Genomic DNA, 114,835 nt, shown 5'->3' with positions numbered 1-114,835 from the left:
CGCGCCCGCGGCCAGCGTGCCGAACACGTCCAGCACCGACAGGTCGGACTCCAGGTGGGTCAGCGCCAGCACACTGTCGTTCGGGCTGATACCGAAATGCCCGTTGAGCGCCTCGATCGTGTTCATCGCGGCGTCGTGCGTGACCTCGACGCCCTTGGGTTGACCGGTCGAGCCCGAGGTGAACAGGATGTACGCGAGCTCATTGGGATCGGTTGCGGCAGGCTCGATCTCGTCTGCCCTGGCGCCGACGCGCAGAGCTTCTGCGATGGTCAGGGCGGGTAGCCAGGTCGGTGGGCCGTCGCCGCAGAACAGCGCCATGCGAACGTCGCCGCCTTTGAGCATCCGCTCGGCTCGTTCGGCGGGCTGATCGATACCCACCGGCACGTACACCGCGCCTGCCGCGAGGATCGCCAGCAGCGCGGTGATCTGGTCGGGACCCTTGGGGCCCATCACCGCAACGCTTTCGCCGGTACGGATTCCTGCGACCTTCAGCGCGGCGGCCACGGTGAGCACCTGCTCGCGCAGTTGCGCGTAGCTGAGCCGGCCGGTCGAGCCGATCACCGCGGTCGCGTCGGGACGCACGGCCGCCTGGGCGAAGAATCCGTGATGCAGCGCGTGGCCGCTCGGCGCGGCGGTTTTCGCGTTGGCCGCGTCGCGTACGGCGCGCTGCGGATCGGTCAGCAGTGGCGGGGTCGGCGCTTCCCAGGCGGTGTCGTCGGTGGCCAGCCGACGCAGTTCGGCGATGTGGCGCTCGAACATGGCGTCGATGACGCCGGACCGGAACGCGCCTTCTCGGACATCCCAGTTCACCAGGACCCCGCCGTTGAATTCGGTGACCTGCGCATCCAGCAGCACCTGCGGCCCTTGGGAATTGATCCAGACCGGGGTGCCGAAGGCCGCGGTGACCTGGGCGCCGAACAGCTCACCGAGCCCGAGGGCACTGGTGTAGACGACGGGTGCCAGTACCTGGGTACCGCGGTGGCGCCCGAGGTCACGCAGCACCGACAACCCGGGATAGCCCGCATGCCCGGCGGCGGCGCGGAAGGTGTCCTGAACCGCTCTGGCACGGTCGGTGGCCGTCACGGTGCCGTCGAGGTCGATGCCGAGCAGAAGCGACGAGGTGAAATCGCCGACGAGCTGGTCGACGTCGGGATGCCGCTGCTCGCGGCCGAAGAGCGGCACATTGAGCAAGAAGCGCGACTCGGCCGACCAGCCGGCCAGGACTTCGGCGAACGAGGCCGCCAGGGTCATCGCCGGGGTGACGCCCCGGCGGCGCGCGGCTGCATACAGGGCGTCGCGGGTGTCGGGGTCGAGCCAGTGGTGGCGCCGGGTAGTGTGGTGCGGGTCGGCCTGTTCGGCCGGCGGCACCAGCGGCAGCCGCGGCGGGTCGGGCAGGTCGGCGATGCGCTCAGCCCACCACCGGCGGTCGGTTTCGTTGTCGAGTTCCGGTGCGGCCAGGCGGTATTCGCGATACGTGTATTCCAGGGCCGGCAACTGCTCGCCGGCGTAGAGGGCGGCAAGGTCAGCCATCAGCGTGCGGTAGCTCATGGCGTCGGCGGCCTGCATGTCGAGGTCGACGTGCAGTCGGGTGGCACCGCCGGGCAGCAGCGTCAGCGTCAGTTCGAACACCTCGCCGTGCAGCTGCTGATGCGACTTGGCGCGGCGGATGGTCGCCAGTCGCTCTGCGACACGCTGCGGCGTGGCCTCCCGCAGGTCTTCGACGGCTACCGGATACCGCGTGGCGGGCTCGGCGATGCGCTGGGTTCCGTCGGGCAGGAACTGCACGCGCAGCATCGGATGCCGTTCGGCCAGCGCGGTGGCGGCGCCCTGCAGCCGGTCGGGATCGACCCCTTCACCGTCGAACTCGACGTAGAGATGCCCGGCCACGCCACCGAGTTGCTGATCACCTTCGCGGCCCACCCACATGGCGTGTTGCATGGGCGCCAGCGGGAACGGCTCCCCGGAGTCCTGCGAGGCCGAAGGCGAAACTGGCTGCGGGACAGCATCGTTGGTGGTCCGGGCGGCCACGAGGGCAGCCCACGCCGATACGGTCGGCGCGGCAGCCAGCGCGGCGAAGTCGACGTCGATGCCGGCCCGGCGCCAGCGGCCGGCCAGCGACATCATCCGGATGGAGTCCAGACCTTGTCCGATCAGATCGGCGTGCGGATCGACGGCGTCGCTGCCGACACCGAGGAGGTCGGCCACCGCCTCCCGGATGCTCTGCGAGTCCGCGACGGCGAGATTGCTCATCATGACCTCCGACTGACGACAGATGATTTAGCGCAGGCTGCCCTAACTTTGTGGAGGCTACCCTATATTCGGGTGACCGAACACGCCTACCCCGAGGTGCCTCGACGTGACTCCGACCACTGCCCAGCCAACCGAACCCGCAGCTCAATCGGCATTGCGGCAGGGCTTCACCGCTTTTCCCGCCGACCGCGCGCAGTCTTATCGCGAGGCCGGCTATTGGGCTGATCGACGCCTGGACTCGCTCCTGCGAGACGCCGCTGCGCAGTGGCCGGACCGAACCGCGATCGCCGATCCGACCGAAACACGCACCTTCGCCGAGCTCGACGCACTCGCCGACCGTGCGGCCGCCGGCATCGCCGAGCTCGGCATTCAACCGGGCGATCGAGTGCTGCTGCAGCTGCCCAATTCCGCCGAATTCGCCGTGGCCCTGTTCGGGCTGTTGCGTGCCGGCGCGGTGCCGGTGATGTGCCTGCCCGGCCACCGGCTCGCCGAGCTCGCACACTTCGCCGAAGTCAGCGAAGCCGTGGCACTGCTGATCGCCGACACCGCCGGCGGATTCGATTACCGCACCATGGCCGCCGAGCTCACGGCGGCACATCCGCACGTGCGCCACGTACTCGTCCACGGCAACCTGCCGGAGAACCAGGAGGGGTTCCTGTCCTGGACGACGGTGTCGCGCACGGGTACCGGGCCTGTCCCCAATATCGACCCCGAGCTCGCAGGCCCGGCGCTGCTGCTGGTGTCCGGCGGGACCACCGGGGCTCCCAAACTCATCCCCCGCACCCACCAGGACTACGTCTACAACTGCACCGCCAGTGCCACCCTGTGCGAGCTGGGTGCCGAGGACGTGTATCTGGTGGCGTTGCCGGCCGCACACAACTTCCCGTTGGCCTGCCCCGGCCTGCTCGGGGCGCTCAGCGTCGGCGCCACAACAGTGTTCACCGCAGATCCGAGCCCGGAGGCTGCGTTCGCGGCCATCGACGCCCACGGCGTCACCGTCACCGCACTGGTGCCTGCGCTGGCGAAACTCTGGGCGCAGGCCTGCGATTGGGAACCGTTGGCACCGAAGTCATTGCGGCTGTTGCAGGTCGGTGGTGCGAAGCTCGCCGCCGAGGATGCCCGGCTGGTGCGGACCGCCCTGACACCTGGGCTGCAGCAGGTGTTCGGAATGGCCGAGGGACTACTGAATTACACCCGCATCGGCGACCCCGCCGAGATCGTGGAGACCACCCAGGGCAGGCCCTTGTGCCCCGCCGACGAGGTGCGCGTCGTCGACGAGGACGGCCATGAGGTCGCGGCCGGGAACGAGGGCGAGCTGCTGGTGCGCGGGCCGTACACGATCAACGGCTACTTCAACGCCGAGGCTGCCAACGAGCGCTCGTTCACTCCCGACGGTTTCTACCGCAGCGGCGACCGGGTGCGGCGCAGCCAGGGCGGGTACCTGGAGGTCACCGGCCGCGTCAAAGACGTCATCCTGCGCGGCGGTGAGAACGTCTCGGCGCTGGACCTGGAGGAGCATCTGCTCACCCACCCCGCGGTCTGGTCGGCCGCCGCGGTCGCGCTGCCCGACGACTATCTGGGCGAGAAGATCTGCGCTGCCGTGGTTTTCACGGGAACACCGGCGACGCTGGCCGAACTGCACAGCCACCTCGAGGGCCGCGGCGTGGCGTCACATGCCCGGCCCGATGTGCTGGTGCCGATGACGACTCTGCCGACCACAGCCGTCGGCAAGATCGACAAGAAGGCGATCGTCGCGCAGCTGACCAAGTGAGCGCGAAACGGACGTCAGGGTCGTTCCCGCGGTGTGAGAGCAACCCTGGCGTCCGTTTCGGTGAACCTCAGGCGCGCGGCACGAGATGCGGCGCGAGCGTCGTGAGCTTTTCGCAGGTCTCCTCGAACTCACGGTCAGGCGTGGAGTCCGCGATGATGCCCGCACCAGCGCGCAGCCACGTGCGGCCATCCGATTCGTAGGCCGACCGCAGCGTCAGGGCCGCGTCCATGCCACCGTCGGCCGAAAAGGTCACCACCGCGCCGGAATACAGGCCGCGTGGGCCCTCGTCGAGACGCAGGATGGCGTCGACACTTTCGGCCTTGGGAATGCCGGACGCCGTGACCGCCGGGAACAACGCTTCGAGCGCGTCCATCCGGTCCATCGAGCGGAGCAGCTGCCCACCGACCGTCGAGCCGAGGTGCTGAACGCTCCCCCGCTCGCGCACCGTCATGAAATCCAGCACCACCGCGGTGCCGGGCTCGGCGACCTCGGTGATCTCCTGCACCGAGGTGCGCACCGAAATGGCGTGCTCGACAATTTCTTTCGGGTTCGACTCGAGATCCTGACGGGCGGCCCGGTCGTGGTCCGGGCCGAGGCCGAAAGCTCTTGTGCCGGCCAGCGGTTCGGTCAGCACGGTGCCGTCGGCCCGCACCGCCGCCACGAGTTCGGGGCTGTAGCCCAGCGCTCGGATCCCGCCGAGGTGCAACAGGAACGAGCGCGCGGGGGTGTTGTGATGCCGACCCACGCGGTAGGTGGCCGGAAAGTCCACGGCGAAGGGCACATCGAGCCGCCGCGACAAGATGACCTTCTGATAGCGCCCGCCGATGATCTCGTCGATGGCGGTGGCGACGCGACCGCGATAGCCGGCCGCGTCGCGGCGCACGTCGACGGCTCTGGCCGTCGGAATCTCCCCGAGCCCTTCGGCGAGCAGCCGGCGAAGCGTCTCGATCTGCCGGTCGTCCGCGCCGACCAACCGGATCCGGTCGTTGGAGATGACGAATTGGGTTCGGGGGCGAAGGATCCTGGCCAGTGGCGTGCCGGGCGCCAACTTCTGCTGCAGACCGAACCGGTAGGTGCCGAACTCGAAGGCCACCCAGCCGAACAGCCGGTCGGTTTCCAGCAGCATACGGTCGACAGCCTCGCCCAGTGCAGCGCCGGGCGTGCCGGTCCAGGTCTGGCGGCGCACCACCCCGTCCTGGATGACCCGTAACTCGTCGGAGTCGAGTTCGATGACGGCATCCACACCCACGGCCAGCGTCCACTCGCCGTCGCGTTCGTAACCGACGTAGTCCTCGCCGTCACGTTCGGGGAGCGCCCGGGCCAGCTCGGCCACCAGGTCGATCGGATTCACGCCCGGCGGTAGCTCAAGGGCGATGGACTCGACTGACTCTGATGCCGCGCTACTCACCTGGGACACGAGAAGTAAATGTAGCCTAACCTTGCTTAGGTGGGCGGGCTACGCCGGCGGCCGAGACTGTGATGCGCGTTATGCCAGCAACGTCCGCACCACGCCGTCGGCCAGCAGCCGGCCACGGTCGGTCAGCACCAGCCGCTCGCCAGCGCTCACGACCAGTCCCTCGTCGACCAACCCCGGCACTCGCGATCGCTCGTCACCGTCGAGCAGACCGAGCGCCAAGCCGTCGCGCAGCCGCAGCCGCAGCATGACGTCCTCGGTATGGCGGGCACCGACGTCGAGATCCTCGAAATCGGCGATCGGCAGCTCACCGCGACCAAGGGCTTCGGCGTATGCGTTGGGATGCTTGATGTTCCACCACCGGGTCGTGCCCAGGAATCCGTGCGCGCCCGGACCCGCACCCCACCATTCGCCGCCCTGCCAGTAGCCGAGGTTGTGCCGGCACTCACCACCGGGCCGGCTCCAGTTGGACACCTCGTACCACTGGAATCCCGCGGCGGAGAGGTGCGCGTCGAGCAGTTCGTAGCGCTGCGCGAGCACGTCGTCGTCGGGCGCGGCGACGTCTCCTTTGCGGACCCGCCGGGCCAGCGCCGTACCGTCCTCGACCACCAGCGCATACGCCGAGACATGGTCGACCCCGGCGTGCACCGCGGCATCGATGGAGCGCAGAAGATCGTCGTCGGACTCGCCCGGGGTGCCGTAGATCAGATCCAGGTTGACGTGGTCGAACCCGGCCGCACGAGCCTCGCCGGCCGCGGCCAGCGCCCGCCCGGGCGAGTGTGTGCGGTCCAGAACCGCGAGAACGTGTGGGACCACCGACTGCATGCCGAGGGAAACCCGCGTGTAGCCGGCGTCGCGCAGCGCCCGGAAAAACTCCGGCGACGTCGATTCAGGGTTGGCCTCGGTCGTCACCTCGGCGGCGGGTGCCAACGTGAAGTTGTCCCGCACGGCGCCGAGTACCGCGGCCAGCCGGTCACTGCCGAGCATCGACGGAGTGCCGCCACCGACGAACACCGTCTGCACCGGCACGGCGCCGACCCGGGCGGCGGCCAGCTCGAGTTCGATGCGCAGCGCGGCCAGCCAACCGTCGGGGTTGGCACCCCCCAGCTCACCCGGGGTGTAGGTGTTGAAGTCGCAGTATCCGCAGCGGGTCGCGCAGAACGGCACGTGGATGTAGATGCCGAACGGCCCGCGTGCGGGCGCGGTACGGGTACTCATGCGAACAATTTTCCCAGACTTGTGCAGCGACGACTTTCGCTCACCGCGAGCGCAAATATGGCCCGGTTAGGGCAGGTGGCGACAATCGTGGCACAATAGCGTGCGTGACCCCCGCCCGTAACAGCACCACCCGCGTTCTGCTGGTGGCACGGCGGCATGTCGATTTCAAGCGCGTATGTAGCTGTTGCTGTCTGCCTTGATCCTGCGTTGATTTCGGACCCCGCCCGCCCATTACATTCAGCTGGCCGCCGGATCTGCGCCGCCGGACAGCCCCACCGGTGATTTCGCGCGATCCAGTAGCCGGCTCCAGCCTAGGAGCCACCTCATGACCGAAGTCCAGACTGAGGCCAAACCTCGCCCCGCGAAGACCCGCGACGAAGGCCAGTGGGCACTTGGCAGTCGCGACCCGCTGAACCCCAACGAGGCGTTCAAGCAGGAGGACGACGCGCTCAACGTGCGGTCCCGCATCATCGACGTCTATTCCAAGCAGGGATTCGACTCCATCGCCAAGGACGACCTGCGCGGCCGGTTCCGCTGGATGGGTCTCTACACCCAGCGCACCGAGGGCTACGACGGCACCTGGACCGGCGACGACAACGCCGACCTGCTCGAAGCCAAGCACTTCATGATGCGCGTCCGCACCGACGGCAAGGCGCTCTCGGCGCAGGCCGTGCGGACCCTCGGACAGATCTCGGTCGACTTCGCCCGCGACAGCGCCGACATCACCGACCGGGAGAACCTGCAGTACCACTGGCTGCAGATCGAGGACATCCCGGAGGTCTGGCGGCGGCTGGAAGAGGTCGGTCTGCAGACCATGGAAGCCTGCGGCGACTGCCCGCGCGGCATGCTGGGCTCGCCGCTGGCCGGCGATTCGCTGGTCGAGGTGCTGGACCCGACGCCCGCCCTGCGCGAGATCGAGCAGCGCTTCATCGGCAACCCGGAGTTCTCGAACCTGCCCCGCAAGTTCAAGACCGCGATCTCGGGCCTGCAGGACGTCGCCCATGAGATCAACGACGTGTCGTTCATCGGCGCCAACCATCCCGAGCACGGTCCGGGTCTGGACGTATGGGTCGGTGGCGGGCTGTCGACCAACCCGATGCTGGCGCAGCGCCTCGGCGTGTGGGTGCCGCTGGACGAGGTGGCCGAGGTCTGGCAGGGCATCACCGGCATCTTCCGCGATTACGGTTACCGCCGGTTGCGCTCGAAGGCCCGGCTGAAGTTCCTGGTCAAGGACTGGGGCACCGAGAAGTTCAGGGAAATTCTGGAGACGGAATACCTGAAGCGTCCCCTCATCGACGGCCCGGCACCCGAGCAGGTGCCGCACACCATCGACCACGTCGGCGTGCAGAAGATCCGCAACGGCCTCAACGCCGTCGGTGCCTCGGCCATCGCCGGGCGCGTCTCGGGCACGATCCTGACCAAGGTCGCCGATCTGATGGAGGCCGCAGGCGCCGATCGGGCCCGCCTGACCGCCTATCAGAAGCTGATCATCCTCGACGTGCCGGACGACAAGGTCGACGCGCTGCGCGACGGCCTGGAGGCGCTGGGCCTGGATACCCGTCCGTCGCACTGGCGCCGCAACCTGATGGCCTGCACCGGCATCGAGTACTGCAAGCTCAGCTTCGCCGACACCCGCGGCCGGGCCCAGGCGCTGGTTCCCGAGCTGGAAGCGCGGCTGGGCGACCTCAACGCCGAGCTGGACGTGCCGGTCACCGTCAACCTCAATGGCTGCCCCAACTCATGCGCCCGTATCCAGGTCGCCGACATCGGCTTCAAGGGTCAGATGGTCGACGAGGGCAACGGCCCGGAGGAAGGCTTCCAGGTGCACCTCGGCGGCAGCCTGGGTCTGGACAGCGGTTTCGGGCGCAAGCTGCGCCAGCACAAGGTGCTGGCCTCCGAGCTCGGCGACTACATCGAGCGGGTTGTCCGCAACTTCGTGAAACAACGCGAGGGCGGCGAGCGTTTCGCCCAGTGGGCCGTACGGGCCGACGAAGCGGACTTGCGATGAGTCGCTTGCGCGAAGAGCCGAATGGGGCGATGAGTCGCTTGCGCGAAGAGCCGACAGACGAGGTGACGATCTTGACGGAGAACGAACTGCGGGAGCTCGCCGAGCGCGGCGCAGCCGAACTGGCCGACGCCAGTGCCGAGGAACTGTTGCGTTGGACCGACAAGCACTTCGCAGGCAATTACGTGGTGGCCTCCAACATGCAGGACGCGGTGCTGGTCGAGATGGCCGCGAAGGTGCGCCCCGGCGTGGACGTGCTGTTCCTCGACACCGGTTACCACTTCGCCGAGACGATCGGTACCCGCGATGCCGTCGAGCAGGTGTACGGCGTGAACGTGGTCAACGTCCACCCCGAGCACACGGTCGCCGAGCAGAACGAACTCCTGGGCAAGGACCTCTTCGCCCGCAACGCCGGTGAGTGCTGCCGGTTGCGCAAGGTCGAGCCGCTGAGCAAGGCGCTGGCCGGGTACTCGGCGTGGGTGACCGGCATCCGCCGGGTGGAGGCGCCGACGCGCGCCAACGCGCCACTGATCAGCTGGGACGCCGCCTTCGGTCTGGTGAAGATCAATCCGATCGCAGCGTGGAGCGACGAGCAGATGCAGGCCTACATCGAGGCCAACGACATCCTCGTCAACCCTCTTGTCTACGAAGGCTATCCGTCCATCGGGTGCGCGCCGTGCACCAGCAAGCCTGCTGCGGGCGCCGATCCGCGCAGCGGCCGCTGGGCCGGGCAGACCAAGACAGAATGCGGGCTGCACGCCTCGTGACGTCGCTGGTGCTGACCGCCCACGGCAGCAAAGATCCACGATCGGCGGCCAATGCCCATGCCATCGCGGGACATCTGCGGCGCCTGCTGCCCGATACCGCGGTGCAGGTGGCATTCTGCGAGCAGAACACCCCGATCCTGACCGATGTGCTGCCTGACGCCGCGGCCGGCTCAGTCGTGGTGCCACTACTGCTGGCCAGTGCCTATCACGCGCGTACCGACATTCCCGCGCTGATCGCCGAGTCGGGTGCCGATGTCATCCAGGCCGATGTCCTCGGTGAAGACCCCCGGCTGCTGCAGGTGATGCGGGAGCGGCTGGCGGCACTGGGCGTGTCCCGGTTCGACAGTGAGCTCGGCGTGCTGCTCACCAGCGTCGGCTCGTCGCATCCTGCCGCCAACGCGCGTACCGCCGCGCTGGCGGAGACCATGGCCGAAGGCACTCGCTGGGCCGGTGTTCAGGTCGCTTTCGCGACCGGCCAGACCCCGACACTGCCCGAGGCCGTCGAGGCGCTACGCGCCCGTGGCGCGCAGCGCCTGGTGATCGCGCCGTGGTTCCTGGCGCACGGCAGGATCACCGATCGGGTGGCCGAGTTCGCTTGTGCCGCAGGGATTCCGATGGCCGAGCCGCTCGGCCCCCACCGTCTTGTGGCAGCCACCGTGCTGGACCGCTACGAGGAAGCTCTGGCTGCACGCAGCGCCGAGTTCGCTGCCTGACCCAGCCGCACTGATGTGCCGCATCGCGGCTTGACGCCCCCGTGTCGAGGCATGCCTCCACGGGCGTCGACTGCTGCGCGTCTGCATGATTTGCCCCACAGGCGGCTGGAGCAAACACACGTTTCGCCCGATCCGCCGCACCCTCTGAGGCCCATAACTTTGTGATCAGCCGGTTGAGCCGGACAGATCTCACAGAAGCGGGCCGCCGTGAACTCCATCGCAACCGCCGGGTCACCGTCCGGCCCTCGCCGACTGCCTTGACACTGATACCACCGGGGGTATATTTGCCATCAGATGCATACCCCCCAGGGTATAACCACAGACTGCCGACGAAGGGATCAAGACCATGAAGTTCATCCAGTACTACCTGGACTGCCTGTCGCACGCGTCGTATCTGATCGGCGACGAGACCACCGGACGCGCCGTCGTGGTCGACCCGCAACGCGACGTCGCGGAGTACCTCACCGACGCCGACGAACTGGGCTTGCGGATCGAATTGGTCATCGAGACCCACTTCCATGCCGACTTCGTGTCCGGCCACCTCGAGCTGGCCGAGGCCGCCGGCGCGACGATCGTGTACTCGTCAGTCGCCGCGCCCGAGTTCGACTTCATGGGAGTCGAGGACGGCCAACGCATTTCACTCGGAGACGTGATGCTGGAGTTCCGCCACACCCCCGGCCACACCCCGGAGTCGATGAGCATCGTGGTGTACGAACGCCCCGGAACCGCCCCCTACGGCGTGCTCACCGGCGACACCCTGTTCATCGGTGACGTCGGCCGGCCCGATCTGCTCGCCTCGATCGGCTTCACCGCCGAGGAACTGGCCGAGAGCCTCTACGCCTCGCTGCACGAACAGCTCATGCCGCTGCCCGACGACACCCGCGTCTACCCCGCGCACGGCGCGGGATCGGCGTGCGGCAAGAACCTGTCCACCGACCTGTGGTCGACCATCGGCGACCAGAAGCGCACCAACTATGCGCTGCGCGCGCCCGACAAGCAGAGCTTCATCGATCTGGTGACCGAGGGACAGCTGCCCGCGCCGGGCTACTTCGTCTACGACGCGATCTTGAACCGCAAGGACCGCGCCCTGCTCGACGAAACCGAGCTACCACCCGCCATGGATTACCGACAGATCTCCGAAGCCGTGGCCCGCGGCGCGATGCTGATCGACGGGCGCAGCCCCGAAGAGTTCGCGCAGGGCCATCTGCGTGGCGCCATCAACATCGGGTTGGCAGGCCGCTACGCGGAATTCGCGGGTTCGGTGGTGCGGCCCGACACCGACATCGTCCTGGTCACCGCGCCCGGACAGGAGCTCGAGGGCAAGAACCGGCTCGCCCGGATCGGATTCGACCGGGTGATCGGATATCTCGCCGATCCCGAGCGGACCATGTTCGAACACCGCGACGACGTGCGGGTGGCATCTCGGCTCACCGCGGTGGCGTTCGGGCAGCGGGCCGCGGCGATCGAGGGCCTGCAGATCGTCGATGTCCGCAACCCGGGCGAAGCCGCTGCCGGCATGATCCCCGACGCCGTCAACATCCCGGTCCGCCAACTGCCGGAACGGGTCGGTGAACTCGACGCGAACGCACCGACCGTCGTGTATTGCGCAGGCGGCTACCGCTCATCGGTGGCCGCAAGCCTCCTACGCCAACGCGGCTTCGCCGATGTCAGCGACATCGTCGGAGGCTACACCGCGTGGACCAATGCAACCCAGAACGCCTGAACAGAAAGAGCTCTGATATGACCACCAAGCACGAGATCCTCATCATCGGTGGCGGAACCGCCGGCATCACCGTCGCGGCCCGCCTGCTGCGCAAGGGCTATCGCGACGTCGCGATCATCGAACCGTCGGACACGCACTACTACCAGCCGCTGTGGACGCTCGTCGGAGGTGGTCAGGCGCAGGCGCAGCAGACCGCGCGCCCCCTGGCCTCGGTGCTGCCGAAGGGCGCGGTCTGGATCCGCTCGGCGGCAAAGACGTTCGATCCCGAACGCAACACCGTCACCTGCACCGACGGCGTCTCGTATTCCTACGACGTGCTGGTGGTCTGCCCGGGCATCCAGCTGGACTGGGACCGCACCGAAGGACTCTCCGAAACGCTTGGTAAGAACGGTGTTTCGTCCAACTACCGGTTCGACCTGGCACCACGCACCTGGGACCTCATCCGCAATATGACCTCGGGCACAGCGGTGTTCAGCATGCCGACCGGCCCGATCAAGTGTGGCGGCGCGCCGCAGAAGATCGCCTACCTCGCCGCGGATTACTGGCGCAGGACCGGCGTACTCGACGACATCGACATCCACCTCGTGGTGCCCACACCGCGGATCTTCGCCATCGACGCCATCGCGGACAGCCTGGAAAAGGTTGTCGCAGATTACGGAATCCACCTGCACACCGGTACCGAGCTCCGCTCGATCGACGCCGCGGCCCGCAAGGTCACCCTCGCACCGGTCGGCGCTGCCGGCAGCGAGACCATCCTCGCCTACGACATGCTGCACGCCGTACCGCATCAGTCGGCGCCGGACTGGATCAAGGAGAGCCCGCTGTCGACCGTGTACACCGGTGGCGACCCCAACGGCTATGTCGATATCGACAAGCACACCATGCAGCACGTCCGGTACTCCAACGTCTTCGCCCTCGGTGACGCAGGTTCGTCGCCGAACTCGAAAACCGGTGCAGCCATTCGCAAACAGGCACCGGTGGTGGTCGCGAACATCGATTCGCTGCTGACCGATCGGCCGCTGACCGCCGAGTACAACGGGTACGCGTCCTGCCCGATCGTCACCTCGGCGCACGACATGCTGCTGGCCGAATTCGACTACTCGATGCAGCTCACCCCGTCCATCCCGGGCCTCGATCCGACGGTGCCGCACCGCAGCTACTGGTACCTCAAGAAGTACGGACTGCCCGCGCTGTACTGGAATCTGATGCTCAAGGGCTTGGCCTGATCACCATGATCGCGTTGACCGTGGTGCTCGCCGCCCTCGTCGGGATATCCCTTGGCCTGTTGGGTGGCGGCGGTTCCATCCTCATGGTGCCGCTGCTGACCTACGTCGCCGGCATGGATGCCAAACAGGCGATTGCCACATCGCTTCTGGTGGTAGGTGTCACGAGCACGGTCAGCACCATCTCCCACGCTCGCGCCGGCCGCGTCCAGTGGCGCAGCGGCCTGTTGTTCGGCGCGGCAGGCATGGCCGGCGCCTACGCCGGTGGCCGACTCGGCCATCTGCTCCCCGGATCGCTCCTGCTGATCGGGTTCGCCGTGATGATGATCGCGTCGGCTGTCGCAATGCTCCGGCGCCGCACGCCGATCACGCCCGCGCCTGCGCCGCACCGCACGCCGATCGGCAAGGCCCTGGCGCTCGGGGTGGCGGTCGGTCTATTGACCGGAATCATCGGCGCCGGAGGCGGTTTCGTCGTGGTACCCACACTGGCGCTGCTGGCCGGGTTGCCGATGCCCGTTGCGGTCGGCACCTCACTGCTGGTCATCGCGATGAACGCGATGGCCGGGCTGGCCGGGCAGGTGACGACGCTCGGCGTCGACTGGAAATTGGCCGCGATGGTGACGGCCGCCGCAGTGGTGGGCAGCCTGGTGGGTGCGCGGCTGACGGCTCGGGTCGACGCCGACGTGCTGCGGGCGGCGTTCGGCTGGTTCGTGCTGGCGATGGCATCGGTGATCCTCGCCGAGCAGGTGCACCCCTTCGTCGGCATCGCCGTCGCGGGTCTGACCGTCGCCGCCGGCGGCTACCGCTACGCCTGCAGCCGATTCACCTGGTGCCCGTTCAACCGGCTGTCCAGCCGGATGGCCGCCGCGACATGACCCACACAGATACCCCTAGGGGTACCATGAACATCAATATCGTATCGACTTCGGAAGGGGCACACCATGGTCGGTGACCAGGAAGCCATCTCAGCTGTCCTCAACCGCCTGCGCCGGGCCCAGGGCCAGCTCGCCGGCGTGATCTCGATGATCGAACAGGGCCGCGATTGCAAGGACGTCGTGACCCAACTCGCCGCGGTGTCCCGCGCACTGGATCGCGCCGGGTTCAAGATCGTCGCGACCGGCCTGCGGGAGTGCGTCACCACCGAACATCCCGACGGATCCGAGACTTTGGACGTCGCCCAGCTCGAAAAGCTGTTCCTGGCCCTGGCCTGACGCCGTCAGGTGACCGTGAGCGCTTCCACCTCGTCGCCGCTCGCGGTCTGCACGTCCCCGGCGATCTGCGGCACCCGCGTGGCCCGGACGTAGACCGTGTCCCCCTCCCGCAGCCCCAGTGCCTCGGCGTCACCGCGGGTGATCTGCGCGGTGAACGGCACATTGTTGGCGGCGCTGGTGAGTTCGACGCGCACCTCGAAGCCGAGCATGACGATACGGTCAATGGTCGCCCGCAGCACGCCGGTGGCCTCGGCCGTTCCGTCCCCGGCCGCGATCGCCAGTTCGGGGTTGCGTCCGACCCGGATGTCGTGCGGGCGCACCAGGATCCCGTTGAGCTCCGACACCGCCCCGAGAAACGACATCACGAACGCGTTGGCCGGCTCGTCGTAAACCTCGGTAGGCGAACCGATCTGCTCGATGCGGCCCTTGTTGAGCACCGCGATCCGGTCAGCCACATCCAGCGCCTCGGCCTGATCGTGGGTGACCAGCACCGTGGTGACGTGAACCTCGTCGTGCAGACGCCGCAGCCAGGCCCGCAGATCGTCACGCACCTTGGCGTCCAGTGCGCCGAACGGCTCGTCGAGCAGCAACACCTGCGGATCGACCGCCAGCGCCCGGGCCAGCGCCATGCGCTGACGCTGGCCGCCGGAGAGCTGGTTGGGGTAGCGCGTCTGGAAACCGCTCAGCCCCACCACTTCCAGCAGATTATCGACCTTCTCCTTGATCTCGGCCTTGGGCCGCTTGCGGATCTTGAGGCCGAACGCCACGTTGTCCCGCACTGTCAGATGCTTGAACGCCGCGTAGTGCTGGAACACGAAACCGATCCCGCGCCGCTGCGGCGGCACCCCGGTCACGTCATTGCCGTTGATGGTGATGGTGCCGGTGTCGGGCTGGTCGAGGCCGGCGATGGCCCGCAGCAGGGTCGACTTGCCCGAGCCACTCGGCCCGAGCAGGGCGGTCAACGAGCCGCGCGGCACCTCGAAATCGATGTTGTCCAGCGCCGCGAAATCGCCATAGTGCTTGTTGGCGCCCCGAACCACAATCGCGTCGGTCATAGCTCTAGCTCCTTCTCGGGCCTACTGCTGGGTCCCGGTTCGCCGGCGGTCGAGGATCACCTGGACCACCAGCACGATGACGGCCACGGCCATCAACAAAGTCGAAACGGCATACGCGCCGTACACCGAGTCGGCGGTGCCTCTGGTGTAACGATCAGCCACCAGCAGGGTCAGCGTCTGCGATGTCCCCGGCAGGTTGGACGACACCATGATCACCGCGCCGAACTCACCGAGAGTGCGGGCCACGGTAAGCACGACGCCGTAGGTCAGTCCCCACCGGATGGACGGCAGGGTGACGCGCCAGAACGTCTGCCACCAACTGGATCCCAGCGTGGCGGCCGCCTCCTCCTGGTCGGTGCCGATCTCGTGCAGGACGGGTTCGACCTCACGGATGACGAACGGAACCGTGACGAAAATGCTCGCCAGCACGATGCCCGTGAAGCCGAAGATGATCTTGACGCCGAGGTCACGCTCGACGAATCCGAACAAACCGGACGAACCCCACAGCAGGATCAGCGCCACACCGACCACCACCGGCGATACCGCGAACGGTAGGTCGATCACGGCCTGCAGGGCACTCTTGCCGCGGAACCGGTTGCGCGCCAACACCAGCGCGGTCGGCACACCGAACAACACGTTGAGCGGCACCACGATGGCCACCACCAGAAGCGACAACTGCAACGCCGATATGGCGGCCGGGGTGCCGACGGAGGCGAAGAACGAACCGATTCCCGGGGAGAACGTGCGCCACAGGATCAGCCCGACCGGCACGATGACCAGAACGCCGACGTAGGCCAGCGCCAGGTACCGCACCAGAAGACGGAACCACGGTGACAACGTCATGCCGACAGCTCCTCACGACGGGCGGCACGCGACCCCACGGTCCGCAACACCAGCAGGATGAAGAACGAGATGACCAGCAGCACAATCGAGATCGCGGCCGCACCGGTGCGGTCGTCGTTCTCGATGAGGGTGCGGATCCACTGCGAGGACACCTCGGTCTCGCCCGGCACGGCGCCACCGATGAGCACCACCGACCCGAACTCGCCGATCGCCCGCGAAAACGCCAGCCCGGCTCCGGACAACAGCGACGGCAACAGCGACGGCAGGATCACCGTGGTGAAGATGACGCGGTTGCCCGCGCCCAGCGACGCCGCCGCCTCCTCGGTCTCGCGGTCCAGTTCGAGCAGCACCGGCTGCACCGAGCGGACCACGAACGGCAGCGTGACGAACAGCAGCGCGACGCCGACACCCCATTTGGTGTGCTGCAGGTGCAGCCCGACCGGGCTCGCCGGCCCGTAGAGCGCCAACATCACCAGGCTGGCGACGATGGTCGGCAACGCGAACGGCAGGTCGATCACCGAGTCGACGATGCGTTTGCCGGGGAACTCGTCACGCGTCAGCACCCAGGCCACCATGAGCCCGAACACCAGGTTGATCACCGTGACCCCGGCGGAGATGGACAGCGTCACCCGGAAGGAGTCCAGGGCGGCGTTGGAGGTGACGGCCTGCCAGAACGCCGTCCAGCCGCCGCCGACTGACTGCCACACAATGGCGGCCAGCGGCAGCAGAACGATGACGCTCAGCCAGATCGATGCCGCGCCGACCCGCAATGAGGTCGTGCCATAGCGGCCGCGGAACACGCCGGGAGCGGAATCTCCCGGCGTGTGCACGGACGCCGAATCGGTCTCGGCTGAAGCGGTCATCCAGTCGCCTGCTTGTAGATCTTGGTGATCGACCCATTGTCCTTGTCGAACAGCGCCGGGTCGACTGTGCTCCAGCCGCCCAGGTCAGCGATGGTCCACAGCTTCTCCGGCGTCGGGAAGTCCTTGGCGAAGTCCGCGGCCACCGCCGGGTCCACCGGCCGGAAGCCTGCCTCGGCCCACAGCTTCTGTCCCTCCGGCGTGTACAGGAAGTTCTTCAGCGCATTGGCCTGCTCGGCGTGGGCGCTGGTCTTGACCACCGCGACCGGGTTCTCGATCTTGAAAGTGGCAGGCGGGTTGATGTGCTCGACATCTTTACCCTGCCGCTCGACGTTGATGGCCTCGTTCTCGTAGCTGATCAGCACGTCACCCGTGCCCTGCAAGAACACGTCGGTGGCCTCCCGGCCCGAGCCCGGACGGGTCTTGACGTGCTCGGTGACCAGCTTGTTGACGAAGTCGATACCCGCCGCGGCGTCCTTACCCCCGTTGCTCTTGGCCGCGTACGGCGCGAGCAGGTTCCACTTGGCCGAGCCGGAGCTCAGCGGGCTCGGGGTGACCACCTCGACGCCAGGCTTGAGCAGATCGTCCCAGTCCTTGATGCCCTTCGGGTTGCCCTTGCGCACGACCAGCGACACCACGGAGCCGAACGGGATGCCCTTGGTGTTGCCTGCGTTCCAGTCTTCGGCCACCTTGCCCGCCTTGACCAGACGGGTGACGTCCGGTTCGACCGAGAAGTTGACGATGTCGGCGGGCTTGCCGTCGACCACGGCGCGCGACTGGTCGCCCGACGCGCCGTAGGACGGCGTCACGCCGGTGCCCTTGCCCTCATCCGTCGCGGCGAACGCGGGGATGATCTTGCTCCAGCCGGGCTCGGGCACCGCGTACGCGACCAGGGTCAGCGTGGACTTGGTGCCTGCGGTCTTGTCACCGCCCGCGACGTCGCTGGCGCCGCCACCGCAGCCCACGACCAGCGCTCCGGTGGTTGCCAGTACGGCGGCGCTGCGCCAGACATTCTTGAGGTTGAACCGCGTGTTGGGCACTGCGGACGGGAGGAGCGAATTAAGCACTGAGAACCTTCCTTGCAAATGGCGGACAGTACGAGTCCGTCACAACGGAAAGGCGCAGGATCAGTATCCGGGCAGAGAACAGCCGTTACCGACACCAAACCGCGGACGGGTTGGAGTCAGCGACAACAGTCGACGTCAGCAACAGCGCAAGAACCCACGGCGATGAGCGCCATGACATGGCTCTCCGTCGCACCGGTCGCTGTCTGCATGGGCGAAGAATAACAGAATCCACCGGGCGCGCTCGCCGAGCGTTCCGACGTCAGTGCGCCAGCAACCAGGTGACGATGACCAGCACGACGAGCAAAACCAGCGCAAGCGTCACCCGCGACCGGGGCATCCCATTCATACAACGTCCAATTCATCGTCCTCTTTGGTACGGCGCAGCCGGTGCAGACCGTTGATGCCCTGCCCCAACGCACCGTCCAGCAACACCGCGATGCCGTAGGCCAGCGCCAGCACCACGGGCATCACCACGGCGGTCTGAGCCACGAATCCCAATCCGGTCAACCACAGCTCGACGCCGTCCCACCAACTCAGGAGTGCGCCCATGCGGCCAGACTACGAGATGGCGCCAAATCGATCGGTCCCGAGCAGTTACCTTCGACACGCGCCGATCGGGTAGACGACGCAGGTACCGGCGGTCGATGATGTGCGGATGGTTCTGCAACAGACCGAGCCCGGTGAGGGCGTGTCGCCCAAGGACGTCCAGCAAGCCATCCAGGAAGCCGACGCCCCGTTCACCGTCACGGCCCCCGTTCCATACACCGGAAGCAACGCGCTGCGGAACCCGTTCCCGCCGATCGCGGACTACGCGTTCCTTTCGGATTGCGAGAACACCTGCCTGATCTCGTCGGCCGGGTCGGTCGAGTGGCTGTGCGTGCCGCGTCCCGACTCCCCCAGCGTGTTCGGTGCGATCCTCGACCGTGGCGCAGGCCATTTCCGACTCGGCCCGTACGGCGTGACCGTGCCCGCAGCACGGCGCTATCTGCCCGGCAGCCTGATCCTCGAGACCACCTGGCAGACCCACACCGGCTGGGTGATCGTCCGCGACGCGCTGGTGATGGGGCCGTGGCACGACATCGACACCCGCTCGCGGACCCACCGGCGCACGCCCATGGACTGGGACGCCGAACACATCCTGCTGCGTACGGTGCGCTGCGTGAGCGGCACGGTCGAGATGGTGATGAGCTGCGAGCCGTCGTTCGACTACCACCGGGTCAGTTCGGCGTGGGAGTACTCCGGCCCGGCCTACGGCGAGGCCATCGCCCGGGCGAGCCGCAACCCTGACTCGCATCCCACGCTGCGGCTCACCACCAATCTGCGTATCGGGCTGGAGGGCCGCGAGGCTCGCGCCCGCACCCGCCTCACCGAGGGCGACAATGTGTTCGTCGCGCTGTCGTGGTCCAAGCATCCGGCGCCGCAGACGTACGACGAGGCCGCCGACAAGATGTGGAAGACCAGCGAGTCGTGGCGGCAGTGGATCAATGTCGGCGACTTCCCCGACCACCCGTGGCGGTCCTATCTGCAGCGCAGCGCACTGACGCTCAAGGGGTTGACCTACTCGCCCACCGGTGCCCTGTTGGCCGCGCCCACCACGTCATTGCCGGAAACCCCGCAGGGCGAACGCAACTGGGACTACCGCTACTCCTGGATCCGCGATTCCACGTTCGCGCTGTGGGGCCTCTACACGCTGGGTCTGGACCGGGAGGCCGACGACTTCTTCTCGTTCATCGCCGATGTGTCCGGAGCGAACAACGGCGAACGCCATCCGCTGCAGGTGATGTACGCCGTCGGCGGGGAACGCAGCCTCGTCGAGGAAGAACTGCACCACCTGTCCGGCTATGACAACGCCCGGCCGGTGCGCATCGGCAACGGCGCCTACAACCAGCGCCAGCACGATATCTGGGGCACCATGCTGGATTCGGTGTACCTGCACGCCAAGTCGCGGGAACAGATTCCCGAGGCGCTGTGGCCGGTGCTGAAGAACCAGGTCGAAGAGGCCATCAAGCACTGGCGCGAACCGGACCGCGGGATCTGGGAGGTGCGCGGCGAGCCGCAGCACTTCACCTCAAGCAAGATCATGTGTTGGGTCGCGCTGGACCGCGGTTCGAAGCTGGCGGAGTTGCAGGGCGAGAAGAGTTACGCGCAGCAATGGCGGGCGATCGCCGAAGAGATCAAGGCCGACGTGCTGGCCAACGGTGTCGACAAGCGCGGCGTTTTGACCCAGCGGTACGGCGACGACGCGCTGGACGCGTCACTGTTGCTGACGGTGCTCACCCGGTTCCTGCCGCCCGACGATCCCCGGGTGCGCGCGACGGTGCTGGCCATCGCCGACGAGCTCACCGAGGAGGGGCTGGTCCTGCGCTACCGCACCGACGAGACCGACGACGGTCTCTCCGGCGAGGAGGGCACCTTCACCATCTGCTCGTTCTGGCTGGTTTCGGCACTGGTCGAGATCGGCGAAGTGAGCCGCGCCAAGCATCTGTGCGAGCGGTTGTTGTCGTTCGCCAGCCCGCTGCATCTCTACGCCGAGGAGATCGAACCGCGCACCGGCAGGCACCTGGGCAACTTCCCGCAGGCGTTCACCCACCTGGCATTGATCAACGCGGTCGTGCACGTCATCCGTGCCGAAGAGGAGTCGGACAGTTCGGGTGTCTTCCAGCCCGCGAACGCACCGATGTAAGGCCAGCTCAGAAACTGATCTCGAACTCGATCACGGTCGGAGCGGGCACGGCCAGCGCGACCGGGGTGAATCGGCTGTCGTCGTAGGCGACACCGGTGATGACCCGGCCGCCGAAACCGTCGGTGGCGGCGGGCACGCTCGCGGTCAGGGTCACCCGTCCCGCGGGGTGGCCCGGGCGCAGGTAGAAATCGGTTCCCGGGGTGACGGGTCCGTCGATCACGGCGCCGTCGGCGTCGACGACGGTTCCCGCCGAAACCGACAGGGCGGCCCGGTCGGTCGCGTCGAGGCGGAAGGGCCCGAGCACTCCGGCGTCGAGGACTGCTCGCTCGGAATTCAATGCGGGCACCACCGTCGCCCGGCGCGCGGCAGCCGCCCCGGCGAGAAGGTACTCGTACAGCGCCACCACGCGTTCGGCGTTGCGGTAATGCCCGGAACCGTTGAGCCAGAACGTGACTGCCGCGACGTCGACGGTGGTCGCCGGGTCGGCAATGATCTGCAGCCGGTAAAACCGGTAACCCTGGTGACGCCGTCCCGGGCGCGTCGCGGCCGTGGTGCTGCCGATGCCGAGGGCCTTGCGGTAACTACCCTGCCCCGCATCGATGTTGAGCCCGGAGGCGGCGACGTCACGCCACTCGATCCCGTCAGCCGACTTCTGCAGGAAGAGCGAGACAGGCGAATCGGCGGTCAATTCGACTGTGTAGCCACCCAATTGCGGATCTCCGTCGAATTCGAACACGATCGCCCCGGACTCGCGCCGTTGCGCCACAGGCACATTCAACGGTCGGGTGTCCAGATCCAGTCCATTGGTGAAATGCCAGATGGCGGCCTGGGTCGCGGCGATCGCCTCGTGTTCGGCCAGATGCGCTCCGAGCCGCTGCCCGGCGGCGCGTAGCCGACGACTCAACTCGGCCGTACCCAGGGTCGGAAACGAATTGCGGATGATCCAGTCGACCTCGGCCTCATGGGTCCGCGCCGCCAGGTTCGGCACCGCCGACCAGTTCGCCGGCCGGTAGCGCGACGGCGCTGTCGGCGCCACCCCGGTGAAGTCCACCGAGTAGGCGTCGATGTTCGGGTTGAGCCTGATCAGGTCGGTGCGCGCGGTGGAACCGTCGGCGAACACGATGGTGTCGACCGTCGGCGAGTAGGTGCCGCCGCGGTAGCGCGTCATCCGGGCGATCTCGACGTCGCGGGCACGCACCCGGCGTCGCACGGCAACAGGCGTCGAGATGGGAAGAAGTGCAGGAAGAACAGGCATTGCGGGTTGGCTTTCTGGTGGCTGAGAAGAGCGCGAAACGGCGCACCGCCAGATAAGGGCGGGCCTGAAACGCGGGGGCCGGCGTCAGAAAATCAACAACAACAACAGAGCACGACGAAGGCGCGCGCCATACCAGAGCGCATCGATCCCTCGTGAGACATGCCCACACCATACGGCACGCACGGCTTAATGCCCAGTTCACGTCGTCGTGACAGGTTTGAATCGGTTTGCGCGCTAACCCTGTCGAAAGCGGCGCCACGCCGTATCGTTGCCGCCGCACCCGCACTTCAGACCAGTCGGAGGGGCCACATGACGTCGGCACAGAACGAATCCCAGGCACTCGGCGATCTCGCCGCACGGCAGCTTGCCAACGCCACCAAGACAGTCCCGCAGCTATCGACGATCACACCGCGGTTCCTGCTGCATCTACTCAGTTGGGTGCCGGTCGAGGCCGGCGTCTACCGGGTGAACCGGGTGGTCAACCCCGAGCAGGTGGCGATCCACGCCGAGGAGGGCACCGGCACCGAGGAACCGCTGCCCGAGACCTACGTCGACTACGAGACCAGCCCGCGCGAGTACACGCTGCGCTCGATCTCGACGCTGCTCGACGTCCACACCCGGGTGTCGGACCTGTACTCCAGCCCGCACGATCAGGTGGCCCAGCAGTTGCGGCTGACCATCGAGACCATCAAGGAACGCCAGGAGTACGAGCTGGTCAACAACCCCGAATACGGGTTGCTGTCGCAAGTGACCCCCGAGCAGACCATTCAGACCCTGCGCGGCACCCCGACGCCCGACGACCTGGACTCGCTGATCACCAAGGTCTGGAAGACCCCGGCGTTCTTCCTGACCAATCCGCTCGGTGTGGCCGCGTTCGGCCGGGAGGCAACCCGCCGTGGTGTGCCGCCACCAGTGGTCAGCCTGTTCGGCGCCCAGTTCATCACGTGGCGCGGCATCCCGATCGTCCCGTCGGACAAGGTCCCGGTCGAGGACGGCAAGACCAAGTTCATCCTGGTGCGCACCGGTGAGGAGCGCCAGGGTGTGGTGGGCCTGTTCCAGCCGGGGCTGGTCGGCGAGCAGGCCCCGGGCCTCTCGGTGCGCTTCACCGGCATCAACCGGTCGGCGATCGCGTCCTACCTGGTCACCCTGTATTCGTCGCTGGCGGTGCTCACCGACGATGCGCTGGCGGTCCTCGAGGACGTCGGAGTGGATCATTTCCATGAGTACAAGTGAGTACAAATCGGTAGATGCTGAGGGAGACCTGCCGATCAGCGCGGCCGAGTTGGCCGCGCTGGCGACGCAGCTCTACGCCACCAGCATCCGTCCGGGTCCGGACAGCCCGCCGGTGACCACCCAGGTGGCGCCGCGCGGGGCGACCCCGGATGCCACGGCGGCGTCATCGGCAGTCACCACAGCGGTCGGCCTGGCGCACCCGGGCACTCCCCCGGCGTTCGTCTCGGTGCCCGACGTCCAGCTACCGGCGCCGACATCACCTGAGCCCGAGGCGATTCCGGGAGTCGTCCCGGTGGCGCCCCGGTTTTCCCCGTCGCTGCGCTCGCCCCAAGAACGCGGCAATGCGGCCAGCCCGATCGCACCCGTCGGTGGTCTGGAGGCCTTCGCGGTACCGACGGGCCTGGTCCCGACGGTGCCGGGGGTGTTGGCCGGTGGGGCGCCGTCGGCGCCACCGGCGCCCACGCATTCCCCGTCGCTGCGCTCGCCCCAGGGGCGTGGGTCCGCTCCCACCTGGCCGGGTGCCGTCCCCGCAGTGCCCGATCTGGATTGGTCCGGTTCGCCCGCGCCCTCCGACGATGCCGCGGGCTACTACTTCCTGCAGACCCCGACGGCGCCTGCGGAGCCGACCCCGGCATTACCCGACAATCACGAGATCTTCGACGTCAACGCGATCCGTGCCGACTTCCCGATCCTGCGGGAGACAGTCAACGGCAAGCCGCTGATCTGGTTCGACAACGCGGCGACCACCCAGAAGCCACAGTCGGTGATCGACCGGTTGGCGTACTTCTACGCCCATGAGAACTCCAACATCCATCGTGCGGCGCATGAATTGGCGGCCAGGGCCACCGACGCCTACGAGGACGCCCGCGAGGCGGTGCGACGGTTCATCGGCGCCTCGAAGGCCGAGGAGATCATCTTCGTCCGCGGCACCACCGAGGCCATCAACCTGGTGGCCTATGCCTGGGGTGGCAAACATCTGGGGCCGGGCGACGAGATCGTCATCACCCACCTGGAGCATCACGCCAATATCGTTCCGTGGCAGCTGATTTCGCAACAGACCGGCGCGGTGCTCAAGGTGGCGCCGGTGGACGATGCCGGCAATCTGCTGTTGAGCGAATTCGAAGACCTGCTCGGTCCTCGAACGAAGCTCGTTGCCGCGACCCAGGTTTCGAATGCACTGGGCACCGTCACCCCGGTCAAGACGATCGTCGAGCTCGGCCACCGTTACGGAGCCCGGGTGCTCATCGACGGTGCGCAGTCGATCCCGCACATCGCGATCGACGTGGCGGAGACCGGGGCGGATTTCTTTGTCTTCTCCGGTCACAAGATCTACGGGCCGACCGGCATCGGAGCGCTCTATGGGCGTGAGGACGCGCTGGCCGAAACCCCGCCGTGGCAGGGTGGCGGCAACATGATCGCCGACGTCACCCTGGAACGTTCGCTGTATCAGGGGCCGCCGAACAAGTTCGAGGCAGGCACCGGCAACATCGCCGACGCCGTCGGGCTCGGCGAGGCTCTGCGCTACGTCGAGCGGGTCGGCATCGACCGCATCGCGGCCTACGAGCACGCGCTGCTCGAGTACGCCACCCCGCGACTGGCGGCCATCCCGGGGGTGCGCCTGGTGGGCACGGCCGAGGAGAAGGCCAGTGTGCTGTCCTTCGTGCTGGCCGGGCATGAACCACTCGAGGTCGGCAAGGCACTGAATGCCGAGGGCATCGCGGTGCGCGCCGGGCATCACTGCGCGCAGCCGATCCTGCGCAGGCTCGGGCTTGAGGCCACGGTGCGCCCATCGTTCGCGTTCTACAACACCTTCGAGGAGATCGACGTGTTCATCGACGCGGTCCGCCGGATCGCCGAGGGCTCAGCCTAGCCTCGCGAGCAGAAGAATCACGGTGCGCCGATCCGTGGGACCGGCATCGCCGCCAGGGCAGCATTGCACCATGAGCTACCGCAGTGTTCGTGACGATGACACCTCCCGCACCAAGATCGACGTCGCGGTCGGCATCCTCGTCGGACTGCGGGGCTGCCCGCCCGAAGAAGCCTTCGCCGAACTCGTGAAAGTGGTGCACCGCACCGGAATCGGGATCGGCAGCATCGCCCGCGCATTGGTCGATTTGGCCGGTGGACGATCCGGAACGTCGGGGAACTACGCCGAGGCGTTCAACGCCTGGGGCGAGCTGCTCGCCAAGGCGCACCGCGCCGGGGTATAGCGCCCGACGTCGGTTCGGCATCTGGAGTGTGCAGTGGGTTGGCAGTCACACCTGCCGTTCAGACATCTGGGCCGGCTATCGGCGGCGTCCCAGCAGCCAGGCCTGGCCGTCGCCCTCCCCCGCCGCGATCACGTCGAGGTCGGCGAACGCGGTGGTCAGTTCTCCGGGCCTGGCGCGGAACGGACCGGGTGAGCCGCCGACCTCGCTGAGCACGCAGATGGCGAGCAGCCCGCCGGGGACCAGACGGGAGACGACGGCGCGGTCGAGCCTGGCGTCGCGGAACCGATGACAGAGGATGACGTCGACGAGCGGGCCTGCGGGCAGGCCGTCGTCCAGGTCGGCCACGGCGAATCGGCACCGGCCGGTCACTCCGAGCCGCTGCGCCTGCGCGCGGGCCGTCGCGATCGCCACCGCTGACACGTCGACGCCGAGGACGTCGAGACCGTGCTGCGCCAGCCAGAAGGACGCTGCTCCCTGTCCGCAGGCGATGTCGAGCGCGGTGCCGGCCGTCGGGAATTCGGCGACGTGGGCGGCGAAGACAGGCGGCGGACCGCCCTCGGGTTCCGCCGCCGACGTGGCATATCGGGCGTCCCAGCGCACCCGGTCCTGCTCGCTCACCCGCGCTACCTTACGAAGTGCGCCGTGCCGGGAATAGCGGCGCCACCCGCGGAGGTTTGCCTTCTCATGCGAGCCATCGTTTACGATCCGCAGGCCCCGGCAAAGCTTCGATTCGACGACGTCACCGAGCCGGCGGTCGCCGACTCGCAGGCGCTGATCGACGTCCACGCCATCGCGTTGAATTTCGGGGAACTGCACTTCATCGAACAGATGCGCCGACCCGGCGAAATCCCTGGTTGGGACACCGCGGGCGTCGTGACGCGAGCTGCCCCCGATGGATCGGGTCCGCCGGAAGGCACCCGCGTGGTCGGGTTCAGCGGTGAGGCCGGTTGGGCCGAACGCCGCGCCGTCACGACCGACAATCTCGCGGAACTACCGGAGTTCGTGGAGTTCGACGAAGCGGCGGCGCTGCCCGTGGCCGGGGTGACGGCGCTGCAGGCGCTGCGGGCTCTGGGCCCCGTGGTGGGCCGACGCGTCCTCATCACGGGAGCTTCCGGCGGTGTCGGCCGTTTCGCGGTCCAGTTGGCAGCGCGGGCGGGTGCCCACGTGATCGCCGCGGTGGGCAGCCCGGCCCGAGGTGACGGCCTCACCGAATTGGGCGCGGACGAGGTGGTCGTCGGCTTGGACGCGGTAACCGAGCCGGTGTTCGGCGTGTTGGACAACGTCGGTGGAAAGTTGCTCGCTCAGGCCTTCAGCCTGGTCGACGACGGTGGCTCGGTGCAGTCCATCGGCATGGCCTCCAACGAACCCACCACCATCAACTTCGAACAGGAACGCCGGCTCGGCAATCGGAAACGGTTGGAGCCGTTCACTGTTCGCGCGCCGTTTCAGGCCGACCTGCAGTATCTGCTGACCCTGCTGGCCGACGGCGAGCTCGACCCACAGATCGGCCTGCGCGACTCATGGGACAACATCTCGGCCGCCGCGCAGGCCCTGCTGGGCCGCAGGGTCGCCGGCAAAGCGGTGCTGCGGGTGCAGTTCTGAATCAGTTGCCCTGACCGCCGCGGCCCAGAGAAGCCAGGTCGGATACCGGGTCGGTGCCGTTGACGAACCAGTCGCCGAGAATCCGCGCTTTGTAGACCACCGGGTTGTGCGACGCGAGGGTGCGCGCGTTGCGCCAGTGCCGATCCAGGCCGAGCTGTTCGGAAACCCCTGAGGCCCCGAGCGCGTCGAACACCCGCGTGGTGGCCCGCTGCGCCGCGCCGATGATCACCAGTTGGGCCTGGGTGACGGCTACTTCGGCGTCGATCAACAATTCCCGGGCATGGTTGTCACTGCCGGCCAACCGGCCGGCGACGATCCGGTCCAGTGAACGTGCGCTCTGCCCGAGAGCGGCCTCGGCGGCGAACGCCTCGGCCGACAGTTCCCCGATCACCTGCAACAGCTGCGGATCCGCGGCGGGCACCTCGGCCAGGCCCTGCGGGTAGTTGCGGCTGCGTTGTTTGAGCGCGGCCGTGCCGTCACGCTGCACGGCCCGGGTGATTCCGGTGAGTACCGCGAGCATCGCGATCTGATAGAAGTGCGCCTGATACGTGAACCGCTCGACGGCGGGGAACACATTGCCCCGCTCGGCGCGGGCCCCGTCGTAGCGTGCCGAACCGCTCGCGGTGGTGCGCTGGCCGAACCCGCGCCAGTCGTCGACGAGGGTGACGCCCGGGTCGTCGGCGCGGACCAGTGCCGTCCACAGTTGCCCGTCGTCACCCCGGCCGAGGACATCGAGCCAATCCGCGTACAAGCTGCCCGTCGCATAGTATTTCGCGCCGTTGACCACCCAGTGGCCGTTCTCCGGGGTGACCGTGGTGAGCAGATTGGCCAAGGTCACGTTGTTGGCCTCGGTCCAACCGCCGCCGACGAACTCACCGGCCAGGAACCGCTTGAGCCAGACCCCGTTGTCCTCGGACACCGGGGCGTTGAGCCGGTCCTCGACGAACGCGAGATGGTTGCGCCAGATGTGCGCGACGTTGGCGTCGGCCTCCCCCAGTTCGGCGAGCAGCAGGAAAGTCTGCTCCAGTGAGGCGCCGAAACCGCCCTGCTCGGCAGGGATACGCAGCGTGCCGAACCCAGCCTCGCTGAGCCAGCGCACCTGCTCATGGGGGAACTCCCGGTCGGCCTCGCGCTGCGGATTGCCCTCGGCGATCTGGTCGAAGATCGGCCGGAACACCGATCGGAGCTCGGCATCGTACCCTGTCGGGCGCTTGAGATACGTTGTGGCTGTGGTCATTATGCCCTCCCCTTGGCATCGATTCGATAAGCGTAGGAATCCTGCACCGCCACATAGCCCAGCCTGCGATACAACAGGTGGGCCTTGCTGGCGTTGTTGATGTCGGTGCCCAGCGACGCCGCGGTCAAGCCGCGTCGCAGCGCCGCCAGCCAGATCTTGCGCAGCAGCAGTTCAGCGGTGCCGCCCAGCCGCCGCTCCCGCCGGACCCCGATGTAATCGGTGTGGGCGCTGCGCTGTTCATCGGCGCCGACCCCGACGGTGTAGGTCGACCCGAGCACATAACCGACCACCTCGCCGCCGTCGTCAACCGCAGCAATACTGAAATCAGGTGTGAATGACCGGCTTTCGAGATGGTGCTGCCAGCGTTGCGGCGTCTTCGACATATTGCCGAAATGCTCGCTGAAGGTGTCGTACTGCAACTGCCGGACCTGTTCGGCGAAGCCGCCGTCGATCACGTCGGGCCATGACAGTACGGTCAGGCCGTCGATGCGTGCCGCATCGAGTTCCGCCGCGTCCTCGCCGAGCAGGTACTTGCGGGTGCTGATGAACTGCCGCTCCAGCCGCGCACCGCGTTCGGCCAGCGCCGCGATCGCGGCCGGCTGGTCGGCCCCGATGTAGGTCCGGAGGTATGCGTCCGGCACGGCGACCCGGTGGAACCGGTCGACGATGTCGGCGACAACACCGTCGACGGCTTCTCGCGCCACGTCGGGATGAAAGACGAAGTCGCCGAGCACTTCCGGTTCCACTCCGTCCGGCCGGTGCAGCACCGCGTAGCCCAGGACCGCGCCGGCCTCGCTCCGCAGGAGCAGCGCGGCACCCGGATACGCGCCGTCGAGCTGCTCTGCCACGTCGCGGGAATCAGCGGCGAACTTGCGTCCGCCCAGCCCGGGTGTGGTGGCGAGGAAGTCGGCGATCAGTGGCAGGTCCGCCGAGGTGATCTCGGCGGCCGTCACGCTCCGCAGCGGGCCGTGGTCGGTGATCGTCACGGCGCCACCGGATCCTGCTGCCGGCCGGAGTCGTCGTCACCGCGCTGCTCCTGCAGTACTCCGAGGATGCCTTCGTCGGTGAGCCGCTGCTGCTCGGCTTCCGAGAGCGTCTGGATGGTGCCGACCCGCTGGGCCACCTCGGGCCTGGTCCGCTTGAGGTACCAATACCACGTCAGGCCCGCCAACAGGATGGCGCCGAAGACGAAAGGCAGGATGTTGAACGGGAATTCGGGCACCGGGTAGAAGTTGCTGAAGATCACGTACCCGATGCCGACGGTCGCGGCCACCGACACCCCGAGCCGCAGCGGTGTCAAGGCGTTGATCTTGCGCAGCCAGATCGGGGTGGCGATCACCACCAGCAGGTAGCTGGTCAGGAAGCCCCAGTTGGAGACGTAGCCGCCGTAGACGTCGAACACCAGCCGGCCGGCCGAGCTGAACGTCGCGACCGCCGAGAAGATCAGCGCCAGGATGCCGACGAACACCACCCCGGTCCAGGGGGTCTTGTGGGCGGGGTGCACCTTCGCGAACACCTTGGGCAGCGCACCTTCGTGGGCGAACGTGAACAGTGAGCGTGCCGCGGCGGTCGTGACGGCCGTGACGAAGACGATGAAGGCGACCGATACCGTCGCGCTCACAACCTGATTCACCCATGCCACGCCGACGGCACCGGCGAGCTGCGGCAGTACCGCCTTGTCGCCGTCGATCTCACCGAAATGCAGGATCTGCGGGTAGGTCGCGAAGATGTAGAGCACACCGAGCAGCAGCACGACCCGAAGCAACGAGCGGGCGATGCTGCGGTGCGCGTCCTTGGCCTCGGCACCCAGCGAGGCGACGCTCTCGAACCCGGCGTAGGAGCCAACCGCGGTGACCGCGGCGATGAAGGTTGCGCTGGAGCCCAGGTGCGACGGGTTGAGCTGATCCCAGTCCACGTGGAAGCCGTAGCCGACGTAGGACGCGACGATGATCACCAGGATGGAGGCGATCGCGAGAAGTTCAAATGCGAGTTCGTATTTCGCGGTCAGCGACACGCCCCGGTAGGGCAGGTACACCGCGACGGCCACCACCACGACCACCAGCAGCAGCCGGAACCAGGCGGCCTGCGACCCGAGCCCGATAGATTCGAGGAACGCGTCGAGGTAGAGCACGCCGCCGAGCGTGCCCGTGGTGGCGAACCCGATGTAGCCGAACAGCAGGCTGAACCCGGCCGCGTAGGCGAAGCCGGGGCCGAGACCGTTGCCGGTATAGGTGCCCAGCGATCCCGACGAGACGGTTCGCTTGGCCTGGAAGCTGATCGTGGTGGCGACCAGGATGACGATCACCAAACCAACGACCGCCGCCCAGGCCGCGCCCTTGCCCGCCGCGACGAACAGGGAGAACGGGACGACGGCCAGCGCGACGCTGGGAGCCGCCGCGGCCAGGCCCTGCGCGAAGACGCCCCAGGCGCCGAGCGCTTCGGATTCCAGCCCGGTCGATTCGGCGGCCGTCAGACTCCGGCCCCCGATGGTGACGGATGGCTCTTCTTCGACTGTGGTCATGCTGCATACCTTTCTGTCGTAACTGACAGGGGCACAATGGATTAGGTGGTCATGACGATGCCGCAACATCGTCGTCGGCGTCAGTTATCGAATCGGCGGGATTCTTTTGCCAACCGGAAACCGGCGCCCGGATGGTCCGGCGGCAGCACCGCTGAGTCACCGCCGAACAGGCGCTGCCGCAGGGTGGTCGGAGCGTCGGTGGTCCTGGCCCGGCCGCGCCGCCGCAGCTCGGGTATCAAGTGTTCGGCGACGTCGGCGAAACTGCCCGGAGTGACGTGGTAGGCGATGTTGAAACCGTCGACCCCGGTGCGCTCGGCGTAGGCCTCCAGTTCGTCGGCCACCGTGCCTGCCGATCCGACGAACAGCTGCCCGCCGAAACCTCCGAGTCCCCCGACATAGTCGCGCAAGGTGATTCGACTGTCGCCGACCGCGGCGAGAATCGAGCGGCTGGCGTCGGTGTCGAACTGCTCGATGGGCCGGTCGACACCGTAGGTGGACCAGTCGACACCGCTGAGTGCTGAGAGCAGCACCAGTCCGGCATCCAGGTCGTGGTAGCGGGACAGTTCGTCGGCCTTGGCTCTGGCCGCCGAATCCGTGGTGTCGGTGACGATTTCGATGGACGTCAAGAACTTGATCGAGTCGGGATTGCGGCCGTGGGCCACCGCGCGCCGGCGGACGTCGTCGATGTTGGCGCGCAGCACCTCGGGCCGCGGATCACTGGCGAACACCAGCTCGGCGTTGCGCGCTGCGAATTCCCGTCCAGCCGGTGAGGTTCCGGCCTGGAACAACACCGGGGTGCGTTGCGGCGACGGCTCCACCAGATGCGCACCGGGAACGGAGAAATACCTGCCCTCGTGAGCGATCGTGTGCACTTTGGTCGCATCGGTGTAGACGCCGGCCTCCCGGTCGCGCACGACCGCGCCGTCCTCCCAGGACCCTTCCCACAGCTTGTAGGTGACCTCCAGGAATTCCTGGGCCATGGCGTAGCGCTCGTCGTGTGGGATCTGCCGGTCACGGCCGATGATGTTGCGCGCGGCGCTGTCCAGCAGCGACGTGACGACGTTCCAGCCGATGCGGCCGCCGGTCAGATGATCGAGCGTGCTGAACTTGCGAGCCAGCAGGTACGGACTCTCGTAGGTGGTGGACACGGTGATGCCGAAGCCGAGATGCGTTGTCGCGGCGGCCATCGCCGAGACCGCCAGCAGCGGATCGGTCACCGGGGTCTGTACCGCACGGGTCAGCGCCGCGGCCGCGTCGCCGCCGAACACGTCGAGCTGGCCGACCGCGTCGGCGACGAACAGTGCGTCGAATCCGCCGGCATCGAGAAGTTTCGCCAGCTCGACCCAGTACCGGATGTCGGTGTAGTGGGCAGTCTGATCGTGTGGGTGGCGCCACAACCCGAAGTTGCCGTGCGACACCGTCGACATCGTGAATGCCGCCAGTACGAACGGATCTCGCGTGCTGGTCATCGGCCGGGCACCTCCAGCCCGAGGTGGGACCGCAACGTCGTCCCGGTGTATTCATGGCGGAACAGGCCACGTTTGCGCAACACCGGTACCACCTGTTCGACGAACAACTCGGCCTGCCCGGGCAATCCGGTGTCCCGCAGCACGAAGCCGTCGGCCGCCGCCGTGGTGAACCACTCCTCGATCTCGTCGGCGATGCGCTCAGGGGTACCGACCACCGATGCGCCCCAACCGTTCACGGTGCGGTACAGGAACTCTCGCACTGTAGGGTTGCCGTCGGCGGCCAGCGCGCGGTAGCCGGCCAGCGCGGTCTGATGCGTCTGGGTGTGATCGGGGAACGCCGACGCCGGCACAGGACCGTCGAGGTCCGCGTCGGTGACGTCGACGTCGACCTCCAGCAGCCATCCAGCCTGATACTCCGGGCTGAAGTACTGGTATTCCTCACGTTCGGCGCGCTTGGCTTCGTCCTCGGTGGACCCGACCACGTACCGCAGCGACGGCGTGATCAGCGGCGGCTGCGCCCGGCCCAGGCTCGCCGTGCGGATCTGGCGGTAGAACTCCTGCGCACGATTCCGGTTGCCGTGGCTGGTGAAGATCACCTCGGCGTGGCGGGCCGCGAACGCTCGTCCGGTCTCCGACGAGCCGGCTTGGAACAACACAGGCCGGCCCTGTGCCGACCGGGAAGCACCGAGCGGACCCGTGACGGCGAAGTACCGGCCGTGGTGGTTGGCCGGACGAATCCTGGTGACGTCGTGGAAGATCCCGGCCGCGCGGTCTTCGACGATGGTGTCCTCGCCCCAACCGTCCCACAGCTTGCGCACCACGTCGAGCGCCTCTTCGGCGATGCGGTACCGCTCGTCGTGGTCGACGACGCCGTTGGCACTGAAGTTGTCGGCGGCAGCCTGCGCGAAGCTGGTGACCAGGTTCCAGCCGGCCCGTCCCCCGCTGAGGTGATCCAACGAGAGCAATTGGCGGGCAAGGTGATAGGGATGCTGCAGGGTTGCCGATCCGGTGACGACCAGGCCGATGTGCTCGGTCACCGAGGACAACGCCGCCGTCGCGGTCAGCGGTTCGAAGTCCTCCGGGGTCTTGTAGGCCCACGTCGCCGGTGGTCCGTAGTTGAGTCCGTCGGCGAAGAACAGCGCGTCGAAGGTCCCCGCCTCGGCGGTTCGGGCGTGCTCGATCAGCCGACGGCGCACCCCCGCGGTGCTGTTGTCGATGCCGGGATGCCGCCACGGGCCTGCCGAGCGGGTGTTGCCGAAAGCGAGCAGATGCAGTTCTCTGGGCACTGCGCCGACGCTACGGTCGTCGCCGCTGCGGTTGCAGGGTTGCGCTCAGCCAGAAGCCAACTCACCTTCCCTGCGCGAACAGACACGCAGGTCCGCGAAAACCGGCGTGTCGCGTACCGCAGTGTCTGTTCGCGCAAGAACGCGCGTGAGAACTCGCGCAAGAAACGGGACCTCTACAGCTGCTTGATCTTTGCGACGATGTCGTTGGCGATGGTGACCGCCTCGTCGGTGACCGAGCTGCCGCAGGCCCAGGTTTCGACGATGACATTGGCCGCGACGGCCATGGCGTGGTGACAACCACCGGCATTGTCGGCGCCCGGGGTCGACATCTGGCTGATGGTGGAGCCGTCCACAGTGACATCGGTGAGGTTCCAGACCTGCACCTCGTCGCTGTCGCTGAAGGTGATCAGGGTGCCTTGACATTTCGCCCAGTCCGACTGCGATTCAGCGAGGAATTGCTTGGCCTCGTCGGCCGAGGGATAGAGCACCACAGCCTGCTCGAGCCAGTGCTCGTTGTGCTCGCCCGGCTCTCGAACCACCTGATCGCGCACCGCGGTCCAGCCGCTGTTGGCGTACACCGGTTCTTGAGCTCCGAACGCCGCCCCCAGGCAGTCCGTGTCGACCACGGCGTTGGATTGATCCTGCATCTGGTCGGTGTCGACGGTGACCTTGAGACCCGTCGTGCCGAGGATGCCGTCGAGGGTGGTCGTGGACAGCAGGACACCGTCGAGGTCGGATTCGGCCAGAGTGGTCCTCGGCGGCGGGGCACTCGGGTCGCGAACCGCCGTCCCGGCAACCGTGCTCGTGCATCCGGACACTGCCAGTGCCGCGACGGAGCCTGCGACGAACAGCCGCGCCCTGCTGGCCATATGTCATTGTCGCCGACGCCGTACCGCTATGTCGCGGGATCACGTCTTCTCAGGTGAGTTCCTCGACGCGGTCCATCATCGCCCGCGCGATCTCGATGGCGACGGTGTCGACATTGGACGGCTTGCCCGATGTCACCGCATCGCTGTAGAACGCGACCTCGGTCTCGACCAGGCAGTTGGCCCGCACGCCGATGGCACGGGCCACCGGGCTGGTTGACTGGTCTGTGGTGTGGCCGAATTCGACGGTGGCGGCGATCACCGAACCGCTCTCCCGCACGTCGGTGATCGCGTCGGTGTAGTAGCCGCCGCGCACCGACTCCCGCACGAGCGTCACCGTCTGGCCCCGACAGTCCTTCCACTGCTTGGCGAACCCGGCGAACAGCGCGTTGGCGTCGGCCACGCTGCCGAGGGCGACGACACCGACGTCGACGGCCAGCACCGCACCGTCGGACTGGTCGCCCTTCCACTGCGTGCTGGCTGCGCCGGTGACGTCAGCGGATTCGTAGGTACTGCGCTGCATGGGGCTCGACACCGTGACGCAGTCGTGCGGTGTCGCATCCTGTTCGGTGGCCAAACCGTTGGGCAGGTCGTCGAGACCGCCCGAGATCGACGGCACGTAGTTGTCCTCGGCGAGGGTTTCACCGACGAGCTTCTCCACTTGCCCGATGTCGGGCAGGGCCTTTTCGACGGATTGACCGCTCAGCGGGCGCGGCGCCAGGCCGTCGGCAGCCGCCACATTGCCGTCGACGACCTTGGTACACCCCGCCGTCAGCATGACGGCGGACACCAGCAACCCGAGCGCGCCAACCGTTCTCATCGTCCACTCCCGCCGACAGCAATCATCCCGACCCTACTACGGCAGCGGGGTCAGCAAAGCCTACACAAGGGACTCAAAGGCTTTCGGCGACCCGGACGGATCAGCGGGCGATGACGTCGCCGATGAACGCCTTGCAGGTCTCCTGCATCGCGTCCAACGACATGCTGTGCGAGCCGAGGAGCACCTGCACCGCCAACCCGTCGAGCATGCCGATGAGCATGTTGGCCAGCACAACTGGATCACCGGATCGGGCCAGTTCCTGGTGCTGCGCCGAGCGGATCACCCCCGCCACCACGTCGCGCCACTGACCGTAGAGCCGGTCGTTGATCTCCTGCAGCACCGGGTCACGGCTGCCTTCGGCCCACAGCGCCAGCCACACCTTCCAGGCCCGCCGGGATCGTTCGTCGGTGGGCAGGTAGGACTGCACGAGATCGTGCAGGATGGCCAGACTGTCCTTCTCCGAGCTCAGCAATTCCTGCCGACGCGCCAGCGAATCGGCGAGGTTGAACTCGAACGCCGCGGTGATGACGTCGCGCTTGGTCTCGAAGTAGTAGTGGACGGTGCCAGAACTGACACCGGCCTCCTTGGCCACATCGGACAGCCGCAACGCCGGGATGCCCACCTGCGCGATCACCTCGCATGCCGCAGACAGGATCTGCGGCCGCCGCTCGGCCTCGACGCTGGGACGTGGCATCGGCCCTCCGGATCAGCTCGGCATTGCTGGGCCGATCGTACAAGTCCGATAACTGTACGTTCAATCAACAATGCCCGGGCAGGTCAGCCGAGGTTGCGGGAGATCACCAGCTTCATGATGTCCGAGGTGCCCTCCTCGATCTCCTCCAGTTTGACGTCACGCATCCACTGCTCCACCGGGTATTCCCGCGAATATCCCCAGCCGCCAAGGGTTTGGACCGCCGCGTGGGTGACGAACATGGCCGTCTCGGACGCGGTGAGCTTGGCCATCGCCGCCAGCCCGCGCGCAGGCGCTCCGCTGTCGATCACCCGGGCCGCGTGCAGCACCAGCAGGCGCGCCGATTCGATGCGGGTCGCCATCTCGGCGAGCCGGAACGCCACCGCCTGGTGCTCGATGATGGGTACCCCGAACTGCTTTCGCGTCTTGGCGTAGTCCAGCGCGTACTCGTAGGCAGCGCGCGCCGCACCGACGGCGGCCGCGCCGAGTACCACCCGCGAGATGTCGAACGTGCCCATCAGGCCGTAGAAGCCCTGTCCCTCTTCGCCGAGCCGGTCCTGCTCCGGGACGAACACGTCGTCGAGGAAGATCTCGCGGCAGACGATGGCGCGCTGCCCCATCTTCTTCATCGGTTCGCCGAAGCTCATTCCGGGGGTGTCCCGGTGGACCAGGAATGCGGTCACGCCGCCCGACCGCTGGGTGGGGTCGGTCTTGGCGAAGATGACGTAGAACTCGGCGGCACCGGCGTTGGAGATCCACGCCTTCTGACCGTTGATGCGGTAGCCGCCCTCGACGCGCGTCGCGGTGGTGACGATCGACGCGGCGTCCGAGCCGGATTCGGGCTCCGTGGTGGCCAGCGAGGTCATCGGGGACTTGGGCCCGGTCAGCGGGGTCAGCCAGCGCTTCTTCTGGTCCTCGGTGCCCAGCACCATGATGGGATCGGAGAAGAAGCCGTTCGAGCACACGAGGTTGCCGATACCCGGGTCGCCCCAGCACAGTTCCTCCTGCACCAGGCATTGCGTGAAGACATCGGTGAAGCCTCCGCCACCGAATTCCTCGGGGATCATGAAGTCGGTGATGCCGACCTCGGCGGCCTTCTGGAAGATGTCGACCGGGGTGACGGTGTCGGCCTCGTCGACTTCGCGGCCGCGGGGCCGGATCTCCTTGGCGGCGAAGTCGCGGCACAGCTCGACGATCTGGCGCTGCTCATCGCTGAGCGGCCAGGCCGGGATGTTGGTGGTCTGCATGTCTGGTCTCCTCTTCGGTGGTGAAAGTTGTTGGAGTCGTGCGATTTCAGGTACGCGCGAGCGGGTCGGTGTAGATCGCCTTGCCGAGCCATTGGGCGCCGTCGGCGACCAGCACATCCCCGGTGACGAATGCGGCGCGGTCGCTGAGCAGGAACGCCGCGGATTCCGCGATCTCCTCGGGGCTCGCGAACCTTCCTGCCGGAACGCTGGCCAGCACGTCGGCACGGGCCTCGGCGGTGGGCCACAACGCCGCGCCCGCACCTTGGGTCTCGGTGGGCCCGGGGGCGATGCAGTTCACCCGGACGTTGCGGGCACCCCATTCCACCGCCAGGGTGCGGGTCATGGCGACCACGCCGCCCTTGGCGGCGGCGCTGTGCACTGTTCCCGGGTGGCCGTGCCAGGCATAGCTGGCGATGACGTTGAGAATGGTTCCGCCACCCTGGGCCAGCATGTGCCGCCCGACCGCGTGCGTGCAGTAGAAGGTGCCGTTGAGCACGATGTCGGTGACGGCTTTCCAACCGTTGGGCGAGAGGTCCTCCGACGGCACGACGAAGTTGCCTGCCGCGTTGTTGACCAACGCATCGATGCGGCCGTGCCGGGTCACGACGTCGTCGACGGCGTCCGCGACGGCGACGTGATCACGCACGTCGCACACGACCGCCTCGGCGCTCACCCCGTGGGCCTCGGCGAGGCGCACGGTCTCCTCGAGGGCTTCCTTGCGGCGCCCGAGCACCGCGACGGTGCCACCGGCCGCGGCCCACCGCACCGCGATGGCCTGACCGATCCCGCTGCCGCCGCCGGTCACCAGTGCGACCCGCCCGGCGAATTCGGTCGAAGTGTCCGGTGTTGTCACGTGTTGTCTCCCAATTCCATTGATTCGCAATGTTCTTGCCCTGCCACGGGGATCACCAGCGCATCCACCGCGACGGCCCCGTGTGCCGTTGCCCGGACCGGGTTGAGCTCGACCTCGGCGATATCGCGGCGGTGGGCGATCAGTTCGGAGACCGCCACCACCAGATCGGCCAGGCCGTCGATGTCGATCGCGGGCCGGCCGCGCCAGCCACGCAGCAGCGGGGCAATGCGCAAGTCGTCGAGCATCTGTCGGGCGGCCACACGTGACACCGGCGCACGTTCGACGCGAACGTCCTGGTGCACCTCGGTTTCCGTGCCGCCCGCACCGACGACCACGAAGGCACCGAGCTGCGGGTCACGCCGCGCACTGACCAGAACCTCCACGGCACCGTCGCGCATGTCCTGCTCTTCGACGACGTAATCGCCGGCGCCGAGCCGGCTGTGCATGTCCGCGAACGCCGCGTGCAGTTCGGCGGTGTCGGCGAGACCGATTCGGACGCCACCGACTTCGCTCTTGTGCTCCAGCCAGCCGGCCTTGAGCACATACGGCGCCTTCAGCTCGGTCAGCGCCGACAGGTCGGCACCGGTGGTGACCACCGCACCGGCGGGGAAGGCAACGCCCGTCTGCGCCAGCAATTCCCGCGCGGCCCAGTAGCCGGGGCGAACCGCGGTGGCGGACGTCGTCGCCGTAGGGGCCGGCTCGACGGGCGGCCGTGCGCACAGTTCGGCGGCGTGGGCCAACGCGCCCGCCGCGGCCTCGATCGAGCCGAACGCGGGTACCCCACAATCCCAGAGTGCTTGCGCTGTCGGCGATTCCGGGCCCATGGTGTGCACCACCACGGGGATACCGGTGGCGTCGACGAGCGCACCGATCCGCTGGGCGACCGCAGCCTCGGCGGCCGCCAGCGCCGGGATGTCCTGCGAGTAGCAGCCGAAATATCCGGTCATCACCACGGCGTCGATGCCGGGCGCTGCCGCCACCTGCTCGACAACCGTTGCGTAGCTCTCGATGTCCTTCTCCCCCGCCCCGGCGAGGTCGACCGGATTGGCGCACGCCGCACCTGCCGGCAGCAGCCCGGCAAGCGACTCGCTCAGTGACGCCGGGAACGGGGCGACCGTCAGCCCCCGCTCCGAGGCCACGTCCGCGGCGATCGCGCTCTGCCCGCCGCTGTCCCCGACGATCGCGATGCGCTGCCCGTTCGGCACGGGTGCGGCCAGCAGCGTGCGCGCGACGTCGATGACCTCTGCGGGCGTCTTGACCCGCACCACGCCAGCGGCGCGGCACGCCGCGTCGACCAGGTCGAGCGACGACGTCAGCGATCCGGTGTGCGAGCGCGCCATCCGGGAGCTCGCCGCGCTGGAGCCCACCGTCAGCAACACCGTCGGCTTGCCCGCCGCGCGCAACGCGGCGAGGGTGTCGAACAGGGCCTCCCCGTCGGTGAAGCTCTCCAGGTAGACGACGACCACCCGGGTCGCGTCGTGCCCGGCCAGGTCGGCGAGCAATTCGACTGCGGTGACATCTGATTGGTTGCCGATCGACACGAACCGGGACACCCCCAGGCCGTGGCGCAGTCCCATCGCGGCGAGTTCGGAACCGAGCTGCCCGCTCTGTGAGACGATGGCCAGCGGCCCGGGCGTGAGGCTGCCCCACATCAGCTGAAGATCACTGCTGGCGTCGTAGATTCCGAGGCTGTTGGTGCCGATCAGCCGGGCGCCGTGGGCGGCGATCCGCGCCGCCAGGGCCCGCTCGTCGGCGACGCCTGCGGTGATCCCGAGAAAACCGCGCGCGCCGCGCTGCAGGCCTTCGTCGACCACAGTGTCGACGTGCGCCGCCGGAACGCACAGGGCGACCAGATCGGGCGTCTCGGGGAGGTCGAGCAGGCTCGCCGCGCACCGTTGACCGAGCACGTGCGGTGTGCGGCTGTTGACCAGGTGCACCGTGCGGCGCCGCGCGCCCGTCAGGGCACCCGAGGCCAGCCAGTAGCCCCACTTCGCGGGGTCCTCGGAGGCCCCGACGACGGCGACCGAGCGCGGGTCGCTGAACACGCTGAGGTCTGCGCCGGCACGGCCGAGCACAGAAGTTTGCGCCACGTGATTGTTCCTATCTGTGGTGACAGTGAAGATGGTTACGGCGTTGCGGCGGCGATGATCTCGTCAGCAGCGCGCTGACCGGAGGCGATCGCGCCGTCGATGTAGCCGTTCCAGACGCTTGCCGTTTCCGAACCCGCCCAATGGATCCGCCCGCACGGGGCGCGCCATCCCGTGGCGCCGTGTTCGACCCAGACGCCGGGCGCCGGGTTGGCCGCATATCCGCCGTGTGCCCAGCGATCCTCGGGCCAGCTTTTCTCGGTGTACGCCAACGGGTTTGTCGCTTCGTCGCCGAAGATGGCGCCGAGCGTGGCGAGAATGTCGGCACGGCGCTCGGCCGGCGGCAACGCCGCCCAGCGGCGCTGGCGGTCACCGTAGGCGAACGACACCAGCACCCCGGCCTCGCCGGCCTCGGGCGAATTGTCGAAGACGACGCCGACGTTGCGGTCGCCGTACACCGTGGCCTGCCCGGACAGTCCGCGCTCACGCCAGAACGGGCGGTCATAGACGGTGTGGATCTTGGAGACCTCGCCCATCGGGCTGCGTTCCATCCAGCGGTTGCGCGACGGCGGCAGAGTCGGGGTGAACCGGATCCGGACCGCCGCGCCCGGTGAGGCCGCCACCACGACGTGCGAGGCGTACACCGGCCCGCGGTCGGTGTCGACGCGCACGCCGTCCGCGCTGTGCTCGACGTGAGTGACCGGTGTGTTGAGCCGGATCTTTTCGCCCAGGCGCTCGGCCATGGCCAGTGCCACAGACTGCGCGCCGCCCACGAAGCGCCGCTCCTGCGCGCATCCGGCGGTCTCCATGAGCTGGTCGAATCCGCCGGCGGACGCGACATAGAAGAGCAGGTGGAACAGGGATATGTCCCTGGGCTCCACGGTCCAGACGCCCTGCACCGCCAGTGCGAGGCGCCTGCGCGCGTCGGCGTCGTCGACGGTGCGATCGAAGTACGACTGCACGGTTTCGCTGTCCCATTCGGCGATCCGCTCGGTGGCGCCCGGGTTGTCGAGGTCGACCGTGACGGCGAGCTTGTCGATGGCCTCGGTCGCCTCGACGTACTGCTCGACGCCGGGTCCATCGACCGGCCCGGCACCCCGGAAGGGCCGGCAGTTGCCGTCGGCCCACAGTTCGAGGTGATCACCGGTGTCGTAGGTCGGGAAGGTCGCGCATCCGAACCGTTCGGCCGCTGCGAGCAGCCGGTGCTGGGTCGGCCCCACCCATTGCCCGCCGTGGTCGACCACCACACCGCTGTCGAGCCGCTGGGAGTGCACACGGCCTCCGACGCGATCCGACGCTTCCAGGACCAGCACGTCGGTGCCATTGTCCACCAGCGACAATGCTGCGGCGAGCCCGGCGTATCCGGCCCCGATCACCACGGTGTGGACGGAGTCCCCGGACGGCGAGGTTGTTGTCATGGCGTCGATTCTTATTGTTAATTGGCCCGTCAGTCAAGAATGAAAGTGAGTCGGTCAACCGGGTTGACAAGTTGTGAGGCCCACCACAGACTCTCTTAAACTGGCCCGCCAATCAGAAATGGAGCCCGGTGGACGAGACGACATTCGACCAAGAACTCGAGGACCGCCTGAGCATGCTGGAGTCCCCCGACGGCACCGCGATGCAGGTGTCCGACCTACCGACGACCGACCTGCTGGTCGCCATCGCCGCCCTCGCCCTGGCCACAGTCGCGCTCCTGTGGTGGGCGTACTGATGGCCGACGCACTGCGCCAGAGCGGCGCCGAGAGCAGCCTGGATGCCACGCTGACCGATCTCCCCCTGCGTCCGGCCGAACGGATCTGGGGCTTCTGGCAGCACTCCGCTGTCAACGTGGGACTCGCGGTGGCCACCTGGGCGTTCCTGCAGGGCGCCGCAGTCGCCTACTACGTGGGTGTCACGCAGGCCATCGCGTCGATCGTGATCGGCTACGGCATCAGCGTCCTGCTCGTCGCCCTGGCCCCGTGCATGCCCTCGGTCAAATACGGCATCGAACAATTCGTCGGCCTGCGCAGCATCTTCGGTGAGAACGGCGCCAGGGTCGTGATGGTCTCGGTGTCCACCGTGCTGGCCGCGGCCTGGTCGGCCGTGCTGGCCATCATGTTCGGCCACGGCCTGGTCACCGTCGTCAACGAGATTGCCGGAACACATCTTTCGGAATCCGGCGTGGCCGCCAGCCTGCTGGGCCTGGTCGCGATCGTGGTGTCCTGGATCGTGCTGGCGCGCGGCCCCGTGTCGGTCGAGGCCGTGTGCCGCTTCATCGCACCGCTGCTGGTGCTCATCATCGTCGGCGTCATCGTGATCGTGTTCTCCGGGCACAGCTGGTCGGACCTCACCGCACTGGTTCCCCTCGGCGGTGCCGGCGACGACCCGCATCTGAGCTTCATGCTGGCCGTCGAACTGAACCTGGCCGGCGGCTTCGCCTGGTGGCCCAACCTGGGCAACCTGGCCCGGCTGACCCGTAGCTCGCGAGCAGCGTTCTGGCCCAACTGGATCGGCGTGTTCGGCGCCTCGGTGTGCGCCGCGGTGGTCGGCGTCCTGGCCGCCCTCTCGCTGCAGATCGAGGACCCGACCCAGTGGATGATCCCGCTCGCCGGCGCAGGCCTCGGGGTGGTGGCGTTGGTCATCATCTGCCTGGCCAACATCACCGCGATCCTGTCCCAGGGCTACGCGTCGATGGTCGCCCTCAAGGGCGGCGGCGGAGCGTTCTTCCGCAAGGCGGCTTGGCCTCTCATGCTCGCGGTGATCCTCGGTCCGGCCGCGGTCCTGGTGTTCTTCCCGTCGGCCGTATACGACAACTACGGGCGGTTCGTGTCCTGGGGCGCGATCGTGTTGGCACCGCTGTGCGCGGTCCAGGTCGTCGACTACTTCGTCCTGCGGCGTCGGCACCTCAACGTCCGCGACCTGTTCCGCCCGGTCGGCGAATCCGCCTACAGCTACTGGAACGGGTTCAACATCGCGGCGTTCGCTGCCGTCGCCGCCGGCGCGGTCACCTACGCACTGCTGCTCAACCCGGTGACCTACGAACCGACCGGCGTGTTCCGGTAAACCACAGCCTCGCTGCCCGCGTTCGCGGTCGCCGGGCTGGTGCACTACCTGCTGACCCGGCTGGTCGTGCAACGCGCCGCAGCCGGCGGCTACCCGCGCTGAGCAACCGGTTCGACGGGCGCGGCGGGGCTACTTCTTCGCCTTGTCCCCGGCCGCGTCCGTCGACAGCGCAGCGACGAAGGCTTCCTGCGGAACCTCCACTCGCCCAATGGTCTTCATGCGCTTCTTGCCCTCTTTCTGCTTCTCCAGCAGCTTGCGCTTACGGGTGATGTCACCGCCGTAGCACTTGGAGAGCACGTCCTTGCGGATCGCCCGGATGTTCTCGCGGGCAATGATTCTCGAACCGATCGCGGCCTGCACCGGAACCTCGAACTGCTGGCGCGGGATGAGCTCCTTGAGCTTGGTGGTCATCTTGTTGCCATAGGCCGCCGCCGAATCCTTGTGCACGATGGCGCTGAACGCGTCGACCGCTTCGCCCTGCAGCAGGATGTCGACCTTGACCAGATCGGCCTGCTGCTCGCCGGCCTCCTCGTAGTCGAGGCTGGCATAGCCGCGGGTGCGCGACTTCAGCGAGTCGAAGAAGTCGAAGATGATCTCGCCCAACGGCATCGTGTAGCGCAGCTCGACACGTTCGGGTGAGAGGTAGTCCATGCCGCCGAGTTCACCGCGCCGCGACTGGCACAGCTCCATGATGGTCCCGATGAACTCGCTTGGCGCGATCACCGTCGTCTTGACCACCGGCTCGTAGACCTCGCGGACCTTGCCCTCGGGCCAGTCCGACGGGTTGGTCACCACGATCTCCGATCCATCGTCCTTGATGACGCGGTACACGACGTTGGGCGAGGTGGAGATCAGGTCGAGATCGAACTCGCGCTCCAGGCGCTCGCGGGTGATCTCCATGTGCAGCAACCCCAGGAAGCCGCAGCGGAACCCGAAGCCCAGCGCCACCGACGTCTCCGGCTCGTAGGTCAATGCCGCATCGTTGAGCTGCAGCTTGTCCAGCGCATCGCGCAGATCCGGATAGTCCGAACCGTCCACCGGGTACAGGCCCGAGTAGACCATCGGCTTCGGTTCGCGGTAGCCGGTCAGGGCCTCCTTGGCGCCACCCCGGGCCGTGGTCACGGTGTCACCGACCTTGGACTGTCGGACGTCCTTCACACCGGTGATGAGGTAACCGACCTCCCCCACCCCGAGGCCCGCGCTGGCCTTCGGTTCGGGTGAGACGATGCCGACCTCGAGCAGTTCGTGGGTCGCGCCGGTGGACATCATGGCGATCTTCTCGCGCGGGACGATCTTGCCGTCGACCACCCGGACATAGGTCACCACGCCCCGGTAGATGTCGTAGACCGAGTCGAAGATCATCGCGCGGGTCGGTGCGTCGGCGTCGCCGGTCGGCGCAGGCACCTGCCGCACCACCTCGTCGAGCAACTCCGCCACGCCCTCGCCGGTCTTGCCGGACACGCGCAGCACATCGGACGGCTCGCAGCCGATGATGTGGGCGAGCTCACCGGCGTAGCGCTCGGGGTCCGCGGCGGGCAGATCGATCTTGTTGAGCACCGGGATGATGGTCAGGTCCCGGTCGAGGGCCAGGTACAGGTTGGCCAGGGTCTGCGCCTCGATGCCCTGTGCGGCGTCGACCAGCAGCACCGCCCCCTCGCAGGCCTCCAGCGCGCGCGACACCTCGTAGGTGAAGTCGACGTGGCCAGGTGTGTCGATCAGGTGCAACACGTGATCTTCGCCGTTGACCTGCCACGGCAGCCGCACGTTCTGGGCCTTGATGGTGATGCCGCGTTCGCGCTCGATGTCCATCCGGTCGAGGTACTGCGCACGCATCGACCGGTCGTCGACGACGCCGGTGAGCTGCAGCATCCGGTCGGCCAACGTCGACTTGCCGTGGTCGATGTGGGCGATGATGCAGAAGTTCCGAATCTGCGCCGGCGCAGTGAACGTCTTGTCGGCGAAACTGCTGATGGGAATCTCCTGGTGAGCGTGGGTGTCGAGCACGTGGTGTGCCCATCCAGGGTATCGAGCACCCACCCCCACGACACAATCGCGGCGGCAGTTCCTGCCCTATGCTCGACACCATGGCGTCGCAGTGGAAGGCGTTTCAACGCTTTGCGGAAAACCTCATGTTCAACGAGGCGCCGAAATTCATCCGCCAACTGCAGAATCCCGAGACCGTGCCGCGCACCGTCCAACAGGGGATCCAGCAGGGCATCAAGCTCGGGCTCGAGGTGCTCGCGGGCAGCCAGGTGGACCGCACTCCGGCCATCACCGCAGGTCGACCGGTCTCACAGCACAGTGTTCCGACCTCGCACCGGGCCCGCCGGCTGATCTACGCACCCGATCTCGATGGCCGCGCCGATCCCGGCGAGATCGTGTGGACCTGGGTGGTCTACGAGGACGACCCGACCAAAGGCAAGGACCGCCCGGTCCTGGTCGTGGGGCGCGACCAGCGGACCCTGCTCGGCCTGATGCTGTCCAGCCAGGAGTACCACCGCAACGAACCCCACTGGGTCGGCATCGGCACCGGCAGCTGGGACTACGACGGCCGCGCCAGCTGGGTCCGGTTGGACCGCGTGCTCGACGTACCCGAAGAGAGCATCCGCCGCGAAGGCGCGATCCTCGCCCGTGAGCAGTTCGAGGTGGTCGCCGCCCGCCTGCGCGCCGAGTACTCCTGGAGCTGAGCCGAGCTCTACCGTGGTTGCCGCCACATCGCGGTCAGCGATGGGCCACCGTCGGGCAACCGGATCTCGCCGGTCACCTCGAATCCGAACCGCAGGTAGTACGGAACGTTGTCCGGATTGCTGGACTCCAGATACGCAGGCGCGTGCTCGGCGTCGACGCGATCCAGCCGCGACCGCATCAACGCATGGCCCAAGCCGCCGCCCCGGACGCTGGGGTCACTGCCGATCACCGCCAGATACCAATGCGGCTCCTCCGGATGGTGCTCCTTCATCAGCGCCTCGATCTGCTGACCGCGGGTGCCCCGCCGCCCGAACGCCCGCAGAAACGTCGGCATCATCAACAGCTGCTCTAGCCGCGTGTGTCGCCACCGTCCCGGCGCATCCCACAGCGCGGCAGCCCCGATCCGTCCTGCGCGGGCGGCCACCTCGCTGCCGCCGCCGGCCAGGAAGTGGTGACGGGTCATGGTCGCGAACATCGGCACCAGCCCCCTGCGGCGACGGGCGTCCTCGGGCAGCATCCACTTCATCACCGGGTCGTCGTAAAAGGCGCGCGCCAGCACGGCAGCGAGCTGCCTCACGTCGGGTTTGTGCACGGGGCGGACATCGACGGCGGCCACCCGCCCACGATCGCACATTCGAGCTGCCGACAGCAGCAAGCAATCTCAGGCCCGCGGCGTGGGTCACGAAGAGGACAAGAAGGAATAGACGCGCAGGGAACGGGTAAATCTAAGTCAGCTTTGTCCATCGTCGGACTTGAGAACAAAGCCCGGGGTGCGACGATGCGCACCGATCATCAAGGGGTTGCTATGACCTACACCGGTCCTAAACTCACCCGCATCTCGACTTCTCCGCCCGCGCTCGGTGTGCGGCTGTGCAGTTATCCGCGGCCCCCCGCGGTGGTCATCGAAGTCGGCGGTGAGATCGACGCTCGCAGCGTCCGTCGTGTCAGCCGCTACTTGATCGGATTCGTGCACGTCGGCCGTCCGTTGGTCCTCGACTGCAGCGGTGTGGGCTTCGTCAACTTCGCCGGTTTCAGGGCAATACTCCGTTTCGCGGCGGAGTGCCGTCAAAGCGGGCGGGATTGGGTCTTGGTGGCAAGTGACGCCGTTAAGCTGGTGTTGCCCACCGCAACCGGGCTAGGGCTGCCGGTCGTGGAGACGTTGGACGAGGCGTTGCTGCAGCTCGCGGAAACGCCTGATACCACGTGGCGGCTTCGGTCGATCACCACCTTGGAATGCAAGAAGTTGGCGGGCGACTAGAACAGAGACGGCCACCGCGCCGCCATGCCGTCACCACGCCGCCGGATGCACAATGCCGACAACCGATTTCGTTCGACGCCGGCAGGCCGCGTAGGGCCGGTCACGTGCTCGCGCTGCCGACGGCTCGGCGCGGCACGAACGCCGAGATATGACCGCCGAACGCGTTGACAGTGGGATTAAGCAGCGGTGATTCGGGGAATACAAAGATGTTTGGCGAGGATGGGTGACGAGGAGCTGTCCATCATGACTGGGTTCGCTGTCAATGCGGAGAGCTGTCCGCAGCTTGCGCCGTCCTTGCGGTCACGGTGATCGGAAGGACAGGCAAATGATCAACTTGGTTTCCACGCTCGATAGCCAGATATTCACTGCCTATCAGCAGGTCAAAAAAGCGCGAGCCGAGGCCGACTATGCCGCGATGATCCGATGGATGTCGCGCGTCGACCACCTCCTCGACCGCCGAGCGACCACGTAGCAGCTGCGGGCCGGATGCGCGTCGACGCGGGCGACCGCGCTGAGCGCCAACCGATTCCCGGCGACGGCCTCGGAACTGGCCACGCCATGAGCCGTTCTCACGTGCTGCCGCAGCCTGTCACGGATTGCCCTGTGCCCCACTGCCTTAGCGGTGAACCGCGCAGGATCCATGCGAATCCAGGTGCGCGGTAAGCAAACCTGCCTCGGGCACTTTCAATCAATTCGATTTCTACCCTGTGGCGGGCGCACCCTCGCGCGTACATTGCGGGCTGTCGGCAAGTGTCCGACCATCCCCCGCGCAGTGCTGCGCCGACGTGTCCGCATCGACCCAGAGAGCGTCCGTGATAGAGATCGAGAGCCTCACCAAACGTTTCGGGGACCGTACTGTCCTCGACGACATCTCGTTGTCCGTCGGCAGTGGTGAGATTCTGGCGGTCGTCGGGCCCAGCGGTGCGGGCAAAAGCACGCTGTCGCGCTGCGTGAGCTTCCTGGAGCGCCCGAGCAGCGGCACCGTGCGGGTCGACGGCAAGGACTTCGCGCGGCTCGACGGCGCCGAACTGATCGCCGCGCGCCGCGACATCGGCGTCATCTTCCAGAGCGCGCCCCTGCTGCGCCGCCGCACCGTCGCACAGAACGTCGCGTTGCCGTTGGAGTACCTGCGCGCCACCGACGCCTCCATCGACCGCCGGGTCGGCGAGCTGCTCGACCGGGTGGGGCTCGCCGACCGCAGCGGGTACTTTCCCGCTCAACTGTCCGGAGGTCAGAAGCAGCGGGTCGGGATCGCCCGCGCGCTGGCGCTGCGACCGTCGGTGCTGTTGTCCGACGAGGCCACCGCGGGACTCGACCCGTCCACCACGAAGTCAATCCTCGCCCTGCTCAGCCACCTTCGTGACGAGTTCGGTCTGTCCGTCATCCTGATCACGCACGAGATGGAAGTGGTGCGCGAAATCGCCGACTCGGTGGCCCGCATCGACGGTGGCCGCATCGTCGAACACGGTTCGGTCACCGACATCATCCTGGATCCGGATTCGGCCCTGGCCCGTGAGTTGCTCCCCGAGCGCCCCGCCGTGACGCCGGACGGCCCGGCCGACATCTGGGAAGTCTCCTACGCCTCGCGTCGGGTGCCGCTGGACTGGCTGACCGCCGTCCACAGTGTCCCGGGTATCTCGGGCCTGCGGGTCGACGTGTTGTCCGCCAGTGTCGAGGCCATCCGCGGGGTCGCGGTCGGACGGGCGGTGCTGGCGATCTCACCGTCAGCTCCAACAGGTTTCGCGGATCATCTGAGAGACCGCGGGCTGCATGTCCGCACGGCCCAGATCAGCTCCCGTCGGGAGGCGGCGTGACCCCGTCCGTCACCGTCGCGGCCCAGGAGGACTTCAGCACGCCGTGGCAACACGTGCCCGATCTGCTGCTGCCCGCGTACGGGGAGACCTGGCTGATGGTCGGCATCACGATGGTCCTCGTCATCATCATCGGCACGCCGCTCGGTGTCACGCTGCACAACGCCTCACCGCTGGGGCTGTATCCGAATCCGCGGGTGTTCACCACGCTCAACACGATCGTCAACATCGGGCGATCGCTGCCGTTCTTGATCCTGATGGCAGCGATCATCCCGGTGACCCGGTTCATCGTCGGCACCACGGTCGGTATCCCGGCCGCGATCGTTCCGATGACGACCGCGGGTGTGCCGTTCTTCGCGCGGCTCGTTCAGAACGCCTTGCGCGAGGTGCGATCCGACGTCACCGACATGGGCCAGGCCTCGGGCGGCACCACGCTTCAGGTCATCCGGACCGTGCAGCTGTCCGAGGCGCTGCCCGCCCTCGCAGGGGCCCTGACGGTCAACGTCATCGCGATGATCGAGTACTCGGCCATCGCCGGATCGATCGGCGCCGGAGGCGTGGGCAATCTGGCAATCACCTATGGCTACAACAGATTCGACGACAACATCATGATCGCGACCGCGGTCACGTTGATCATCACGATCCAGGTCGTCCAGTTCGTCGGCGACCGCGTCGTCAAGGCACTCACACGCTGAAAACCCGCTACCCGAAGGAACGTCCGTGACCGAGCAGCAGACCACGTCGCCCGACGTCGGCGATATCGACATCGAGATCAAGAAGAAGCACCGATGGCCGTGGGTCGCGGCCGCCGTCGGCGTCGTGATCGTCATCGTGGGCGGCATCTTCTTCGCCAACAGCACCAACCAGGACAAGCCGTTCGGCACGACGCTCGACGTCGCGACGTGGAGCACCGACATCGCCGCCGAGAACCTGCTGGCCTACATCGCCCAGAACGTCGCGCCCGAGCATGGCATCACCATCAAACCGGTGCGCATCGACAACCTCATCGAGATCAACCGGGCCGTCGATGCGGGCACGGTGGCCGGCAACTTCTTCGAGCACCAGCCGTTCCTCAACGATGCGATCGCCGCCAACGGATTCCAACTCACGCTGGCCGCACCGACATTCACCTGGGACCAGGCGACATACTCGAACAAGTACCGCAGCTGGGCGCAGCTGCCGACGGGCGCGAAGATCGCGCTGCGCGACGACCCGGCCGGTCAGGCGATCGCCCTGCTCGACCTGGCCGAGGCAGGGCAGATCACCCTCAAGCCCGGCAAGGAGACCCTTGCCGGACTGCCGCAGCTCGGCGACATCGCGGCCAATCCCAAGAACTACCAGTTCATTCAGGTTCCGATCGGCCAGCTGGCCCGCAGCCTCGCCGACGTCGACGCCATCGTGGTCCACATCTCCGACGTCTACGCCGCCGGACTGACGGAGAACCAGATCCTGGCCCGGCATCCCGCTCCGAAAGGCAGCGAAGGCGGATTGGTGGTCAGCAACAAGCATCTCGACGATCCCAACGTCCAGAAGCTCATCCAGACGTTCAAAGACCCCAAGGTCGCCGAATTCCTCAAGACCACCGACAACACCCTGATCCGCGACACCTTGGGGCCGATCTCATGAGCTCCACCAAGCGACCCATGTATTTCTCTGCGTTCGTGATGAACACCGCATCCCATGTGCTGCACGGTCTTTGGCGCGCCCCCGAGGCGCAGAACCACAAGTTCAACTCGCTTCGGCATTGGACGTCGCTGGCCACTGCGGTGGACCGCGCCGGCTACGACCTGCTCTTTTTCGCCGATGTGTTCGGGCTGCGGGCACCGTGGAACGGCAACTGGCGCAAGTCCGTCGAGGCCGGTATCCAGATACCCGTCAACGATCCTTCGGTGCTCGCCTCGGCGCTGGCCGCCGCGACCGATCACCTCGGCATCGTGTTCACCAGCTCCATCATCCAGGACCACCCGTTCGACTTCGCGCGGCGCATGTCGTCATTGGACCACTACACCGACGGCCGGCTCGGCTGGAACATCGTGACGAGCTTCAACGAGAACATGTTTCGCAGCTTCGGTCACGAGGGCACCCTCGCCCACGACGAGCGCTACGAGTGGGCCTACGAATACGTCGACGTGACCTACAAGTTGTGGGAGGGATCCTGGGACGAGGATGCACTCGTGCAGGACAAGCACCGCGGCGTGCACTCCGACCCGGCCAAGATCCACAAGATCAACCACGTCGGCAAGCGGTACCGGGTGGAGGGTCCACACTTCTCGTCGCCGTCGCCGCAGCGCACACCGGTTCTGTTCCAGGCAGGTTCGTCACCGGCCGGGCAGCTGTTCTCGGCCCGCAACGCCGAGGGCGTGTACATCAGCAGCCCGAATCCCGAATCCGCTCACCAGCTGACCACCGAAACCCGCGCCCTGGCAATCGAAAACGGTCGGGATCCGGACGACATCACGTTCGCGCAGGGCCTGTCGTTCGTGATCGGCGACACCCATGCCGACGCGGTCCGGCGCAACGACCAACTCAAGCGTTACCTGGACCTGGAAGGAATTGCCCTGCACGCGTTGGGCGACGCCGGAATCGACGCGGGCAGCCTGCCGCTGGACACCCCGATCAGTCAGCTCGGCGAGTTCACCGGGATCAAGAGTTTCACCCGGTGGGCGACCGAAGCATCGGGCAATGCCGAGCCGACGATCCGGGACATGGCCTGGGTTCTGGAAGGTGCCAATCGCGTCGTCGGCACCGCCGAGGAGATCGCGGACCGCCTCGAGGAATGGCGTGAGGCCGGCGTCGACGGGATCAACGTCTATCACGCCACGGTCCCCCAGTCGTTCCAGGAGGTGGCCGACCGGCTGTTCCCGACGCTGCGCGAGCGGGGGCTGATCGCCACCGACAAGTCCGGCACGCTGCGCCACAAACTGTTGGGTCGGGGCGACCGGCTGCCCGAGCGCCATCCGGCCGCGGCCTACCGGGGCGCCTTCGCCGACAACGATCTTCTCAACGGTGTCGGTGAGCGCGTCAGCGCTCCTGCGTGATGTAGGCCTGCAACTGCTGTTGCTCGGCTTCGAGCTCCTCCATTCGGGTCTTGACGACGTCACCGATGCTGACGATGCCGGCCAGCCGGCCACCGTCGAGCACCGGCACATGCCGCACGCGGTTCTCGGTCATCAGCACGCTGAGGTGATCGACCGTGTCGCGCGGGGTGCACGTGGCGAGCACAGTCGTCATGATCTCCGAGACCGGCTGGGCCAGCAGGCTGCTGCCGCGTTCGTGGAGTTTGCGCACCACGTCGCGTTCGGACACGATGCCGGCCAGCCCTTCGGAACCGACCACCACCATCGCGCCGATGTTCATCTCGTGCAGCCCGGCCAGCAGCTGAGACACCGTGGCTTCCGGAGATATCGTCGCCACGGCGGCGCCCTTGTTGCTCAGCACGTCCGCGATCCGCATCGCCCGCCTCCGATCGTGATCCACCTCACACCAGGCTAGGTCGGCAACGGTCCGTGCGAAAGGGGCTCGCCCAACGCGCATCACCGGGTATACCTGGGCGCATGATCGAGGTCACTCTGCTCGGTACCGGCAGCCCCATTCCCGACCCGGACCGGGCCGGCCCGGCCACCCTGATCCGTGCCGGTGGCCAGACGTTTCTCGTCGACTGTGGCCGCGGCGTGCAACAACGGTTGGCCGCAGTGGGTTCCGGCGCCAACGCGCTCAGCGCGCTGCTGCTCACCCACCTGCACAGCGATCACATCGCCGACCTGGGCGACGTCATCATCACCCGGTGGGTGACCACCTTCACCGAGCAGATTCCGCTGCAGATCATCGGGCCGCCGGGGACGAAACGGGTGGTCGAGGCCACGCTGGAGGCCTTCGGACCCGACATCGGGTATCGCATCGCCCATCACGCCGACCTCACCGCACCACCGCCGGTCGAGGTGCACGAATACACCGAGGGGCTGGTGTGGGATCACGATGGCGTGCGAACGGTGGTGGGCCCCACCGATCACCGGCCGGTGGAGCCGACCATCGGGTTTCGCATCGAGCATCACGGCGCGTCCGTCGTGGTCGCCGGTGACACGGTGCCGTGCGCCGGCCTCGATGCCCTCGCCGCGGGCGCGGGTGCCCTGGTGCACACCGTGATCCGTAAGGATCTGGTCGAGCAACTGCCCATGCAGCGCATCCGAGACATCTGCGACTACCACTCCTCGGTCGAGGAGGCCGCGGCCACGGCCGCGCGCGCCGGGGTCGGGATCCTCATCCTCACCCACTACGTGCCGGCGATTGCCGCGGGTCAGGAAGACGAGTGGCGCGCCAGGGCCGCAACGGAATTCGACCGGCAGATCGAGCTGGGCAGCGATCTGCACCGGGTCGAAGTTCATCCGGGGGTATGCGCCAAATCGCGAAGCTGATCGGCCGCACGGGCGACGACGTCGAGATCGGTGCCGGCCCAGGGACGTCCGCGCGTGATGAGAACGACGTGGTCGACGCCGAGGTCACCGAGCGCCCGAGAGCGCTCGACCAGCCGGGCGACGGATTCGCCGGGTTCCAGCGCCGTGGTCACGGTGCGCTGGACCTCTTGGGGCGGCCGCGCGACCTCGGCGCAATGACGGTCCAACACCCCGAGTTGCCGACGGATGGCCTGCCCGCCGTCCGGGATGTCGAACAGGTTGCAGGCGTCTGCGTACTGCGCGACAAGGCGTAGCGTGCGACGTTCGCCCGTGCCGCCGATCAGCACCGGAGGATGCGGCACGGTCACCGGTCGAGGGTTGCCGATCGGCTGCTGTGCCGTCAGGTACTCACCGCGGAGAGCGGTCTGCTCACCCCGCCACATGCGTTCGGCCAACTGCAGCAGTTCGGTCAGCCGCGCGAACCGCTCGGCGGTGTCCGGCAAGAACAGTCCCATCGCGGTGGCTTCGGCCGCGTTGTAGCCCGCACCGAGACCGAGCCAGGCCCGGCCGTTCGAGAGCACATCGAGCGTCGTCACCGCCTTGACGAGCAAGGCTGGCGCGCGGAAGGTCGCCGCCGTCACCATGGTGCCCAACCGGATCCGACGCGTCGCGGCCGCCAGGTAACCGAGCACGGTGTAGGCCTCGAGCATCGGCTCGTCGGTCCGACACGACGGATCGGCCTGCAGCAGATGGTCGGCCACCCAGAGGGTGTCGACCGCCGTGCCGTCGAGGCGCGCCGCCAGTGACCTCAGCCGGTCGTGGATCGGTTGCGGCCACGAGTAGTTCGTGACGCTGACACTGAGCTTCATGCGCGCTGCCGATCCGTCCGACGCTTCGGCAGGAGCGCACCGACGACGATCAGCCAGACGAATCCGGTGAGCCGGGCGATCGGCAACACCACGGCCGATTCGGGCCAGATGAGCACCAGCGTCGCGAGTTCGGCGAGCACGGCGATCGCAAGACCGACCCAGGCCAGCGTCCGCGGCAACAGTCCCAGGAGCAGGCTGGGCACGGCGATGCCGGCGAGCAGCAGGCCGAGTGCCACGATGTGCCCGACCCCGCCGGTGAGGAACACCAGGTAGTACAGCGCGCGGATCAGGCCGTCGTCGACCACCACCTCGGGCCGCGACATGGCCCAGCAGATCAGGCCGGAGAGCCCGAGAGATCCGGCCGCGAGAATCCCACCGGCCAGGGCGATGGTCGCACCGGGCGCCGTGACGCCGAGCTGGCGCAGCCGGGTGCTTGCGGTCGCGGCATAGATCGCCAGCGGCACCGATGCCGCGAATGTGCCCACCGCACAGGCCCGCACGGCGCCATGGTGGTCGTGAACGTATCGAAGAATGTCGGCGGCCCCACCGTAGGGCAACGGCATCACACCGCCGATCACGACGCCGACGATGACCCCGGCCAGCAGCAATATCAGCGAAACCGCGGCCAGCGGGGCCAGCGGGGGCCCGCCTTGCCTGCCGGTCCGCGCAGACGGCGCGGACCGCACAGACCGCATTCGATCAGCTGTTGAATCGTTCATAGTTTGAACGATATGCCCGCCGCGCGCGGACGGCAACAGGCTGAATGTTTCCAGTTATGAACCATTTGACGGTGATACCGTTTCCAGCATGGAAAGTGGGCCGGACACTGCGGCATTCCTGCTGGCGCAACTCGGCCATCGGGCAGCGGCCCTGTTCGCCGAGCAGATGGCGACCGTCGAGCTGACCCCGCCGCACGCCGGCATCCTGCGCGCCATCGGCGCGCAACCCGGGCTGAGCCAGCAGTCACTGAGCACCCAGCTCAGCCTGTTACCGAGCCGCGTGGTCAGCTACGTCGACGATCTGGAGGACCGCGGCTACGTCGAACGGCGCCGCAACCCCGACGATCGGCGGTTGCACGCGCTGTACCTCAGCACCGACGGCAAGAAGATACTGCGACGCATCGGCGAGCTCGCGCGCCGCCACGATGAGCTGATGACCGCGGGTCTCGATGCCGCACAACGGGACACGCTGCGGGAACTGCTGCAGACGCTCGCCGATCACCATGAGCTGACACCGCACGTGCACCCGGGCTTCCGCAACCTGGGCCGCGCAGGCTCGGTCAAGCCAGCCGGGTGATCTCCACGACGACATCCAAGTCCGTGGATCCCTCGCCGGAGTAGATGCCCTTGAGCGGTGTGACATCCGAATAGTTGCGTCCCACACCGACACTCACGTACCGCTCGTTGATCTCGGCATCGTTGGTGGGGTCGTAGTGCCACCACCCGCCCGTCCAGGCCTGGATCCAGGCATGGCTCTGCCCGTCGATGGTGTCACCCACCGCAGCGCGGCTGTTGGGATGCAGATACCCCGACACATACCGAGCGGGAATTCCCATGGAGCGCAACATGATCAACGACAGATGCGCGAAATCCTGGCAAACCCCCTTGCCTTCCCGCAGGGCATCGAGGCCGGATGAATGCACACCGGTGGTGCCGGGCACGTAGTCGAGTTCACTGCGAACCCACTGCGCGGCGGCGATGACCGCGTCGTGGGGTTCGTGGTCCTTGGCGATCCGCTCCCCCACCCGCTGGATCCGCCTGCTCGTCGGCGTGTACCGCGTGGGGCTGAGCACCTCGTCGAATCGGTCGAGCACCGCTTCGGAGTCGAGGTCGTCCCAGCTGACGCGTTCCTCCGGCCGCTCACCGACCTCGGTTTCGACCACCGACGAGGACGTCACCTCCAGCTCGGTGTGCGGCGCGTGCAGGTCGAATGCCGTCACCGCGGTGCCCCAGTAGTCCACGTAGCGGTAGGACCTGGAGGCAGGCACGGTCTCCACCCGGTTGAGGATCACGTTCTGCCGCGAATCCGACCGGGGTGTCAGCCGGGCCTCATTGAACGACGCGGTGACCGGCGACTTGTACGCGTAGCCGGTCGAGTGCACCACCCGCATGCGCCACATCTACAGCTCCCCTTCTTCGATCACCAGCGCGCTGCTCCGACCTGCGTCGGTCCAACCCACCCATGGCGCGGAATGGAAGTACTGCAGCGCCAACGCTTCTCCGACGTCCCGACAGGTCTTCTGCAACGCCGCCAGCCGCATCTCAAGCGACTCCAGCAACGCACCCGGTTGCAGGAACTCCAGTTCGCTGCGCGCCCGGCCCAGCAGCCGCTGCGCCTCCGCCGTCGCCCCCACCCGGCTGTGCGGACTGTTCTGCAACTCGTCGAGACTGTGCTCGGCCAGCCGCAGCGAATAAAATATCGACCGTGGAAACAGCCTGTCCAGCAACATGAATTCGACCACCCGGCCGGCGTCGAGAGCGCCCCGGTAGGTGCGCAGGTAGGTGTCGTGCGCGCCGGCCGAGCGCAGCAGCGTGACCCACGCCGGCGACGATCCGCTGTCCCCCACTCGCGAGAGCAGCAGCCGCACGATCATGTCGACCCGTTCGATCGCGCGACCCAGCACCATGAACCGGTAGCCGTCGTCGCGGCTCAGCGTCGAATCCGCCAGCCCGGCGAACATCGCCGCGCGGCCCTCCACGTAGGACAGGAATTGGTGCGGGCCCAGCCGTCTGGCGGTCCGCTCCCGTTCCGCCAACGCGTTGTAGGTGGTGTTGAGGCACTCCCAGATCTCGGTCGAGGTGACCTCGCGGGCGCCGCGGGCGTTCTCCCGGGCCGCGGAGATCGCGCCGACGATCGAGGTCCCGCCGTAGGTGTCCCGGCTGAAAGCCACGATGTCGGTCAGCGACCACATGTCGAGACGCTCGGCGGGCGGCTCGATTCCGAGGACGCGCAGCAGGGTCCGCGACGCCTGGTCCGGGTCGACGTTGGAATCTTCCAGCAGCTGATGGACGGTGACGTCGAGGATCCGCGCGGTGTCGTCGGCCCGCTCCACATACCGTCCGATCCAGTACAGCGATTCGGCATTTCGCGCCAGCATTCCAGCCCCCTACTGCTGCTGTTGAGACGACGAACCAGCCGGTGCGCCATCGCTTTTCGGATCGTTGGCGGACCTGGGCAGTGACCGCACCACCTCGGCGGCCGCGAGTTCACGATCGGCCGCCGACGTCCGCGACGCCAGCACCCAGGTGTCCTTCGATCCGCCACCCTGGCTGGAGTTCACCACCAGGGAGCCCTCGGGCAACGCGACCCGGGTGAGCCCGCCCGGCAGCACCCACACGTCGTTGCCGTCGTTGACCGCGAACGGCCGCAGGTCGACATGCCGCGGCGCCAGCTTGCTGCCGATCTGGGTCGGCACCGTGGAGAGCTGCATGACCGGCTGCGCGATCCAGCCGCGCGGATTGCTGCGAATCTTCTTGGTGATCGTCGCGAGCTCCTTGGCCGAGGCGTCCGGACCGAACACGATGCCGTAGCCGCCCGAACCCTCGACAGGTTTGATGACCAGTTCGGCCACCCGGTCGAGCACCTCCTCGCGTTCGTCGTCGAGCCAGCACCGGTAGCTGTCGACATTGGCGAGGACGGGCTTTTCGCCCAGGTAGTACTCGATGATCGTGGGCACGTAGGTGTAGACGAGCTTGTCGTCGCCGACGCCGTTGCCGACCGCGCTGGAGATTACGACGTTGCCGGCGCGGGCGGCGTTGAGGATGCCGGCGACCCCGAGCATCGAGTCGGGCTTGAACTGCATGGGGTCGAGGTATTCGTCATCGATCCGGCGGTAGATCACGTCGACCTGCCGCTCCCCTTCGGTGGTGCGCATATAGACGACGTTGTCGCGACAGAACAGATCGCGGCCCTCGACCAGTTCGGCCCCCATCTGTCGAGCCAGCAGCGAATGCTCGAAGTACGCCGAGTTGTACACCCCCGGGGTCAGCACGGCGACCGTGGGATCGGCGACGTTGGTGGGTGCGGCGTTGCGCAGCGCCCGCAGCAGGTGTGAGGCGTAGTCGCCGACGGCGCGCACGCGATTGGTGGCGAACAGTTTCGGAAAGACCCGCGCCATGGTGCGCCGGTTCTCCATCACGTAGGACACGCCCGACGGCGACCGCAGGTTGTCCTCGAGCACCCGGAAGTCGCCCTTGGCGTCGCGGATCAGATCGATGCCGGCGACGTGGATGCGCACCCCGTTGGGCGGGACGATACCTGCGGCCTCGCGGTGGAAATGCTCACACGAGGTGACCAGCCGCCGCGGGATCACCCCGTCGCGCAGGATCTCCTGCTCGCCGTATACATCGTCGAGATACATCTCCAGCGCCTTGACGCGCTGGGTGATGCCGCGTTCGAGGCGTGACCACTCGGCCGCCGAGATCACCCGCGGCACCAGGTCGAGCGGGATGTGTCGCTCCTGGCCCGACAGCGAGAACGTGATGCCCTGGTCGATGAACGCCCGACCCAGGACCTCCGCGCGCGCCTGCAGTTCGGAGGCATCTGACGGAGCCAGCTCGGCGTAGATGCCCTTGTACGGACCACGCACGTTGCCGGAGGCGTCGAACATCTCGTCGAACGCCGCGGCGTAGCGGCCGAGCCGGTCGTAGCCGTCGAAGACGCCCTGATGTCTGACGCGCGCCGTCGGCGCGGACTCTGCGCCCCGGGTCCGGGCTGTGCGAAGGCTCATCCCCAACATGCTGCACCACCTGTCGGGTTTTCGCCGTTCAACGACGCAGCCCGTTTCGGCAGGCCAAAGGCAGGTTGACGTGGTAAAACAGTGGCAGCAGGTCGGGGCCCGGCGGCCGCCGCTTTGGGAGTTGGGGTACCGCGCTGGTACCCTGAACAGTCGCTGCCCGCTGTGCGGGTACCGCAGAGACTTAGGTAACCCCAGCTAGAGAATTACGAAGGAACTTCTACGTGGCCAACATCAAGTCGCAGGAAAAGCGCATCCTCACCAACGAGCGTCGCCGGCTGCGCAACCAGTCGGTGAAGTCGTCGCTGCGCACCGCCGTTCGCGGCTTCCGTGAGGCCGTCGAGGCGGGCGAGAAGGAAAAGGCCGCCGAGCTGCTGGTGTCGACCAGCCGCAAGCTCGACAAGGCCGCCAGCAAGGGCGTCATCCACGCCAACCAGGCCGCGAACAAGAAGTCCGCGCTGGCCCTGGCTCTCAACAAGCTCTGAGCTTCACGCATCACCCGGCCGCGAGTTGCGCCACCCGGCGCACCGCGGCCTCAAGGGCGTAGTCGGCATCTGCCGCTGCGCCCTTTACGTCTGCATTGAGCGTGGCCACCACCCGCATCGCCTCGGCGACGGAATCCCGCGACCATCGCCGCGCCTGCTTCTGCGCCTTCTGCACCCGCCACGGCGGCATGCCGAGCTCGCCGGCCAACTTGTAGGGGTCCCCCGACAGCGGACCCACCCGGGCGATGGTGTGCACCGCCTCGGCCAGCGCATCGGCCAGCACCACCTGCGGCTCGCCGGCGAGCATCGCCCACCGCAGTGCCTCCGCGGCGCCGGCCACGTCGCCGACGACGGCCTTGTCGGCGATGTCGAAGCCCTTCACTTCGGCCTTGCCGCTGTGATAGCGCCGGACGGCGGCAGCGTCGACCTGACCGTCGGTATCGGCCACCAGCTGCGAGCACACCGCCGCCAGCTCTCGGATGTTCGATCCGACCGCATCGAGGACCGCGGTGATGGTGTCATCGGACACCTTGGCCCGCAGCTCCCGGAATTCACGGCGCACGAAGTCGGCCCGCTCCCCCGCCTTGGTGATGCGCGCACACGGATACACTTGCGCGCCAAGCTTTTTCAACTGATCGGCCAGCGCCTTGGCCCGGCCACCGCCGGAGTGCACGACCACCAGTGACGTTCCGGGCGGCAGGTCGGCTGCGGCACCGGCGATGAGCGAGACGGCATCCTTGCCGGCTTCGGCAGCGGATTCGAGCACCACGAGGCGCTGCTCGGCGAACAACGACGGGCTGAGCAACTCGGCCAGCTCGCTCGTGCTCACCTCGCCGGCGCGCATCCGGTCCACCGGCACGTCGTCGGTCCCCGCCTCCTTGCGCACGGCGCGCAGTACCGCCGCGACAGCACGCTCGACCAGCAGTTCCTCGTCACCCAGCACCAGGTGTAGCCCTTCGGCCTGTTGGCTCACGCCGATGATGGTGTCACGCCGGGGCGACAAGGCTGACAGTCAGGCTTGCAGTGCGTCCGCCAGCGTCCAGGCGAGCGCACACACCGCCAGCCCGGCCGCGGTCCGGCGCACCCAACGCCACCGCCACGCGATCACCAACGCCGCTCCGCCCGCGGCGACCACCGCCACGCCCGCCCACCCGGAGGGCGTGGGCACCGCTGCGCCCGGCACCGCCGACGCCCAGCGCGCCACCGACAGCAACCACCACAGTTCGGGCCCGGTGAACCGGATCAGCAACTGCGCCGCCGCGGGCCAGACCGTCGCGATCAGCGCGGCGGCGGTACCCAGCACGGTGATGGGTGGGATCACCGCCGCGACCGCCAGGTTCGCCGCGACTGCCACCAGGCTGAACGTGCCCGAGATCCCGGCCACGAGCGGTGCGGTGACCAACTGCGCGACGGCTGCGACGCTGACGGCAGCGGCCGGCGCGCGGGGCCAGCCGCGCGCCATCAGCCGGCGGGTCCACGGCGGCGCGAGCACCACGATGCCCGCCGTCGCAGCGACCGACAGGGCGAAACCGGCGTCGACGGCCAGTTCGGGTGCGGCGACCATGAGCACGATGACGCTGGCAGCGAGGGCCGGGATGGCCCTTCGACGGCGATGGATCAACACCGCGAACAGGGTCACCGCACCCATCACCGCGGCACGCAGCACGCTGGCCGACGGTTGCACGACAACGACGAATCCGATCAGGCCGAGCGCCGCGACGCCGACCGCCACCCGTGGCCCGACCAGTCCCGCGGTCAGCAGCAGAGCACCGCACACGATGGTGACGTTGGCTCCGGACACCGCTGTCAGATGTGTCAGACCCGCAACCCGAAACTGGGCGGTGGTCTGTGCGTCGACCGTCGAGGTGTCCCCCAGCGCCAAGGCCGGAAGCATCGCGGCCTGGTCCACGGGCAGCGCGGCCCGGGCCGACTCGGCGAAACCCGCTCTGACCCGCTGGGCCGCCCGCTGCACCGCCGAGGCCTGCCCCAGCACGGGCCGCCCGCTTGCGGTGAGCACAGCCACCGTGAGATCACGGCGCGTGGGCCGGCCGATCGCCGCCCGGAAGCGCGCGGGACGCCCGACGGTCATCTCGGTGTAGCCCCCGGCCGGGGCGAAGACCATCACCCGACCCGCGACGGGGCGGCCGTCCAGTTCGGCAAGGGCACCGCGGAACATCAGCCGGCCGCCCGCGATGACTCGCGGTGTCTCGGTGGCGGTGACGACCACGGTCGCCGCGCCACCGTAGCGGGCGGTGATCGGATGGTGCTGCTGCTGGTGCACCCGCAAACCGACGGCCACGGCGAACCCCGCACCGGCGGCGGCGACGGCCAGGACCGCGGCGATGCCGAATCGCCGACCACCGAACCGGGTCAGCCCCGCGAGAACGCCTGTCGCGGCGACCACGGCAAGCGCCGAACCGCCGACGCCCCACACGATGCCCGTGGCCGTCACGGCCCATGCCGCCAGTGCCGCGGGAACCAGCCGCAGGTCCAGCCGGTCGATCTCGGCCTCGGGTTCGTCGGTGGTCACACGCGGACCAGCGGCCGTAGTTTCTCCAGGCGCGCCGGACCGATCCCGTCGACCTCGCCGAGCTGATCCACGCTGCCGAACCGGCCATGGGTGTCACGCCACGCCACGATGGCGGCCGCGGTCACGGGCCCGACGCCGGGCAACGCGTCGAGCTGCTCGGCTGTCGCGGTGTTGAGATCCACCGGCCCGGCCGATCCGTGACCTGCGGATGGCGCCGCGGGCGTGGTGGACGCCGCGGTGCTCCCGCCGGTCACCGAGCTGCCCATCGTGGTGGGCTTGCCGGGCGGCGCCGCGATCCCGACCACGACCTGTTCGCCATCGCTGACCCGGCGCGCCATGTTCAGCCCGACCAGGTCGGCGCCATCGAGCGGACCACCGGCCGCCGTGAGGGCATCGGCGATCCGCGCTCCGGCATCCAGGGTGACCAGCCCCGGTTTGTGGACCAGCCCCACGACGCTGACCACGACAGGCCCGGCGGTGGCGGTCGGTGTCGCACTTGCCGACGAGACCATCTGCACGGGAGGAAGATTCGCCGCCGTCACCGGCGGCGGCTTGTCGCGGATCAAGGTGAACACGGTGACCAGGACAGCCAGCACCCCGACCACGGCCAGCCCCACCGCCCCGGCTCGTCCCGGGTCGGCGCGGGCGGCCGCCAGCCAGCCCGGCGGCCCGTCGGATGTGGTGTCGGGCAGCCAACGGGTCAGCGCACTGTCCGGCGGGGCACTGGGCTCCCGCTCGGCCTCGGGATCATCGGCAACCGGGTCCGCAGGTGTCAGCCGACGGCGCAGCCGCTGCTCGGGCAGTTCGGTGGGCATGCCACGACGGTAGGTACGCGCACGGACGAATCGGCCCGCAACGGACCCGAAAATACGCAGGCTGTGGATGAACTCAGCTTTGTGGATAACTACCGGGCGTGCCGTCCCTTGCGGTCCGTCGTCGATTCGGACTTGTTGGGGTGCAATGCCTTCGAATGCGAGCCGGCAAGGGATTTCACCACGCGATTCACCCGGTCGGCCCCGGGCCGTGCGGTCGGCGGCTTGCCGGGCGTCACGGCATCGCCGGAGGTGGCGTCGGCGACGGATGGGTGCGCCTTCGGTGCCGCGACCGGAAGCCCGGTCGAATGCGCCGTGGGGAACTCCTGTTTGGCCGCGGCGCGGATGTTGGTCACCGCGGTGTCGACAGAATCCTTGACGATCGTCGAGGCAACGTGAACCACATCGGCGGCCTGCGTCGCGGCCGCCTCGACCGCGGCGACGGGATTGCCGGTCTTGGCCAGCTCCTGGGCGCCGGCGTTCGCGGTCTGCACGACGCCCAGCAGCACCAGCTCACCGGCCTCGAAGGCGACCGCGGCACTGACCTTGATGGCCTCCACCGCCACCACCTGTGGCAGAGTGTGGGCGCCGGTCTGGGTCGGATCCGGTGGCGGCAGTGGTTGATGCAGTGCCGTCAGGATCGTCTGTCGGGCGGTGTCGATCGCACCCGGCAGTTGGCTCGGGGTGAGCAGCGCCGCCCCGACGTCGGACAGCTGCACCACTGTGACTTCCAGGTTGTTGAACGCCTTGGGCACCACATGGAAGACGTCGTTGAGGATGATGCCCTCGGCCGCGGTGTTGGCCGCGCCGGTCACCGCCGCGGCTGCCGCCCCGATCGCGCGGGTCAGAGAACCGTTGGCGCCCAGGGAATCCAGAAACGCGACCGGCGCCTGCACCACGCCGAGCGGCACGGTCACCGCGCCCTGGACCAGGAACGGGCAGATCAGGCTGCAATACGTCGCCTGGTTCTGCAGGAACGCGATGGGGATGGCGCCGAGCGCAGGGGCTGCCGCGAGCTCGACTTGCTCACCGACGACGCGGGGCACCACCACTTGCGCAGGTGGCGTCACCGGGGCGATGACGACCGCGCCGATCGATGCGGCGGTGACGGTGGACAGAACGGCTGAGTGGACACGTGCATACACTTCGACTCCCGAGAGTTGTGGTCCGGACACTCCTTCCAGACACGGCAGCCGAAGGACAATGGTTCAACACTCAAGTACCGGGTGTGGAAATGCGGCTCGGTAAAGGCTGTTCGAGCGCGATGCCGCGGGCGTCGTCGGGCACACTGGGCCGCTGTGGCGTCGCCCGCTCCAGGAACCGCAGGAGTTCGACCGGGAACGGCAGCACCACGGTGGAGTTCTTCTCCGCGGCCACTTCGACCACGGTTTCCAACAGCCGCAGTTGCAGGGCGGCGGGCTCGGCGGCCATCACATCGGCTGCCGCAGCGAGCTTTTCGGAGGCCTGCAGTTCTCCGTCGGCGGTGATGACGCGGGCTCGCCGCTCACGCTCGGCCTCGGCTTGCCGGGCGATCGATCGCTTCATGGAATCCGGCAGCACCACGTCCTTGATCTCGACCCGGTCGATGTGGATGCCCCAGCCCAACGCGGGACTGTCGATGAGCAGTTCCAGGCCCTGGTTGAGGTGTTCGCGGTTGGACAGCAGATCGTCCAGATTGCTCTTGCCGATGATGGACCGCAGCGAGGTCTGCGCAACCTGCCCGATCGCCGACATGTAGTCCTGCACGTCGACCACCGCGCGCACCGGGTCGACGACGTTGAAGTAGATCACCGCGTCGACCCGCACCGTCACGTTGTCGCGGGTGATGCCGTCCTGCGCCGGTACCGGCATGGTGATGATCTGCGTGTTGACCTTCTGCAGCCGGTCCGCGACGGGGATCAACATGGTCAGCCCGGGACTACGGACCTGGTCCTGGACCCGGCCGAAGCGGAACACCACCCCGCGCTCGTACTGTTTGACCACGCGGACGTTGCTGACGCCGATCCAGAGCAGGATCAGAACGACGGCGCCGGCCGCGCCGAGGGAATAGAACATGTCCATGATCAGACCTCGATCCGTCATTGTGGACCCATATCCGATTGTGCGACGCCGACGCACGACCCGCCAGGGCGTTCTTGCCGGGGGCGACGACGAGTGAACACGACGGTCGATAGTGTCTACTGCACCAGTGCCGGCTCATCGAGGAGACCATTCATGCGCACAACGCCCCGACCGCTCAGGGTCATCCAGTGGACCACCGGCAACATCGGCAAGCGGTCGCTACACGCGATCATCGCTCGTGACGACATGGAACTGGTGGGCGTGTACGCGTACGGCGCCGACAAGGTCGGAGTCGACGCCGCCGAGCTCGCCGCCTGGCCGGAGCCCACCGGCGTCAAGGCCACCAACGACATCGACGCACTGATCGCGCTCAAGCCGGACGCCTGCTGCTACAACCCGATCTGGCCGAGCATCGACGAGCTGGTCCGACTGCTGGAATCGGGCATCAACGTGTGCTCCAGCGCGGCGTGGATCACCGGCGGCAAACAAACGCCGGAAGACCTGGCTCGTATCCAGAAAGCTTGTGAGGCAGGCAATTCCACGATCTTCGGTAGTGGCGCACATCCGGGCCTGACCAACATGGTCGGCATGGTACTCAGCAGCGCGTGCGAACGCGTCGACGAGATCCGCATCACCGAGTCGGTCGACTGCGGCGTCTACGAGTCCGCGGGGACGATGGCGGCGATGGGCTTCGGGCAGGATCCGCAGACGCCCGGACTGGCCGAGAGCGTGCGCCGCGAAAGTGAGGTGTTCGCCGAGTCGGCGGCGATGATGGCCGACGCCATCGGCGCAGACCTGGACCGGATCACCTTCGACGTGCAGTTCACCGCCGCCACCGACGACACCGACCTGGGGTTCATGCAGATCCCGAAGGGCACCGTGGCGAGCGTGTACGGCTATCACCGCGGTTGGGTCGGCGACAAGAACGTGGTCAGCGTCGGATTCAACTGGATCATGGGCAACCACGTCACACCGCCGAAGCCGGTCGCGCACGGTCACGTGATCCAGGTGTTCGGCGTACCCAACATGCGCACCGTGGTGTACTGCCTTCCCTCAAAGGACTGGAGCGAGGTCAGTCTCAACGGACTGGGCATGATCTACACGGCACTGCCCGTGACCAACGCGGTGCCCGCCGTGGTCGCCGCCGCACCGGGCATCCTCACGCTCAAGGACCTGCCGCCGGTCGCCGGACGCTTCGCGGGCTGAGCGGCCTACGACTCGGGGGCGGGATCGAGCGACAGGCACACGCCGATCGCCCCCGCACCGACGTGCACGCCGAGGACCGGCCCCATGTCAGTCACCGTCGGTGACGCCAGTTGCGGCAGCCGCTCACTGAGCGCCGCGCCGACCGCGTCGGCGCCTGCGGGGTTGTCGACGTGGTGCACCGCGATGCCGGCCGGGCGGTCTCCGATCACCTCGACCACCTGATCGACAAGCGCCGCATGGGCTTTCGACACGGTGCGGATGCGCTGCGAAAGCACCAGGCGACCATCGACGTCCATCCGCAGCAGCGGATTGAGCGACAGCGCGGTGCCCAACCAGGATGCCGCGGTACCGAGGCGGCCGCTGCGACGCAGGTTGTCCAGCCGATGCACGACGATGAAGGCGTGCCCGCGGGGCACCGCGGCGCGAGCCGCCGCCTCGACCTCGTCGAGTACGGCGCCGGTGCGGGCCGAGCGGGCAGCGGCGAGCGCGACGAAGCCCACCCCCATGGCCGCCGATCGTGAATTCACCACCCGCACCGCGTGGCCGAATTCCCGCGCCGCCAACGCCGCCGAGCTGTAGGTGCTCGACAGGGCCGCCGAAATATGCACGGCGACAACCCCATCGCCATCGCTGTCGGCCAGCGCCTGGCGATAGACGGCCGCGAGTTCGGCGGGGGAAGCGCCTGCCGTGGTCACGCGGGCCCGGTCGTGGATGTCGTACGGAAGCGGGTCGATGCCGTCACGCAGGTCGGCGCCGTCATCGAGGATGTGCAGCGGGACCTGCCGGATCGCCAGGTCGTCGCGCAGTTCGGAGCGCAGCCGCGACGACGAGTCTGTCACCACCACGACAGCCATCGTCAGTTGGCGGAATTCTGTTGTGGGACACCTGCTGTCGCGAGAGCCTTGATCATCAACTCGGCCACCGCGCGATGCGCCTCGAAGTTCCAGTGAATGCCATCGGGGTTGCCGCGCCCACTGAGAACCTCGTCGGCGACGGCCGCTTTCAGGTCCACCAGTGGCACATCGTGCTCCTCGGCCCAGGTCGTGATGGCCTGCACGGTCGGTTCGCGGCCGTGATGGGCTTTGCCGTATGTCTCGGCGGTGTGCACCGAGGGCAGAGACGCCACTACCGGAATGCCGGGACGGTTGAAATCGATGGCGTTACGCGTCATTTCGAGATATTCGACCGTGACGTTCGGCGGAAGCGCGGAGCGGGCGATCGGTGACAACCGCGGCTGCAGCCAGCCGTAGCCGTCGCGCGCCCACCGTCGCAGCCACGCCGGCCGCACATAGCGGATGAGTTCCCGCAGCGCCGTCGGCAGCGGCGACGGCAACGAATCCATGCCGCCGGTCGCGAAGATCACCGCGCCGGCCCGCGGCAGCGCCGCCCACGCCCGTGGGTCCTGAGTGGCAGCCCACCACACGTCCCGGCTGGTCCAGCCGATGCGGCCGATGAGCTCCAGATCCCAACCGAGTTGCTCGGCAACAATATTGGGCCAGATCCTGGGATCGTCGGACGGCAGCCCACCCGTCGGACCGAAATAGGACAGCGAGTCCGCGAACACCAACAGCGTCGGCCTGCGCCCCTGGGGCGGACCGACGGTGGGCTCAGAGGACATCGTTGGCCACCTGCGCCGAGGCGTTCCACACGTCCAGCCGCCAGCGGATGTCGTCGAAGGGGGCATCGTCGGCGGAATGCCCGGACAGCTGCACCCAACTGGCATTGCCCATCCCGCCCAGCACCGGCCAGTTGTCGACCGGCAGCCCCAGCAACCCCGCGGTGAGCGCCGCGATGAGCCCACCGTGGGCCACCAACACCACGGGTCGCTCCGGTGCGTCGAGTCCCCACTCATGTTGTGCGGCAACAATTTCGGATACCAGCGGCACGCTGCGCCGCGCGACATCGACGCGGCTCTCGCCGCCGTGCGGCGCCCACCGGGCGTCATCACGCCAGATCGCGCGGGCGCCCGGTGCCACGGCATCGACCTCGAGGTGGGTCAAACCCTGCCAATCCCCGAGATGCGTCTCGCGGAGTCGCTCGTCGATCTGCACCGGAAGTCCCGCGCGGTCCCCGAGCGTCATGGCGGTGTCCAGCGCGCGTTTGAGATCCGACGAGACGATCAGCAGCGGTTGACGTTTCGCCAGCACTTCGGCAGCAGCGGCGGCTTGGTCGCGTCCCAGATCGGACAAGTCGGTGTCGAGCTGGCCCTGCATGCGGCTGCCCGCGTTGTACTCGGTCTGGCCGTGCCGGAGCAGCAGCAGCCGACGGAACCTCATTCGACGGAGTCCTGGTGATCCAGGTCGACGGGAATCTGCGGGCAGTCCCGCCACAGGCGGTCCAGAGCGTAGAAGTTGCGTTCGTCCTGATGCTGGATATGCACGACGATGTCGATGTAGTCCAGCAGCGTCCAGCGTCCCTCGCGGGTGCCCTCACGGCGGGCGGGCTTGTACCCCGCGAGCCGCATCTTCTCCTCGACCTCGTCGACGATGGCGTTGACCTGACGTTCGTTGGACGCCGAGGCGATGACAAAGCAGTCGGTGATGACCAGCTGACCGGACACGTCGATCACCACGACATCGTCGGCGAGCTTGCCCGCTGCCGCGCGGGCAGCCACTTCGGCCATGGCGATGGCGTCAGTCGTGGCGGTCATCGGGGTCCCCCTCCGTTGTGGCCGTTGCTCGCGTCGGGGCCGTTTCCTGCGCTCCTCGTGTCCGGGGCGGTGTAGAGGCCACGCTTCGCCACGTACTGCACCACGCCGTCGGGTACCAGGTACCAGATGGGCCGGGAGGCCTCCGCACGCTGGCGGCAGTCGCTCGACGAGATCGCCAGCGCGGGTACCTCCACGAGTTGCAGTGCGTCGGCCGGGAGCTCCTGACGGGCCGCCGAGATGTGCTTACCGTCGAGCTCATAGCCCGGTCGGCTGACGCCGACGAACTTCGCCATCGAAAAAAGGTCCTCCCAGTTCTGCCAGGACAGGATCGACGCCAGGGCATCGGCGCCGGTGATGAAGAACAGATCGCTGGTGGCGTTGAGTTTCGTCAGATCACGCAGCGTGTCAGTGGTGTAGGTGGGGCCGCCCCGGTCGATGTCGACCCGGCTCACCGAGAACCGCGGGTTGGATGCCGTGGCGATGACGGTCATGAGGTACCGGTCCTCGGCGGCGCTGACCTGCCGGTCGTGCTTCTGCCACGGTTCGCCGGTCGGCACGAACACCACTTCGTCGAGCTCGAAGAGATCGGCCACCTCGCTGGCGGCGACGAGGTGCCCGTTGTGGATCGGATCGAATGTCCCACCCATCACACCCAGCCTGCGCCGTCTTGCCACGAGCAGCCAGCTTACGGCAGGGGTGGTTCGGCCTCATGAATGGCGGTTTTAAGCGGCAGTGCCGAGGTGGCGGCTCAGACCGGCAACAGCCCGTCGATGACGGAGGCCAGCTGCTTGGCCGAGCGGCACTCGTGCATGGTGATCACCTCGCCGTACGTGGGCGCCGCAGAGTCCCCGCTGCCCCACAGGCGCCTCGGTTCGGGGTTGAGCCAGTGCGCGTGCCTGCTCGCCGACACCATGTGCGCCAGCAGGTCGGCCTGCGGATTGCGGTAGTTGTTGCGCCCGTCTCCGAGCACCAGCAGCGAACTGCGTGGTGAAAGCACACTCGGGAACTTCTCCAAGAACGACACGAACGCATGCCCGTAGTCGGAGTGGCCGTCGCGGGTGTACACGCCCGCCTCCCGGGTGATGCGCTGCACGGCGACCGCCAGGTCGGCTTCTGGCCCGAACAGCTCGGTGACCTCATCGGTGGTGTCGATGAAGGCGAAGACGCGGACGCGGGAGAACTGCTGACGCAGGGCCGCCACCAGCATCAGCGTGAAGTGGCTGAAACCGGCGACCGAGCCGGACACATCGCACAGCACCACCAGCTCGGGCCGGGCGGGGTGAGGCTTGCGGAGTACCACGTCGATCGGCACACCGCCGGTCGACATCGACTTGCGCAGCGTCTTGCGCAGATCGATCTCGCCGGCCCGGGAGCGACGCCGCCGCGCGGCCAACCGGGTCGCCAGGGTACGGGCCAGCGGCGCAACGGTCTTGCGCATCTGGCGCAGCTGTTCACCTGAGGCACGCAGGAATTCGACGTTCTCCGACAGCTGCGGCACGCCGTACATCTGGACGTGCTCGCGGCCCAGCTGTTCGGCGGTGCGGCGCTTGGTCTCCGCCTCCACCATCTTGCGCAGCTGCGAGATCCGCTGCGCAGCCATCGCTTTGGCGATCTCTTCCTGGGTGGGCGTCGGCTCGTCGCCGTACGGGGCCAACAGCCCGGCGAGCAACCGGCCCTCCAGATCGTCCAAACTCATGGCCTTGAGCGCCTGATACGACGAATACGACGGCCCCCGGCTCGAGTTGTACCGGCCGTAGGCCTCGACGATCTGCGCGATCATCGCTGCCAACCGGTCGTCCAGACTCGCCAGATCCTCGTTGTCGGAAAGCATTTGGATCAACGCGGCCCGCATGGCCTCGACATCCTCCGGCGGCAGCTGCTGGGCCTGGTCGTCGGGCGCATCGTCGTCGGACAGCACGGTCCGCGCACCCAGCGCAGCCGGGAAGAACAGGTCGAACATCGCGTCGTAGGTATCGCGGTGGTCGGCGCGACGCAGGACTGCGCATGCGATGCCCTCCCGCAGCGCTTCGCGGTCCCCCAGTCCCAGCACCGTCATCACCCGGCCCGCATCCACCGTCTCCGACGGGCCGACCGAGATACCTTGCTTGCGAAGGGCTTCGACGAACTCGACGAGATGCCCCGGCAGGCCGTGCGGGGCCAGCGGCTGCGGCGGTCGGATCCGGCGAGAGGCCATCAGTTGAGCCTCAGCTCCCCTGCGGCTCGCTGCTGATCGGACTGGTGTTTGAGGACCACGCCGAGCGTAGCGGCGATCATCGCGTCGTCGATGGTGTCCAGGCCGAGGGCCAGCACGGTGCGGCCCCAGTCGATGGTCTCGGCGACCGAAGGAAGTTTCTTGAGCTGCATGCCCCGCAGCACCCCGATGATCCGCACGAGCTCGGCGGCGATGTGTTCGGGCAGTTCCGGAACCCGGGACAGCAGGATGCGCCGCTCCAGGTCGGCATCGGGAAAGTCGATGTGCAGGAACAGGCAACGCCGCTTGAGCGCCTCGGACAGTTCGCGGGTGGCGTTGGACGTCAGCAGGACGAACGGCGGGCGCTCGGCGGTGATGGTGCCCAGTTCCGGCACGGTGACCGCGAAGTCGGACAGCACCTCCAGCAGCAGGCCCTCGATCTCGATGTCGGCCTTGTCGGTCTCGTCGATGAGCAGCACGGTCGGGTCGGTGCGCCGGATCGCGGTCAGCAGCGGGCGGCTCAGCAGGAACTCCTCGCTGAACACGTCCATCTTCGTCTGATCCCAGTCCCCGCCGCCGCTGCCGGCAATCGAGCCTTGGCCCGCCTGGATGCGCAGGATCTGCTTGGCGTGGTTCCACTCGTAGAGCGCGCGGGCCTCGTCGACGCCCTCGTAGCACTGCAGCCGCACCAGTTCGCTGCCGGTGGTCTGCGCGACCGCGCGGGCCAGTTCGGTCTTGCCCACACCGGCCGGACCTTCCACCAGCAGTGGCTTGCCGAGCCGATCGGCGAGGAAAACCGCGGTGGCCGTGGCGGTATCGGGCAGGTATCCGGTTTCGGCAAGGCGCCGCGCGACATCGTCGATGTCGGCGAACAGCGGTGCCGGGCGAGCGGGCACGCTCACGTGGTTCTCCCTTGGTTGTCTAGGCCGGGCGGGTCTGACCGTCGCCCCACACGATCCATTTGGTCGAGGTCAGCTCGGGCAGCCCCATCGGGCCGCGGGCATGCAGCTTCTGGGTGGAGATGCCGATTTCGGCGCCGAAGCCGAACTGCTCGCCGTCGGTGAATGCGGTGGACGCGTTCACCATCACCGCGGCGGCGTCCACCCGCTCGGTGAATCGCTGTGCCGCAGCAAGATCGGTGGTCACGATGGCCTCGGTGTGCCCGGTGCCGTACTCGGCGATGTGGGCGATCGCGCCGTCGACGCCGTCCACCACGGCCAGCGCGATGTCCATCGACAGGAACTCGGCGCGCAGCTCCTCTTCGGAGGGATCAGCGTGCACGGTGACCCCGGCATCCTGCAACGCCGTGACGAGCCGCGGCACCGCGACATCGGCGATGGCGGCATCGACCAACAGCGACTCAGCGGAATTGCACACGCTGGGCCTGCGGGTCTTGGAGTTCAGCAGGATCTTCTCGGCCAGGTCGAGATCAGCCGATTCATGAACGTACACATGGCAATTGCCGACGCCGGTCTCGATGGTCGGCACCTGCGCGTCGCGCACCACGGCGTCGATCAGGCCGGCCCCTCCGCGCGGGATCACCACATCGACCAGGCCGCGGGCCTGGATCAGATGCGTCACACTGGCCCGGTCGTGACTCGGCAGCAGCTGCACGGCATCGGCGGGCAGCCCCTCGGCCACCAGCGCGGCCCGCAGCGCTTGCACCAGCGCCTCGTTGGAGCGCACCGCCGAGGAACTGCCACGCAAGAGCGCTGCATTGCCGGATTTGAGGGTCAGCCCGAAAGCGTCGACCGTGACGTTGGGCCGGCCCTCGTAGACCATGCCCACCACACCGAGCGGCACGCGCTGCTGTCGCAGCTGCAGGCCGTTGGGTAGGGTGCGTCCGCGCAGCACCTCACCGACGGGGTCGGGCAGCCCGGCCACCTGGCGCAGGCCCGCGGCGATGCCGTCGATGCGTTGCGGATTGAGCGCCAGCCGGTCGAGCATCGCGTCGGGGGTGCCGGCGTCCCGGGCCGCGTCGAGGTCGCCCGCGTTGGCGGCCAGCACGGCGTCGACGCCGGCGAGCACACTGTCGGCGGCCGCATGCAGCGCGCGGTTCTTGGTTGCCGTGTTCAGTGTGGCCAGGGTGCGTGCCGCGACCCGGGCGCGCCGGGCGGCCTCGTGCACCTGCTCCCGCAAATCCTGCGTCGGCGCGCTCACGGGTGGTGTCTGCACACTCATCGTCCCAGGGTATCGGAGGTGTTCACCGAGCTCGACACGTGTCAGCACCCGACTGGTTTAGCGTTGTCGACTATGGCGTCCTCACGGGTGTGCGTGGTCGGAAGCGTCAACGCGGATCTCACGTTTGCCGTGTCGGCGCTGCCCAAACCCGGTCAGACCGTGCTGGCGTCGTCGCTGTCGTCGGCGTCCGGCGGCAAGGGTGGTAATCAGGCCGTCGCGGCGGCCCGTGCCGGAGCCTCGGTGAGTCTGGTCGCCGCACTCGGCGACGATCCGGTCGCCGATTCCCTGCGCACTCACCTCAAGGCCAACGGCGTCGGCCTGGACGCGGTCGCGACCGTGCCGGGCCCCAGCGGGTCGGCGGCCATCGTCGTCGAGGCCGGCGGCGAGAACAGCATCGTGGTGGCACCCGGCGCCAACGCGCACGTCGAGGTCAAGTCCGCCGCCGCCCGCGCGGCCATCACCTCCGCCGAGGTGGTGTTGATGCAGCTGGAGATCCCGCCGGCGACGGCGATCGCAGCGGCCCGACTCGCGCGGGCGGCCGGTGCCGTCGTGATGCTCAACGCGTCACCGCCCGGGACCCGGGCCCATGACCTGCTGGCGCTGTCCGCAGTGGTCGACGTGGTGGTGGTCAACGAGTCCGAAGCCGCCGAATGGCATTGGCCGGTGAACCATCTGGTGATCACCCGCGGCTCACGCGGGGCGAGCTACATCGGCGCCGACGAGCGGTTCGATGTGCATGCGCCTGCGGTCCGGGCGGTGGACACCACCGGAGCAGGCGATGTGTTCGCCGGTGTGCTGGCCGCCGATTGGTGCTCGGGGTTCGAGGACGCGCTGCGTCGCGCGTGTGCGGCCGGCGCCTTGGCGACGCTGGTGCGCGGCGCGGGTGACTGCGCTCCGAGCGGGGCCGACATCGACGCGATGCTGGCCCACTGAGGCGACGAACTGAAGCCGATACCGTTGCCGTTATAGTCGGCACTCATGACATCGGGACACACCCCGCGACCTCCCGAGGGCGACTGGCTCGGCACGCCCTATCTGAGGTTTGAACGGCAGGGGCCGTTCGGCGTCGTCACCCTCGACCGTCCCGCCGCCCGCAACGCCATGACCCCGGCGATGTACTTCGGTATCCGGTACGCGGTCACCCACGTGGAAGCCGACCCCGACCTGGCCGGCCTACTCATCACGGGTACCGGTGACGTGTTCGCGCCGGGGGGCGACCTCGGGGGCGGCGACGGCATCGACGACTGGATGAGCTTCGGCGCAGCGCTGTCCATGGACGTCACACCGTTCGAGACGCTGCGCCAGTCGGTCAAGCCGGTGGTGAGTGCCGTCAACGGGCTGTGTCAGGGCGGCGGGCTGCAGATCGCGATCTGCAGCGACATGGCCGTGGTGAGCGATCGCGCCACGTTCCGGGTGCCCGAGCTCTACCGCGGCATCGCCGACACCTACTACAGCCAGATGCTGGCCCGTTTGATCGGGCCGGTGCGCACCCGCGATCTGATGTTCACCGGGCGCACACTGTCGGCCGCCGAGGCCGTCGACTGGGGCATGGTCGCGCGCGTCGTCCCACACGACGAACTGGCGAACGCGGCCCGTGAGGTGCTGGGCCAGTGCTGCCGGACCGCACCGCGGGCCCGCGGAGTGGTGAAGTCGAGCCTCGACAACTACCTGGGGCTCTACGACCGGATCGGCATGAAGGCCAGCTACAGCGGCGCCGAGGCCGCCGAGGGCTTCCGGGCGTTCAAGGAACGCCGTTCACCGGAGTGGGTCCACCCGCAGCTGCGTGCCGAGGGCCGGCTCTAGTCCTCCGGGATCTCGCGGTCGATCTCGTCGAGCCAGATCCGCGCCGACATGTCCGACGGCGCCCGCCAGTCTCCGCGTGGCGACAGGGAGCCGCCTGCCGACACCTTGGGACCGTTGGGCAGCGCCGAACGCTTGAACTGGGCGAACGAGTAAAAGCGCTGGGCGAACACCTGCAGCCAGTGCCGGATCTCCTTGAGCGAGTAGGCCGGTCGCTTGTCCTCGGGGAAACCGGCCGGCCAGTCACCGACACCCGGATCGTGCCAGGCGTGCCAGGCCAAGAATGCCACCTTGGACGGGCGGAAGCCGTAGCGCAGCACCTGGAACAGTGAAAAGTCCTGCAGCGCATAGGGTCCGACCTTGGCTTCGCTGCTCTGGATCTTTTCCCCCGCTCCGGTCGGCACCAGTTCGGGAGTGATCTCGGTGTCCAGCACCGATTGCAGTACCGCGTTCACGTCGGCTTCGAACTGGCCCGACGAGATGACCCACCGAATGAGGTGCTGGATGAGGGTTTTCGGGACGCCGCCGTTGACGTTGTAATGCGACATCTGATCGCCGACACCGTAGGTGGACCAACCCAGGGCCAGCTCCGACAGGTCCCCGGTGCCCAGCACGATGCCGCCGCGTTGGTTGGCGAGCCGGAACAGATAGTCGGTGCGCAGGCCGGCCTGCACGTTCTCGAAGGTCACGTCGTAGACCTTCTCGCCCCGCGCGTACGGGTGGTCCAGCCCGGCCAACATCACCTCGGCGGTACTGGTGATGTCGAGTTCGGCGAAGGTGACACCGAGTGCCTCGGCCAGCCGCGTGGCGTTGTTCTTGGTGTGGTCACCGGTGGCAAACCCCGGCATGGTGAACGCGAGAATGTCACTGCGGGGACGGGATTCGCGGTCCATGGCGCGGGCGGCGACGATCAGGGCGTGGGTGGAATCCAGCCCGCCGGACACCCCGATGACGACCTTGGGGTAGTTCAGCGCACGCAACCGTTGCTCCAGACCCGACACCTGGATGTTGTAGGCCTCGTAGCAATCCTGTTGCAGCCGTTGCGGATCCGCGGGCACGAACGGGAACCGCTCGATCTCGCGCAGCAGTCCGATGTCCCCGGTCGGCGGGTCGAGCTGGAACTCGATGCGCCGGAAGGCGTCCCCGACGGCGCGGTAGTGCCGCGCATTGTCGTCGAACGTGCCCATGCGTAGCCGCTCGGCGCGCAACAGGTCCAGATCCACGTCGGCTACCGAACGCCGTTCGCCGCGCGGGAACCTCTCGGTCTCGGCCAGCAGCAGCCCGTTCTCCCAGATCATGGTCTGGCCGTCCCAAGCCAGATCTGTGGTGGATTCGCCCTCCCCCGCGGCCGCGTAGATGTAGGCCGCCAGGCACCGCGCCGACGCCGACCGGGCCAACAGACAACGATCCTCGGCCCTGCCCACGGTGATCGGGCTTCCCGAGAGGTTCGCCAGCACCGTCGCGCCGGCCAGTGCGGCGTGCGCGCTCGGCGGGACCGGGACGAACATGTCCTCGCAGATCTCGACATGCAGGACCAATCCCGGCAGGTCCGAAGCCACGAACAGCAGGTCGGGGCCGAACGGCGCGTCGGCCCCGGCGGCGCGGATGGTGCCGCGCACATCGTCGCCCGCCGCGGCCTGCCTGCGCTCGTAGAACTCGCGGTAGGTCGGCAGATACGACTTCGGCGCCACCCCGAGCACGGCACCGCGGTGGATGACGACCGCGGTGTTGTAGATCCGATGCCCGTGGCGCAGCGGAGCGCCGACGACGAGCACGGGTGTCAGGATGGCCGAGGCCGCGACGATCTCGACGAGCGCCTCCTGCACGGATTCCAGCAGGGTGTCCTGCAGCAGGATGTCCTCGATCGAATACCCGGACAGCGTCAGCTCGGGGAACACCGCGACGGCCACACCGTCGTCGTGGCAGGCCTGGGCGAGTCGTAGCACCGATTCGGCGTTGGCCGGCGGGTCCGCCAATGCCGTGTGAAGGGTGCACGCGGCGACCCGGGCGAAACCATGCCGGTAAGCGGAGTAGAAGTCCATCGCTTCCATTGTCACCCGCGGGCTGTCCGATTCGGGGTATCCGGCCGATCTGGCCCGCGTCGGCGCTGCGCGGCCCAGCGTGCGCCTATCCTCGTCAAGGTGGATGCCCCCGAACTCGTCGCCCTGTTGCAAGGCCGTCGCGTCGCGGTGCTGACCGGCGCGGGCATGTCCACCGACTCGGGCATCCCCGACTACCGGGGCCCGGATTCGCCGCCGAGCAACCCGATGACCATCCGGCAGTTCACCTCCGATCCGGTGTTCCGGCAGCGGTACTGGGCCCGCAATCACATCGGCTGGCGGCATATGGACGAGACGATGCCCAACGCCGGACACCGGGCGCTGGCCGCGCTGGAGTCCGACGGTGTGGTCGTCGGCCTGATCACCCAGAACGTGGACCTCTTGCACACCAAGGCGGGCAGCCGCACGGTGGTGAACCTGCACGGCAGCTACGCCCGGGTGGTGTGCCTGGACTGCGGGCACACCATGTCGCGCACCGCACTGGCCGCTGCGCTCGAAGCCGCCAATCCTGGGTTCCTCGAGCGGGCGGAATCGGTCGGTGGCATCGCGGTGGCCCCCGATGCCGACGCGGTAGTTGCCGACACGTCATCGTTCGTCATCGTCGACTGCCCGGTATGTGGGGGCATGCTCAAGCCCGACATCGTCTATTTTGGGGAAAGCGTCCCCAAAGACCGGGTGGAACAGGCGTATTCACTCGTCGATTCCAGCGATGCGTTGCTGGTGGCCGGTTCGTCGCTCACCGTGTATTCGGGTTACCGGTTCGTCCGCCACGCTGTCGCCCACGGGATCCCGGTGGCGATCATCAACCGGGGCCACACTCGGGGCGACGAACTGGCCGCGGTGAAGGTCGACGCCGGCTGCTCCGAGCTGCTCACCCTGCTCGCCGGCGAGCTGGTCAGAACGTGTACGGCATCGCCCGGATAGCGTGCACGAAATTGCCTTGGAGGTAGGCAGGCTCGCCCGCCGCGATGTCGGGTAGTTGGTGCAGCAGCTCGCCGAACAGTGCCCGCAGCTGCGTTCTCGCGACGTGGGCGCCCAGGCAGAAGTGCCGTCCACCGCCGCCGAAACCCAAGTGGGGATTGGGCTTTCGGCTCAGATCGAAGAGTTCCGGATGCTCGAAGACCTCGGTGTCCCAGTTGCCCGAAGCGTAGAACATCACCACCTTCTCCCCGGCTGCGATGTGCTGGCCGGCGAGTTCCACGTCGACCGCCGCGGTGCGGCGGAAGGTCATCACCGGAGTCGCCCAGCGCACGAACTCCTCGACCGCGCCGCCGATCCGGTCATCGAAATCCGCCATCAGCCAAGCCCGCTGGTCCCCGAAGTCGGTCAGGGCCTTGAGCGCATGGCTGGTGGCCTGTCGGGTGGTGTCGTTGCCCGCGACGGCGAGCAGCACGAAGAACGCCGCGACCTCGGCATCGGTCAGGCGGTCCCCGTCGACCTCGGCGTGGACCAGGGCACTGATCAGATCGTTCCCCGGATTCTGCCGCCGATCGGCCGCCAGCGCGTGGGCCACCTGGTGCAGGTAGAACTGGTTGGCACCCAGCACTTCCAGCGGATTGCGCCCGTCCAGATAGACCGGGTCGGCCCATGACACCAGCGCGTCGGCGGCGTGCGCCACCTGTTGCCGCTCGGATTCGGGGATGCCGACCATGTCCGAGAGTGTGCGAATGGGCAGTTCCTTCGCGCACTGCTCGACGAAATCGGTGCCGCTGCCTGCCGCCTTGAGCTCCTGGACGATCTGGCGGGCGTTGTCCTTGATCGAGGATTCGATGCGGGCCACCTGCCGCGGTGTGAAGGCCGAGTGCACCAGCTTGCGAATCAGTGTGTGCCGCGGCGCATCCATGGCCAGGAACGATTGCGACGCCTCCAGCAACTCCTGCGGCACCGTGTCGAACAGCACACCCTCGCCGGACAGGAATGTCTCGCTGTCTCGGCTGACGGTGAGGATGTCGGCGTGCCGGGTGACCGCCCAGAACCCGGGGTCCTCGGGGTCGGGCATGAGCGTGTCCTCGACCGGCCGATGCCAGCTGACCGGCCGTTGGTCCCGCAGCAGGGCGAACGATTTCTCCCGTTCGGCGGCGGTGGTGGACCAGAAGGCCTTCGAGGAGATGTCGATCGGATCGTAGGCGCGCGAACCGGCTGGTGTGATCGGTGACACAGACATGGCCGTGACGCTACGTCTAGACACTGTGTCTAGTCAAGATGTGACCAGGGCCGATAGGCTGAGGCGCATGGCATCGGTGACCCGGAAACCGCAGGCCAACCGTGAAGAGCGGCGCGGACAGATCGAGCGGCAGCTTCTGGACGCCACCGATCGGTTGATGGCCGACGGCACGAGCTTCACCGAGCTCAGCGTGGACCGGCTTTCCACCGAGGCAGGAATCTCGCGGGCCAGCTTCTACATCTACTTCGAAGACAAGGGCCACCTCCTGCGGCGGCTGGCCACCCAGGTGTTCGCCGATCTGTCCGGCGCCGCGGCGCAGTGGTGGGAAGTAGCCGACCGCACCGATCCCTCCGACGTGTACGCCGCCATGGCAGGCATCATCGCGAGCTACCGAAGCCACCAGCCAGTGCTTATCGCGCTCAACGAGATGTCCGGTTACGACCCCTTGGTCGGCGAAACCTATCGCGAGCTGCTCGTCGGGATCGCGGCCCAGCTCACCCGGGTCATCGAAGCCGGGCAGGCCGCCGGGGCCATCCGGGCACAGCTGTCCGCCCAGACCACCGCCAGCACGCTGACCTGGATGGTGGAACGCACCTGCCACCAGAATCTGCCGTCACAGCCCGGCTCCTACGATGCCGAACTTGCCCGCACCCTCACCGACATCATCTGGGGTGCGCTCTATCTGCAGGCTCCCGAGTTGTGATTCGGCGTCTAGAGCGCGACCAGATCGTCGGCGTGTACCGCGGGCCGGCGCATCTCGACCGGCAGATCACGAGTGGACCGACCCATCATGGTCGCCAATTCCGATGCCTCGTAGGCGACGACACCGCGGGCGACCGTCTGCCCGTCGGGCGCACGCAGATCGACCACATCGCCGCCGTGGAACCGGCCGGACACCTGGGTGATCCCGGCGGGCAGCAGCGATCGGCGCTGCTGGATGACGGCCCGCACCGCTCCGTCGTCCAGGTTGAGCGCCCCCGCCGACTCGGCGGCATACCGCACCCAGAAGCGCCGCGCCGACATCCGTTCGGGTCGCGGTGCGAAGACCGTGCCCACCGATGCATCACGCAGTGCCGCAGCGGCATCGGCGGCCGCGGCCAGCAGCACCGGCACGCCGGCATCCGCGGCCAACAAGGCCGACGACAGCTTCGAGGCCATGCCGCCGGTACCGAGGTGGCTGCCCCGGCCCGCGACGACGCCGTCCAGATCACCTTCTGCGGCGACCTCAGGGATGAAGCGCGCGTTGCCTTTTCGCGGATCCGAGTCGTAGAGCCCGTCGATGTCGGACAACAGCACCAGGGCGTCGGCGCCGACCAGTTGCGCCACCAGCGCCGAGAGTCGGTCGTTGTCGCCGAACCGAATCTCGTTGGTGGCCACGGTGTCGTTCTCGTTGACGATCGCCACCGCGTGTAGTGCCCGCAACCGGTCCAGCGTGCGTTGGGCGTTGTTGTGCTGCACCCGCATCGAGATGTCGTGCGCGGTCAGCAACACCTGACCGACAGTCCGGTTGTAGGCGGCAAAGGCGGTGTTCCAGGCATTGATCAACGCCACCTGGCCGACGCTGGCGGCGGCCTGTTTGGTGGCCAGGTCCGTGGGGCGCTTGGTCAGCCGCAACGGCTCGATGCCTGCGGCGATCGCACCCGAGGACACGATCACCACGTCCGAGCCGGCCTTCATCCGGCCCTCGATGGCCTCGACCAGGTACGCCAGGCGGGCCGCGTCGAACACGCCGGTGGATGTGGTGAGCGCAGTGGTTCCGATCTTGACGACGACGCTGCGCGCGGTGCGGATCGCCTCCCGGTGAGCAGAGGGCGTGCCGGTCACTCGTCCTCGCTTCCGGACCTGCGCCGCTCACGACGGGCGGCCTTGCGCTCAGCGGCTCCGACCCGGTCTGTCTGCTCCAGCCGGATGTCGGTGCCGCGGCCGGTCAGCGGCATGTCGATGCCGGCCGGGGTCTGCGGCTCCCAGTCGAATGTCATGTCCCCGATGGTCACCGCGCAACCCGGCCGCGCACCACGCTTGAACAACTCGTCCTCGACACCCAGCCGGGCCAGCCGATCACCGAGATAGCCGACGGCCTCGTCGTTGCCGAAATCGGTTTGCGCAATCCAGCGTTCAGGACGCACACCGCGAACGATGAAGCCACCTTGGCCATCGGAGGACACGGTGAACCCGCTCTCGTCGATGGCGATGGGCCGGATCACCGGGCGTCGCGGTGCGATCTCGGGCTGCGCGTCGCGGTAGGCCTTCACCATGTCCCACAACGCAAAGGTCAAGGGGCGCAAGCCCGCGCGGCTCACGGTCGACACCTCGAACACCGGCCAGCCGAACCGGCGGGCCACCTCGTCGCGGACGAAGTCGGCGAGCTCATGCGCGTCCGGAACGTCGATCTTGTTGAGCACCACCGCGCGCGGCCGCGAGGCCAGGTCCCCCAGAGCCGAATCGCCTTGCAGGGTAGGGGTGTATGCGGCCAGTTCGGCCTCGAGCGCATCGATGTCGGAGATCGGGTCGCGGCCGGGTTCCATTGTGGCGCAGTCCACGACATGCACGAGCACCGCGCAGCGCTCCAGATGCCGCAGGAATTCCAGGCCCAGCCCGCGTCCTTCGGATGCGCCGGGGATGAGACCGGGGACATCGGCCACCGTGTAGGTGTGGTCGCCGGCCGACACCACGCCGAGATTCGGCACGAGGGTGGTGAACGGATAGTCGGCGATCTTCGGTTTGGCCGCGGAAATCGCGGACACCAGTGAGGATTTGCCTGCCGACGGGAATCCGATCAGGCCGACATCGGCGACGGTCTTGAGTTCCAGGGTGAGATCGCGGGCCTGGCCCTTCTCACCGAGGAGGGCGAAGCCGGGGGCCTTGCGGGCCCGGGACGCCAACGCGGCATTACCCAGACCGCCCCGACCGCCCGCGGCGGCTTCGAAACGGCTGCCCGCTCCGACCAGGTCGGCGAGCATGCGCCCGTCTTCGTCGAGGACGACGGTGCCGTCGGGTACGCGTACTTCGAGATCGGCGCCCGATGCGCCGTCACGGTTGCTGCCAGCGCCCTGCTTACCGGAGGGCGCCGCGACATGCGGATGAAAGTGAAAGTCCAGCAGGGTGTGCACCTGCGGGTCTACAACGAGGACGACGCTGCCGCCACGACCACCGTTGCCGCCGTCAGGGCCACCGAGGGGTTTGAATTTCTCGCGGTGCACCGAGGCGCACCCATTGCCGCCGTTACCGGCCCGCGCGTGGATGACGACGCGGTCGACAAACCGGGACATCGGACATCCTCTCCGTCGAATGTGAAGCTATCGCGATATCTCAGTCGAGAACTCGCAGCTGCTTCACATTCGCGGAGAATCCTCGATGTCTCAGGCCTCCGGGCGCGCCACGGGAACGATGTTCACGTTCTTGCGGCCACGCTTGGAGCCGAACTCCACAGCGCCGGGGGCCAGCGCGAACAGCGTGTCGTCGCCACCACGGCCGACGTTCACCCCGGGGTGGAAGTGGGTGCCGCGCTGGCGGACGATGATCTCGCCGGCCTTGACGACCTGGCCGCCGAAGCGCTTGACGCCGAGCCGCTGTGCTGCGGATTCACGGCCGTTACGCGAGCTGGAAGCGCCCTTTTTGTGTGCCATTTAAATGTCCCTCGCCCTGTTCTTCGCCTGACGGCTCATCACTTGATGCCGGTGACCTTGAGCACGGTCAGCTGCTGACGGTGCCCCTGGCGCTTGTGGTAGCCGGTCTTGTTCTTGAACTTGTGGATACGGATCTTGGGGCCCTTGGTGTGCTCCAGAACCTCGCCGGTCACGGCGACCTTGGCCAGGTCGTCGGCCTTGCTCGTGACCTTGGCGCCATCGACCACCAGCGCGACCGGCAGCGACACAGACGCGCCAGGCTCGGCGTCGAGCTTCTCAACCTTCACCACGTCACCGGCTGCAACCTTGTACTGCTTGCCGCCGGTCTTGACGATTGCGTATGTCGCCATCGTGTCCTCTGCTGTGCGGGCGCGCGCTACCGGTCGGTGCGTGCGCGGGTCTTGGGTGGCGGGGGTACCCCGCCGTCACCGGCCTGCGACTGCAGGTACTGGCGACAACTGGTCAAGGGTACGTGACCAGCGGGTAGAGGGTCAAACCGCCCGGACACCCCCTGCTACTCATGGGCGGGGGGGCCCGCGGGTCGAGCCGCTGCCCGGCGACGCGGCCGGCGGGCGACGGTGATCACCTGCGGAAGTTCAACCTCGTGGTCGTCCTCGTCATCGGAGTCGTCATCGATGACCTCGATGTCATCGTCGATGTCGACTTCCTCGTCATCGGAGTCCAGGTCGATCTCGTCCTCGTCCGACTCGTCGTCGGAGTCGGCTTCGTCGTCGTCCTCGTCGGACTCGGTGTCATCGTCCTCATCGGAGTCGACATCGTCTTCGTCGTCGGAGTCCTCGTCGTCCGAGTCTTCGTCGTCGAGGTCTTCCTCGGCCGTCTCACGCGCCACCTGCTCGGCGGTGTCGTCGCCGTGGGCGGTCTCGACCACGCCGTCCTCGGCGCTCTCGAGGTCGTCGAGTTCCTCGTGCTCCTTGGCGTGCTCATCGTGCTCATCGGGCGACTCGTCGTCGTGATGGCGACCGTTGGCCGCAGCCATGGCCTTGAACATCGGATGCTCGCCGGCCGGATGGTCGGGCACCTTGACCACCGGAACGTCCTCGGGCTTGCCGGTCTTCTTGCCACGCTTGCTGCGCCGTCCACTGCCACTGGCGGGCTCGGACTTGCGCCCACCGCCGCCTGCCGACACGGAGTCGACCGGGTCGCCGTGGAGCACGATCCCGCGGCCACCGCAGTGCGTGCACGAGGTGGAGAACGCCTCGATCAGCCCTGTTCCCAACCGCTTTCGCGTCAGCTGCACCAAGCCCAGTGAGGTCACCTCGGAAACCTGGTGGCGCGTGCGGTCCCGGGCCAGCGCCTCGGTCAGCCGCCGCAGCACCAGATCACGGTTGGACTCCAGCACCATGTCGATGAAGTCGATCACGACGATGCCGCCGATGTCGCGCAGCCGCAGCTGCCGGACGATCTCCTCCGCGGCTTCCAGGTTGTTGCGGGTGACGGTCTGTTCGAGGTTGCCACCCGAGCCGGTGAACTTGCCGGTGTTGACGTCGACGACGGTCATCGCCTCGGTGCGGTCGATGACCAGGGTGCCGCCCGAAGGCAGCCACACCTTGCGGTCCATGGCCTTGGCCAACTGCTCGTCGATGCGGTGCACGGCGAACACGTCCGGGCCGGACCCGCCGTCGGCGCCTGCGGCCTCGTACTTGGTCAACCGGCCCATCAGATCGGGGGCCACGGTGTTGACGTAGGAGTTGATGGTGTTCCACGCGTCGTCGCCGGACACGATCAAGCCGGAGAAGTCTTCGTTGAACAGGTCACGGATGACCTTCACGAGCACATCGGGCTCCTCGTAGAGGGCGACGGCGGCGCCGGCCTTCTTCTCGGTGATCTCGGCGGCCTTGGCCTCGATCCCGGCCCAGCGCTCCTGGAGCCGGTTCACGTCGGAGCGGATGTCGTCTTCGTTGACGCCTTCGGAGGCGGTGCGGATGATGACGCCGGCATCGGCCGGGACCACTTCCCGCAGGATCTCCTTGAGGCGCTGCCGCTCGGTGTCGGGCAGCTTGCGGCTGATGCCCGTCGAGGACGCCCCGGGGACGTAGACCAGATAGCGCCCGGCCAGCGACACCTGCGTGGTGAGCCGCGCTCCCTTGTGTCCGACCGGATCCTTGCTGACCTGGACGACGACATAGTCGCCGGGCTTGAGGGCCTGCTCGATCTTGCGCTGAGCTCCGCCGAGGCCTGCGGCCTCCCAGTTCACCTCACCGGCGTAGAGCACACCGTTGCGGCCACGACCGATGTCGACGAACGCAGCCTCCATCGAGGGCAACACGTTCTGCACGATGCCCAGGTAGATGTTGCCGACCAACGATGCCGACGCGGCAGAGGTCACAAAGTGCTCGACCACCACACCGTCTTCGAGCACCGCGATCTGGGTGTAGCGGGCGCCTTCGTGCGGCGGTTCGGTGCGCACCTTGTCGCGAACGATCATCGTGCGCTCGACGGCCTCACGGCGCGCCAGGAACTCGGCTTCGCTCAGGATCGGCGGGCGGCGCCGTCCGGCGTCGCGGCCGTCACGCCGGCGTTGGCGCTTGGCCTCCAGCCGGGTCGACCCGGAAATGCCCTGGATCTCGGATTCGTCTCCGGAGGACTTGTCCGACCGCTCGGCACGCGGAGCCCGCTCGTGCACGACGGTGTTGGGCGGGTCATCGGGCGAACCGCTGTCCTCGGAATCACCCGAGCCGGTCTTGCGGCGCCGGCGACGCCGCCGCCTGCGGGTGCCACCGTCGGTGCCGGCGCTGTCCTCGTCGCCGCTTTCTTCGGAGTCCTCGGACTCGTCGTCGGAGTCGTCGGACTCGGCCTGATCGTCACCGGATTCGGTCTCGCCCTCCGACTCCGGGCCGTTGTCGTCGCTCTGTTCGCCCCGGCCGCGACCCCGCCCCCGGCGGCCGCGGCGGCGTCGGCGCGCGGCAGGCCGGTCGGCCTGGTCGTCGTCGGATTCGCCATCGGAATCACTGTCGGAGGACGCATCGAAGTCGTCGTCCTCGTCGTCGGTGTCGACGGGCTCGAAAACGATCGGCTGGGGCGCGACGAACAGCGGCAGGTAGTCCGCGCGTTCGGTGTGTGCCTCCCGCGCCGGAGGGATGTTCGCGGTCTCCAGGATCAGCCGGGACTCCGGTTCGTCACCCACGACGACGGCCTCAGCCTGCGTGGCCTCAGGCGCCGGTTCGGGCTCGGGTTCCGCTGTGTGGGGCTCGGGTTCCGCTGTGTGGGGCTCAGGCTCCGCCGCCTCGGGCTCCGGTTCTGATGCCACAGGCTCCGGCTCGGCGGGTGGTTCGGATTCCGCCGCCGGTTCCGGCGCGACGGCCGTCGCGGGCGTCTCGGTCACCGTGACGGACTCGCTCACCGCGACCGGCTCGACGGACTCGACCACGACGGCCTCGACCACGCTAGGTTGGACGACGGATTCCGTCGGGGCCAACGCCGCACGGACCCGCTCGGCGTCCGCCTTGTTGACGGTCGAGTGCGCACTGCGGTGGCGTCCGTCGAACTCGGCGAGCGCGTCGAGCACTCGCCGGCTCGTGGTACCGAGCACTCGGGCGAGCGAATGGACCCTCAGGCGTTCTGGGAGTCCGTCCTGCTGCGGAGTCTGGGTGGATTGGTCTTCGGTATGGGCATCTTCGGCCACGTATTCTCCTCAAGCCCCCGGGCGCGTCGTAGCGACGCGGCCACGCGAGGGCTTCCGCTATGGGCCCGGGATACTTCACCCGGACTTGTTGTGGTCTCGCTCCGGGCGGCTCAATGGTGAACCCACCCGGTGCCTGGCTGAATGATGGCTGGACGGTCGGCGCCGCACCGGATTGCGGTGGTCGCGCTCGTCGAAGTCTTCATCCGGGTGTTCAGCCTCGGTTGAGGCTGGCTACCCGCGACCAGTATCCCACATCACTGCGGCTGTACCGACCAGACCGCGTGAGGAGTTACTCCCCGGCAGATTCTCCGGGGAACCAGAGGGCGATCTCGCGGGCCGCCGACTCGAGCGAATCCGAGCCGTGTACCAGGTTGTCCTGGGTCACCAGGGCCAGGTCGCCGCGGATCGTGCCCGGCAGGGCCTTCTCGACCGGATCGGTGCCGCCGGCGAGCTGACGGAACGCGGCCACCGCGCGGGGGCCCTCGACGATCGCGGCGACCACGGGGCCGGACGTGATGAATTCGAGCAGCGAACCGAAGAACGGCTTCTCCGCATGCTCGGCGTAGTGCTGCCGCGCCAGCTCATCGCTGACGTTCTTCAGCTCCAGGGCCGCCAGGGTCAGGCCCTTGCGTTCGATTCGGCCGATGATCTCCCCGACCAGGTGGCGCTCTACGCCGTCGGGCTTGATCAACACGAGGGTCCGCTCAGTCACGGCGCACAGCGTACCGTCTGCCGTTCAGGCGATCGTCGCCACTCCCGTATCACGGCTGTAGTAGGCCGTGACGACCTGCACTGCACCGGAATTCAGCCGGTCCCGGATCACCGATGTCGCCGCGATCGCGTCCTTGGACAGCTCGGCATTGGCGCGCACGGTGTTGTCCAGAAGGTCGCCCTGCGATTGCCGTCGCGCAATTGCTGCAGCGCCACGTCGGGGTGGTGATCACCGGTCTCGGAGACTCGGTGACGAACACCTCCCCCGGCGGAACGGTCACCGTGTCGACGCCGACGAGCCCGAGCCAGCGGCGCCGGAAAATGTAAGGTCCATCTCACCACTCCCGTCGCCGACGTCAATAACTGACAATCATCGGCGGCCGGTGGCGGTGTCGTCAGCTTTCCGGCGAATCCTGTTGGCCGGGCAGCAGGCCGCGGGCCTGCCGCCGCTTCACCTCACCGCGCAGGTACAGGATCAACAGCCAGACCAGCAAGAACACCAAGCCGATGAAGCCGATCCCGGCGTGGATCACCACCCCGGCGATCACCACGAACTGCAGTCCCAGGTTCACCCAGAGCGCCCACGGTCTGCCCTGCATACCCGCCATCAGGATGAGGACCACCGCAAGGCCGACGAGGTAACCCCCGGACCACACGGTCAACCCGTTGGCGCCTTTCGCGACGACCGGCAGGGCCAGCAGCACGACGATGGCTTCGAGGATCAGGGTTCCGGCCATGACGCCGCGGAAGCTCTTCCACGGATCAGGTGGCGTACTCACTGTGGGTCCTTCCCGAAAAGGGTGCGTGCGGCGCCGGCCGTCACCACCGAACCGGTGATCACCATGCCCGCCCCGGACAGCCCCTCGCCCTCGGCTCCGGCGTCCTCGACCAGGGCGGTGGCGATTTCGATGGCGTCGGGCAGGGTGGCCGCCGTGATCACCCGGTCCTGACCGAACCGTTCCTCGGCGCGTTGCGCCAACGACTCGACGTCGAGGGCGCGCGGTGAGCCGTTGTGCGTCACCACGAGCTGATCGAACGCCGGCTCGAGCGCGGTCAGGATGCCGTCGACGTCCTTGTCGGCCAGCACCGACACCACGCCTACCAGGTAGCGGAAGTCGAACTCCTCGCGCAGCGCTTCGGTCAGCGCCTCGGCCCCGGCGGGGTTGTGGGCGGCATCGATGAAAACCGTTGGCGCACTGCGCATCCGTTCCAGCCGGCCGGGGCTGCGTACGGCCGCGAAACCGGCCCGCACCGCGTCGATGTCGAGTTGCCGGTCGGCGCCTGCACCGAAGAACGCCTCGACCGCCGCCAGCGCGACCACCGCGTTGTGCGCCTGGTGTTCGCCGTGCAGCGGCAGGAAGATGTCCGAGTACACCCCGCCGAGGCCCTGCAGTTCCAGCAGCTGGCCACCGATGGCGACCTGACGGCCCAGCACCGCGAACTCCGAGTTCTCCCGGGCCACCGCGGCGTCCGCGCGCACCGTCTCGGCCAGCAGCACCTCCATCGCCTCGGGCGGCTGCGCCGCGATCACCGCGACGGTGTCGGTCGGCACCAGATCATCGGGCTGGCGGGTGATGATCCCGGCCTTCTCCCCCGCGATCTCGGCGAGCGTGTCACCGAGGTAGTCGGTGTGGTCCAGGCCGATCGGCGTGATCACGGCGACAGGCGCGTTGACGACGTTGGTGGCGTCCCATCGGCCGCCCATCCCGGTCTCGATCACGGCGATGTCGACCGGGGCGTCGGCGAATGCCGCGAAAGCCATCGCCGTGAGCACCTCGAACTTGCTCATCTTCGGCCCGCCTGTCGCTTCGGACTGCTGATCGACGAGCAGGACGAACGGCTCGATCTCGCGATAGGTCTCCACGTAGGTCGCCGGCGAAATGGGTTTGCCGTCAATGGAAATCCGCTCCACCGCGGACTGCAGGTGCGGGCTCGTGGTGCGCCCGGTCCGCCGGTGTAAGGCGGTCAGCAGGGCGTCGATGATCCGGCACACCGAGGTCTTGCCGTTGGTGCCGGCAACGTGGATCGACGGGTACGCCCGCTGCGGTGAACCGAGCAGTTCCAGCAGCGCGACGATCCGGGTCGTGCTGGGCTCCAGTTTGGTCTCCGGCCACCGCTGGTCGAGCAGATGCTCGACCTGGAGCAACGCGGCGACCTCGTCCGGCGACGGAATCGGGTCAGGCCCCGGATCCGTCATTTGAGCCCGGCCAGGCGCGCGGTGATGCGTTCGACCTCCTCGGTGGCCACCTGCTGGCGACCCCGGATCTTGTCGACCACCTCGGCGGGTGCCTTGGCCAGGAACGCGTCGTTGCCGAGCTTGGCGGCGGTGGTGGCCATTTCCTTTTGTGCGACGGCCAGGTCTTTTTCGAGCCGGCGCCGTTCGGCGGCGACGTCGACGGTGCCCGACGTGTCCACCTCGACCACGACAGTGGTCTGCGACAACCGCACCTCGACAGCAGCCGACGGCGTGAACCCGTCTCCGGCCTCGGTCAGCCACGCCAGCGACGTGATCGCGGGCAGCTGCTCGGAAAGCTGCGCCGCGGCGATGTCGGACAACCGCGCCGGAACCTTCTGCCGGTCGGCCAGCCCCTGATCGCTGCGGAACCGCCGCACCTCGGTGATGAGCTTCTGCATGTCGGTGATGCGTTGTGCCGCAACCGGATCCGGAGCGAAACCGGACGGTTGCGGCCACGCCGCGATGACCGCCGACTCACCACCGGTGAGGGTCTTCCACAGCGTCTCGGTGACGAACGGCATCACCGGGTGCAGCAGCTTGAGCAGAGTGTCCAGGACTGCCGCGAGCACCGCCGTGGTGTGCGGCAAACCGCCGAAGATCTGCACCTTGGCCAGCTCGACATACCAGTCGCAGAACTCGTCCCACGCGAAGTGGTACAGCGCCTCGCAAGCCCGGCTGAATTGGTAGGAGTCGAGCGCTTCGTCGACCTCGGCGCGGACCTCTTCCAGCCGGCCCAAAATCCAGCGGTCGGCGTCGGTCAGCTCGGCCGCGGGCGGTAGGGCCGCGGGGGCGGCTCCGTTCATCAGCGCGAACCGGGTCGCGTTGAACAACTTGGTGGCGAAGTTACGTGAGGCACGGGCGTGGTCCTCGCCGATGGACAGATCACCGCCGGGGCTCGCACCGCGCGCGAGGGTGAACCGTAACGCGTCGGCGCCGAACATCTCCACCCACTCGAGCGGGTCGATGCCGTTGCCCCGCGACTTGCTCATCTTGCGGCCGAACTCGTCGCGAATCAGCCCGTGCAGGAACACATTCTGGAATGGCACCTGGCGGCCACGCTTGCCCTCGAGCGTGATCGCCGGGTCGTCGCCGACGAACGTGCCGAACATCATCATGCGGGCCACCCAGAAGAACAGGATGTCGTATCCGGTGACCAGCACGCTGGTGGGATAGAACTTGGCCAGATCGGCCGTGTGGTCGGGCCAGCCCATGGTCGAGAACGGCCACAGCGCCGACGAGAACCAGGTGTCGAGCACGTCGGGGTCCTGCTCCCAGCCTTCCGGCGGAGTCTCGTCGGGTCCGACGCACACCGTCTCACCGTTCGGGCCGTGCCAGATCGGGATCCGGTGACCCCACCACAGCTGCCGCGAGATACACCAGTCGTGCATGTCGTCGACCCAGGCGAACCACCGCGGCTCCAGGCTCGGCGGGTGAATCACGGTGTCGCCACCGCGCACCGCGTCACCGGCGGCCTTGGCCAGGCTCTCCACCTTGACCCACCACTGCAGCGACAGTCGCGGTTCGATGGGCTCGCCACTGCGCTCCGAGTGTCCCACGCTGTGCAGGTAGGGCCGCTTCTCGGCGACGATCCGGCCCTGCTCGGCCAACGCCTCGCGCACCTTGACGCGTGCCTCGAACCGGTCCATCCCGTCGAATTGCGTTCCAGTGTCGGCGATCCGGCCCTTGGTGTCCATGATGGTCGGCATCGGCAGCTGGTGGCGCAACCCGATCTCGAAGTCGTTCGGATCGTGTGCGGGGGTGACTTTGACTGCGCCCGTACCGAATTCAGGGTCGACGTGGGTGTCGGCCACGATAATGATGCGGGCATCGGTGAACGGGTGCGGCAATGTCGTGCCGACCAGATGGCGGTACCGCTCGTCGTCGGGGTGCACGGCAATCGCGGTGTCGCCCAGCATGGTTTCGACGCGGGTGGTGGCCACCACGATGTGGGGCTCGTCGTCGCTCATCGAGCCGTAGCGGAACGACACGAGTTCACCCTCGACGTCCTCGTACTTGACCTCGAGGTCGCTGATCGCGGTCTCCAGCACGGGCGACCAGTTGACGAGCCGCTCGGCCTGGTAGATCAGTCCGGCGTCGAACAGGCGCTTGAAGATCGTGCGGACCGCACGGGACAGGCCGTCGTCCATGGTGAACCGGTCGCGGCTCCAGTCCACACCGTCGCCGATGCGGCGCATCTGGGCGCCGATGGTGCCGCCGGACTCGCGCTTCCAGTCCCACACCTTCTCGACGAACTCTTCCCGGCCGAAGTCTTCCTTCGTCTTGCCGTCGGCGGCGAGTTGCTTCTCGACCAGGGTCTGAGTGGCGATGCCGGCGTGGTCCATGCCGGGCAGCCACAGCACTTCATAGCCCTGCATCCGCTTACGCCGGGTCAGCACGTCCATCAAGGTGTGGTCCAGGGCGTGGCCCATGTGCAGGCTGCCGGTCACATTCGGCGGCGGCAGCACGATCGAATAGGCAGGCTTGTCACTCGTGGCGTCGGCGGTGAAGTAACCGGCATCCACCCAGCCCTGGTACAGCTCGGCTTCTACCGCACCCGGCTCCCAGGACTTGGGGAGGGCGTCGGCGCGATTGTCAGGGGTGGAGGTCACCGCGCCATTCTAGGAAGGAGTGGCCCGGATACGCTAAAGCCCCCGACGCCGCGGTATTCGCTGGCGACGGGGGCTTGCGCGGAAAACGATCTCGGGAGCTACTTCTTCCCGCCCAGCAGACCGCCGAGGATCTCGCCGATCGCGTTGCCCTGGCCTCCGCCGCCACCACCGAGCACGCTGCCGAGGATGCTGCCCAGCGGATTGTTCGCGCCGCCACCTCCGCCGCTCGCCCCGCCCAGGATGCTGCCGAGGATGTCCCCGAGCCCGCCGCCCGAGGCCTGGGCCGCCGGCTCGGCAGGCGCATTCTTCTGCGCGAACTGCTTGCCGATGTAGGCCAGCACGATCGGGGTCAGGATGGGCAGCAGCTTCTTGATGAGGTCCCCACCGCCGGCACCGGTACCGGCCAACGCCGAGGCCACCTGGCCGCTGTCGTTGCCGCCGAAGATGTGGGCGACGAGCTGGTCGCCCTCCTTCTGGTCCACGTCGTCGACCTTCACGCCGCCGTCGAGCAGACCGCTGGCGCCCTGCGCGGTGACCGCGGACTCCAGGTTGCTCGAGTCGATGTTGTCGGCCTGCACGTTCTGCTGAACGCCACCGACGAGCGCGGGAACCAGCGTCTTGATGGCGTTGTTCACCTCACCTTCATCGGCGCCCAGCTTGCTCGCAATCTCCGCTACGGGAATCTGTGCGAAGAGGTCGTTCAGATCGGCCATATTGTTCCCACCTTCGTTGCTGGCGTTGATGAAGTCCTCGCCGACGACCCTAGTCGAATTGATCTTGTTACACAGGTGTTCCGCGCGCCGGGATCAATTCGGCTCAAGTCAGCGCGGTGGTCTCCAATTGCACGTCGGCAGCAGGGAATCGGGCCAGCAGGGCATCACCCATCGCGGCCGCCGGAGTGAGCACCCCACGCAGGTCCGACAGCTTGTCGCGATCCAGCGCCAGGGCCAGCCCGCACTCGCCGAGCAGCACCGCGGTGGCCTGGTATCCGGGGGTCACCCTGCTGGGCCATCGACGCCACGTAGCGCGCACCGGACGTCGTGGTCGTGTAGGTCTCGACGCGGTAATGCCCACGCATGCGGGTTTGTTCGCTGGGGCCGGTGCCCGGCTTGGGCGCCAACCGTTCGACGAGTGTGGCGGGCAGCCGGTCGAAGTACCGGCTGCCCAACCCCGAAGGCCACGGCGCTGGATCCGGTGAGCGCCGCGGCTGCCAGCGGCGCGGCGAGTGACCGGCCCAGGCTCATCTGCTCGGTATAGGCGAACCGGCGGCCGTAGGCGTAGTCGAGGAGCGCGTTGCTGCGCCGCACGATTCGGGTGTTCGGCCCCGCCATCGCGAACGCGCCCGTCCAATAGCCCGCCAACTCCGGTGCGATCTCGCCACCGCGGCGCCACCGCACGTCGGGCTGGCCACCGAGTTCGGGCTCGGTAGCGCGATCGGGGCTCAGCGTGTACGGGTCGTTCATCAGCTGGCGGGCGTGCGGATCCCGCGACGACGTCCGCATGAACTCCATCATCGAGGCCACCGTGCCGCCCGACACACCCCCGGCGAACGTACGCACCACCAGGTCGGTGTCACCGAGCTGGCCCGCACCGTCGGCCGCGGCCCGCCGGTACAACGCGTACGTGGTGAGATCGGATGGGACGGAATCGAATCCGCATGAGTGCACGATCCGGGCCCCGGTATCGAGCGCCTGCTTGTGAAACTGGTCGATGCTCTCGCGGATGAACATGGTCTCGCCGGTGAGGTCGGCATAGTCGGTTGCGGCCGCGGCGCAGGCGGCCACCAACGGCAGGCCGTATTTCGTGTAGGGCCCGACGGTGCTCACCACCACCTGCGTGCGGGCTGCCATCACCTCCAGGGTGGACGGCGCCGACGCGTCGGCGGTGAGCAGCAGCCAATCCCGGGCTCCCGCACCGAGGCTGTCGCGGACCGCCCGCAACCGCTCCTCCGACCGGCCTGCCAGCGCGATCCGCGCTCCTGCACCCGCCCGGGCCAGGTATTCGGCGGTGAGCTTGCCGGCGAACCCGGTCGCCCCGTACAGCACCAGATCGAACTCACGCTGCGTCATCACGCCGACGCTACCCGAGCAGATCAGGCAGCCGAGTCTCTTCGTCGCGCAGGTGCTGACCGAGGAACGCCGTCACCACCTGGTACCAGATCTTGGCGTGTTGCGGCGCAAGCACCCAGTGGTTCTCCGTCGGGTAGTACAGGAAGCGATGCGGGCTCTGGCCGTTCTCGTCGGCGGGCAGACCCGAGGACGACAGCAGCTCGTACCAGAGCCGCAGGCCTTCACCGATCGGTACGCGATAGTCCTTGTCCCCGTGGATGACCAGCATCGGCGTGTGGATCTGCCCGACGTAGGAGTGCGGTGAATTGCGCTGTGTCATTTCGGGTGTCATCTCACGAGCCCACCAGAACGCGCTGTCGGTGGTGGGTCCGAATTGGTCGAGCGCCCACAGGCTGGCGTGCGTGACGATCGCGTCGAACCGGTCGGTCTGCCCCGCGATCCAGTTGGCCATATAGCCGCCGAACGAACCGCCCATCGCCGCGGTACGGGAATCGTCGATCCGCGGGTGCTCACACGCCGCGTCGACGGCGGTCATCAGATCGGCGTAGGGTTCGGCGCCCCAAGCGCCCCAACCCCTTTGGACGAACTGCTGACCGTAGCCCGTGGACAGGCCCGGATCGGGCATCAGCACCGCGTACCCGTGAGCGGTGAGCAGCCACGGATTCCACCGCCAGTGCCAGGTGTTCCAGCTACCCAACGGACCCCCGTGGATCCACAGCACCAGTTCTGCCGGCTCGTCGCCCTCGGGCAGAGTCAACCACGACCGGACCGGGGTCCCGTCGTCTGCAGTGGCGACCAATTCGGTGACTGTTCCGGGGATTTCCGGAATGTCGACGCACGGCAACTCGGTGATCGTGCCGTCGGGGTCGAGCCGGACCGGATGCGGCGGCACGGCATACGAGCTGCGCAGCGCGTAGATGACGCCACCCGGCGCGGGACACACATCGGTGTAGGCGTAGTCGTCGTCGGTGAGCTTGGCGACGGTTCCGCTGCCGGGGTCGACTGTGAAGATGGGCCGACGGCCGGCGTCGTCGGCGGTGACAATCAACGCCGACGAGTCTGCCGCCCATGCCACAGACGCGGGCCAGCGATCCCACTCCGCGGTGATCTCGACATGGGCCTCACCGAAGCGCATGCAGCACAGCGTGATCCGCGGGGCTTCCGTGGGAGTTGAATGGCTTTCCCTGGTGAACGCCACGGCACTGCCGTCGGGCGCGATGACCGGGTGCTCCAGTTCGGCGCCGGCTTCCTCGGCGATGGTCGTGTGCGTCCCGGAAGCTCGGTCGACACGGACCAGAACGGACCGGTTGGACACGCCCGGCCCGGGCACATGCCAGGACGTGACGAGGAAGTCCCCGTCGCTGCTGAGGTCGAAGGTGGTCTCGCGCAACGCGTCAGCGGGATGCGGGGTGAGATCGGTCGGTCCGTCGGCATCGATCAGGTGTGGCTGGTCGGGGCCGAGGTCATGGTCCCAGAACCGGACCGGATAACCGGTGTGCAGCACGGCCGACACCGCATTGTCCTCGCGCCGTTCGCGCAGCGCCTTGTCGTCGGCAATGCTCTCGGCCGAGAACAGCTGCGCCGCGGTGACCACGGTGGTGTCAGCGGCCCGCGCACTGGCGATCGCACTCACGCCGCCCGGCATGCTGAGCATCTCGGCCGCCTCACCGCCTGCCGCAGGCAATCGCCACACCGCGGCAGGCGCCTTGTCGTCGGCGGCGCCTCCCGGTACCGGTCGGGCGGCCAGGAACAACAGATCACCGGTGCTGGTGAACGTCGGCGCGGACTCCCCCTTGGCGCCGTGGGTCAACCGCCGCGCGGGCTGGTTGCCCTCGGCATCCAGTTCCCAGATGGCCGTGACGAATTCGGTGTGCTTGTCATTGAGCACGCTGAACGTGGTGACCACGCGCGAACCGTCCGGCGACACCGCAAGGCCGGAAACCCGGGGCAACGCAAGGTACTCGTCGAGATCGTGAAACGGCGTCATGGTCACTCACGGTAGCCGCGTGCCGTCAGACCACCTGGGTGACCTGGCCGGTGCTGTCGGCACGAACCTGCTTGCTGCTGCGGTCGCTGGTGACATTGACGAAGATGATCACGTTGTCGTCGAACGGCAGGTTGCGCTTGACGCTGACGCTCTGCACCGCGCCGTCCTTGATGTCGCTGGCCGGCACCGCGGCATCGATGGCTGCGGCGATGGCACTCGTCGGGACATCGCCGATCGCGAACAGATTCTGCTGCAACGCTTCGGTGTCGTCGTCGAAGTCGACCGGGCGCGACGGTCCGACAGTGCCCGCGGTGTAACTCCATTGATTCAGCTCGTTCGGGGCGTTCGGATCGACGGCCTGAACGCTGAGCGCCGAGGGGCTGATGATCACCTCGACCACCTGCATCGGGTTGGCCCCGACCTTCTGCGAGATCGCCCCCAGCGCATGGTCCATGCCCTCGGCGGTGAGCAGATTGCCCGAGACCGCGTCGTTGATCTTCTCGGTTCCCGACGTCACCACCTTCTCCGCGACATCCGAGGCCGCTTCCCTGAGCTCGGTGACCTTCGAGCAACTGCTCAGTGCGAGCGTCGCGAGCGCCGCAGCTGTGAGCATGATGCCGAAGCGGGTGACTTTCATCTGGTCCTCTCATTCTGTTGTTCTGGTCGGCAACAGCGTGCCGCCGCGAGCGCGCTACCGATCCCAAGTCCGTTGGTGCGCGCTCCCATTTGGCTACATTCGAGCCATGGCTCAGTCCGTCCTCGTCGTCGGAGCCGGTATCACCGGCCTGGCCACCGCAGTCGCGTTGCAACGCCAGGGATTCGAGGTGCGCGTCCTGGAAGCCCGCGATGACACGTCGGCGGGTACGGGAATCAGCATCTGGCCCAACGCTTTGGCCGCCCTCGACGAGCTGGGCCTCGGTGACGCGGTCCGGTCGGCGGGTGGACGGGTGACGGCCGGCGCGGTGCGCTGGCACGACGGCGCCTGGCTGCGTCGTCCGCAGTCCGAACGCTTCATCCGTGCGCTCGGTGAACCACTTGTGGTGATCCGGCGCGCCGATCTCACCGATATCCTGAGCGGTCCGCTGCCACCCGGCACCGTCGAATACGGCGTCGGTGTGCGCGCGCTCGCGATGACCGCCGACGGCGTGCGCGTCACATTGTCGGACGGTTCGACGCGCGATGCGGCAGCCGTGGTCGGTGCCGACGGTGTCGATTCTGTGGTGTCGCGCCATCTGAACGGACCGCTCGCTCGGAGCTACGCCGGCTACACCGCGTGGCGCGGCGTGGCCAAACATCGCATCGACCCGGACATGGCGGGCGAAACGATGGCGGCCGGGCGGGAGGTGGGCCACGTACCGATGGGCTCCGAGCACACCTACTGGTTCGCGACCGAACGGGCACCCGAGGGGCGCACCAGCCCCGGCGGGGAGCTGGCGTATCTACAGCGTGCCTTCGCCTCGTGGGCCGAGCCCATTCCCGCCTTGCTTGCCGCCGCGGACCCTGCCGAGGTGCTGCGCAACGATCTTTATGACCGCGCCCCGGCCAGGTGCTGGGCGCGTGGACCCGTGGTGATCGCGGGGGACGCCGCGCATCCGATGCGCCCGCATCTGGGCCAGGGCGGCTGTCAGGGGCTCGAGGACGCAGCCGTCCTGGGTGCGCTGGCGGGCCGGGCTCCGGACCTGCCGACAGCCTTCGCACAGTTCACGACGCTGCGGCGCCGCCGCGTGCAGATGATCGTGCGCGAGTCGCAATTGATCGGGCGGATCGTGAATCTGCGTCCGGCGGTCCTCAGCGCAGCCGCGACCCGAGCCAGCGTGCTGGTTCCCGAATCGGTGCTCACCCGGCACCTGGCGAGCATCGCCGCGCGCTCGGCGTTCACCTCCGCGCGCTGAGGCCTCAGCGAGGCGCGCCGAGCGAGGCCAGCGGATCGAGCAGGGTCGAGCAGAGCCGACGCAGGTCCAGGATTCCCAGCACGGAGCCGGGGCGGACGGCTGCACACCCGCTGGTGGCCGCCGGCGCCGGAGCAGCCCAGCCGGCAGGCGCTCCGGCTTGCGCGCCGCATTTCGGCCAAGCGCCCAGGCCCTGCGTGGCCAACACGTTCTCGGCGACTCTGATCTGCTCCTCGCGGGAGGCGGTGGCCGGGGAACCGACGCCGCCATGGGCGGCCCAGGTGGCCGGTTTGAACTGCAGTCCGCCGTACGCGCCGTTTCCGGTGTCGATGGACCAGTTGCCGCCGGATTCGCACGCGGCGATGGCGTCCCAGTTGACAGTGTCGGCGCCCGCGGTCGCCGTGGACGTCGCCAGCAGGGCGAACATCAGCCCCGCGAAACCTACGGTGAGCCAGAAACCCCTGATCACTGCGCTGCCGATGGTGCTCATCGTGGTCCTTCCCCGACCCTCGACTCCAGGACCCACACCAACAAGGTCACGATCTTGCATCTGTGCGGTCACTGTTTGCATCGTGTGACCAAATTCACGCGTTACAGGGGAGGCTGGAGATTTTTTTGAGACCAGAGCAACCGGAGGGCCTGGTGAGCAAAAAGGAGCGGTGCCGGGAGTTGTCCCGGCACCGCTCCTGGTAAAGCGTCTGGCTTGCGCCGTATCAGCCGCGACGGCCGCACACCGGCCATGCGCCGATGCCCTGCGAGTGCAGCACGTTCTCGGCGACCCGGATCTGCTCCGAGCGCGACGCGTTGTGGGGCGAGCCCGCGCCACCGTTGGCGCGCCACGTGCTCATCGTGAACTGCAGGCCGCCGTAGTACCCGTTGCCGGTATTGGTCGACCAGTTGCCGCCCGACTCGCAGGCTGCAACGGCGTCCCAGTTGACACTGTCCGCATTGGCGGTGCCGGAGGCCAGCGCCATCGGGGCCACAGCCAGGGCTCCGGCGATAGCGGCCATGCCGAACGTCTTGCGGATGTTCTTCACTTCGTTCCTTTCGCCAAGCGCGCGCCACCCACACCCGCTCACGCGGGCGCGGCAGCCTGTGGCAGGCCGGAGGAGTTGGTTCGTGCCGTCTCGGTCAGGCACGAAAGGGGGGGCCGAAACGCCCGGCCGGCACGACACCTGGCCTCCGCATGGGCGCTCTCGCCGCCGTCCCGCTCACACGCAGGTTCTTGGTTTTGGAATTGTTTGCTCCGTTTTGGAGCCGCTAGGGACCGTACAAAGGTCTCGAAGAGAAGTCATATCGATCTAGAACCGATCGCGGAAAGATAACGGTCAGATCACGGGACGATGAGAGATTCGTTTATGCAGGTCATCTCTGCATTTGTACGAGTTCCGCCGTTAAACCTTCTACCAGCACAAAGTGACGTATATCACCACCATTCTGTGACCTGAACCACCGGAAAAGCGCATGAAAACCGGCCCGCTCGGCCTCGGATCGACCCAAAACGACTGGTCAGTGCCATTGACGAGTGTTACAAACGCCAGGCTGTCGAATTTGTTCGCTGCGAGTACCCGGGCCGCGCCACCGGGCTTATCGTGAAAATAGTTGACCCACAACAGTTTCAGCAGGACACGGCGATCAAGCCACAACCGTTCGATACCCCCGCCGAGCCGTTAAACGGTTACCCCACAGTCGTTTTCGGACACATCGATCCGGCTGAAGCGAAGCAAAACAAAGCGTCAGATTCTCAGATTCTCTTAGACAGCGCGGTCAACGGCCCTTTTCCCGCCGTAAGGGGCGATATGCTCGACGCCCGTCACCCTGACCCGATCGGGGCGTACCACCCAAACCCCTTCGGACACAGGCATTTTCGCCGACCAGCGAATCGAGTACCGTCGGGCAACCAGCAGATCATCGGAAATGCGTGCACATCGAATGTGAATAAAAAATTGCCAAATAATATCGAAACGATAAATTCAGCTCTATAAGGCTGCAAATACGTTATTTGCTGACCCGCAGAGTGCCCGCGGGCCGGCCGTCACGGCAAGTCTGCGGTGGTGTTCACGTTGGTCAGCGCGGGCTGTTCGGCGGCCAGCACCACGCGTTGGGTGTCGACGGATTCGGCCAGTGCCCGCATGCTGCGCTCTCCGGCTGCCACCAACTCGGCGATGCGGTCGGTGAGCGTGCTGCGGTAGATGCCGGCCAGGTAGTGATCGCGGCCGTCCCACGGCAACACGATGTCAGCGTGGAGCCGGACAGCCGGGGCGACCAACTCGTCGATGAGCTCGGCAGACAGGTACGGCATGTCGACCGCACAGACGAAGGCCAGGTCCCGGCCGGCATCGGCGGCCGCCCGCAGCCCGCGGCCCGTCGCGACCAGCGGACCCACACCGCGGATCTCGTCGCGCAGCACGTGCGCCGACAATCGTGGAAGGGGCTGGCCGGGCGCGGCGATGACGAACACCGGCGAACAGCGAACGCTGACCGCGGCGACCACGCGCTCTACCAGCGTCGAACCCTCGAACGGCAGGGTTGCCTTGTCACGGCCCATGCGGCGGGAGGCGCCACCCGCAAGGACCACTGCAGCCAACGGCACAGGCGATGTCACGCCCGTGACGTTAGCGCACCGCGCACGCGAGGAGCAGAAGGCAGGTCCGCGGACGCGAGGAGCACAAGGGTAACCCGCTCCAGATCAGTCGACAGTCCAAGTATCTTTACCGCGCAGCAGCGCCTGCAGGGCTGCCGTGTCGTGAGGCTTGGCCTCGCGCGCCGAGCTGATCTGCGCACGGGCGGCGTCGTCGTAGGTCGGCTTGGCGACCTGCCGGAAGATGCCCATCACCATGTGCTCGAGGTTCTGCTCGGACAGCCGCGACAGCGCGAACGCGTACGCCGGATCCTCGATCTGGGCGTTGTGCACCACGATCTGCTCGGCGGACACGTCGGCGGTCTTGGCCACTTCGAGGCCGTAGCCGGACTGGACCACGCAGTACTCGCCGTCGGCACCGAAGGTGATCGGCTCGCCGTGGCGCAGGTTGATCAGCCGGTCCTCGGCGCCCTCTTTGCGCAGCGCGTCGAAGGAACCGTCGTTGAAGATCGGGCAGTCCTGCATGATCTCGACCAGTGCCGCCCCGCGGTGGGCGGCGGCGGCGCGCAGCACCTCGGACAGACCCTTACGGTCGGAGTCCAACGCGCGGCCGACGAACGTCGCCTCGGCACCCAGCGCCAGCGAGACCGGGTTGAACGGATAGTCCAGCGAGCCCATCGGCGTCGACTTGGTGACCTTGCCGGTCTCCGACGTCGGCGAGTACTGGCCCTTGGTGAGACCGTAGATCCGGTTGTTGAACAGCAGAATCGTGAGATTCATGTTGCGGCGCAGCGCATGGATCAGGTGGTTGCCACCGATCGACAGCGCGTCGCCGTCACCGGTCACCACCCACACCGACAGATCCGGCCGGGCCAGCGCCAGACCGGTCGCGATGGTCGGGGCACGGCCATGGATCGAGTGGAAACCGTAGGTCTCCAGGTAGTACGGGAAGCGACTGGAGCAGCCGATGCCACTGATGAACGCGATGTTCTCGCGGCGCAACCCCAGCTCGGGCAGGAAGTTGCGGATGGTGTTGAGGATGACATAGTCACCGCATCCGGGGCACCAGCGGACCTCCTGGTCACTGGTGAAGTCCTTGCCCTTCTGCGGCGTGTCCGTCGTGGGCACCAGGGCGGTCTTCGTCAGACCGGCCGTCAGTCCCAGGTCCGCACCTACCAGGTCAGTCATGCGTTCGCTCCCACAGACTCGACAGTGGCCGCCGCCAACCGCGCGAACTTGGCCTTGTCACTTTCCTTTTCACCCAATGTGCCGTCCAGCGCGGCATCGATGATGCCCTCGACCTCGTCCGCCAGGAAGGCCATCCCCTCGACCTTCGTCACCGACTGGACGTCGACCAGGTACTTGCCGCGCAGCAGCAGGGCAAGCTGGCCCAGGTTCATCTCCGGCACGACGACCTTGGGGTAGCGCTTGAGCACCTCGCCGAGGTTGGCCGGGAACGGGTTGAGGTAACGCAGATGCGCCTGGGCGACCTTGATGCCCTTGCGCCGGGCACGCCGGCAGGCCTCACCGATCGGCCCGTAGCTGCTCCCCCAACCCAGCATCAGCAATTCGGCGTCGCCGCTCGGATCGTCGACCTCGAGATCGGGCACCGCGATACCGGCGACCTTCTCCTCGCGCAGCCGAACCATCAGGTCGTGGTTCTTCGGTTCGTAGGAGATGTTGCCCGAACCATTGGCCGCCTCGAGCCCGCCGATGCGGTGCTCAAGACCGGGAGTGCCCGGGACGGCGAACTGCCGCGCCAGGGTTTCCGGGTCACGGGCGTACGGCTGGAACGGCTCACCCTCCTTGGCGAAGGTGTGCTCGATCGGCGGGTAGGTGGTCACGTCGGGGATGCGCCACGGTTCCGAACCGTTGGCGACCGCACCGTCGGACAGGACGATCACCGGGGTGTGGTAGTGCACGGCGATGCGCGCGGCCTCGACCGCGAGGTCGAAGCAGTCCGACGGCGACCGGGGTGCGAGCACCGCGACCGGCGACTCACCGTTGCGGCCGAACATCGCCTGCAGCAGGTCGGCCTGCTCGGTCTTGGTGGGCAGGCCCGTGGAGGGGCCACCGCGCTGCACGTCGATGATGAGCAGCGGCAGCTCGGTCATCACCGCGAGGCCGATGGCCTCGGACTTCAGCGAGATGCCCGGGCCCGAGGTGCTGGTGACGCCGAGCGCACCGCCGTAGGAGGCGCCGATGGCGGCGCCGATGCCCGCGATCTCGTCTTCGGCCTGGAAGGTGAGGATGTTGAAGTTCTTGTGCTTGGACAGCTCATGCAGGATGTCCGAGGCCGGGGTGATCGGGTAGGTGCCCAGCACCACCTGGATACCGGCGAGCTGGCCCGCGGTGACGATGCCGTAGGCGAGCGCGGTGTTGCCCGAGATCTGCCGGTATTCGCCGGAGTCGAGCTTGGCCGGGGACACCTCGTAGGTGGTGGCGAAGGCCTCGGTGGTCTCGCCGTAGTTCCAGCCCGCCTTCAGCGCCAGCACGTTGGCCTCGGCGATCTCGGGCTTGCGGGAGAACTTCTCCCGGATGAAGGTCTCGCTGTGCTCCAGCTCGCGGCCGTACATCCACGACAGCAGCCCGAGCGCGAACATGTTCTTGGCGCGCTGACCGTCCTTCTTGGTGGCGCCGATGGCCTCGACCGCTCCCAGCGTCAGCGTGGTCATCGCGACCGACTGCACGACGTAGTCGGACAGCTCGTCGGACTCCAGCGGGTTGCTGTCGTAGCCGACCTTGGCCAGGTTGCGCTTGGTGAACTCATCGGAGTTGGCGATGATCAGCCCGCCGCGCGGCAGGTCGGAGACATTGGCCTTGAGGGCGGCGGGGTTCATCGCGACCAGCACGTCGGGGCGGTCGCCTGCGGTGAGGATGTCGTAGTCGGCGATCTGGATCTGGAACGACGACACACCGGGCAGCGTGCCCTGTGGCGCGCGGATCTCGGCGGGGTAATTCGGTTGCGTGGCAAGGTCGTTGCCGAAGAGCGCCGCCTCCGAGGTGAAGCGGTCACCGGTCAGCTGCATACCGTCGCCGGAGTCTCCGGCAAACCGGATGACGACCTTCTCCAGCTTCTGCCTCGGCGCGGCTCCGTTGCCGTTGCCGTTGTCACCCACGGCTCCCGCCTTTCACGCTGTTCGGCCGCCTCGCTCAGTTAGCTCTAACGGCGCTGTTCCCAGTGGCGCGCCGTCGGTTCGGCGTGCACCAAAATTTTGATGTCACTCGCAGTACCGATTATTGCACTGCTCTTAGGTTGGCCTTTACCACGGCGTAGCCCGACACGCGGGCGATCACTGACCGAAGGTGCTGTTCAGTGACGTGAAGCTCGCTGAAGTGAGACACGATTGTGGTATTCGTCACGTTCAGGAGAATGTCATTCTCTAAGGAAAAGCTACCGATGAGTAGCTGTGGGCTAGCACTTGGCCAGCGCGTCATACCTACAGTTCGGGTACCACCTGGACACGTTTGTCGAGCTCGCGGGCCACGAGCTCACTGGCCAGTTCGGCGGCGCGGCACGGGCCCGCCCCCGCAGCCCGGTTGGCGACGTAACACGCGGTGAACATGTCGCCGGCGCCGGTGGTCTGCACACCCATCACCCGCCAGGCCGCGGGCACGCGGACCACCGTGCCGTCGGTATAGATGTCACAGCCCTCGGAGCCGTAGGTGACCACGATCTCCGGCACACCGAGCCGCTCGGCGACCGCGGCGTCGAACGGGCCGTCCGCGACGATCACCGCCTCGTCCTCGGCCAGTTTGAGCACATCGAGATGACGCAGCAGATCCGGCGAGAAGTCCCGGTCCTGCACCAGCGGGCCCAGCCGGTCGGCACGAACCAGCCCCTGGCCGTCGTAGGCGATGCGGTGCCCGCGGGCAGCCAGATGCGCGAGCGTCTCCGCGGGGAAATCGGTGCGCAGCAGCGGGGCCAGGTGGATCCAGGTGGTCTGCGGGTCGTCGGCGTCGATGTCGGCCGGGGTCCACACGGGGCCGAGTGCATCGACCGACATGTGCCGGTGATCGGTGTCGTCGTAATCGAGGCGGAAGCCGCTCGTACGGTCCGCGGGCAGGAACCGCACCATCGACCCGAAGCGGTCCAGGACGCCGTCGAACAGCTCATGGTCAGCCTCGGCACCCATCGCCACGATGTGCCGCATCCCGGCCGCCGACTCCAGCGCCACCCCGGCGAACGACGCACAACCGCCCGGACTGGGCGGCGCACCGTCGATGACGTCGATCGCCAGATTACCCAGCACGGTCACGCCCGGGACGAGCTGTTTCGACATCGAACGAATCTCCCCCGGCTGGTCTATGTGGTCTGGGCGCACGCGCGTGGCCGTGGGCCGAAATGGTAGCGGGATGGACTGTGAGCTGAACAATTGATGATCACGGCAGGTTGTACGGCGTGACGATCTGGATCGGTGTCGGCTTGGCGGGCTCGGCCGGCAGGGCGCCGTTGTGCTGCAGGATCAGCCGCACCGCCGTACGGGCATCGGCACGCAGGTCGTTGTGCAGCACCGCCGAGATCCTGCCGTCGCGCAGCAGACGCCGGTTGTCGGCGTCGAGGTCGTGGGCGATGAAGACGCTGCAGTCCCGGCCCAGCCGGTCGAACGCCGCCAGAGTCGCGGTGTTGCCGCCACCGGGCGAGTACACCGCACGTACCGACGGGTGACGCCGCAGGGCGTCGAACACCAGGCGTTCGGTCGTCGCGTCGATACCGTCACTGTCGGTGACCTCGACGACGGCCCGACCCGACGGCCGCAACCCGGACCTGAAGCCCATCTCCCGCTCGCCCTCCCCGCGGAAAACCGTGCGGCTCACGGTGATCAGTACGTCCGAGGCGGTGGCGCCGAGCCACTGATCGACCAGGTAGGCCGCGGTGAGCCCGGCGCCGTGGTTGTCGATCCCGACGTAACCGCACCGCATGCTCGTCGGCACGTCAGTGGCGTAGGTGACCACCGGTACGCCGGAGGAGACGAGCCGATCGATCGCCTCGGCCACGTCGGGTTCGTCCTGCGCCTTGAGGATGACCCCATGGGTGCCGCGGATGCGCGTCAACTCATCGACCATCTGCGCGGTCGTCCCCGCTTCCCACAGGTGGAACCGCGCCCGCACCAGCGCCGGGGCGAAGGCAGGTAGCTCGGCCTCGACCGCCGACCGGAAGGCGTCGGAAAACCGTTGCGGCGTATGCATGATCACGTCGATCAGGAAACGTCGTCCGTTGAGCCGCAGCTGAGCCCGCTGCTTGTCCAGATCGGCGATCGCCTGCTGCACCTCGGCGCGGGTGTTCTCCCGCACGCCGGGGCGGTCGTTGAGGACGCGGTCGACGGTGGCCTCGCTCAGCCCGCACTGCTGGGCGATCTCGCGAACCTTGTACCGGTGGGCCATGTGCGTGCCTCGCTTCAGTTCCCCCGCGAGCAGACATTGCGGTACGCGACACGCCGCCGTTCGCGTACCGCAGTGTCTGCTCGCCGGAAAGGGTGATGGTTTTTTGATGGCTTTTTGCCGTTGATTGTGTCACAGAACACCGCAAGACTGTTGGTCATGGCCGCTCGACTGACCACCCCCCACCGCTCCTGGATCACCGAATCCGACTGTTCGCTCGACGATTTCCGCGATCAGGTGTCCCGCCAGACCGACGCGGGCGATTACCCGCATGCCGTGGACATCCGGGCCAATGTGCCGGTATACGCGGCATCTGCGGCTGCCGACCGCAGAACCCTGCAGTCCGAGCTGATCGAAGCCCTGACCGACGGTCCCGGTGTGGTGGTGTTCACCGACGCGTTCGACCACTCGGTGATCGACGCCGCCAGCGCTGCCTTCACCGAGTTGATCGCCGCCCAGCACGCCGAGGGCGCTGCGGCGGGCGACCATTTCGGCAAGGCCGGCGCCAACGACCGCATCTGGAACGCGGCGCAGAAACTGGCCCTGCACTCCCCCGCGGTGTTCGCCGAGTACTACGCCAACGACACGCTGGCATTGGTGTCACAGGCCTGGCTGGGCCCCCGCTACCAGGTGACCTCCCAGGTCAACGTCGTCAATCCCGGTGGCGCAGCTCAGGTTCCGCATCGCGACTACCATTTGGGGTTCGTCAGCCCCGACCAGCTGGCCGGCTATCCGGCCCACCTGCACCGGCTTTCGCCCGCGCTGACCCTGCAGGGCGCAGTGGCTCACTGCGACATGCCACTGGCGAGCGGCCCCACCATGCTGCTGCCGTATTCGCAGCGCTTCGAGGCCGGCTACATCGCGTTCTACCGGCCCGAGTTCATCGAGTTCTTCGCCGCCCACCAGGTGCAGATCCCCTTGGCCAAGGGCGACGCGGTGTTCTTCAACCCCGCGCTCTATCACGGGGCCGGCGCCAACACCTCGACTGACATCCGGCGGATGGCCAACCTGCTGCAGATCTCCTCCCCGTTCGGCCGGGCGATGGAATCGCTGGACCGCACCGCCATGGTCCACGCGGTGTACCCGGCGCTGCTGGCGATGAAGAAGTCCGGCCGCTCCGAACATGAGCTGGCCAACGTCGTCAACGCCACGGCCGAGGGCTACGCCTTCCCCACCAATCTCGACCACGACCAACCCATCGGCAGTCTGGCCCCACCCAGCCAGGTCGACACCGTGCTGGCCGCGCTGGCCGACGACCTCGACGTGCATGAACTCGACACCATCCTCGCCGCACAGAACGAACGGAGAACCCCATGACCACACTCGGCGTGATCGGATTGGGCCGCATCGGCGCCTTCCACGTCGACACGCTGTCGGGCCTGGACGGCATCGACCGGCTGGTCGTTGCCGACGAACGGCCCGATGTGGTGGCTGCCGTTGCCGCCAAACACGGTGCCACGCCTGCAGATTCAGTCGAAGATCTGCTCGACTCGGGTGTCGACGGCGTCGTCGTCGCCGCCGCGACACCGGCGCACGCCGAGCTCACCCTGGCGGCCGTGCACCGGGGCCTGCCGACCTTCTGCGAAAAGCCCATCGCCGCAACGGCCGCCGAGAGCGCGCATGTGGCCACCGTGATCGCCAAGGCCGGGGTGCCGGTCCAGGTCGGTTACCAGCGGCGGTTCGACGTCGCATTCGCCGCTGCCAAACAAGCGGTGGATTCCGGTGCGCTGGGCCCCCTGCACACCGTGCGCAGCACCACGATGGATCCTTCTCCGCCGCCGATGGAATACATCGCCGGATCGGGTGGCATCTTCCGCGATTGCGCCGTCCATGATTTCGACGTACTGCGCTGGATCACGGGGCAGAACGCGGTGGAGGTGTACGCCACCGGAACCAATCAGGGCGACCCGCGGTTCGCCCAGTACGGCGACGTCGACACCGCCGCGGTGGTGGTGAAGTTCGACGGCGGCGCCATGGGCATCGTCTCTGCGGCGCGCTACAACGCGCGTGGCTACGACTGCCGGCTGGAGGTGCACGGCTTCCACGACACCGTCGTGGCCGGCTGGGACCAGGGGGTGCCGATGCGGAACACCGATCCCCACAACGACTTTCCGACCGGGCCCTACCATCATTTCTTCATGGACCGCTTCACCGACGCGTTCCGCGCCGAGCTGGCCGGGTTCGTCTCGGTGGTCAAAGGCGAGGCGATTCCCGGGGCCACCGTGGCCGACGCCGTCGAGGTCGCCTGGCTCGCCGAGGCGGCCACCGAGTCGCTGCGACGAGGGACGCCGGTGCGCATCGAGGAGGTTCGGAACGCATGACCATCAAAATCGCCGGGGCGCCCATCTCCTGGGGCGTCTGCGAGGTGCCCGGCTGGGGTTATCAGCTGCACCGCGACCGGGTGCTGGCCGAGATGCGCGGCGCCGGGCTCAGCGCAACCGAGCTGGGGCCGGACGGATTTCTGCCCACCGATCCAGCCGAGCTGACCGCCGTCCTTGCCGCACAGGGGCTTTCGTGTGTCGGTGGGTTCGTTCCCGTGGTGCTGCACGACGCGCGTCACAACCCGGCCGATGACCTGACCGGGCCGTTGGCCGCATTGCGTGCTGCGGGTGCGGGCGTGGTGGTGCTGGCCGCCGCCACCGGAGCCGACGGGTATGACTCACGGCCCGTCCTCGACGAGGCGGGGTGGGCCACCTTGCTCGAGAATCTGGACCGGCTCGCGGACCAGGCCGCCGCGGCCGGCCTGCTCGCGGTGCTGCACCCGCATGTCGGCACCATGGTGGAGACCCGCGATGACGTCGATCGCGTGCTCGCCGGCTCGGCCATCCCCTTGTGTCTGGACACCGGCCATCTGCTGATCGGCGGGACCGACCCGCTCGAGTTGGCGAAGGCCGTGCCGCACCGCATCAAGCACACGCACCTCAAGGACGTCGACGCCGCACTGGCTGCCCGCGTGCGATCGGGCGAGCTCACCTACACCGACGCTGTGCGGGCGGGCATGTACACGCCGCTCGGAACGGGCGACGTAGACATCGCCGGCATCGTTTCGGTACTGCGGAACAACGGTTTCGACGGCTGGTTCGTGCTGGAGCAGGACACCATCCTCGACAGCGATCCGACCGATGAGGGACCGGTTCGCGATGTGCACAGCAGCGTCGCGTACCTGACCGGCGTCGTGGCGTGAGCTTGCGTATCGGGGTGCTGGGCGCCTCACGCATCGCCGAGAAGGCGGTCGCGGGGCCGGCACAGGAGTTGGGTCATCGGCTCGTGGCCGTCGCCGCCCGCGATCCGCACCGGGCTGCCGCGTTCGCCGAGAAGTACGGTGTCGAACGCACACTGGCGTCCTATGCCGAGGTGATCGAGGATCCCGAGGTCGACGTCGTGTACAACCCGTTGGCCAATTCGCTGCATGCACCGTGGAATCTGGCCTCGATCGCGGCGGGCAAACCGGTATTGAGCGAAAAGCCGTTCGCCCGCAACAGATCCGAAGCGAGCAGGGTCGCCGAGGCAGCGGAGGCCGCCGGGGTGGCGGTGTTGGAAGGTTTCCACTACTTCTTCCACCCGGTCACCCAGCGCGCCTTCGCGCTGGCCGCCGACGGATCGCTGGGCACCGTCACGCGGGTCGAGGTGCGTATGGCCATGCCCACTCCCGGCGACGACGACCCGCGCTGGTCGCTGGACCTGGCGGGCGGCGCGTTGATGGATCTGGGCTGCTACAGCCTGCACATCATGCGGTCGCTGGGCCGGTTGACGGCCGACGGTCTGCAGGGGCAGCCGTCGATCACCGGGGCCGACGCCGAAGAACGCGGTGCGGGCGTCGATTCACGGTGCGAGGTGGAACTCGTATTTCCTGGCGGCGCAACAGGATTCAGTAGTCATTCGATGGTGGCGGAGGAATACTCGTTCACCATCCGGATCATCGGGACCGCCGGAGAGGTGTTGGTGCACGACTTCATCCGGCCCCACCTCGACGATCGGCTGACCGTCACCGGTCCCGCCGGACAGCGGGTGGAACGGCTCGGGACGCGGTCGTCCTACAGCTACCAGCTGGAGGCGTTCGCCGCCCACCTGCACGACGGCAGGCCGCTGCCGTACGACCTCTGCGATGCGGTGGCGAACATGTCGTATGTCGATACCGTCTACCGGGCGGCGGGTTTGGCGCCGCGCTAGGTTCTCGGCGCGGCCGTCGAGCTGCGCACCACGAGCTTGGGCTCACACACCACGTCGATGGGGACGCCCGGTGCGTCGCCGCGTTCGATGGCCCGTGCGACGGCGAGTTCGGCCAGGCGCCCGGTGTCCTGTCCGACGGTGGTCAGGTCCACGTGGGCCAGCCCGGCCAACGGGCTGTCATCGTAGCCCACCATCGAAACCTGTTGCGGCACCGTCACACCGGCACGGATCGCGACGTCGACGAAGCCGAGGGCACAGCGGTCGTTGAACGCGAAGACCGCTGTGGGTAGCGATGATCCGGTACCGACGAGGGCCGTCGCGGCGCCTGCACCGGCCTGTTCGGTGATGCCGCCCGCGACGGTCGTGACCGTCACACCGGCTGCCGCAGCCGCTCTGCGCACACCCTTGCGCCGCTCGGCGGCCCCGGGTGCCCGCCCACCGTCGAGGTAGGTGATCGTGGTGTGCCCGAGTTCAGCGAGATGGTCTACCGCCAGGCCTGCTCCGACCGCGTCGTCGCTGCGGACCGCATCCACGCCGCGCACCTTGCGGGCCAGCGCCACAACGGGGAGCCGGGTGTCGAGATCGGTGAGGTCGCGCGCCGGCAGCTCACTGCCGATCAAAAGCAGTGCCTCGCACCGGTCGTCGAGCAGAGTGCGGACGGCCTTGGCCTCACCGTGGTGCGGGGTGACGCAACTGAGCAAGACGTCGTAGCCGTGAGCTTCGGCCGCGCGGTACACCCCGTCGACCAGACCGGCGTGAAACTCCTGCCCCGCGGTGAACACCACGCCGAGCAGGTTGGAGCGCTGCGAGCGCAGCAACCGGGCCCGCGGATCGGGTCGGTAGCCGATCTCCTCGGCAGCCGCGCGCACCCTGGCCCGGGTGGCCGCACTGGCACCCGGCGCGTCGCGCATCACTATGGACACCAGGGCGCGCGATACCCCGGCCCGCTCGGCGACGTCCTGCAGCGTCGGTCGATCCCGCATGGCGATCAGTCTAGAACGTTCTAGCATTTTTTCTTGACGAACCTCCCCGAACAGGTTTTACTCGTCACAGTTCTAGAACGTTCTAGTCGCTCAGGAGTCCGCCATGTCACACCTCGTTCGTTTCGGCCTCATCGGCACCGGCTGGATCGGCCGGTTCCACGCCGAGTCTCTCGCCGGCCGGGTTCCCCGCGCTTCCCTGGTTGCCGTGGCCGATCCGAATCTCGCAGCTGCGCAAGCGGTTCTAGACTCCGTCGCTTCGCTCGCCCGGCCCGGAGCACCACGGGCCTACGCCGACCCGGCCGAACTGATCGCCGACCCGGCCGTCGACGCCGTCGTCATCAGCTCCCCCGCCGCCACCCACACCGATCTGGTGGTCGCCGCCGCGCAGGCCGGCAAGCACGTCTTCTGCGAGAAGCCCATGGCGCTGACCCTCGATGACGCCGACCGGGCGATCCGCGCCGCAAAGACCGCAGGAGTGGCACTGCAGGTCGGGTTCAACCGACGCTTCGCGACCGACTTCGCCGCCGCCCGCGACGCCATCGTGGCGGGTGACATCGGCACGCCGCAGTTGCTGCGCTCGCTGACCCGCGACCCTGGGATCACCGCCGACGTGGCGGCGCGGGTGAAACCGTGGACGATCTTCAACGAGACCCTGATCCACGACTTCGACACGCTGTGCTGGCTCAATCCGGGCGGCTGCGTCACCGAGGTGTACGCACAAGCCGCGGCGCTGATCCACCCGCAGTTCGCCGACGCCGGGTTCCTCGACACTTCGGTGGTCCAATTGCGGTTCGACAACGGCGCCTTCGCCACCGCAGAGGCCAGCTTCCAGGCGGTGTACGGCTACGACGTACGCGGGGAGATCTTCGGCTCCAACGGCGTGCTGCTGGCCGGACGCGAACCTGCCGACGCCGCAAAACTCAACACCGAGCTGTTCCACGATGCCTACGTCGCACAGTTGGCCCACTTCGTCGACAGCGTCGTCGCAGGCACCACGCCGTCCGTCACCGGCCACGACGCCCGGGTCGCCCTCGAAATCGCCTTGGCGGCAGCAGAGTCCGTACGCACCGGCGCTCCGGTGGTGCTCACCGAGGCGGTACCGGCATGAGTTTCGAGCTGGCCGTGTGCGCCGAAATGGTGTTCACCGATCTCGACATCGCCGAACGCGCCCGGCGGATCGCGGATCTCGGTTTCGCGGTGGAGATCTGGAGCTTTCACGACAAGGAACTCGACGCGCTCGCGGCCACCGGGGCCCGGTTCTCGTCGATGACGGGCTATCTGCACGGCGACCTCTACGATCCCGACGGAGCTCGAGAGGTCGTGCGCACCGCCCAGCAGGCTATCAAAGCCGCTGCAGTGCTTGATGTTCCGCGCCTGGTGGTACATCCCGGCGAGCTCGTCGACGGCCAAGCAGCCCACCCCCAGCACCGCCCGACCGGCCACATGTGGCTGGCCGCGCAGCGTGGTCTGGAAGCCCTCGGCGAGCTCGGCGCCGATGCCGGCGTGACGTTTTGCCTGGAGAACCTCAACACCGTCGTCGATCATCCGGGGGTTCCGCTGGCGCGCGCCAAGGACACGCTGGCACTGGTCGAGGCGGTCGGGCACCCCAACGTCAAGATGATGCTCGACCTCTATCACGCTCAGATCGGCGAGGGGAATCTCGTCGAGCTCGTCCGCAGGGCCGGTGCTGCAATCGGCGAGATCCAAGTGGCCGACGTGCCCGGGCGATGTGAACCGGGCACCGGCGAGATTCACTACCCTGCCGTCGCAAAGGCATTGCGCGACATCGGATACAGCGGAACCATCGGCATGGAGGCCTACGCGGCCGGTGACAGCGTCGCCGCGCTGGAGGCGTTCCGGGCGGCGTTTTCCTGACCCGCCGAAACTACGCTTTGTGACGTAATTCTGCGCAAATCACGCCACAAAGCGTAGTTTCGGCGCGATTGACCCAAGGTCACGCCGCGTGATCGTGGTTATGACTGACCACCGCGGGAGGCGCGGGCGCGACGGCCGGTTGCGGCGCCGGCTGCAGCGATTGACCGCCGTCGACCGGCAGTTGGTTGCGTCGTTTTGCCCTGCGCCGCAACACCAGTAACACCGCCGCAACGACGAGCAGGACCGCGGTCAACGCGCTTCCGATCGCGACCCACAGCCATGGGAACGGCTTCGCCGGTGCAACCGGAGTCACCAACTGCACACTGTTCTTGACCAGGAAGGCCCGGAGTGCGGCCGCATCGGTGACAAAGTTGAACGGCTGGTTCTCCCCCGAGATGGTGAAGTCGTTGAGACCCACCACCTGTCCGGTCGTGTTGTCGACGGTCGGTCCGCCGCTCATTCCGCCGGAGATGGCGGCGCTGATCTCGGTGCGGGCCGCGCCGCTCGGGGTCACCTGCTGGCTGGATGCCGAGCCGTCCTTGAAGCTGGGCTCCTGCAGTCGCGACGGGTCCATGTTCTCGCCGATGTCGCCCGGGAATCCGGCCGAGGTCAGCCCGGTGCCGGGAGCGGGGGCCTTGTCGGCGACCGGCAAGGCCGGCAGTGCGGCCTGGTTGGCGACCTTGATCAACGCGTTGTCGCCGTCGTCGAATTTCTGGAAGTCGACGACCTGGGCGGTCACGAAGTGGTCGATCACGCGGCCCTGCCCCTCGGGCTGGATCACCTCGACGCTGCGGTCGATGGGAGATCCGGGCTGCTGTCCCTCGATCTGCCATTCCTCGGCGAAGGCGTTGTCCGCATCCTTGGTTGCGGTGTCGATGTCTTCGCCCGTGTTCAGGTACAGCTGAGTGAGTATGGCTTGCTTGACTTCTGCGTTGTTGGGGTCGACACAGTGGCCTGCGGTGGCGATATAGCCGGCCGGGTCCACGATCACCCCGGAGCAGGAGAAGTCGGCCTTGATCACTTTCGACCAGAAGCCTTGGCCGTCGGTGGTGGCTGACGCCGGGACATAGACCTGCCCGGAGTACTCCGTCGAGATGTAGACCAGTGACTGCTTGACGTGTTGGTCGATCTCCGTTTGGGTTTGGGCGTGCGCGTACGGCGCACCGAAGGCGAATCCGAGCGAAGTCAACGGCAGAGCCGCCATTGCAACGGCGGATCTCGGCAGAAAGGTAGACATTTCACTTTTCTCCTTGGTGAAGGGGGTGGTATCGGTGGATACCCGAGCAACGTATGGCGGTGGGCGACAAGAATCGCGAGTAGTCGCTACTCATATGGGCGCGCGCCGACCAAAGCCGGCAGGAGTACCCCACGAATAGTTGCTGACGATAAGAGTTGATCAGCGAATTCTTCAGCCGTATCACAGCTTATCGACAGCATTCGGCGCCGGCCGCGCACGCAACCCGGAATTGCTGACGGTCGGGCTGCGTTGCCGCTCTTCTCGCGTGGCGGGTGATATTGACGCCTACACTTTGAACGTGGCACGCCATTGGCAGCTACTGGATCGTCGCGCCGAGCACGATGCGATCAGGTCGGCACTGACCGCCACCGACAGCTGCGGCGTCGTCCTGGTGGGTGCGGCAGGTGTCGGCAAGACAACGCTGGCCCGCACCGTGACGGCGTCGTTGCGTTCCAACGTCCGTTGGGCGGCATGCACCGAATCCTCGCGGAACATCCCGCTCGGCGCTTTCGCGTCGTGCGTGAGCCCACTTGCCTCACGCGATCCGGTCGCCCTCGTCGCGTCGGCCCGGGCCTCCGTCCTCGACGGTGACAGCACCGTAATCGGCGTCGACGACGCGCATTTGCTCGATCAACTGTCGGCGATGCTGCTGCACCAGATCGCCGTCGATCGGGCCGGGCACATCGTGGCCATCATCCGGAGCGGCGAACCGGTGCCGGACGC

General features: G+C 67.7%; 106 protein-coding genes and 2 pseudogenes (2 of these 108 cut by a window edge). 38 read left to right on the top strand and 70 right to left on the bottom strand.

Annotated elements, in window-relative coordinates:
• On the bottom strand, positions 1–2,253 hold the 5' portion of the coding sequence (locus tag BTO20_RS12400; RefSeq protein WP_269770347.1) for a non-ribosomal peptide synthetase. Its footprint begins 1,224 nt before the window's first position; only the first 2,253 of its 3,477 coding nucleotides appear in the window; its start codon is at positions 2,251–2,253; its stop codon lies beyond the left edge, outside the window.
• A 103-nt stretch (positions 2,254–2,356) separates the two neighbouring features.
• Here BTO20_RS12400 and BTO20_RS12395 point away from each other — a divergent pair, with 103 nt between their 5' ends.
• A complete protein-coding gene (locus BTO20_RS12395) occupies positions 2,357–4,021 on the top strand; it encodes a (2,3-dihydroxybenzoyl)adenylate synthase (RefSeq protein ID WP_087076225.1) in 1,665 nt (554 codons plus the stop codon).
• Positions 4,022–4,088: 67 nt separating this feature from the next.
• On the opposite strand, the gene BTO20_RS12390 is transcribed toward BTO20_RS12395, so the two are convergent.
• Entirely contained in the window at positions 4,089–5,438 is a 1,350-nt protein-coding gene (locus BTO20_RS12390; protein WP_087076223.1) for a salicylate synthase, read from the bottom strand.
• A 69-nt stretch (positions 5,439–5,507) separates the two neighbouring features.
• Positions 5,508–6,653: a radical SAM family heme chaperone HemW gene (hemW, locus tag BTO20_RS12385; RefSeq protein WP_087076221.1), complete on the bottom strand. Its 1,146-nt coding sequence runs from the start codon at positions 6,651–6,653 to the stop codon at positions 5,508–5,510.
• Between hemW and BTO20_RS41335 the strand changes: the two genes are divergently transcribed.
• The 8 genes from BTO20_RS41335 (at position 6,629) to BTO20_RS12350 (ending at position 14,295) form a co-directional block, all read left to right on the top strand.
• The gene (locus tag BTO20_RS41335; RefSeq protein WP_408632170.1) at positions 6,629–6,853 is read left to right on the top strand and encodes an Ms4527A family Cys-rich leader peptide; all 225 of its coding nucleotides are present in this window, start codon (positions 6,629–6,631) and stop codon (positions 6,851–6,853) included. The two genes, hemW and BTO20_RS41335, sit on opposite strands and share 25 nt — an antisense overlap.
• 125 nt (positions 6,854–6,978) lie before the next feature.
• Positions 6,979–8,661 (top strand): nitrite/sulfite reductase, encoded by a 1,683-nt coding sequence (locus BTO20_RS12380; protein ID WP_087076219.1) that lies wholly within the window; start codon positions 6,979–6,981, stop codon positions 8,659–8,661.
• 29 nt (positions 8,662–8,690) lie between these two features.
• On the top strand, positions 8,691–9,425 hold the full coding sequence (locus BTO20_RS12375; protein ID WP_087076217.1) for a phosphoadenylyl-sulfate reductase: 735 nt from the start codon (positions 8,691–8,693) through the stop codon (positions 9,423–9,425).
• Positions 9,404–10,138, top strand: coding sequence for a sirohydrochlorin chelatase (locus BTO20_RS12370; protein WP_087076215.1), 735 nt, complete (start codon positions 9,404–9,406; stop codon positions 10,136–10,138). Before BTO20_RS12375 ends, BTO20_RS12370 begins: the two co-directional genes overlap by 22 nt.
• 346 nt (positions 10,139–10,484) lie before the next feature.
• Positions 10,485–11,861 (top strand): MBL fold metallo-hydrolase, encoded by a 1,377-nt coding sequence (locus BTO20_RS12365; RefSeq protein ID WP_087076213.1) that lies wholly within the window; start codon positions 10,485–10,487, stop codon positions 11,859–11,861.
• 17 nt (positions 11,862–11,878) lie between these two features.
• Positions 11,879–13,087: an NAD(P)/FAD-dependent oxidoreductase gene (locus BTO20_RS12360; RefSeq protein WP_087076211.1), complete on the top strand. Its 1,209-nt coding sequence runs from the start codon at positions 11,879–11,881 to the stop codon at positions 13,085–13,087.
• Positions 13,088–13,092: 5 nt separating this feature from the next.
• Positions 13,093–13,959: a sulfite exporter TauE/SafE family protein gene (locus BTO20_RS12355; protein ID WP_087076209.1), complete on the top strand. Its 867-nt coding sequence runs from the start codon at positions 13,093–13,095 to the stop codon at positions 13,957–13,959.
• Between the two features lie 66 nt (positions 13,960–14,025).
• A complete protein-coding gene (locus tag BTO20_RS12350; RefSeq protein WP_087076208.1) occupies positions 14,026–14,295 on the top strand; it encodes a metal-sensitive transcriptional regulator in 270 nt (89 codons plus the stop codon).
• Between the two features lie 5 nt (positions 14,296–14,300).
• On the opposite strand, the gene BTO20_RS12345 is transcribed toward BTO20_RS12350, so the two are convergent.
• From BTO20_RS12345 to BTO20_RS12325, 6 genes are all read right to left on the bottom strand, one after another.
• Positions 14,301–15,350, bottom strand: a complete 1,050-nt coding sequence (locus BTO20_RS12345; RefSeq protein ID WP_087076206.1) for a sulfate/molybdate ABC transporter ATP-binding protein — start codon at positions 15,348–15,350, stop codon at positions 14,301–14,303.
• Positions 15,351–15,371: 21 nt separating this feature from the next.
• Positions 15,372–16,193 carry a sulfate ABC transporter permease subunit CysW gene (gene cysW / locus BTO20_RS12340; protein ID WP_087076204.1) on the bottom strand — a complete coding sequence of 274 codons (822 nt, stop codon included), beginning with the start codon at positions 16,191–16,193 and terminating at the stop codon, positions 15,372–15,374.
• Positions 16,190–17,056: a sulfate ABC transporter permease subunit CysT gene (gene cysT, locus BTO20_RS12335; RefSeq protein ID WP_087076201.1), complete on the bottom strand. Its 867-nt coding sequence runs from the start codon at positions 17,054–17,056 to the stop codon at positions 16,190–16,192. Before cysT ends, cysW begins: the two co-directional genes overlap by 4 nt.
• Positions 17,053–18,093 carry a sulfate ABC transporter substrate-binding protein gene (locus tag BTO20_RS12330; protein ID WP_087076199.1) on the bottom strand — a complete coding sequence of 347 codons (1,041 nt, stop codon included), beginning with the start codon at positions 18,091–18,093 and terminating at the stop codon, positions 17,053–17,055. Before BTO20_RS12330 ends, cysT begins: the two co-directional genes overlap by 4 nt.
• 143 nt (positions 18,094–18,236) lie before the next feature.
• Positions 18,237–18,329, bottom strand: coding sequence for an Ms4533A family Cys-rich leader peptide (locus BTO20_RS41330; RefSeq protein WP_408632169.1), 93 nt, complete (start codon positions 18,327–18,329; stop codon positions 18,237–18,239).
• 133 nt (positions 18,330–18,462) lie between these two features.
• Complete coding sequence (locus tag BTO20_RS12325) at positions 18,463–18,669, bottom strand: hypothetical protein (RefSeq protein ID WP_029367232.1); 207 nt, start codon at positions 18,667–18,669, stop codon at positions 18,463–18,465.
• Between the two features lie 166 nt (positions 18,670–18,835).
• On the opposite strand from BTO20_RS12325, the gene BTO20_RS12320 reads away from it, so the two are divergent.
• Positions 18,836–20,803: a glycoside hydrolase family 15 protein gene (locus BTO20_RS12320; RefSeq protein ID WP_408632192.1), complete on the top strand. Its 1,968-nt coding sequence runs from the start codon at positions 18,836–18,838 to the stop codon at positions 20,801–20,803.
• Positions 20,804–20,810: 7 nt separating this feature from the next.
• On the opposite strand, the gene BTO20_RS12315 is transcribed toward BTO20_RS12320, so the two are convergent.
• Entirely contained in the window at positions 20,811–22,058 is a 1,248-nt protein-coding gene (locus tag BTO20_RS12315; RefSeq protein ID WP_198344358.1) for a thioester domain-containing protein, read from the bottom strand.
• Between the two features lie 309 nt (positions 22,059–22,367).
• Here BTO20_RS12315 and BTO20_RS12310 point away from each other — a divergent pair, with 309 nt between their 5' ends.
• The 3 genes from BTO20_RS12310 to BTO20_RS12300 all read left to right on the top strand — a co-directional run bounded on the left by BTO20_RS12310 (position 22,368) and on the right by BTO20_RS12300 (position 25,501).
• Positions 22,368–23,291, top strand: coding sequence for a family 2A encapsulin nanocompartment shell protein (locus BTO20_RS12310; protein ID WP_087076193.1), 924 nt, complete (start codon positions 22,368–22,370; stop codon positions 23,289–23,291).
• Positions 23,278–25,161, top strand: a complete 1,884-nt coding sequence (locus tag BTO20_RS12305) for a family 2A encapsulin nanocompartment cargo protein cysteine desulfurase (RefSeq protein ID WP_087076191.1) — start codon at positions 23,278–23,280, stop codon at positions 25,159–25,161. The genes BTO20_RS12310 and BTO20_RS12305 overlap by 14 nt, the downstream gene beginning before the upstream one ends.
• Positions 25,162–25,231: 70 nt before the next feature.
• Positions 25,232–25,501 carry an ANTAR domain-containing protein gene (locus BTO20_RS12300; protein ID WP_087076189.1) on the top strand — a complete coding sequence of 90 codons (270 nt, stop codon included), beginning with the start codon at positions 25,232–25,234 and terminating at the stop codon, positions 25,499–25,501.
• Positions 25,502–25,576: 75 nt separating this feature from the next.
• Here the strand turns inward: BTO20_RS12300 and BTO20_RS12295 are convergent, their stop codons facing one another.
• Positions 25,577–26,119 carry a class I SAM-dependent methyltransferase gene (locus tag BTO20_RS12295; protein WP_087076186.1) on the bottom strand — a complete coding sequence of 181 codons (543 nt, stop codon included), beginning with the start codon at positions 26,117–26,119 and terminating at the stop codon, positions 25,577–25,579.
• A gap of 66 nt (positions 26,120–26,185) precedes the next feature.
• Here BTO20_RS12295 and BTO20_RS12290 point away from each other — a divergent pair, with 66 nt between their 5' ends.
• Positions 26,186–27,103, top strand: coding sequence for a zinc-binding dehydrogenase (locus BTO20_RS12290; RefSeq protein ID WP_087076184.1), 918 nt, complete (start codon positions 26,186–26,188; stop codon positions 27,101–27,103).
• A gap of 1 nt (position 27,104) precedes the next feature.
• On the opposite strand, the gene BTO20_RS12285 is transcribed toward BTO20_RS12290, so the two are convergent.
• From BTO20_RS12285 to BTO20_RS12230, 12 genes are all read right to left on the bottom strand, one after another.
• Positions 27,105–28,340 carry an acyl-CoA dehydrogenase family protein gene (locus BTO20_RS12285; protein WP_087076182.1) on the bottom strand — a complete coding sequence of 412 codons (1,236 nt, stop codon included), beginning with the start codon at positions 28,338–28,340 and terminating at the stop codon, positions 27,105–27,107.
• Positions 28,340–29,326: a GNAT family N-acetyltransferase gene (locus tag BTO20_RS12280; RefSeq protein WP_232491120.1), complete on the bottom strand. Its 987-nt coding sequence runs from the start codon at positions 29,324–29,326 to the stop codon at positions 28,340–28,342. Before BTO20_RS12280 ends, BTO20_RS12285 begins: the two co-directional genes overlap by 1 nt.
• Positions 29,323–30,861, bottom strand: a complete 1,539-nt coding sequence (locus tag BTO20_RS12275) for an APC family permease (protein WP_087076180.1) — start codon at positions 30,859–30,861, stop codon at positions 29,323–29,325. Before BTO20_RS12275 ends, BTO20_RS12280 begins: the two co-directional genes overlap by 4 nt.
• An 80-nt stretch (positions 30,862–30,941) precedes the next feature.
• Positions 30,942–32,330, bottom strand: coding sequence for an LLM class flavin-dependent oxidoreductase (locus BTO20_RS12270; protein ID WP_087076178.1), 1,389 nt, complete (start codon positions 32,328–32,330; stop codon positions 30,942–30,944).
• Complete coding sequence (locus BTO20_RS12265; protein ID WP_087076176.1) at positions 32,327–33,616, bottom strand: NtaA/DmoA family FMN-dependent monooxygenase; 1,290 nt, start codon at positions 33,614–33,616, stop codon at positions 32,327–32,329. The genes BTO20_RS12270 and BTO20_RS12265 overlap by 4 nt, the downstream gene beginning before the upstream one ends.
• A gap of 173 nt (positions 33,617–33,789) precedes the next feature.
• Positions 33,790–34,485 (bottom strand): sensor domain-containing protein, encoded by a 696-nt coding sequence (locus tag BTO20_RS12260; RefSeq protein ID WP_087076174.1) that lies wholly within the window; start codon positions 34,483–34,485, stop codon positions 33,790–33,792.
• Between the two features lie 49 nt (positions 34,486–34,534).
• A complete protein-coding gene (locus tag BTO20_RS12255; protein WP_232491119.1) occupies positions 34,535–35,302 on the bottom strand; it encodes a sensor domain-containing protein in 768 nt (255 codons plus the stop codon).
• 100 nt (positions 35,303–35,402) lie between these two features.
• Positions 35,403–35,996, bottom strand: coding sequence for a TetR/AcrR family transcriptional regulator (locus BTO20_RS12250; protein WP_087076171.1), 594 nt, complete (start codon positions 35,994–35,996; stop codon positions 35,403–35,405).
• Positions 35,997–36,079: 83 nt separating this feature from the next.
• The gene (locus BTO20_RS12245; protein ID WP_087076169.1) at positions 36,080–37,240 is read right to left on the bottom strand and encodes an acyl-CoA dehydrogenase family protein; all 1,161 of its coding nucleotides are present in this window, start codon (positions 37,238–37,240) and stop codon (positions 36,080–36,082) included.
• 46 nt (positions 37,241–37,286) lie between these two features.
• Positions 37,287–38,093, bottom strand: coding sequence for an SDR family oxidoreductase (locus BTO20_RS12240; protein WP_087076167.1), 807 nt, complete (start codon positions 38,091–38,093; stop codon positions 37,287–37,289).
• Positions 38,090–40,183, bottom strand: a complete 2,094-nt coding sequence (locus BTO20_RS12235; RefSeq protein WP_232491118.1) for an acetate--CoA ligase family protein — start codon at positions 40,181–40,183, stop codon at positions 38,090–38,092. The genes BTO20_RS12240 and BTO20_RS12235 overlap by 4 nt, the downstream gene beginning before the upstream one ends.
• Before the next feature lie 35 nt (positions 40,184–40,218).
• A complete protein-coding gene (locus BTO20_RS12230; protein WP_087076165.1) occupies positions 40,219–41,598 on the bottom strand; it encodes a flavin monoamine oxidase family protein in 1,380 nt (459 codons plus the stop codon).
• A 128-nt stretch (positions 41,599–41,726) separates the two neighbouring features.
• On the opposite strand from BTO20_RS12230, the gene BTO20_RS39280 reads away from it, so the two are divergent.
• Both BTO20_RS39280 and BTO20_RS12225 read left to right on the top strand, forming a co-directional pair.
• Complete coding sequence (locus BTO20_RS39280; RefSeq protein ID WP_157680204.1) at positions 41,727–41,891, top strand: hypothetical protein; 165 nt, start codon at positions 41,727–41,729, stop codon at positions 41,889–41,891.
• Entirely contained in the window at positions 41,891–43,222 is a 1,332-nt protein-coding gene (locus BTO20_RS12225) for a cytosine permease (RefSeq protein ID WP_232491117.1), read from the top strand. The genes BTO20_RS39280 and BTO20_RS12225 overlap by 1 nt, the downstream gene beginning before the upstream one ends.
• A gap of 129 nt (positions 43,223–43,351) precedes the next feature.
• On the opposite strand, the gene lepA is transcribed toward BTO20_RS12225, so the two are convergent.
• A complete protein-coding gene (gene lepA / locus BTO20_RS12220; RefSeq protein ID WP_087076163.1) occupies positions 43,352–45,265 on the bottom strand; it encodes a translation elongation factor 4 in 1,914 nt (637 codons plus the stop codon).
• Positions 45,266–45,294: 29 nt separating this feature from the next.
• Between lepA and BTO20_RS12215 the strand changes: the two genes are divergently transcribed.
• Positions 45,295–45,909, top strand: a complete 615-nt coding sequence (locus BTO20_RS12215; RefSeq protein ID WP_198344357.1) for a type II toxin-antitoxin system PemK/MazF family toxin — start codon at positions 45,295–45,297, stop codon at positions 45,907–45,909.
• 8 nt (positions 45,910–45,917) lie between these two features.
• On the opposite strand, the gene BTO20_RS12210 is transcribed toward BTO20_RS12215, so the two are convergent.
• Entirely contained in the window at positions 45,918–46,544 is a 627-nt protein-coding gene (locus BTO20_RS12210; RefSeq protein WP_087076161.1) for a GNAT family N-acetyltransferase, read from the bottom strand.
• Positions 46,545–46,715: 171 nt separating this feature from the next.
• On the opposite strand from BTO20_RS12210, the gene BTO20_RS12205 reads away from it, so the two are divergent.
• Entirely contained in the window at positions 46,716–47,168 is a 453-nt protein-coding gene (locus tag BTO20_RS12205; RefSeq protein ID WP_087076159.1) for an STAS domain-containing protein, read from the top strand.
• Between the two features lie 405 nt (positions 47,169–47,573).
• On the opposite strand, the gene BTO20_RS39275 is transcribed toward BTO20_RS12205, so the two are convergent.
• Positions 47,574–47,723: a hypothetical protein gene (locus tag BTO20_RS39275; protein WP_157680203.1), complete on the bottom strand. Its 150-nt coding sequence runs from the start codon at positions 47,721–47,723 to the stop codon at positions 47,574–47,576.
• Positions 47,724–47,980: 257 nt separating this feature from the next.
• On the opposite strand from BTO20_RS39275, the gene BTO20_RS12200 reads away from it, so the two are divergent.
• Genes BTO20_RS12200 through BTO20_RS12185 form a run of 4 tightly spaced genes read left to right on the top strand, consistent with a single transcriptional unit; the run spans position 47,981 to position 52,017 of the window.
• The gene (locus BTO20_RS12200; RefSeq protein ID WP_087076156.1) at positions 47,981–48,982 is read left to right on the top strand and encodes a methionine ABC transporter ATP-binding protein; all 1,002 of its coding nucleotides are present in this window, start codon (positions 47,981–47,983) and stop codon (positions 48,980–48,982) included.
• Positions 48,979–49,674: a methionine ABC transporter permease gene (locus tag BTO20_RS12195; RefSeq protein WP_087076154.1), complete on the top strand. Its 696-nt coding sequence runs from the start codon at positions 48,979–48,981 to the stop codon at positions 49,672–49,674. Before BTO20_RS12200 ends, BTO20_RS12195 begins: the two co-directional genes overlap by 4 nt.
• A gap of 25 nt (positions 49,675–49,699) precedes the next feature.
• Positions 49,700–50,605 (top strand): MetQ/NlpA family ABC transporter substrate-binding protein, encoded by a 906-nt coding sequence (locus BTO20_RS12190; RefSeq protein WP_087076152.1) that lies wholly within the window; start codon positions 49,700–49,702, stop codon positions 50,603–50,605.
• Complete coding sequence (locus BTO20_RS12185) at positions 50,602–52,017, top strand: NtaA/DmoA family FMN-dependent monooxygenase (protein WP_087076150.1); 1,416 nt, start codon at positions 50,602–50,604, stop codon at positions 52,015–52,017. The genes BTO20_RS12190 and BTO20_RS12185 overlap by 4 nt, the downstream gene beginning before the upstream one ends.
• On the opposite strand, the gene BTO20_RS12180 is transcribed toward BTO20_RS12185, so the two are convergent.
• A complete protein-coding gene (locus BTO20_RS12180; protein WP_062827247.1) occupies positions 52,001–52,432 on the bottom strand; it encodes a CBS domain-containing protein in 432 nt (143 codons plus the stop codon). The two genes, BTO20_RS12185 and BTO20_RS12180, sit on opposite strands and share 17 nt — an antisense overlap.
• A gap of 101 nt (positions 52,433–52,533) precedes the next feature.
• On the opposite strand from BTO20_RS12180, the gene BTO20_RS12175 reads away from it, so the two are divergent.
• Positions 52,534–53,391, top strand: coding sequence for a ribonuclease Z (locus BTO20_RS12175; RefSeq protein ID WP_087076148.1), 858 nt, complete (start codon positions 52,534–52,536; stop codon positions 53,389–53,391).
• Here BTO20_RS12175 and BTO20_RS12170 read toward each other — a convergent pair.
• Together BTO20_RS12170 and BTO20_RS12165 are read right to left on the bottom strand one after the other, a co-directional pair.
• On the bottom strand, positions 53,358–54,239 hold the full coding sequence (locus tag BTO20_RS12170) for a TIGR03560 family F420-dependent LLM class oxidoreductase (protein WP_087076146.1): 882 nt from the start codon (positions 54,237–54,239) through the stop codon (positions 53,358–53,360). The genes BTO20_RS12175 and BTO20_RS12170 overlap by 34 nt on opposite strands.
• Positions 54,236–54,958: a hypothetical protein gene (locus tag BTO20_RS12165; RefSeq protein WP_232491116.1), complete on the bottom strand. Its 723-nt coding sequence runs from the start codon at positions 54,956–54,958 to the stop codon at positions 54,236–54,238. The genes BTO20_RS12170 and BTO20_RS12165 overlap by 4 nt, the downstream gene beginning before the upstream one ends.
• A gap of 88 nt (positions 54,959–55,046) precedes the next feature.
• Here BTO20_RS12165 and BTO20_RS12160 point away from each other — a divergent pair, with 88 nt between their 5' ends.
• Positions 55,047–55,535: a MarR family winged helix-turn-helix transcriptional regulator gene (locus BTO20_RS12160; RefSeq protein WP_087076144.1), complete on the top strand. Its 489-nt coding sequence runs from the start codon at positions 55,047–55,049 to the stop codon at positions 55,533–55,535.
• Here the strand turns inward: BTO20_RS12160 and BTO20_RS12155 are convergent.
• The 3 genes from BTO20_RS12155 to BTO20_RS12145 are packed head-to-tail and all read right to left on the bottom strand — an operon-like array spanning position 55,519 to position 58,977.
• Positions 55,519–56,358, bottom strand: a complete 840-nt coding sequence (locus BTO20_RS12155; RefSeq protein WP_087076142.1) for a transglutaminase family protein — start codon at positions 56,356–56,358, stop codon at positions 55,519–55,521. The genes BTO20_RS12160 and BTO20_RS12155 overlap by 17 nt on opposite strands.
• Positions 56,359–57,336 (bottom strand): alpha-E domain-containing protein, encoded by a 978-nt coding sequence (locus BTO20_RS12150; protein ID WP_087076139.1) that lies wholly within the window; start codon positions 57,334–57,336, stop codon positions 56,359–56,361.
• 9 nt (positions 57,337–57,345) lie between these two features.
• Complete coding sequence (locus BTO20_RS12145; protein WP_198344356.1) at positions 57,346–58,977, bottom strand: circularly permuted type 2 ATP-grasp protein; 1,632 nt, start codon at positions 58,975–58,977, stop codon at positions 57,346–57,348.
• A gap of 221 nt (positions 58,978–59,198) precedes the next feature.
• Here BTO20_RS12145 and rpsT point away from each other — a divergent pair, with 221 nt between their 5' ends.
• Positions 59,199–59,459, top strand: a complete 261-nt coding sequence (gene rpsT, locus BTO20_RS12140) for a 30S ribosomal protein S20 (RefSeq protein ID WP_029367273.1) — start codon at positions 59,199–59,201, stop codon at positions 59,457–59,459.
• Positions 59,460–59,469: 10 nt separating this feature from the next.
• Here rpsT and holA read toward each other — a convergent pair whose 3' ends face one another.
• From holA to BTO20_RS12115, 5 genes are all read right to left on the bottom strand, one after another.
• Positions 59,470–60,432 carry a DNA polymerase III subunit delta gene (gene holA, locus BTO20_RS12135; protein ID WP_198344355.1) on the bottom strand — a complete coding sequence of 321 codons (963 nt, stop codon included), beginning with the start codon at positions 60,430–60,432 and terminating at the stop codon, positions 59,470–59,472.
• A gap of 39 nt (positions 60,433–60,471) precedes the next feature.
• Positions 60,472–61,989 carry a ComEC/Rec2 family competence protein gene (locus tag BTO20_RS12130; protein ID WP_087076135.1) on the bottom strand — a complete coding sequence of 506 codons (1,518 nt, stop codon included), beginning with the start codon at positions 61,987–61,989 and terminating at the stop codon, positions 60,472–60,474.
• Positions 61,986–62,804: a ComEA family DNA-binding protein gene (locus BTO20_RS12125; protein ID WP_087076133.1), complete on the bottom strand. Its 819-nt coding sequence runs from the start codon at positions 62,802–62,804 to the stop codon at positions 61,986–61,988. The genes BTO20_RS12130 and BTO20_RS12125 overlap by 4 nt, the downstream gene beginning before the upstream one ends.
• An 89-nt stretch (positions 62,805–62,893) precedes the next feature.
• On the bottom strand, positions 62,894–63,946 hold the full coding sequence (locus BTO20_RS12120) for a hypothetical protein (protein WP_198344354.1): 1,053 nt from the start codon (positions 63,944–63,946) through the stop codon (positions 62,894–62,896).
• A 70-nt stretch (positions 63,947–64,016) separates the two neighbouring features.
• Positions 64,017–64,862, bottom strand: coding sequence for an SPFH domain-containing protein (locus BTO20_RS12115; RefSeq protein ID WP_087081989.1), 846 nt, complete (start codon positions 64,860–64,862; stop codon positions 64,017–64,019).
• Between the two features lie 153 nt (positions 64,863–65,015).
• Here BTO20_RS12115 and BTO20_RS12110 point away from each other — a divergent pair, with 153 nt between their 5' ends.
• Positions 65,016–66,068, top strand: a complete 1,053-nt coding sequence (locus tag BTO20_RS12110; protein ID WP_087076130.1) for an NAD(P)H-dependent amine dehydrogenase family protein — start codon at positions 65,016–65,018, stop codon at positions 66,066–66,068.
• A gap of 5 nt (positions 66,069–66,073) precedes the next feature.
• On the opposite strand, the gene BTO20_RS12105 is transcribed toward BTO20_RS12110, so the two are convergent.
• The 8 genes from BTO20_RS12105 to BTO20_RS12070 form a co-directional block, all read right to left on the bottom strand.
• On the bottom strand, positions 66,074–66,922 hold the full coding sequence (locus tag BTO20_RS12105) for a DegV family protein (RefSeq protein ID WP_087076128.1): 849 nt from the start codon (positions 66,920–66,922) through the stop codon (positions 66,074–66,076).
• Between the two features lie 2 nt (positions 66,923–66,924).
• On the bottom strand, positions 66,925–67,686 hold the full coding sequence (octT, locus tag BTO20_RS12100; protein ID WP_087076126.1) for a diglucosylglycerate octanoyltransferase: 762 nt from the start codon (positions 67,684–67,686) through the stop codon (positions 66,925–66,927).
• Positions 67,676–68,344, bottom strand: a complete 669-nt coding sequence (gene gpgP / locus BTO20_RS12095) for a glucosyl-3-phosphoglycerate phosphatase (protein ID WP_087076124.1) — start codon at positions 68,342–68,344, stop codon at positions 67,676–67,678. The genes octT and gpgP overlap by 11 nt, the downstream gene beginning before the upstream one ends.
• A complete protein-coding gene (rsfS, locus tag BTO20_RS12090) occupies positions 68,341–68,718 on the bottom strand; it encodes a ribosome silencing factor (RefSeq protein WP_087076123.1) in 378 nt (125 codons plus the stop codon). The genes gpgP and rsfS overlap by 4 nt, the downstream gene beginning before the upstream one ends.
• Positions 68,715–69,392, bottom strand: a complete 678-nt coding sequence (gene nadD, locus BTO20_RS12085; protein WP_269770346.1) for a nicotinate-nucleotide adenylyltransferase — start codon at positions 69,390–69,392, stop codon at positions 68,715–68,717. The genes rsfS and nadD overlap by 4 nt, the downstream gene beginning before the upstream one ends.
• A 74-nt stretch (positions 69,393–69,466) precedes the next feature.
• The gene (locus tag BTO20_RS12080) at positions 69,467–70,912 is read right to left on the bottom strand and encodes a vWA domain-containing protein (protein ID WP_087076119.1); all 1,446 of its coding nucleotides are present in this window, start codon (positions 70,910–70,912) and stop codon (positions 69,467–69,469) included.
• Complete coding sequence (locus BTO20_RS12075; protein WP_087076117.1) at positions 70,912–71,811, bottom strand: AAA family ATPase; 900 nt, start codon at positions 71,809–71,811, stop codon at positions 70,912–70,914. The genes BTO20_RS12080 and BTO20_RS12075 overlap by 1 nt, the downstream gene beginning before the upstream one ends.
• A gap of 19 nt (positions 71,812–71,830) precedes the next feature.
• Positions 71,831–73,090 carry a glutamate-5-semialdehyde dehydrogenase gene (locus BTO20_RS12070; RefSeq protein ID WP_087081987.1) on the bottom strand — a complete coding sequence of 420 codons (1,260 nt, stop codon included), beginning with the start codon at positions 73,088–73,090 and terminating at the stop codon, positions 71,831–71,833.
• Positions 73,091–73,162: 72 nt separating this feature from the next.
• Between BTO20_RS12070 and BTO20_RS12065 the strand changes: the two genes are divergently transcribed.
• Both BTO20_RS12065 and BTO20_RS12060 read left to right on the top strand, forming a co-directional pair.
• Positions 73,163–74,023, top strand: coding sequence for a PfkB family carbohydrate kinase (locus BTO20_RS12065; RefSeq protein WP_087076115.1), 861 nt, complete (start codon positions 73,163–73,165; stop codon positions 74,021–74,023).
• Positions 74,024–74,068: 45 nt separating this feature from the next.
• Positions 74,069–74,893: an enoyl-CoA hydratase/isomerase family protein gene (locus BTO20_RS12060; RefSeq protein WP_087076113.1), complete on the top strand. Its 825-nt coding sequence runs from the start codon at positions 74,069–74,071 to the stop codon at positions 74,891–74,893.
• Here BTO20_RS12060 and BTO20_RS12055 read toward each other — a convergent pair.
• Positions 74,890–76,932 carry an NAD(+) synthase gene (locus BTO20_RS12055; protein WP_087081985.1) on the bottom strand — a complete coding sequence of 681 codons (2,043 nt, stop codon included), beginning with the start codon at positions 76,930–76,932 and terminating at the stop codon, positions 74,890–74,892. The genes BTO20_RS12060 and BTO20_RS12055 overlap by 4 nt on opposite strands.
• A 99-nt stretch (positions 76,933–77,031) precedes the next feature.
• On the opposite strand from BTO20_RS12055, the gene BTO20_RS12050 reads away from it, so the two are divergent.
• Positions 77,032–77,874: an NAD-dependent protein deacetylase gene (locus BTO20_RS12050; protein WP_087076111.1), complete on the top strand. Its 843-nt coding sequence runs from the start codon at positions 77,032–77,034 to the stop codon at positions 77,872–77,874.
• On the opposite strand, the gene BTO20_RS12045 is transcribed toward BTO20_RS12050, so the two are convergent.
• Positions 77,846–79,114 (bottom strand): cytochrome P450, encoded by a 1,269-nt coding sequence (locus BTO20_RS12045; RefSeq protein WP_087076109.1) that lies wholly within the window; start codon positions 79,112–79,114, stop codon positions 77,846–77,848. The two genes, BTO20_RS12050 and BTO20_RS12045, sit on opposite strands and share 29 nt — an antisense overlap.
• A gap of 67 nt (positions 79,115–79,181) precedes the next feature.
• Between BTO20_RS12045 and BTO20_RS12040 the strand changes: the two genes are divergently transcribed.
• Positions 79,182–79,817, top strand: coding sequence for a TetR/AcrR family transcriptional regulator (locus BTO20_RS12040; protein ID WP_087076107.1), 636 nt, complete (start codon positions 79,182–79,184; stop codon positions 79,815–79,817).
• Between the two features lie 8 nt (positions 79,818–79,825).
• Here the strand turns inward: BTO20_RS12040 and proB are convergent, their stop codons facing one another.
• The 14 genes and pseudogenes from proB to BTO20_RS11970 all read right to left on the bottom strand — a co-directional run bounded on the left by proB (position 79,826) and on the right by BTO20_RS11970 (position 96,632).
• A complete protein-coding gene (gene proB / locus BTO20_RS12035) occupies positions 79,826–80,938 on the bottom strand; it encodes a glutamate 5-kinase (protein ID WP_087076105.1) in 1,113 nt (370 codons plus the stop codon).
• On the bottom strand, positions 80,935–82,383 hold the full coding sequence (gene obgE, locus BTO20_RS12030; protein ID WP_087076103.1) for a GTPase ObgE: 1,449 nt from the start codon (positions 82,381–82,383) through the stop codon (positions 80,935–80,937). The genes proB and obgE overlap by 4 nt, the downstream gene beginning before the upstream one ends.
• A gap of 90 nt (positions 82,384–82,473) precedes the next feature.
• Complete coding sequence (rpmA, locus tag BTO20_RS12025; protein ID WP_064942652.1) at positions 82,474–82,740, bottom strand: 50S ribosomal protein L27; 267 nt, start codon at positions 82,738–82,740, stop codon at positions 82,474–82,476.
• Between the two features lie 38 nt (positions 82,741–82,778).
• Positions 82,779–83,090 (bottom strand): 50S ribosomal protein L21, encoded by a 312-nt coding sequence (rplU, locus tag BTO20_RS12020; protein ID WP_029367319.1) that lies wholly within the window; start codon positions 83,088–83,090, stop codon positions 82,779–82,781.
• Between the two features lie 164 nt (positions 83,091–83,254).
• A complete protein-coding gene (locus BTO20_RS12015; protein WP_087076101.1) occupies positions 83,255–86,383 on the bottom strand; it encodes an Rne/Rng family ribonuclease in 3,129 nt (1,042 codons plus the stop codon).
• Positions 86,384–86,672: 289 nt separating this feature from the next.
• Positions 86,673–87,095 (bottom strand): nucleoside-diphosphate kinase, encoded by a 423-nt coding sequence (gene ndk / locus BTO20_RS12010; protein ID WP_087076099.1) that lies wholly within the window; start codon positions 87,093–87,095, stop codon positions 86,673–86,675.
• Positions 87,096–87,119: 24 nt separating this feature from the next.
• On the bottom strand, positions 87,120–87,254 hold the full coding sequence (locus BTO20_RS41110; protein ID WP_269770345.1) for a carbonic anhydrase: 135 nt from the start codon (positions 87,252–87,254) through the stop codon (positions 87,120–87,122).
• A gap of 235 nt (positions 87,255–87,489) precedes the next feature.
• Entirely contained in the window at positions 87,490–87,831 is a 342-nt protein-coding gene (locus tag BTO20_RS12000) for a DUF4233 domain-containing protein (protein WP_198344500.1), read from the bottom strand.
• A 38-nt stretch (positions 87,832–87,869) separates the two neighbouring features.
• Positions 87,870–89,291 carry a bifunctional tetrahydrofolate synthase/dihydrofolate synthase gene (folC, locus tag BTO20_RS11995; protein ID WP_087081983.1) on the bottom strand — a complete coding sequence of 474 codons (1,422 nt, stop codon included), beginning with the start codon at positions 89,289–89,291 and terminating at the stop codon, positions 87,870–87,872.
• Entirely contained in the window at positions 89,288–91,939 is a 2,652-nt protein-coding gene (locus tag BTO20_RS11990) for a valine--tRNA ligase (protein ID WP_198344353.1), read from the bottom strand. The genes folC and BTO20_RS11990 overlap by 4 nt, the downstream gene beginning before the upstream one ends.
• Before the next feature lie 98 nt (positions 91,940–92,037).
• Positions 92,038–92,652, bottom strand: a complete 615-nt coding sequence (locus BTO20_RS11985) for a DUF937 domain-containing protein (RefSeq protein WP_087076095.1) — start codon at positions 92,650–92,652, stop codon at positions 92,038–92,040.
• 103 nt (positions 92,653–92,755) lie between these two features.
• Positions 92,756–94,008, bottom strand: a pseudogene (locus BTO20_RS11980) (saccharopine dehydrogenase family protein).
• A 10-nt stretch (positions 94,009–94,018) separates the two neighbouring features.
• Positions 94,019–95,995: a S9 family peptidase gene (locus BTO20_RS11975; protein ID WP_198344352.1), complete on the bottom strand. Its 1,977-nt coding sequence runs from the start codon at positions 95,993–95,995 to the stop codon at positions 94,019–94,021.
• Positions 95,996–96,020: 25 nt separating this feature from the next.
• Positions 96,021–96,632: a hypothetical protein gene (locus BTO20_RS11970; protein WP_087076091.1), complete on the bottom strand. Its 612-nt coding sequence runs from the start codon at positions 96,630–96,632 to the stop codon at positions 96,021–96,023.
• Positions 96,633–96,738: 106 nt separating this feature from the next.
• Between BTO20_RS11970 and BTO20_RS11965 the strand changes: the two genes are divergently transcribed.
• Positions 96,739–97,887: an FAD-dependent oxidoreductase gene (locus BTO20_RS11965; RefSeq protein ID WP_087076089.1), complete on the top strand. Its 1,149-nt coding sequence runs from the start codon at positions 96,739–96,741 to the stop codon at positions 97,885–97,887.
• 4 nt (positions 97,888–97,891) lie between these two features.
• Here BTO20_RS11965 and BTO20_RS11960 read toward each other — a convergent pair whose 3' ends face one another.
• The 7 genes and pseudogenes from BTO20_RS11960 to BTO20_RS11925 form a co-directional block, all read right to left on the bottom strand.
• A complete protein-coding gene (locus tag BTO20_RS11960; protein ID WP_198344351.1) occupies positions 97,892–98,374 on the bottom strand; it encodes a transglycosylase family protein in 483 nt (160 codons plus the stop codon).
• Positions 98,375–98,597: 223 nt separating this feature from the next.
• A pseudogene (locus tag BTO20_RS11955) lies at positions 98,598–98,848 on the bottom strand (transglycosylase family protein); the annotation flags it as partial.
• A gap of 1,071 nt (positions 98,849–99,919) precedes the next feature.
• Complete coding sequence (mobA, locus tag BTO20_RS11950) at positions 99,920–100,489, bottom strand: molybdenum cofactor guanylyltransferase (protein WP_087076085.1); 570 nt, start codon at positions 100,487–100,489, stop codon at positions 99,920–99,922.
• An 84-nt stretch (positions 100,490–100,573) separates the two neighbouring features.
• Positions 100,574–101,653 carry a 2-oxoacid:ferredoxin oxidoreductase subunit beta gene (locus tag BTO20_RS11945; protein ID WP_087076084.1) on the bottom strand — a complete coding sequence of 360 codons (1,080 nt, stop codon included), beginning with the start codon at positions 101,651–101,653 and terminating at the stop codon, positions 100,574–100,576.
• Complete coding sequence (locus BTO20_RS11940) at positions 101,650–103,584, bottom strand: 2-oxoacid:acceptor oxidoreductase subunit alpha (RefSeq protein ID WP_087076082.1); 1,935 nt, start codon at positions 103,582–103,584, stop codon at positions 101,650–101,652. Before BTO20_RS11940 ends, BTO20_RS11945 begins: the two co-directional genes overlap by 4 nt.
• Positions 103,585–103,905: 321 nt before the next feature.
• Positions 103,906–104,748 (bottom strand): carbohydrate kinase family protein, encoded by an 843-nt coding sequence (locus BTO20_RS11930; protein WP_232491115.1) that lies wholly within the window; start codon positions 104,746–104,748, stop codon positions 103,906–103,908.
• Positions 104,749–104,848: 100 nt separating this feature from the next.
• Positions 104,849–105,850 (bottom strand): LacI family DNA-binding transcriptional regulator, encoded by a 1,002-nt coding sequence (locus tag BTO20_RS11925; RefSeq protein WP_087076078.1) that lies wholly within the window; start codon positions 105,848–105,850, stop codon positions 104,849–104,851.
• A 156-nt stretch (positions 105,851–106,006) separates the two neighbouring features.
• Here BTO20_RS11925 and BTO20_RS11920 point away from each other — a divergent pair, with 156 nt between their 5' ends.
• From BTO20_RS11920 to BTO20_RS11905, 4 genes are read left to right on the top strand one after another with little or no spacing between them, the layout of a single operon-like run.
• Complete coding sequence (locus BTO20_RS11920; RefSeq protein WP_087076075.1) at positions 106,007–107,164, top strand: phytanoyl-CoA dioxygenase family protein; 1,158 nt, start codon at positions 106,007–106,009, stop codon at positions 107,162–107,164.
• The gene (locus BTO20_RS11915) at positions 107,161–108,168 is read left to right on the top strand and encodes a Gfo/Idh/MocA family protein (protein WP_087076072.1); all 1,008 of its coding nucleotides are present in this window, start codon (positions 107,161–107,163) and stop codon (positions 108,166–108,168) included. The genes BTO20_RS11920 and BTO20_RS11915 overlap by 4 nt, the downstream gene beginning before the upstream one ends.
• Complete coding sequence (locus BTO20_RS11910; RefSeq protein WP_087076070.1) at positions 108,165–109,031, top strand: sugar phosphate isomerase/epimerase family protein; 867 nt, start codon at positions 108,165–108,167, stop codon at positions 109,029–109,031. Before BTO20_RS11915 ends, BTO20_RS11910 begins: the two co-directional genes overlap by 4 nt.
• Positions 109,028–110,017 (top strand): Gfo/Idh/MocA family protein, encoded by a 990-nt coding sequence (locus BTO20_RS11905; RefSeq protein ID WP_087076068.1) that lies wholly within the window; start codon positions 109,028–109,030, stop codon positions 110,015–110,017. Before BTO20_RS11910 ends, BTO20_RS11905 begins: the two co-directional genes overlap by 4 nt.
• Here BTO20_RS11905 and BTO20_RS11900 read toward each other — a convergent pair.
• Entirely contained in the window at positions 110,014–111,000 is a 987-nt protein-coding gene (locus BTO20_RS11900; protein ID WP_087076066.1) for a LacI family DNA-binding transcriptional regulator, read from the bottom strand. The genes BTO20_RS11905 and BTO20_RS11900 overlap by 4 nt on opposite strands.
• Before the next feature lie 103 nt (positions 111,001–111,103).
• On the opposite strand from BTO20_RS11900, the gene BTO20_RS11895 reads away from it, so the two are divergent.
• Positions 111,104–112,108: a Gfo/Idh/MocA family oxidoreductase gene (locus BTO20_RS11895; protein ID WP_087076064.1), complete on the top strand. Its 1,005-nt coding sequence runs from the start codon at positions 111,104–111,106 to the stop codon at positions 112,106–112,108.
• On the top strand, positions 112,105–112,875 hold the full coding sequence (locus BTO20_RS11890; RefSeq protein ID WP_087076062.1) for a TIM barrel protein: 771 nt from the start codon (positions 112,105–112,107) through the stop codon (positions 112,873–112,875). The genes BTO20_RS11895 and BTO20_RS11890 overlap by 4 nt, the downstream gene beginning before the upstream one ends.
• 79 nt (positions 112,876–112,954) lie before the next feature.
• On the opposite strand, the gene BTO20_RS11885 is transcribed toward BTO20_RS11890, so the two are convergent.
• The gene (locus tag BTO20_RS11885) at positions 112,955–114,112 is read right to left on the bottom strand and encodes a S1 family peptidase (RefSeq protein WP_087076060.1); all 1,158 of its coding nucleotides are present in this window, start codon (positions 114,110–114,112) and stop codon (positions 112,955–112,957) included.
• Between the two features lie 298 nt (positions 114,113–114,410).
• Between BTO20_RS11885 and BTO20_RS11880 the strand changes: the two genes are divergently transcribed.
• Positions 114,411–114,835, top strand: partial view of a helix-turn-helix transcriptional regulator gene (locus BTO20_RS11880; RefSeq protein WP_087076058.1) — the beginning only. Its footprint extends 2,194 nt past the window's final position; 425 of the gene's 2,619 nt are visible here — the first part of the coding sequence; it begins with the start codon at positions 114,411–114,413; its stop codon lies off the right edge, out of view.

The organism is Mycobacterium dioxanotrophicus, from assembly GCF_002157835.1.
In the GTDB taxonomy this organism is placed as follows: Bacteria; Actinomycetota; Actinomycetes; order Mycobacteriales; family Mycobacteriaceae; genus Mycobacterium; species Mycobacterium dioxanotrophicus.
This window is presented reverse-complemented; position numbering and strand designations above follow the sequence as displayed.

What these genes read in the sequence shown, in the direction of transcription:
- BTO20_RS12230 (WP_087076165.1), bottom strand. Translation starts at nt 41,598, where the DNA reads ATGACAACAACCTCGCCGTCCGGGGACTCCGTCCACACCGTGGTGATC.
- folC (WP_087081983.1), bottom strand. Translation starts at nt 89,291, where the DNA reads ATGACGGATCCGGGGCCTGACCCGATTCCGTCGCCGGACGAGGTCGCC.
- BTO20_RS12285 (WP_087076182.1), bottom strand. Translation starts at nt 28,340, where the DNA reads ATGACCACAGCCACAACGTATCTCAAGCGCCCGACAGGGTACGATGCC.
- BTO20_RS11925 (WP_087076078.1), bottom strand. Translation starts at nt 105,850, where the DNA reads ATGGCCCACCGGTACAAGGTTCGCGAGATCGCCCAGCAGTGCGGGCTG.
- BTO20_RS12165 (WP_232491116.1), bottom strand. Translation starts at nt 54,958, where the DNA reads ATGAACGATTCAACAGCTGATCGAATGCGGTCTGTGCGGTCCGCGCCG.
- BTO20_RS12175 (WP_087076148.1), top strand. Translation starts at nt 52,534, where the DNA reads ATGATCGAGGTCACTCTGCTCGGTACCGGCAGCCCCATTCCCGACCCG.
- BTO20_RS12325 (WP_029367232.1), bottom strand. Translation starts at nt 18,669, where the DNA reads ATGGGCGCACTCCTGAGTTGGTGGGACGGCGTCGAGCTGTGGTTGACC.
- BTO20_RS12370 (WP_087076215.1), top strand. Translation starts at nt 9,404, where the DNA reads ATGCGGGCTGCACGCCTCGTGACGTCGCTGGTGCTGACCGCCCACGGC.
- gpgP (WP_087076124.1), bottom strand. Translation starts at nt 68,344, where the DNA reads ATGAGGTTCCGTCGGCTGCTGCTGCTCCGGCACGGCCAGACCGAGTAC.
- BTO20_RS41330 (WP_408632169.1), bottom strand. Translation starts at nt 18,329, where the DNA reads ATGCAGACAGCGACCGGTGCGACGGAGAGCCATGTCATGGCGCTCATC.
- BTO20_RS11890 (WP_087076062.1), top strand. Translation starts at nt 112,105, where the DNA reads ATGAGTTTCGAGCTGGCCGTGTGCGCCGAAATGGTGTTCACCGATCTC.
- BTO20_RS11970 (WP_087076091.1), bottom strand. Translation starts at nt 96,632, where the DNA reads ATGAAAGTCACCCGCTTCGGCATCATGCTCACAGCTGCGGCGCTCGCG.
- BTO20_RS12350 (WP_087076208.1), top strand. Translation starts at nt 14,026, where the DNA reads ATGGTCGGTGACCAGGAAGCCATCTCAGCTGTCCTCAACCGCCTGCGC.
- BTO20_RS12305 (WP_087076191.1), top strand. Translation starts at nt 23,278, where the DNA reads ATGAGTACAAGTGAGTACAAATCGGTAGATGCTGAGGGAGACCTGCCG.
- BTO20_RS12000 (WP_198344500.1), bottom strand. Translation starts at nt 87,831, where the DNA reads ATGGCCGGAACCCTGATCCTCGAAGCCATCGTCGTGCTGCTGGCCCTG.
- BTO20_RS12145 (WP_198344356.1), bottom strand. Translation starts at nt 58,977, where the DNA reads ATGTTGGGGATGAGCCTTCGCACAGCCCGGACCCGGGGCGCAGAGTCC.
- BTO20_RS12255 (WP_232491119.1), bottom strand. Translation starts at nt 35,302, where the DNA reads ATGAGAACGGTTGGCGCGCTCGGGTTGCTGGTGTCCGCCGTCATGCTG.
- BTO20_RS12225 (WP_232491117.1), top strand. Translation starts at nt 41,891, where the DNA reads ATGGCCGACGCACTGCGCCAGAGCGGCGCCGAGAGCAGCCTGGATGCC.
- BTO20_RS12150 (WP_087076139.1), bottom strand. Translation starts at nt 57,336, where the DNA reads ATGCTGGCGCGAAATGCCGAATCGCTGTACTGGATCGGACGGTATGTG.
- BTO20_RS12185 (WP_087076150.1), top strand. Translation starts at nt 50,602, where the DNA reads ATGAGCTCCACCAAGCGACCCATGTATTTCTCTGCGTTCGTGATGAAC.
- BTO20_RS12310 (WP_087076193.1), top strand. Translation starts at nt 22,368, where the DNA reads ATGACGTCGGCACAGAACGAATCCCAGGCACTCGGCGATCTCGCCGCA.
- BTO20_RS12245 (WP_087076169.1), bottom strand. Translation starts at nt 37,240, where the DNA reads ATGCAGACCACCAACATCCCGGCCTGGCCGCTCAGCGATGAGCAGCGC.
- rplU (WP_029367319.1), bottom strand. Translation starts at nt 83,090, where the DNA reads ATGGCGACATACGCAATCGTCAAGACCGGCGGCAAGCAGTACAAGGTT.
- BTO20_RS11910 (WP_087076070.1), top strand. Translation starts at nt 108,165, where the DNA reads ATGACCATCAAAATCGCCGGGGCGCCCATCTCCTGGGGCGTCTGCGAG.
- BTO20_RS12155 (WP_087076142.1), bottom strand. Translation starts at nt 56,358, where the DNA reads ATGTGGCGCATGCGGGTGGTGCACTCGACCGGCTACGCGTACAAGTCG.
- BTO20_RS12315 (WP_198344358.1), bottom strand. Translation starts at nt 22,058, where the DNA reads ATGCCTGTTCTTCCTGCACTTCTTCCCATCTCGACGCCTGTTGCCGTG.
- BTO20_RS12380 (WP_087076219.1), top strand. Translation starts at nt 6,979, where the DNA reads ATGACCGAAGTCCAGACTGAGGCCAAACCTCGCCCCGCGAAGACCCGC.
- BTO20_RS12250 (WP_087076171.1), bottom strand. Translation starts at nt 35,996, where the DNA reads ATGCCACGTCCCAGCGTCGAGGCCGAGCGGCGGCCGCAGATCCTGTCT.
- BTO20_RS12355 (WP_087076209.1), top strand. Translation starts at nt 13,093, where the DNA reads ATGATCGCGTTGACCGTGGTGCTCGCCGCCCTCGTCGGGATATCCCTT.
- rpmA (WP_064942652.1), bottom strand. Translation starts at nt 82,740, where the DNA reads ATGGCACACAAAAAGGGCGCTTCCAGCTCGCGTAACGGCCGTGAATCC.
- BTO20_RS12170 (WP_087076146.1), bottom strand. Translation starts at nt 54,239, where the DNA reads ATGAAGCTCAGTGTCAGCGTCACGAACTACTCGTGGCCGCAACCGATC.
- BTO20_RS12260 (WP_087076174.1), bottom strand. Translation starts at nt 34,485, where the DNA reads ATGGCCAGCAGGGCGCGGCTGTTCGTCGCAGGCTCCGTCGCGGCACTG.
- cysW (WP_087076204.1), bottom strand. Translation starts at nt 16,193, where the DNA reads ATGACGTTGTCACCGTGGTTCCGTCTTCTGGTGCGGTACCTGGCGCTG.
- BTO20_RS11900 (WP_087076066.1), bottom strand. Translation starts at nt 111,000, where the DNA reads ATGCGGGATCGACCGACGCTGCAGGACGTCGCCGAGCGGGCCGGGGTA.
- BTO20_RS11915 (WP_087076072.1), top strand. Translation starts at nt 107,161, where the DNA reads ATGACCACACTCGGCGTGATCGGATTGGGCCGCATCGGCGCCTTCCAC.
- BTO20_RS12375 (WP_087076217.1), top strand. Translation starts at nt 8,691, where the DNA reads ATGAGTCGCTTGCGCGAAGAGCCGACAGACGAGGTGACGATCTTGACG.
- BTO20_RS12105 (WP_087076128.1), bottom strand. Translation starts at nt 66,922, where the DNA reads ATGGCTGTCGTGGTGGTGACAGACTCGTCGTCGCGGCTGCGCTCCGAA.
- BTO20_RS12360 (WP_087076211.1), top strand. Translation starts at nt 11,879, where the DNA reads ATGACCACCAAGCACGAGATCCTCATCATCGGTGGCGGAACCGCCGGC.
- BTO20_RS12125 (WP_087076133.1), bottom strand. Translation starts at nt 62,804, where the DNA reads ATGCCCACCGAACTGCCCGAGCAGCGGCTGCGCCGTCGGCTGACACCT.
- BTO20_RS12065 (WP_087076115.1), top strand. Translation starts at nt 73,163, where the DNA reads ATGGCGTCCTCACGGGTGTGCGTGGTCGGAAGCGTCAACGCGGATCTC.
- cysT (WP_087076201.1), bottom strand. Translation starts at nt 17,056, where the DNA reads ATGACCGCTTCAGCCGAGACCGATTCGGCGTCCGTGCACACGCCGGGA.
- BTO20_RS12270 (WP_087076178.1), bottom strand. Translation starts at nt 32,330, where the DNA reads ATGACCAGCACGCGAGATCCGTTCGTACTGGCGGCATTCACGATGTCG.
- BTO20_RS12205 (WP_087076159.1), top strand. Translation starts at nt 46,716, where the DNA reads ATGACCTACACCGGTCCTAAACTCACCCGCATCTCGACTTCTCCGCCC.
- BTO20_RS11985 (WP_087076095.1), bottom strand. Translation starts at nt 92,652, where the DNA reads ATGGCCGATCTGAACGACCTCTTCGCACAGATTCCCGTAGCGGAGATT.
- BTO20_RS12060 (WP_087076113.1), top strand. Translation starts at nt 74,069, where the DNA reads ATGACATCGGGACACACCCCGCGACCTCCCGAGGGCGACTGGCTCGGC.
- BTO20_RS12210 (WP_087076161.1), bottom strand. Translation starts at nt 46,544, where the DNA reads ATGTGCGATCGTGGGCGGGTGGCCGCCGTCGATGTCCGCCCCGTGCAC.
- BTO20_RS11965 (WP_087076089.1), top strand. Translation starts at nt 96,739, where the DNA reads ATGGCTCAGTCCGTCCTCGTCGTCGGAGCCGGTATCACCGGCCTGGCC.
- BTO20_RS11960 (WP_198344351.1), bottom strand. Translation starts at nt 98,374, where the DNA reads ATGAGCACCATCGGCAGCGCAGTGATCAGGGGTTTCTGGCTCACCGTA.
- BTO20_RS12160 (WP_087076144.1), top strand. Translation starts at nt 55,047, where the DNA reads ATGGAAAGTGGGCCGGACACTGCGGCATTCCTGCTGGCGCAACTCGGC.
- BTO20_RS12115 (WP_087081989.1), bottom strand. Translation starts at nt 64,862, where the DNA reads ATGGACATGTTCTATTCCCTCGGCGCGGCCGGCGCCGTCGTTCTGATC.
- BTO20_RS12110 (WP_087076130.1), top strand. Translation starts at nt 65,016, where the DNA reads ATGCGCACAACGCCCCGACCGCTCAGGGTCATCCAGTGGACCACCGGC.
- BTO20_RS11920 (WP_087076075.1), top strand. Translation starts at nt 106,007, where the DNA reads ATGGCCGCTCGACTGACCACCCCCCACCGCTCCTGGATCACCGAATCC.
- octT (WP_087076126.1), bottom strand. Translation starts at nt 67,686, where the DNA reads ATGTCCTCTGAGCCCACCGTCGGTCCGCCCCAGGGGCGCAGGCCGACG.
- BTO20_RS11895 (WP_087076064.1), top strand. Translation starts at nt 111,104, where the DNA reads ATGTCACACCTCGTTCGTTTCGGCCTCATCGGCACCGGCTGGATCGGC.
- BTO20_RS12045 (WP_087076109.1), bottom strand. Translation starts at nt 79,114, where the DNA reads ATGTCTGTGTCACCGATCACACCAGCCGGTTCGCGCGCCTACGATCCG.
- BTO20_RS12070 (WP_087081987.1), bottom strand. Translation starts at nt 73,090, where the DNA reads ATGAGTGTGCAGACACCACCCGTGAGCGCGCCGACGCAGGATTTGCGG.
- BTO20_RS11930 (WP_232491115.1), bottom strand. Translation starts at nt 104,748, where the DNA reads ATGTCGAAACAGCTCGTCCCGGGCGTGACCGTGCTGGGTAATCTGGCG.
- BTO20_RS11945 (WP_087076084.1), bottom strand. Translation starts at nt 101,653, where the DNA reads ATGACTGACCTGGTAGGTGCGGACCTGGGACTGACGGCCGGTCTGACG.
- rsfS (WP_087076123.1), bottom strand. Translation starts at nt 68,718, where the DNA reads ATGACCGCCACGACTGACGCCATCGCCATGGCCGAAGTGGCTGCCCGC.
- hemW (WP_087076221.1), bottom strand. Translation starts at nt 6,653, where the DNA reads ATGAGTACCCGTACCGCGCCCGCACGCGGGCCGTTCGGCATCTACATC.
- BTO20_RS12365 (WP_087076213.1), top strand. Translation starts at nt 10,485, where the DNA reads ATGAAGTTCATCCAGTACTACCTGGACTGCCTGTCGCACGCGTCGTAT.
- BTO20_RS12180 (WP_062827247.1), bottom strand. Translation starts at nt 52,432, where the DNA reads ATGCGGATCGCGGACGTGCTGAGCAACAAGGGCGCCGCCGTGGCGACG.
- BTO20_RS12040 (WP_087076107.1), top strand. Translation starts at nt 79,182, where the DNA reads ATGGCATCGGTGACCCGGAAACCGCAGGCCAACCGTGAAGAGCGGCGC.
- BTO20_RS12055 (WP_087081985.1), bottom strand. Translation starts at nt 76,932, where the DNA reads ATGGACTTCTACTCCGCTTACCGGCATGGTTTCGCCCGGGTCGCCGCG.
- obgE (WP_087076103.1), bottom strand. Translation starts at nt 82,383, where the DNA reads ATGTCCCGGTTTGTCGACCGCGTCGTCATCCACGCGCGGGCCGGTAAC.
- BTO20_RS12345 (WP_087076206.1), bottom strand. Translation starts at nt 15,350, where the DNA reads ATGACCGACGCGATTGTGGTTCGGGGCGCCAACAAGCACTATGGCGAT.
- BTO20_RS12300 (WP_087076189.1), top strand. Translation starts at nt 25,232, where the DNA reads ATGAGCTACCGCAGTGTTCGTGACGATGACACCTCCCGCACCAAGATC.
- BTO20_RS12275 (WP_087076180.1), bottom strand. Translation starts at nt 30,861, where the DNA reads ATGACCACAGTCGAAGAAGAGCCATCCGTCACCATCGGGGGCCGGAGT.
- BTO20_RS12215 (WP_198344357.1), top strand. Translation starts at nt 45,295, where the DNA reads ATGCTCGACACCATGGCGTCGCAGTGGAAGGCGTTTCAACGCTTTGCG.
- BTO20_RS12080 (WP_087076119.1), bottom strand. Translation starts at nt 70,912, where the DNA reads ATGGCCTCTCGCCGGATCCGACCGCCGCAGCCGCTGGCCCCGCACGGC.
- BTO20_RS11885 (WP_087076060.1), bottom strand. Translation starts at nt 114,112, where the DNA reads ATGTCTACCTTTCTGCCGAGATCCGCCGTTGCAATGGCGGCTCTGCCG.
- BTO20_RS12290 (WP_087076184.1), top strand. Translation starts at nt 26,186, where the DNA reads ATGCGAGCCATCGTTTACGATCCGCAGGCCCCGGCAAAGCTTCGATTC.
- BTO20_RS11975 (WP_198344352.1), bottom strand. Translation starts at nt 95,995, where the DNA reads ATGACGCCGTTTCACGATCTCGACGAGTACCTTGCGTTGCCCCGGGTT.